Genomic DNA, 113,543 nt, shown 5'->3' on the forward strand with positions numbered 1-113,543 from the left:
GTTCCGCGCCTACCGCCCCGTCAACATCCACTGAAGCGACACCCACCGAGCCGGCACCCACCGGCCCCCCTCACGGCAGACCGGTGCACCCGGATATCCCCCGGCGCGGCGGGGGCGGCCGGGAGGCGGGCTAACGCTGGAAGGAGCTGCCCAGGTCGATGCTCTCCATCGCCTTGCGGATGCGCTTGTCGGAGACGGGGTACGGCGTGCCGAGAGTCTGGGCGAAGTAGCTCACCCGGAGCTCCTCGATCATCCAGCGGATCTTCTGGACCTCCTCGTCGCCGCGGCGGGCGGGCGGGAGCTTGTCCAGCAGGTCGTGATACTCGTCCTCGATGTCGTGGACCTTGTGCATGCGCTCCTCGTCCCGGTACGGATCGTCGGGGAGCTTCTCCAGGCGGCGCTCGGCCGCCCTCAGGTAGCGCAGCAGGTCGGGCAGGCGCCGGTGGCCGGTGGCGGTGACGAAGCCGGGGTAGACCAGGTTCCCGACCTGCTCGCGGATGTCCTCCACGGCGGGGGTGGGGCGCGCCTCGGCCAGACGGGTGCCGAGGCCGTGCCAGACCGCCAGGATGCTCCGGACCCGGTCGACCACCTCGGCGGCGGTGTCGAACAGCTCGGCGCGGACCTTGTCGTGCAGGGCGGTGAAGGCGGACTCCTCCCAGACCGGCCCGCCGTACTCGCCCATGAGCTTGTCGGCGGCGCAGGCGACGCAGTCGTCGAACAGCGCCGTGGCTCCGGCGTGCGGGCTGCGGCTGAGCGTCAGCTTGGCCTGGTTGTCCAGGCGGCCGAGGATCCACTTGGCCGGGGAGGGGGTGTTGAGCAGCAGCAGTCTGCGGGTGCCCTCCCACATGGCGCGGCGCTGCTCGGCCTCGGTCTCGAACATGCGCACGGCCACGCTGGCGCCCTCGTCGGCCAGGGCCGGGTAGGCCTTCATCCGCCGCTGCTCGAACGTCCTGGGCAGCGCGCCCACGCTCCACGTGGTCAGGCCCGACTGCTCGATCCCGGCGGCCTTGGAGAGGGTCTGGCGGAGCTTGGGGGCCAGCCGCCGCTTGAGCTCGGCCAGGTCCTTGCTCTCGGCGAGCTTGTGCTTGCGGCCGTCGACCACCCGGAAGGTGATCTTCAGGTGGTCGGGGACGTTCTCGAGCTGCCAGGCCTCGCGCGGGACCTGGATGCCGGTGAGGTTCAGCAGTTCCCGCTCCAGTACGGCCAGCAGCGGTTCCTGGGTGGGCTTGGCCCGCTGGAGCACCTGCTTGGCGTAGTTGGGGGCGGGCACGAAGTTGCGCCGGATGTTCTTGGGCAGGGAGCGGATGAGCGCGGTGAGCAGTTCCTCGCGCAGGCCGGGGATCTGCCAGTCGAAGCCCTCGACGTTGACCTGGTTGAGCAGCGAGAGCGGGATGTGCGCGGTGACGCCGTCGGCGTCGGCTCCCGGCTCGAACTGGTAGGTCAGCGGGAAGCGCAGGCCGCCCTGCCGCCAGACGTCGGGATAGTCGCGCTGGCTGACGTCCCCGGCCGTCTCGCTGATGAGCATCGACTTCTCGAAGTTGAGCAGGTCGGGATCGGCCTGCCTGGCCTTCTTCCACCAGGAGTCGAAGTGGCGCCCGGAGACGACCTCCTGGCCGACGCGCTGGTCGTAGAAGTCGAACAGGGTCTCGTCGTCGACGAGGATGTCGCGGCGGCGGGCGCGCTCCTCCAGCTCCTCGACCTCCGAAAGGAGCTTGCGGTTCTCCCTGAAGAAGGCGTGGTGGGTCTCCCAGTCGCCCTCGACCAGGGCGTGCCGGATGAACAGCTCGCGGCTCGTCTCCGGGTCGATGCGGCCGTAGTTGACCTTGCGCTGGGCCACGATCGGCACGCCGTACAGGGTGACCTTCTCGTAGGCCACCACGGAGGCCTGCTTCTTCTCCCAGTGCGGCTCGGAGTAGGTGCGCTTGATCAGGTGCTGGGCCAGCGGCTCGACCCACTCGGGCTCGATCTTGGCGTTGACCCGCGCCCAGAGCCGGGAGGTCTCCACCAGCTCGGCGGACATCACCCAGAGCGGCTGCTTCTTGGCCAGCGCGGAGCCGGGGAAGATCGCGAAGCGGGCGTTGCGGGCGCCGACGTACTCCGTCATGGGACGGCGCGGGCCGTCCTGGGGGCCCTTCTTGTCGATGTCCTTGACGCCGATGTGCGACAGCAGACCGGACAGCAGGGAGACGTGGATCTTCTGCTCGTCGCCGGGCGTGCTGTTGAGCGTGACACCGAGCGACTTCGACATCTGCCGGAGCTGGCTGTAGACGTCCTGCCACTCGCGTACGCGCAGGTAGTTGAGGAACTCCGCCTTGCACAGCCGGCGGAAGGCGCTGGAGGACAGCTCCTTCTGCTTGTCCTGCAGGTAGTTCCAGAGGGTCAGGTAGGTCAGGAAGTCGGACTCCTTGTCGGCGAAGCGCCGGTGCATCTCGTCGGCGGCCTGCTGCTTGTCGGCCGGACGCTCGCGCGGGTCCTGGATCGACAGGGCGGCGGCGATGACCATGACCTCGCGCACGCAGCCGTTGTGGTCGGCCTCCAGCACCATCCGGGCCAGGCGCGGGTCCACCGGGAGCCCGGCGAGCTTGCGGCCCAGCGGGGTGATCCGCCTGGCCTCGTCGAACGCCCCGAGCTCGCGCAGCAGGTCCATGCCGTCCTTGACCTGGCGCTGATCCGGCGGCTCGACGAACGGGAAGGCGGAGATGTCGCCCAGGCCGATGGAGGTCATCTGCAGGATGACCGAGGCGAGGTTCGTACGGAGGATCTCCGGGTCGGTGAACTCCGGCCGGGCGAGGAAGTCCTCCTCCTCGTAGAGCCGGATGCACACGCCCTCGGAGACGCGGCCGCAGCGGCCCTTGCGCTGGTTGGCCGAGGCCTGGGAGATGGCCTCGATCGGCAGGCGCTGGACCTTGGTCCGGTGGCTGTAACGGGAGATGCGGGCGAAGCCGGGATCCACCACGTATTTGATGCCGGGCACGGTCAGCGAGGTCTCGGCCACGTTGGTGGCCAGCACGACCCGGCGGCCCCGGTGCGGCTGGAAGACCCTGTGCTGCTCGGCGGCCGAGAGCCGGGCGTACAGCGGGAGGATCTCGACGTCCTTGCGTTTGGACAGGGCGTCGGCGGTGTCGCGGATCTCCCGCTCGCCGCTCAGGAAGACCAGGATGTCGCCGGGCCCTTCCCGGCAGAGCTCGTCCACCGCGTCGCCGATGGCCTGGATCTGGTCGTCGTCCTCGCCGACCGGCCGGTAGCGCACCTCGACGGGGTAGGTCCGGCCGGAGACCTCCACGATCGGGGCGTCGCCGAAGTGCCGGGAGAAGCGCTCCGGGTCGATGGTCGCCGAGGTGATGATCACCTTCAGGTCGGGGCGGCGCGGGAGCAGTTGCTTGAGGTAGCCGAGGATGAAGTCGATGTTGAGGCTGCGCTCGTGCGCCTCGTCGATGATCAGCGTGTCGTACTGGACGAGGTCGCGGTCGCCCTGGAGCTCGGCCAGGAGGATGCCGTCGGTCATGACCTTGATGAGCGTGCCGTCGCCCACCTGGTCGGTGAAGCGCACCTTGTAGCCCACCGCGTCGCCGAGCGGGGTGCCGAGCTCCTCGGCCACGCGCTCGGCCACGGTCCTGGCCGCGATCCGGCGGGGCTGGGTGTGCCCGATCAGGCCCTTGACGCCCAGGCCCAGCTCCAGGCACATCTTCGGCAGCTGGGTGGTCTTGCCCGATCCGGTCTCACCGGCGACGATCACGACCTGGTGGTCGCGGATGGCCTCCAGGATGTCGTCCCGGCGCTGGCTGACCGGGAGGGCCTCGGGATAGGTCACCTCCGGCACGCCCGCGCGCCGCGCGGCGATCCGCTGCTCGGCCCGGCCGATCTCGGCGCCGACCTCCTCAGCGATCTTCTGCTGGACCGCGCGGTTCCTGACCTTGCGCACGCCGTCGAGTCGCCGCCCCAGCCGCCGCTGGTCGCGGAGCGTCAGCTCGGGCAGGCGGGTGCGGAGCTCGTGGAGCTCGGCGAGTGGAGATGTCAACGGAGGCGTTCCCATGTTACTTGCCAGGATACTTTCGGCCCATCGGTCAGGAGCCAACCGCCCATGGTGCCTGACTTGTTCCCCGTACGCATCCCAATATCCGCCGCTCCGCCCTGGCCGTACGGTACGGCCCCGCCACGCGGTACGGCCCCGCCGCCCCCTCTCGGGGGCGACGGGGCCGCGCTCTACCGTGCCGTGTCAGCGGTGGGGGCTACTGGACGGGCGGGTAGGCGTTCTTCAGCAGCTCCCGGAACTGGGCGGAGAACCACTGGCCGGAGATCGGGGCGTCCGGCAGGGCGCCGCTCTTGTTGAACTTGTTGCGCTCGTTGCCCTCGTAGGTCGGGTCGCACATCCGGTCGAAGCCCTTGCCCTCGTCGTTCGGGATGAACTTGCTGGAGCCGTCGGACTCGCCCGGAGGCTTGATCCAGACGTAGGCGTCCAGGCCGGGGGCCGGGTTGGCCTGCGGCCGCTCGCCGAGGCCCGCACCGGCCTGGTTGCACCAGTTGCCGGCGTGGAGGCGGCGGTCGACCCGCGACTCGTCGACGAAGGTGTCGACGTTGTTGGAGGTGCTGGGCTTGGTCGGGCGGGCGGTGCCGCCCCAGCCGTTGCGGGAGGTGTCGATCAGCATGCCGATGTTGCTCTTGAAGCCCCGCCGGATCAGCTCCTGCCGGAAGGCCTGGGCGAAGGAGAGCTCGTCGACGTAGAAGTTCCAGTCGAGCCACCTGGACTGGCGGACCGTCTGGCCGTTGACGGTGGTGCTGATGGTGAAGTGCGGCTCCTTCAGCGCCGAGTAGTTGGCGGTGTTGGTGATGAAGCCGTCGACGCTGTCGAAGCCCTTGGCGGTGCCGGCGACGGTGGTGGCGAACAGCTCGGCCGAGGGGCCGAAGTTCGTGTCCCAGCCGATCCAGCCATGGTGGGCGGCGTCGATGTAGGTGTAGACGTTGGGGATGGCGTGCAGCTTGTCCAGGGCGTAGCGGACGCCGTTGACGTAGGCGCCGCTGTCCTTGGCCTCCTGGCACTTGGCCACGTTGAGGTTGGTGACCAGGTTGGGCAGCGAGTCGATCTCGATGATCGTCACGATCCGCAGGGCCGCGTACTTCGGGTCCTTCATGATCGCGGCGATCGGGTCGATGTACTCGGTCTTGTAGCGGTTCAGACCGTTCTCTGCGATGAGCAGCTCACCGTTGGAGGCCAGCGCCGAGCAGTCGCGGTTGGGCAGGTTGTAGATGACGATCTGGATCGTCAGCGGCTTGTTGCCGTTGGCGGCGTCCTGCTTGAGCGCCTCGTCGAGGTGGGCGCGCAGGCCCATGGCCGAGGAGCTGCCCGCGATGGCCGCGATGCGGTCCAGCCACACGCCGGTGGAGATGTTCGCCACCGCGTCGCCGCCCGGCTCGGCGGCGGCCTTGGCCGACCACTGCGGGTTCACGTAGCCGGTCGCACCGTCGTAGGGGTTGTCGACGTGCTCGCCGACCGGCGGCGTGTCGCCGTCGTTGTCCTCCTCGGTCGCGGTGACCGAGACGCCGGTGTGACCGGTGGCGGCGGCCGCGATGGTGGCGGTGCCGTTGCTCTCGTCGGAGTCCTCCGCGGCGGAGACCGTCACGTTCTGCGCGGTGTTCCAGTTGGAGGCGGTGAAGGTCAGCGAGGAGGGCGCGATGGTGAGGTCGGCGTCACCGGTCTTGGTCAGGTTGACCGTGACGTTGCCCGACGGCGCCTGGCTCAGCTTGTACCCGACGGTCTTGCTGCCGCCCTCGGGAACGCTCACCGAGGCGGACGAGGCGACGATCGACGGGTTGCCCGTTCCGCCGACCGTGAAGGGAACCCCGGCGCTCTCCTTGCTCAGGACCGGGGTGCCGTCGTCGTAGGCCTTGGCCGTGGCGGTGTGGGCGCCGGAGGACAGGCCGGTGGCGGAGTGGGAGTAGGGGGCGCTGGTGTCGGTGCCGACGAGCGTGCCGTCGACGTAGAACTCGACCTTGCTGACCGCGCCGTCGTCGGAGGCCGTCGCGGCGAGCGGCACGGCCGCGCCCGCGGCGTGCGTGGAGCCGCTCGCCGGACTGGTCAGGCTGACGGTGGGGGCCTGGTTGACCGGGGGCTGGCCGCCGCAGGCGACGCCGTTGATCGAGAAGTCGGTCGGCTTGGGGTTGGAGCCGCTCCATGAGCCGTTGAAGCCGACGCTGGTGGAGGCGCCGGTGGCGAGCTTGCCGTTCCACTCGAGGTTCTTCGCGGTGACCTTGTCCGCTTCCTGCTTCCAGGTCGCCGACCAGCCCTGCTGAAGCTTCTGCCCGGCGGTGAAGGTGAAGCCGAGGGTCCAGCCGTCGATCGCGTCACCGAGGTTCTTGATGGTGACGTTGGCGGTGAAGCCGCCCTGCCAGTCGTTGGTGGAGTAGGCGACGTCGCAGGTGACGGCCGCGTGGGCGGTCGCCGCCTGGCCGGTGGCGAGGCCCGCCGCGGCGACCAGTACGGCCGCCGTGGTCGCAGCCCGGTTCCGCCAGGCTTGGCGGCGCGGATGTGCTCTCATGGGTGTCATCTCCAGGTGGGGGTGGGAGCGCTCCCATCGTCCGGATGTTTCCGGCGTGTGTACAGAGCCCAACCTCCGGCGGGCCGGCCGGTGACGTCCTCACCAACTCTGACCTGAAGGAACGTCCGGACAACCCGATGAAAGTTTCACCGGCGCGCCCGCCGTCCGGCCGTCCTCCCGCCGTTCCGGCCGCCCGCAAGCCGTCCCGGGCACCGGCCCGCCACCCGCCGAGCGCGTCCGGGCGGCCCCCGGGACGCGTCCGGTCCGCCTCACCCGCCGGGGAAGTCCGACAGCCGGTACCAGGCGGCGAAGTCGCCGTAGACGATCAGGTTGTCCTCGTAGGACTGGCGTTCGTGGTCGTAGCGGCCCCCGCAGGTCACGAGCCTGATCGTCGGGTACGGCAGGACCCGGTAGACCCGGCTCACCGGGAAGGCCTCCTTGCGGGCCCGCTCGACCGACGACACCCGGAAGACCACCACGGTCCCGTCCGAGCGGACCACGGCCACCGCGTCGCCCCGCGCGACACCCGGCAGCCGGGCGAACACCGCGGGACCGGTCCTGGTGTCGAGGTGGCCGACGATGACCGCCGGACCGGCCTCGCCCGGCGCCGGGCCGGACCGGTCCCATCCCACGAGGTCGGCCCGCCGGAGCGGCGGCGCGTCCAGCACCCCGTCGTGCGCCGGGCCGATCCAGGTGATCGGGGCGTTGACCCCGGCCCGCGGGACCACGAGCGCCACCGGTTCGGCCGGGCCCGGCCAGCCGGGCAGCGGGTCCGGCCAGCCGGACCTCGGGGCGGACCCGGTGCCCCTCTTCTTGCGGGCGGGCGTCCCGGCCGTGCCGGCGCCCCCGGGGTCCGCCGGCCTGTCCGCCCTCCCCGGCGACGGGGAGGCGGCGGATCCCGCCGGCGGCACGGGCGCGGCGGTCGGCAGAGAGCGGACCAGAGCCGGGTCCGCCTCCTCGCCCGTCACCCCCCGGCACCCCGCGACCAGCAGGACCATCACGAGACCCAGCGCCGGGACGGCTCTCCCGGCGTCCCTCACCTCGCGTTCCGGCGCCGCCGTAGCAGGAGCAGCGCGCCGCCGGCGAGCCCGGCGACGGTCCCGCCGACGGCCCAGATCTTCGCCGCTCCGCCCTCCCCGCCCGTCGCGCCGGTCCCGCCGTCCGTCATGCCGCCGGACAGGGCGAGGCCGCCGCCGCCGGTGTCCGGGCCGTCTCCGCCGACGACCTCGAAGGTTCCGTAGAGAGTGACGCCGTTGCCCTCGCAGACGACCTCCACGACCTGGCGGCCGGGTTCGGCCCCGGAGGAGACCCGGGCGGATCCGGACGGGTTGCCCTCACTTCCGCCGGTGAGCTCGGCATCGGCCTGGAACACCTCCGACGTGGCGACGGCCGGTGCTCCGCAGTCGTGCGCGGTGACCTCGAGGCTCCCGCCGGCCTCGACCCGGGACGGCGAGACCTCCACGTCCTCCGCCGCCGCGGGCGAGGCCGCCGCCCGCGGAACCGCCGCGTCACCGGAGAACACCGCATCACCGGAGAAAACCGCGCCTGCGGAAGGCACCGCTGCCGGGAACGCCGCCCCGGCGGGGAACGACGCCACCGTGATCGCGGCGACCGCCGTACCGACCCAACGCCCGGCAACATCCATCGGCCGCATCGTGTCTCCCCGTCCCGTCGGCTCCGATCTCCTGGCTTCGGCTACCTACCCAGGCCAGAGGACGTGTCCGGCAAAACACGATCAAAGTCTGAACGGCCTTTCCGCATGTGCCGGACAAGACCGTCGAAGGGCTGCGGCTGCTCGAAGGGCTGCGGCTACAGCGCCGCGGCGGCCATCGCGGCCCCGACGATCCCGGCGCTGTTGAGGAGCGCGGCCGGCACGACCCGGGTACGGACCCTCACCAGCGGCAGGAACTTCTCGGACTTCTTGCTGACCCCGCCGCCGATGATGATCAGCGAGGGTGAGAACAACATCTCGACGTGGCGGAGATAGTCCTCCACCCGTTCCGCCCACTCCTTCCAGCTCAGGTCGTGATGCTCCCGAGCGTGGTCGGACGCCCGCTTCTCGGCCTCCTTGCCGCCGAGCTCGAGGTGTCCGAGCTCGGTGTTGGGCACCAGCCGCCCGTCGATGAACAGAGCGCTGCCGATCCCGGTGCCGAACGTCAGCATCAGCACCACGCCCGCCTCCCCCTTGGCGGCGCCGGCCGCCACCTCGGCGAGTCCGGCCGCGTCGGCGTCGTTGAGCACGGCCACGGGTCGCCCCGTCGCGGCGGAGAACAGTCCTCGCGCGTCCGTCCCGATCCATCCGGAATCCAGGTTGGCGGCGGTCATGGTGATGCCGTCCAGCACGACCCCGGGGAAGGTCACCCCGACCGGCCCGATCCAGGAGAAGTGCCCGGCGATCCGCCCGACCACCTCCGCCACCGCCTCGGGTACGGCCGGAACGGGGGTCGGAATCCGGAAGCGCTCCTCGATCAGCTCGCCCCGCTCCAGGTCGACCGGGGCGCCCTTGATTCCGGATCCTCCGATGTCGATTCCCAGTGCTCGCATGGTCTGCCTCCTTTGCCCGCCCTCTACCCGAACAAAGGTGGCAAAATCGCATAGTGATCAAGGTTCTACTGGCCGAGGATCAGCGCATCCTGCTGGAGGCTCTGGCCGCCCTGCTCGACCTCGAAGTCGATCTCACCGTCGTGGCCCGGGTGGGTCGCGGCGACGACATCCTGCCCGCCGCGCTGGAGCACACTCCGGACGTCGCCGTGCTGGACATCGACCTGCCCGGGATCGACGGGATCACCGCCGCCGCCGAGCTCGCGGAGCGCCTGCCCGCCTGCCGCACGATCATCCTGACCGCGCTGAGCCGGCCCGGCCACCTGCGGCGGGCGCTCGGCGCGGGCGTGGCGGGCTTCCTCCCCAAGGACAGCGATCCGGTCCGGCTGGTCGCCGCGATCCGCGACGTCGTGGCCGGTGAGCGGGTGGTGGACCCGCGGCTGGCGGTGGCGGCGCTGGACGCGCCGGACAACCCGCTCACCTCCCGGGAGACCGAGGTGCTGAGGCTGATCGCGTCCGGGGCCGAGCCCGCCCAGGTCGCCGCGGAGCTGTTCCTCTCCCACGGCACCGTGCGCAACTACCTCGCCTCGGCGGTGAGCAAGCTGAACGCGCGCAACCGGATGGACGCCGTACGGATCGCCACCGAGGCCGGGTGGCTCTGACGGCGGTCCGCCCCCACGCCGTCCTCAGCCGGGCGGCGGCTCCTCCCGCGGGACCGGCGCCTCCCCCCGCGGGGCCGCCGCTCCCTGCTGCGGGACCGGCACCACGGCCACCACGCTGAAACGGTCGCATTCCCGCTCCGTGAGGAGCCTCCCGCCGACGGCCGAGACCCGGGCCTCCAGGTTGGCCAGGCCGGTGCCCTCCCGGGCGGCGGAAGAGGCCGCGGCTCCGTCGTTGGTGACGCGGAGCCGTACGGGGCCGTCGGTCACGCAGGTGATGACGACACGGCGCGCGGCGCTGTGACGCAGGATGTTGGTCACGGCCTCGCGCAGGACCGGGGCCAGCACCGACCCCGTACAGGCCGGGACGGCGCCGGAGATCCCGGCCCGCACCTCGATCCCGGCGGAGGCGAGGACCCGGCGGGCCGCGGCGATCTCCTCCTCCAGCGACAGCTCCCGGTCGCCGCGGGCCAGCGAGGCCAGGTCCCGCCCGGCCTCCCCGGCGATCCGCAGCGCCTCGGCGAGATGGGCGCGGGCCGCCACGGGGTCGGTGGCGAGCAGCCTCCGCGCCAGGTCGCACTTGAGCGCGACCGCCGACAACCCGAACCCCATGAGGTCGTGGACGTCCTTGGCGACGCGCAGGCGCTCGGTGAGGACCGTCATCCGCACCACGCGCGCCCGCGCGTCGGCCAGATCGATCAGGAGCCGGGTCAGCTGGGAGAGGACGGCGAAGGCGATGATCCACAGCCAGGTCGGCAGGAGCCGGTGGAGATGGTCGATCCCGTCCATTCCGGCCTGGGGCCAGAAGGCGCCGAGCGCCCCGGCCGCCGCGGCCAGCGGCCAGGCCCCCGGGCCGCCCTGCGCGACCAGGATCGACGCGCCGAGCAGGGCCGTCGCCGCCATCCAGTCCGGGCCGAAAAGGGGCAGGGGCGCGAGGGCCAGGAGAGCCTGGAGCGGCAGCAGCCATCCGGCCCGGTGCGGGCGGGCGACCATGGTGATGTGGACCGCCGCGATCGCCACGAGAACGGTGAGGGCGACGATCCGGTGGTGGGGGATGTCGAGGATCGGCCAGATCACCAGGGCCGCCGCCGACATGCCGATGACGATCCATCCCGCCCGCGGGGCGTCACCGTCCTCGTCCGGCGGGGACACCACCGGTTCGCGGTAGCTGTCGGCCGTCTCCCGGACCCGGGAGAGCGTCTCGCGTGCCAGCGCGGAGACCGTCTCCAGACCGGTCTCCACCCCGTGGAGCGCCGCGGCCGGGATCACCGCGGGAGCGTCCCAGTCCTGCCGCCGGGCTCCCGGCGTCACGGGGACGCGGGAGGCCGTCTCGTGAACCCTCAGGGCGGCGTGCAGACGCCGGGAGGTCCTGCCGAGGGTGACGGTGACGGTGGCCAGGCTCGCGCCGAGGACCTCGTGCAGCCGGGTGGAGGACCGCAGGCGCTCCTGCACCAGCGCCAGGCGCGCCAGCTCGTCGCGGGTCTCGTGGAGCCGCCTGACCAGCCCGGCCAGGCGCGGGACGCCGTAGGCGAAGGCTCCGACGTTGAGGATGGTCCACAGGGCCGCGAGCTCCTGACCCGCCTCGGGCCACGGCATCGGGAACACCCGGGCGTGCAGCGCCGTCCCGGCGGCGGCGGCCAGGACGAACAGCGGCCACCGGAGCACGCGGTGGCCGGCCCCCAGGACGGCCGCGGCCAGGAACCCGTCCAGGACCACCCAGTTCCCCCGGAAGACGACCACCGGGGCCCAGCAGAGGACTCCCTGGACGGCGACGGCCCGCCAGGACCGTCCGCGCAGGGCGACGAGCACCTGCGCCGCGTAGACGGCGATGACGAGGAACGCGGACATGGGCGCCCCGCCGACCGGCATGGGCTCCATGCGGAACAGGGCGACGAAGGCGCTGACCGCGCCGAGCAGGACGAAGAGCACCGGGGAGCACGCGCCGACCAGTGGCGGCAGCGCTCCGGCCCTCGGGCCCCCGCTCCCTCCCATCCCCTGCTATCACCACCCCGTTTTTCAGACAATATGCAGAATGCACCTTATGGGGATGCGCCGTGCATGGCCACCCGGCGCACCACGCACTACGGCCCCCCGCGTCCGGTACGCAAGGATGATCCTCTGATGGGAGGCCCCTCTCTCGGACCGGCCCACCTCCAGCCATGTCCGAAAGAACCCCCGTGTCCGGTGTTGTCCGCAGCTCACCGGTAGGAGTCTCCCGTCCGGTGGCCCGGCGCCACCACCGCGCCGCCCGCAGTCCGGCCGACGGCCCGCACGCATCACGGGGGCGTGCGTCCGGCCGCCGGACTGCGGGCGGCCGGACCCCTCCGGCGGGTCAGGCGAGCTGGGCGCCCTGGAGCCCGGCGTAGACGCCGCGCAGCCGTACCAGTTCCTCGTGGGTGCCGATCTCCTCGATCCCGCCGTCCCGCATCACCACGATGCGGTCGGCGCCCCGGATGGTGGACAGGCGGTGGGCGACGACGAAGACCGTGCGCCCGGCGACCAGGCGGGCCAGCGCCTGCTGGATGAGCGCCTCGGACCGGGTGTCCAGCGCGGAGGTCGCCTCGTCCAGGATCAGCACGCGCGGGTCGCGGATCAGGGCGCGGGCGATGGCCAGGCGCTGCCTCTGCCCGCCCGACAGCCGGGCGCCCCGCTCTCCGACGACCGTGTCGAGCCCGTCCGGGAGCCGGTCGACGAACTCCGTCGCGTTGGCGTCCTCCAGCGCCCGCCGTACCCGCTCCTCGGACACCTCGGGCAGGCCGTAGGTGACGTTCTCCCTGATGCTGCCCTCGAACAGGATGGACTCCTGCGGCACGACCGACAGGAAGCGTCGGTAGGTGCGCAGGTCCAGGGTCTCCATGTCCCGCCCGTCGAGCAGGATCCTGCCCGCGGTGGGCCGCAGGAAGCCGATGACGAGGTTGAGCACGGTCGACTTGCCCGCCCCGGACGGCCCGACCAGGGCGATCGTCTCGCCGGGGGCCACCTTGAGGGTGAAGTCCCGTACGGCCGGGGCCGCGCCGTCCTCGCCGTAGCCGAACGCGACGTCGCGGAACTCCACCTCGCCCCGGACCGCGGTCACCTCGGTCTTGCCCGCATTGTGCTCCAGGTCGGGGGCCTGGAGCACCTCGCCGACCGACCGCACCGACGCCAGCCCCTTGTTGATCACCGGAGTCAGGCTGAGCAGGGAGGTGACCGCCGAGGTGAGGATGGGGAAGAAGGTGCTCAGCATGACCACGTCCCCGACGTTGATCGGGATGACCCGGTAGTAGGCCACGAGCGCGGAGCCGGCCAGGACGGCGGCGCCGATCGTGTTGAGCAGGATCCAGGCCAGCGCGCCGAAGCTGCCGTTGAGCAGGTCGAGCCGGAGCCCCTTGCGCAGCACCCTGGTCAGGGTGCCGTCGACCCGGTGCAGCGCGTCGCGCTCCAGGCCGTGCGCCCGCGTGATGGGGATCAGCGTGGTCATCTCGCTGACCCGGGCGGACATCTTCTCGACCTCGCGGCGGAAGCTCTCGTTGTCCTCGCGCATGCGGGTACGGAGCCTGATGACCAGGAACGCGGCGGCGGGCACGACCACCAGGAAGACCGGGATCGCGAGCGGCACCCGGAAGGCCACCATCACCAGGCCGCCCGCCAGCGTGGTCAGCGCGGACAGTCCCATGTCGCTGGTCTGCTGGCTGGTCTGCTCGATGTTCTCGACGTCACGGATGACCTTGGTCTGCAGTACGGCGGCGCTGACCCGCGAGTGGTAACCGATGGACAGGTGCTGCATGCGCCGGCAGAGCGCCGAGCGCAGGCTCGTGCCCACCCGCCGGATCGCTCCGTGCAGGCAGCGCACGTACAGGAGGTGGAGGGGGTAGTTCAGCAGGAGCAGGGCCAGCAGCGCCCCCGTGTTGACCCACAGGCTCGCGACGCCGCCGCGGCCCTCCACGACGTCGATGATGTTGGCGGTGACGAACGGCAGGACCCAGATGGGGCTGTGCTTGACCAGGAAGGCGAAGACCGCGACGAGGAGCTTGAGGCGTTCCTCCGCGAAGAGGTAGACGAGTGTGCGGATGGGGTGCTCGCCCCGGTAGCGATGATCGAGAGCGCTGACCACAAATCCCCCAAATCAGGATAGAACTCGTCACATCTTCTCGTGTGGGAGATTTCACCCGTGTTTCGGCCTTCACCCGGCCCTCCCGCCCCCGTCTCCCCCGCTCAGCGGGTGCGCGGCCGGGCCGGTTCAGACGTCGTACGGCCTGGCCGCCCGGGCCTCCCGCAGCGCGGTGCCCCACCAGATGAGCTGGTCCAGCAGGACCTTGGCCGCCCCGTTGACCCCCGCCGGATCGACCGGCTCTCCCGCCGCGTCGAACTGGTTCTCCACCCGGTGGAAGCTCACGGTGTCGCGCAGGGTGACCACGTGCAGCTCGGCGAAGACGAGCCGGAGCTGCTCCACGGCCCGCAGGCCGCCGGACTGCCCGCCGTACGAGACGAACCCGGCGGGCTTGGCGGCCCACTCGTGCCGGACCGCGTCGACGGCCAGCTTGAGCGCGGCCGGGTAGGCATGGTTGTACTCAGGCGTGATCACCACGAACCCGTCGGCGGCGCCGATCCGGGCGGCGAGCTCCCGCGTGGCCGCGTCGGTCTCGGCGGGCGGGCGCCGGGGATGGAGCGGCGGCAGCGCGATCCGGTTGAGGTCGATGACGTCCGCGTTCAGATCCGTGCGGAGCCCGGCCTGCCCGAGGAACCACCGGCTCACGTTCGCCCCCGAGCGGCCCTCGGGACTGGTGGCGGTGATGACGGCGATGTCGAGCATGGCGTTACTCCTGGCTGCGCGGCGTGTCGCCCGTCAGCCTGCAACCTCGAGCGCACTTGAGGTCAAATTCTCGGGCCACCGACCCCATGGCCGCAGGGGCCGGCACGACGCCCGCTTGGTAGATCTTCACTTAGATGGTATGAGCACATAAGGGCGTTTTATAGATTTATGTCCGCTTTACGGATCCCTGACCCTAGGACTTCGATGCTCGCCCTCGTGCTCTCCCTCGCCCTCGTCAGCCCCCAGCCCATCAGCGGCCCCCAGTCCGTCGTCGGCCCCGAGCCCATCAGCCACTCCGTGTCGGAGACGACCGCCCTGAGCGCGGTCTCCGGCTACTGGACCACCGCCCGGATGAACGCGGCCCGCCCGGCCGCCCCGCGCAAGGGCAGCTCCACCCCCGCCTTCCGGCGGATCGGCGTGCCGGCCGCGACGGCCAAGACCGTCGAGCCGCTGGCCTTCAGGAGGACGACGGCGCAGCCGCGCAGCATCGGCAGGGTCTTCTTCACCCTGGGCGGCCAGGACTACTCGTGCTCGGCGAGCGTGGTGAACTCCCGGGGCCGCAACCTGCTGGCCACCGCCGCGCACTGCGTGTACGGCGAAGGCCGGTGGGTCAGGAACTGGATCTTCATCCCCGGTTACTCCTCCAGCGGGGGCCGGCACGTCAAGCCCTTCGGCGTCTGGTCCCTGACCAAGGTGGTCATCGAACCCGAGTGGGCCAAGCGGTACGACCCCGACTTCGACTACGCGTTCGTGACCGTCGCCAAGCTCCGCGGCAAGAACATCGCGAACGTGGTCGGCGCCCAGGGCATCCTGTGGAACCAGCCCGCCAAGGTCGGCATGCGGATCTTCGGCTACCCCGCCGAGCATCCGTGGGCCGGCACGAAGGTGGTCAGCTGCGGGCAGACCACCGCGCTCTACCGGGTGGCCTCCGCCGGCATCTCCCAGCACCGGTTCGCCCGCTGCACGCTCAACGGCGGTTCCAGCGGCGGCCCGTGGGTCCGGGGCTACTCCGCGGCCACCGGGACCGGCTACCTCGTCGGCGTGCAGAGCATGAGGTGGATGGACTACGACGGCGCCACCGTCTGGAACTCCTCGCCCTACCTCGGCGACCGCGCCTACAGCCTCTACCTCAAGCTGGGCCGCTGACCCACCCGCCCCGCCTCACGCCGGACCGCCGGAGGGAGGGAGGTCGCCTCAGACCTCCCTGACCTTTCCGTCCTCCACGTGGAGACGGCGGGTGGTGTGGACGGCCTCCAGCATCCGGCGGTCATGGGTGACCAGCAGGAGCGTGCCCGGGTAGGAGGCCAGCGCCGACTCCATCTGCTCGATGGCGGGCAGGTCCAGGTGGTTGGTCGGCTCGTCCAGGACGAGCAGGTTCACCCCCCGCGCCTGGAGCAGCGCGAGGGCGGCCCGGGTGCGCTCACCCGGGGAGAGGGTCGCGGCGGGGCGGAGCACGTGGGCCGCGCGCAGGCCGAACTTGGCCAGGAGCGTACGGACCTCCGCCGGGACCATCCCGCCCGCGGCCGAGGCGAAGGCGTCCAGCAGCGCCTCCTCGCCGAGGAAGAGCCCGCGCGCCTGGTCCACCTCGCCGACGACCACGCCGGGACCGAGGGCGGCGTGACCCCCCTGAAGCGGGAGGCGGCCCAGGAGGGCGGCCAGCAGCGTGGTCTTGCCCGAGCCGTTCGCCCCGGTGATCGCCACCCGCTCGGCCCAGCCGATCTGGAGGTCCACCGGGCCGAGGGTGAACGCGCCGCGCCGTACGACCGCCTCGCGCAGCGTCGCCACGACCGCCCCGGCCCGGGGCGCCACGGCGATCTCCATGCGCAGCTCCCACTCCTTGCGCGGCTCCTCGACCACCTCCATGCGCTCGATCAGCCGCTCGGTCTGGCGGGCCTTGGCGGCCTGCTTCTCGGTCGTCTCGACGCGGGCGTTGCGGCCGATCTTGTCGTTGTCGGGCATCTTGCGCCGGGCGTTCTTGACGCCCTTCTCCATCCAGTTGCGCTGCTTCAGCGCGCGGGCCTTGAGCTCGGCCACGTTCTCGGCGTACTCCTCGTACTCCTCGCGTGCGTGCCGCCGGGCGACCTCACGCTCGGCGAGGTAGGCCTCGTAGCCGCCGCCGTAGGCACGGACCTGCTGCTGGGCCAGATCGAGCTCGACGATCCGGTTGGCCGTCCGGGCCAGGAACTCGCGGTCGTGGCTGACCAGGACCGTCCCGGCGCGCAGGCCGGTGACGAAGCGTTCGAGCCGCTCCAGGCCGTCCAGGTCCAGGTCGTTGGTGGGCTCGTCGAGCAGGAAGACGTCGTAGCGGCTGAGCAGCAGGGAGGCCATGCCGGCGCGGGCGGCCTGGCCGCCCGACAGGGCCGTCATCGGGCGGTCGAGGCTCACCGACAGGCCGAGGTCGGCGACGACCTCGGCGGCGCGGTCCTCCAGGTCGGCTCCGCCCAGGGTCAGCCACCGCTCCAGTGCGACCGCGTACTCGTCGTCGGCTCCGGTGCGGCCCTCGACCAGCCCCTCGGTCGCGGTGTCCAGGGCGCGCTGCGCGTCGGCCACCCCGGTCCGCCGGGCCAGGAAGGCGGCGACCGTCTCACCGGTCCGGCGCTCGCGCTCCTGAGGGAGGTAGCCGACCGTCGCCGTGGGCGGGCTGAGCCGTACGGCCCCGTGCTCGGGAGGGAGCAGCCCGGCGAGGATCCGCATCAGGGTGGACTTGCCCGCCCCGTTCACGCCGACCAGGCCGACGACGTCGCCCGGGGCGACGACCAGATCCAGACCGGAGAACAGGGCGCGATCACCGTGTCCGGCGGCCAGGTCCTTGGCGACGATGGTGGCGCTCATGAGGGGAACGCTACCGGCCTCCGGCGCGGATGCCGAACGGGTTTCGAAGCTCCCCACAACTCATATTCCCGGCAAATCGGACAGTTTCCGGGTTTTTTCCGGCGGTCGGGCCCTCCCGAAAAAATCTCAGTCGACCTGCGATCTTGCGACCAAATCGTGATCATTTAGATACTTGACGCCTGATTTACGGAGCTTTTATCTCACCTCTCCCTTCGTACCCGCGCGTTAACCGAACGGAAGCGATCACCCGAGCGTCGCTTCCGAAGCAACGGGGAAAGGAATGACCTTGTTCAAGAGAATCGCCGCCGGCGCCCTGGCCACCGCCGCGGGTGCCTCCCTCGTCCTGGTCGCCGGAGCCGGTACGGCCTCCGCCACCCAGGCCGAGCTCAGTGTGAACATCAGTGAAGTGAGCCCGAACCCCGTCGTCGTCCGGGGCCACCGCGACGCGAGGGTCGTCATCGAGGTCCGCACCACCGCGGCGGAGCGCGTCGAGCTCCGCCTCCGGCCGGACACCGACGAGCCTCACACCCTCGTGGCGAAGGAGGCCAAGCTCGACCGTGACGGCGAGCTGTGGCGCTTCGTCACCAGCTTCGACAAGTCCGACTACCGGGGCCGCTGGATCGCCACCGCCGACGCGTACGACAAGGACGGCAAGAAGCTGACCGACACGGCCGGCTTCACCGTCAAGTACGTGCACGGCTGGAGGAAGGCCGACACCCGCCTGGTCGGATTCGACGCCGGTCCGGAGCCGGTCCGCAAGGGCCGCACGCTCTACTTCTCCGGTCGTCTGCTGGCCCACCGCCACGGCGACTGGCACGGGGTGCGCAACGAGGAGGTGGAGATCTACTACCGGCGCAACGAGCACAGCGGCTGGAAGTACGTCACCTCGGCCGACACCCGGTGGGACGGCAAGTTCAGCGCCAAGACCCGCGCGTACCGCAGCGGTGAGTTCCGCGCCGTCTTCGACGGCGACCGGAGGCTCGACGACAGCTCCAGCCGCCCGGACTGGGTCAAGGTGCTGCGCTGGCACCGGTGACCGATCGGCTCGGGACTCTGACCGGTGGCCGGGAGGCGACCGGCGGGGCCCGATCACCGATGGCCGCGAGGCCACCGGTCCGTCGATGAGTAGATGATGAGTAGATGACAGGTGAGGCCCGGGGTCGCCCCCGGGCCTCACGTGTTGTCGGCCCCGGCCGGGCACGCCGGCACCCCGGGCCGGTGATCACCCCGGCGGTCGCCCCGGTTGACGTCCTCCCCCGTGGGCAGAGGAGCGGGCACACGCCGCAGAGGGGAGAACGACACGATGACGACCGGTGACTTCTACGACTACGCCGACCTGCTCGACGAAGCCGAGAAGGAGGTCCTGCTCCGGGTGCGGCAGTTCATGACCGAGCAGGTCGCGCCGGTGGCCGACGAGATGTGGACGCAGGCCCGGTTCCCGCACCACCTCATCCCGGAGCTGGCCAAGCTGGACATCGCGGGCCTGCCGTACCGGGGGGCCCGGAGCCTGCTGACCGGGTTCGTGGTGCTGGAGATGAACCGCGTCGACCCGTCGATGGGCACGTTCTTCGGTGTGCACAACGGGCTGGCGATGGGGAGCATCGACCGGCTGGGATCGGAGGAGCAGCGGGACCGGTGGCTGCCGCCGATGGCCGGTATGGAGAAGATCGGAGCCTTCGCCCTGACCGAGCCCGAGGGCGGCTCCGACGTGGCCGCCGGCCTGCGGACGACGGCCCGGCGCGAAGGCGACACCTGGGTGCTCAACGGCGCCAAACGGTGGATCGGAAACGCGACCTTCGCCGACCTGATCGTGGTCTGGGCCAAGGACGAGGCCGACGGGCAGGTCAAGGGATTCGTGGTCGAGAAGGGCACCCCCGGCCTCACCGCCACGAAGATCGAGAACAAGATCGCTCTGCGGACGGTGCAGAACGCCGACATCACCCTGACCAACTGCCTGGTCCCGGAGACCAACCGCCTGCAGAGGGCCGACAGCTTCCGCGACACCTCCGCCATCCTCCGCCAGACCCGGGGCGGGGTCGCCTGGCAGGCGGTGGGCTGCATGATGGGCGCCTACGAGACGGCTCTGGCCTACGCCAGGGAGCGCGAGCAGTTCGGACGGCCGATCGCGGGCTTCCAGCTGGTGCAGGACCTGCTGGTACGCATGCTGGGCAACGTCACCTGCTCGCTCGGCATGGTGGTCCGGCTGGCGCAGCTGCAGGACGCGGGCGTCTACCGGGACGAGCACTCGGCCATGGCCAAGGCCTTCTGCACGGCCCGGATGCGTGAGGCCGTGGGCTGGGGCCGCGAGATCATGGGTGGGAACGGGATCGTCCTCGACTACGGCATGGGCCGGTTCGTGGCGGACTCGGAGGCGATCTACTCCTATGAGGGCACGCGCGAGATCAACAGTTTGATCGTCGGCCGCGCGATCACCGGGCTCGGCGCCTTCGTCTGAGAACCCCGTCCGAGGACTCCGCCCGGGAGCCCCCGGCCCCCTCGGCCGGGGGCTCCCGGGGGCTCCATGGTCAGGATGACGGGCCCATCTCCGGTTCCGGGGTCGCGGTGTCGTCCCCGGCCGCCTCGGCGTCGCCCTCCGGAGGGGAGGGATCGACCGGATCCGCCGGGAGCGGCCGGTCGGGGAAGCCGGTGTCGGCCCCCGATCGCGCCGCCACGGTCCGGCTCTCACCCAGGGCCGCCTCCGGAGCGGTGGCCGGCGGGTCGCCGTCCTCGCGCGGCGACCGCCCGCTCTCCGTCTCCGGCTGCGGGGAGGGGGTCTCGGCGGAGTCACGTTCGTCGTTCATACCGGCCCCCTCCCCCGAAAGGGGCACGTCACACCCTCGGGATCAGCCGGGTACGGTCCCGGTCCCGCGGACCGGCCGGGCGGGGCATCCGGTCATGGATCAGTCAGACGGGGATCCGGTCCCGTGGCTCAGTCGGGCCGGGCCTCGTGCCCGGGACGGCCGCGTGTGCGGCGCTGCTCCTTCATCTCGGCTTCGTAGAGGTGGCGGCGCCCGCCCGCCAGCGCGTTCCTGACGCGCTCCTCCAGGTGGCGGAAGCAGCGGTAGTAGCCGTCGTCGTAGTCCTCCACGATCTGGAAGGTCCAGCGTCCCTCGATCACGTTGCGCCCGATCAGCTCGGCGGAGACCGCGTCGGCGTACTCCCCGTGCCCGGCGGCGCGCAGCAGCTCCACCGCCTCGTCGAGCATCAGGTCGGCGTGACCGGTGAGCTGATGGAAGGTGTACAGGTGCCCGCGGGCGCGTTCGGTCGTCTCCAAAGCCTCCGACAACTTGCCCAGCGCCTCGACGGTGGCGTCGTCGAGGCCTTCGGGTCTGCGGTGCTGCGGGTCAGGACGGTCCTCGCTCATGACGCCGCGGTACCCGGCACGACGTGCGGTAGTCCTCACCGGGCCGATCTTTCCGAACTCCCCCGACCCCGCACGCTCCGCCGGATCCGCGGGCTCTGTGCTTCCACGGTTCCGCGGGCTCAGTGGTTCCGCGGGCTCAGCGGTTCCGCGGCCCCCGCGGGTTTGGCCGCCCCCTGCCAGGTCAGGAAAAGCCATAAATCATCGCCGGCGTTCCGCAGGAGCCGCCCGTACGCCGGCCGCGCTGTCGACGGGAGTGGGGCCATGCCCGGCAATGTGATCGTCATCGGTGCGGGCCTCGCCGGCCTGGCCTGCGCTCTGCGGTTGCGCGCGGCGGGAGTCGCCGTCCGCGTACTGGAGGCCTCCGACGGGGTCGGCGGCCGGATGCGGACCGACCTGGTCGAGGGCTTCCGTCTCGATCGCGGATTCCAGGTCTTCAACACCGCCTATCCCGAGTGCCGCCGCGTGTTCGACATCGGTGCGCTGGACGTACGGGCGTTCAGCTCCGGACTGCTGGTCTTCCACGGCGGGAAGAAGGAGCGGGTGATGCTTCCCTGGAGGCATCCCCGGCACGCTCTCAGCGGCGCCCTGGCGGACGTGGGCTCGATCCGCGACAAGGCCGCCCTCGCCGCGCTGACCGCCCGCGACATGGCCCTGCCCGCCTCCGTGCTCAAGGGCGGCCCCGAGCGCACCACGGCCGAGGAGCTCCGGAGCCGGGGCATCTCCCCCAGAATGATCGAAGTCCTGCTCCGCCCCTTCCTCTCCGGCGTGCTGCTGGAACGGGAGCTGGAGACCTCCAGCAGGATCTTCCACCTGTTCTGGCGCTCGTTCGCCCGGGGCACGATCGGCCTGCCCGCGCTGGGCATGGGACAGGCCCCGGCCCAGCTCGCCGGCCGTCTCCCCGAGAAGGCGATCTCGCTGGAGACCCCCGTCGAAGCCGTGACCGGGGAGGGGGTGACGCTCGCCGGGGGCGAGGAGATCCATGCCGACGCGGTGGTCGTGGCCACCGACCCCAGGACGGCGGCCCGCCTGGTCCCGGGGCTGGAAGCGCCCGCGATGCGCGCCGTCACCACCTTCTACCACGCCGCGCCCGAATCTCCCCTGGGAGAGCCCACCCAGGTCATGGACGCCGACGGAGTGATCACCGACACGCTCGTCCTCACCGACGCGGCCCCCGCCTACTCCCCGGACGGCCGGGCGCTGATCGCCACCTCGGTCCTGGGTACGGTCTCGGACGCCGACGAACCACGGGTGCGCGCCCGGCTGGACGAGATCTACGGCACCACCGCTTCGTGGGAGCACATCGCCACGTACCCGATCGAGGCCGCCCTGCCCGCGATGTCGCCGCCGATGCCGCTGCGGCGTCCGGTCCGGCTCGGCCCGGGCCGGTACGTCTGCGGGGACCACCGCGACACCGGATCCATCCAGGGCGCGCTCGTCTCCGGGCGTCGAGCCGCACAGGCCGTACTGGCGGACCTCGCCGAACCCGCGAAGCTCAGGAAACCCACGGAGCTCGTGGAGCTCGCGGAGCTCGCAGGGCTCGCGGAGTCCACGGAGCCTGCGGAGCCCGGACACCGGGCGGGGTGACCGGCCACGGGCGGGTGGCCGGCCACGCCGCGGAGCGGGCCGGACCCGGTTACCGCGACGTGGCCTCGATCAGCTTGCGGCGCTGCTGGGCGCCCAGGCCGCCGATGCGGCGGGCCTCGTCCACGTCGGCCTTGGCCATCAGCTGCGCGGCCTTCACGTTGCCCACGCCGGGCAGGGCGCGCAGCGCCTGGGAGACCTTGATGCGCTTGGCGATGTCGTCGTCGCGGTCGAGCAGCTCTTTGAAGGAGATCGCGCCGGACCTGACGTCGGCCAGCAGCTTGGCGCGGGCCGCCCGCGTCTCGGCGGCCTTGGCGAGGGCGGCCTGGCGCTGTTCGGGGGTAAGAGTGGGGAGAGCCATGGTTTACTCCTTCATTTCGTGGGCGTGACCATCCTGCTACCCACAACGACCAGGGTAATCACGCGTGCTCTCCGAGCAAGCGGAAATGGTCAGGCTCGCCGTACGGCGCCCCGCCGCAGGAAACGGCGGGTGCCGCGCCCCAGAAGGCGGCGGACGGCCCGCGAGGGGAGGGACGCGGCGCCGGCGGCGACCGCCAGGACCAGCACGAACAACACGGTCGGGCGCCAGGGCCAGGCGGTTCCGGTGAGCGTGAGGTGGGCCGCGGGATACTCGGTGAACTTGGCCGTGGCCACGGCGGTCGCCCGGTCGGCGCGGACGGCCAGGTCACGCAGTACGGGGTCGAACGCCGACTCCCCCGGTGCGCGGTCGCGGTGCGGCAGCTCGACGGTCAGGCCGCGCCCGGCCGCCCAGGCGGTCAGCTCCGGGCCCGCCTCGCCCGGGTTCCGGGCGCCCGGCACCACCAGCCGGTCCACGGGGGTGGTCGCCGCCCCCGCCGGTTCGGCGACCAGGATCATCCCGTGCCGGGTCCTGACCGTGTGCCCGGCGGCGACGGGAACCGCGCGGGCGGCGAAGGAGGTGCCCGAGTAGATCTCGAAGGCCGCGGCGGCGTCGGTCTCGCCGACGCCCTCGACCAGCCCGACGCCGAGGGACGGGCGCCCCCACGGGAAGGCCGCGTTGAGCCCGTACGGCAGGTCGGCCAGGGCCAGGGCGTTGACCGGGATCCCCGTCGGCCCGCCCGGCGACCACCCGGGGTAGGCCAGGTCACGGCCGATCCGCCCGGCCTCCTCCGTCCCGGCCAGCTGCTCGACCAGCCGCAGCGCCCCGGCCATGCCCGAGGTCACCCCGGCGGTCGTGGTGACCGGCCCGTCCTGGACGTAGCGCCGGCCGCGCACCCACTCCACCCGCGGATAGGCCGACTGGAGCGAGCCGATCCGGTCCCAGAACGAGGTCGCGGCGCGGCCGTCCAGCACACCGGTCGCGGCCAGCAGGTCGGAGCCGGCGCACACCCCGAGGATCCGGGCGCCGCGCCCGGCCTGCCCGGTGATCCACGCGCGCAGCGGCGCCTCCCGCTCCCCCCGGGGCTGGACCACCGCGGGCACCACGACCACGTCCGGCTCCGGTGCCGTGCCCGCCCCCACCTCGTCGAACGTGTGGTCGGGCAGCACGTGCAGACCTCCGGAGAGCGCCACCGGCTCCCGGCGTTCGGAGACGGTGTAGACCGCGAACCGTTCGGACCGGGCGAACACCTCGTACGGCGGCAGCACGTCACCGACCACCGAGCCGGTCGTGCCGAGCACCACCGCGACGACCGTGCGCCCCTCCTCGACCGGCTCCGGCGCGGGCCATCCCCGCGCGGGCGGTCCTGCCGGCGCGGCCGGGAAGCTCTCGCGCATCGTCGCCGTCACCCCGGCCGCTCCCGCCCCGGCCAGGACCGCGGCGGCCAGGGCGAGACCGGACACGACACGCAGCGGCGTGCGGGCATGGCGGAGGAACGCTCGGGACATCATGACTCTCCTGAATGCGACTGTGGATACGGGAGGGGCCGCCGGTCAGCGGGTGGCGGGGCGGCCGGCGCCGGGGCCGCGCCGGGACTCCGAGGGCGGCATGCCGTACCGGGTGGTGAACAGGCGCCGGAAGTGGCGCGGGTCGCGGAACCCGCACCGGGCGGAGATCGCCTCGACGGTCAGGCCGGTCTCGGCGAGCAGCGTCGCCGCCAGCTCCAGCCGGAGCCGCTGCCGGTACTCCAGGGGGGTGATCCCGATCGTGGCGGTGAACGCCCGGCTCAGTCCGCGCGGCGACAGGTTCGCGACGGCGGCGAGCTCGGCCAGGGTGTGCGGGGCGCCGAGGTTCTGCGCCAGGTGGTCCTGCACCCGGTGGACGGCGGCGTTGAGGTGCGCCCGGTGCTGCAGGAACACACTGATCTGCCCGTCCGTCCCGGACCTGCGCAGGTAGACCACGAGCTGGCGGGCGACGGCGGCGGCCAGCTCGGGGCCGTGGTCACGCTCGATGAGTGAGAGCGCCAGGTCCACGCCGGTGGAGATCCCGGCGCTGGTGCTCACCGGCCCGTCGTGGACGTACAGCACCGCGTCCTGCACCCGGGCGGCGGGGTAGCGCCGGCGCATCGCGTCGATCAGCGACCAGTGGGTGGTGCACCGGCGGCCGTCCAGCAGCCCGGCCTCGCCGAGCGCGGCCGCCCCGCTGCAGACCGAGGCGATCCGGGCCCCGGCGCGGCAGGCGGCGCGCAGCCACTCCACCACCGTCGCCGAGACCATGAGCTCCCCGGGCGCGGGCGCGCGCACCCGGTGCCCCGGCACCAGGACGAGATCGCCCTGCCCGGTCTCTCCCAGCGGTCCCAGCCCGGCGAACCGGAGCCCCTGCGCCGACACCACCTCCGGCGTGTCCGCGGCGTACTCCACCCGGTACGGCGCCCCCAGGTGGGCCGCCGCGTCGAACGCCTGAACCGGACCGGCCAGATCGAGCAGATTCACCTCCGGCAGGACCAGTACGACCACCCGTCCGCCACCGCCCCGCTTCACCTTCACGACCTCCACGCTAGGCCGCGCGAGGCGGATGCGCTCAGGGTCGCGTCGGCCCGGTACCGGACGGATCAGGTCAGCCGGTCCGGGCCGGAGGGCGCTCCGGGACGCGGTCGCCGGTTTGTCCCCCGGGACGCGGGGCATGGCGGGGTGCCTGACGACCTGAGGAGGTGCGCATGGTCGCGAAGAAGAGCCTCGGTCTGGCCGCGCTGGCGGCGGGAGGGGCGATAGCCGCCGGATACCGCAGGCGGAAGGCGGTGCGGCCCGGACCCGCCGAGTGGTTCGCCGTCACCGTCGACTGCGACCCGGGAGAGCTGAGCGGCGAGAACCGCCCCGACGCCCTGGGGCGACTGGCCGAGCACCACGAGGTACGGATCACGCCGGCGCCCGGCGGGCGGGGCACGGAGATCGCCGTACACGCCGCGGACGGGAAGGCCCGCGAGCAGGTCCGGGCGCTCAAGCAGTTCCTGGAGACCGGCGAGGTCCTGCGCGTCGAGGGCCAGCCGGAGGGACACCGGACCGTGCTGGGACGCGCCGCCATCCCGGTGTCCCGGCAGCTGATGAGGAGGGGGGTGCGATGAAGGCGCTGTGCTGGACCGGAGTCAACGAGGTCGCGGTGGAGGAGGTCCCCGACCCCCGGATCCTCAACCGCCAGGACGTGATCGTCCGCGTCACCGCCAGCTCGACCTGCGGGTCCGACCTGCATCTGCTGGACGGATACGTGCCGACCATGATGGCCGGGGACGTCATCGGGCACGAGTTCCTCGGCGAGGTGGTCGAGACGGGCCCGGACGTCCGTGACCGCCGGGTCGGCGAGCGGGTGGTCGTGTGCTCGATCATCGGCTGCGGCCGCTGCCGCAACTGCCGCGCGGAGATGTGGTCGCTGTGCGACAACAGCAACCCCGACCCCGGGTTCCTGGAGACCCTCAACGGGCACGCGACGGCGGGCATCTTCGGTTACTCCCACGCCATGGGCGGCTTCGCCGGAAGCCACGCCGAGTACGTCCGCGTGCCGTACGGCGACGTGAACGCCTTCCCGGTCCCCGAGGGGGTGCCCGACGCCAGCGCGGTGTTCGCCTCCGACGCCGTGCCCACCGGGTGGATGGGCGCGGACATCGCCGGAATCCGGCCCGGCGACGTGGTCGCCGTGTGGGGCTGCGGCGGGGTCGGCCAGATGGCGGCGCGCGCCGCCTTCCTGCTGGGCGCCGAGCGGGTGATCGCGATCGACCGTTTCCCCGAGCGTCTGGAGATGACGTCCCGCCACACGGGCGCCGAGACGCTGGACTACGAGAAGGTCGACGTCCTCGACGCGCTCAAGGAGATGACCGGCGGCCGGGGTCCCGACGTGTGCATCGAGGCCGTCGGGATGGAGGGACACGGCACCGGCGCGCAGTACGCCTACGACCGGGTCAAGCAGGCGGTGCGCCTGCAGACCGACCGGGGTCTCCCCCTGCGCCAGGCCATCCATGCCTGCCGCAAGGGCGGCACCGTCTCGGTGCTGGGCGTGTATCTGGGGTTCGTCGACAAGTTCCCCATGGGCGCGGTGATGAACAAGGGCCTCACCCTGCGCAGCGGCCAGCAGCACGGCCAGCGCTACATCCCGATGCTCCTGGAGCGCATGGCCCGGGGAGAGGTGGACGCCAGCCACCTGCTGACCCACCCGATGGCCCTGGACGACGCCCCTCGCGGCTACGAGATGTTCAAGAACAAGGAGGACGGCTGCGTCCGCGCGGTCTTCACCCCCTGAGCCGTCCGAGGCTCGGCACCTGAACCGTCGTCCGAGGCTCGGAGTCCGAGCCCCGCGGGGCTCGGCACCTGAACCGTCCGCGGCCCGGAGCCCTCCGGGCCGCGGCGCTCCACGCCTCCCGGGACCCGTCCCGCGGGCCCCCTCGGTCCCGGGAGGCGCTTCGGAGCCCGGACGACCTCTCCTGCGGTCACCCCTCCGGGTCCGGCATCTCCGAGCGGCCGGCGGCCTTGCGGTCGTCGGGGACGTCCGCGGGGGGACCGGTCGGGTCCTCCCCGTCGGGGACGTCGGTCCCCGCCGACTCCTGACGATCATCCGGCACCTGGGCCGGAGGCTCGTACGGCACGGCGGGATCCGGCGTGTACTCCGGGTCCGTCTCGGTCATGCGACGCTCCCCTCTCCCCGTCCGGTTCCGTCTGCCCGTCCGCTTCCCATCTCCGTGCCGACCGTGACCCAGTCACCCTGCCGCCTCGGCCGTACGGGCAGGTGGACGGTCTGGCCCCGGGCGACGTAGCGCACCCGGTCGGCCATCCGGACCCGTTCGATCTCGCGCCGGAAGTCGTCGAGCGGGGAGGTGAACGCCTCGTAGTCGTCGTAGTGCACCGGGATGACGGTCCGCGGGTTGAGCAGGTAGACCCAGTCGGCGCCCTGCCTGCCGTCCATGGTCACCATCGTGCCGAGGACCCTGGTCCCGCCCAGGTGGACGAGGGCGGCGTCGATGTCGGGATACCGGCGCGGGATCGCCTCCAGTTCCCGGTGCATCAGGGTGTCGCCGCTGATGTGCAGGCGGAACTCCACCCGCCCGTTGCGGGAGAACTCCAGCATGCTGCCCATGACGGGCGGGAGCAGCGCCCGCAGCGGGCTCGGCGCGTGGCATCCCGGCAACGAGGTGATCGTCAGCGTGCGGTCGCCCCGGTGCAGCTCGTGCTGCTGCCAGGTGTTCAGTCCGCGGGCCTGGCCGAACCCCTGGCGGCGGAGCCGGCCCGCGGCCTGGGTGGTGGTGACGATGGGGACGTCCTTGTCCAGACCCCGGCGAGCCACCCGGTCCCAGTGGTCGCCGTGCATGTGAGACAGCACCACCGCGTCCAGCGCCGGCAGTTCCCCGATGTCCACCGCCGGATCGGTACGCCGCCGGGAGCTCAGCCCGTAGCCCAGGTAGGCCCGCTGGCCGCGGTGGAGGAAGTTCGGATCGGTCAACAGGGTGAACCCGCCGTAGCGGATCAGTGTGGTCGCGTTCCCGATGAAGAAAACGCTTGCGGCCTCAGGATCGGTCATGGCCCCTCCTATCTCCGGGAGCCCTACTTACCCCGGAGACCACTGATCACCCTGCCGACCTGGTGGAAATCCACAGATTTCCACCATGCCCGCCGTCCGAGGACGGAGCCGTCGTGCGGGCCGGACCTCATCCGGAGGCGGTGCCGGGGCCCGATCCGTTGACCGCCATCGCCGGCTCGGGCACCTCGATCGCCGGGAAGGTCCCGGTGTCGACGATCCCGTGCGCGCGCGCCGCCTCGATCAGCGCGTGGGCCCGGGGTTCCAGCTTCCACTGGGCACGGCACTCCCGGGCGGTGGACAACGGCATTCCGGTCTCGTGGGCCAGGTCGGCGGCGCGGGGGACGAACCTGCGCTCGATCTGCTTGTCCCAGTACTCCCGGGCCGCGCGGATCAGGGCCGCGCGCTGGGCGGGGTCGAGGAGCTGCGCGGCGTCCTCCGCCGCGACCGCCTCGACCTCCTCGTCGTCGTCGTCGAAGACCCCCGCGGCGGGGAGCGCCGGGGACGGAGCCGGCGAGGCCGTCGAGGTCTCCGGCTCGGGGGCCCACGGGACGGGTGGGCGCAGGTCGATCAGGGCGGAGGTGTTGTAGAGGGCCCCGATCTGCGCCAGCAGCGCCTCTTGGCGGGCCGGGTCGGCCGCCAGCCCGGTGTGCTCCACCGCCCGGTCCATCTCCCGGTCCAGCTTCGCCAGCGCCGCGCGCATCTTCCGCTCGGACGCTCCGGCCTCACGGAGCGCGCGCGCCTTCTTCGCGGCCAGCGCGACCCGGGTCAGCCGCCGGTGGGCGTCCACCTCACTCGCCGTACGGTCGCTGACCTCGGCCAGCCCGACGCGGACCAGGAGGCGCTCGGGGGTCACCCGCCAGTGGATCCGCCCCCGCCCGGTGATGCGGTGCCGCTCGATCGCCATGCCGCGCTCCCAGAGCCAGGCGGCCACCAGCGGGGCGGCCAGGCGGAAGACGGCCTCGGCGGGGCTGCGGGCGTCCATGCTGGACAGCACCGCGGTCAGGCAGGTCAGCGCCCACACGGCGATGCCGTCGATGCCCGCCGAGAAGTTCTCCCGCATGTTGCGCCGGGCCCGGACCGCGCTGGTGATCACGGCGACCTCGATGAACGCGAAGAGCAGCAGCCGCAGCGGCCCGTCGAACCCGAGGACGTCGCTGGAGAAGCGCCACATGCCCTGGGCGGACACACCGGTGGCGATGCTGGCGGCCACGATCGTGAGGATGTCCTCCACCGGGCGGGGCGCGACGTAGCGGTGGAAGAGCCGGGTCGCCACGCGGGCGGCGGCGCGGACGATGAGATAGCCCGCGACCAGGATGATCAGAGCGGCCACGCAGATGATGGCGGCCCCGACCGGCTTTTCGGTCACATAAGCGGCGATCTCATCGATAAGGGGCATCAGTATTGGTCCGTCAGCTCGCTGTCCTACGGGATACCAGGAGGATCATTCCAGAACGACGATGTCCTGTTCGCCAAACGGCCACCCGTATGTGTTACGAGAGAGACACGAGCGCACGGTCCGGTGCCGCGGGGGAGCACCCGCTCCCCCGCGGCACCCGGCCGCAACGGCCGGCTCGCCCGGAACGGCAGAAGCCACTCAGAGCAACAGACACCGCCCAGAACGGTGGGGACCGCTCAGAACGGCCAGCCCGCTCCCGTGCCCGTCTCCAGCAGCGGGATCATCCGGAACGTCGCGTCGGAGAACCCGCCGAACTCGTGACGGTTCCCCGAGCCCGTCGGCATCGCCGCGTTCCGGTACCCCTGCAGATTGAAGCCGTACATGGGGACGTGCGCCGGGACCGCGTCGGTGACGCCGCCGCCGTGGTAGCCGCTCATGGTCTGCATGTCGGACAGGATGACGACCCGGTCATGCCCGGCGTAGGTACGGCGGACCGAGTCGGCGATCTGCGTGCCGTGCCCGACCTCGCCGATCCGCGCGCAGAACCGCTCCACCTCCTTCAGCACGGACGCGCCGCGGCCGATCCTGTGCCGGAACACGCCGTCGGCGAATCCGTACAGGTCGACCCGCTCACCGCGGGCGGTGAGCGCGACACCGAACAGCGCGGCGGCCTGGACCGGCGTGACCGTGCTGCGCGCGGAGATCCCGCCCGAGCTCATGGACGCCGAGGTGTCCACCAGGACGAGGGTCCGGCCGCCGAACGACGGCACGTTGCCCGTCGCCAGCGTCAGCGCCCTGTCCAGCGCGTGCCCCCAGCGCTGCGACGGCGCGGTCCGGTGCGCGGAGTAGAACCGGAACGGCAGCTGCCGCGACCGGGCGACCTCGCCCGGGTCGGCGAGCTTGGCGGCGACCCGCGCGGCGACCTCGTCGGAGATGCCCGCCCCGTCGAGATTCCTGAGGTTCCTCAACAGGGCCATGTAACCCATCGACGGGATGACCGCCTCCCAGGCCCGGGCGTCCATCGGCCCCTGCAGCCATCCGGCGAGCGCCTCCCAGGTCATGCCCGCGGCGGCCAGCCGGCCGGGGTCGGCCAGCACGGCGCGGCGCTCCCCCACCGGCAGAGCCGTCAGCTCGGCGCGGGCACGCAGCGTCGTCAGCGCCTCGGGGATCGGCTTGTCCCGGTCGTGCCCGCGGTCCAGCGCGTGCGTGAACAGCTCGCCCTGCCAGGGCTTGTCCGCGGCCGGCGCGGGGTGCACGAGGTCGATCACGTCGCCGAAGCGGAAGCCCCGGGCGTCGCCGTCGTACTTGAGCAGGCTGCGCTCGCCGTACAGCCGCCGGACGGCGTCGGCGATGCCGCGCTTGACCGGCTTGGGCACGGCGCGGCCGTAGCGGGCCATCCAGTAGGCGAGGGCCTCCCCCGGCTCGTCGGCGCGCTGCAGGACGCTGTCCACCAGCTGCCGGTTGAGGCCGTGCCGCCCGGCGTCCAGCCGCGCCCGGACCGACTCCAGGGCGGCGACGATCGGCGCGGTGCGCATGTTCGCCACGCCGCGCAGCCACGGCAGGAAGCGGGCCATCCACGCGCCGTCCTCGACCGCGACCCGGTGCACGAGGGTGCGGAACCGCTCGTCGCGGTCGCCGGCCTTCTCGTAGAAAGTGTCCTCGCCGACCATGTTCGACACCGCGAGGAGGAAGAGCTCGCTCTTGGCGTCCCGGGCGTATCCGGGGGCGCCCTCATGGGTGCGGCCGGACGGCGTGCGCTCGGTGCTGATCGGACTGGAGACGGCGGAGCGGGCGCTCCCCTTTGCGGACGTGTTGAACTTGGACATTGGGCGCGGGCTCCTTTCCACGATTTTCCGGAAGGCTTCTGAGGGTTTTCCGGGACGGACGGAGGAAGGAACCCGAGTTCACCGGGAACGCGCCCGAGATCGAGGCGGCGAAGGCACACAGGTGCTCTGCCAATTGAGCTACGGGGCCGCGGCGGCCCCGGCCGGACTCGAACCGGCAACCACCCCGTCAACAGTGGAAGTATCCCTCGCCTGCGCACCGGGCGCGTTCTGAAAGCGGTGTTCCTCCCGAGATCGGAATGGCGGCGGCGCTGCCCGCCACCGGGCTCCGCCCCGAAGGCCGAGGTGTAAGGAATCGAACCTTGAAGTATCCGCCGCCGTCGCACCGGGAGGTGCGTATGAAGTTGAGGCTTCCCCGAGATCGGAGTCGGTGACGGGTCCACGTGACCTGGGCCGCTGGTCGACACCGGCCGGAGCCGGCGGCGGGATTCGAACCCGCGTCTCGCTCTTGAGAGGAGAAGAAGTAACCGTCGCCTTCGCACCGGGGAAGCAGATATTCGTTTTTAGTTCGTTGTTCGTTTCGTCGTCTTCCTGCGCCGCAGAGGTCGGAATCGAGCCCGGCACGGTTTCTTTCCCAAAAAGAAGTAGCCGGTCCCTTCGCACCTGCGACGTTTTCAACGGTAGCGACGATCACCCGGAATCACATCTGATTATTCGCGGGCCGACCGGGCGGGCGGATCAGACGGGCGGGTCAGGCAGGCGGATCAGACGGCTCGCAGCGCCGCGTCGTGGTGCCCGCCGGGAACGGTTCCGCCGTACTGCCTCGTCAGACCCGAAGACCCGAAGACCCGAAGAACCACTGCCATGCTCCGAGGAGAACGATCCCCTCTGCCTCCGCGGGGGCTCGTGGCGTGGGCACGTGCTCAGGAGGTCGGGCGCGGGACGGCGCCGTCTCCCACGACATCGGTTCGCGGAACGCAGGAGGAGCCGTCGGGGTGGAACTCGTGCTTGGCCAGCAGGTGGCGCCGGATCCTCCGGCGGTCGATCCAGGCGAGAACGTAGGAGGACGCCGCCCAGCCGAACAGGATCTGCGCATTGTGGACGGTGACGCCGAAGGCGCTCAGTGCCAGCAGCGACAGGAGGAGCAGGAGGATCCAGGACAGGACGAGGCGCTCGACGAAGAACCGGCCGATGATGTCGTCACGGGCCCACCAGCGGTGGCGGAAGGGCAACCGCCGGTAGAAGAGCCGGTAGAGGACCCAGTCCCACAGCGGCGGGCGCTCGCGCAGGCGCAGCGCCGCGCCGCCGCGCAGCACGTCGAGCACGGTCCGGGCGCCGGGCCGGGTCCGGCCGGGCTCGGCGAGGTCGAGGAGCGTGCCGAGCACCTCCTCACCCCGCGTCTGGAGGAAGCGGGGCGGGTAGGCCAGCCGCAGCAGGCGGCGGCAACGGCGTTCGTACGCCTCGCCGGGGCCGGGGCCGGCGACGCCGTGGACGCCACCCGGTCCGGCGATCTCGGGCGAAGGCTCTGTCATCGTGCCTCCCACGCGGGCCGGAGATTCAGGCGGTGCTGGGCGGTGGCGGCGAGCCGGGCCAGCCGGGCGGTCTCCTCGGCCAGCACCGTGCGGCCGTGGCCGGTCAGGTCGTAGTAGCGCCGGTGGCGTCCGGCCACGACCTCCTCCTTGACCACGGCCACCAGGCCGTCGCCGGAGAGCCGGTCGAGCGCGCCGTACAGCGTGCCCGCGCCGAGCCGTACCCGCTCCTCCGACAGCTCCCGCACGGCCTTGATCACGCCGTAACCGTGCAGCGGGCTCTCGGACAGGGCCAGCAGGATCAGGTAACTCTGCTCACGTAGCGCCATATCCGATATATAGCGCTAGCCGTACTATTGAGCAAGACTCTGAGCAATGAATCGCGCAAACCGCCTCCCCGAGGGCGGGAGACCATCACAATGACTCGCAGTCACCGCCGGAACTTCAGTCACCGCCGGAACTCCAGTCACCGCCGGAACTTCAGCGTCGGCGGGATCCCCGTCACCATGGGAACCCGGCCACCGCCGGAACTCCAGTCACCGCCGTCCGAGGAGGAGCCCGTGACCGTCCCGCAGGAAAGAGACAACCTCGACCTCGCCGCGACCGCCCAGGAGATCGCCGACGGCGCGCAGGCCGGATCGCTCGACCACGCCGCCGCCGCGTCGGTGGCGATCACCTGTGCGACCACACGGGACCTCGCGCACGCCAGGTCCGTGCTCGACGGTGTCACCCCCGACGATGTGCGGCGGGCGGCGCTTGAGCTCTTCGAGCGGCTCAGTGTGCAGGACGGGCGAGGACCCGGGTGAGGACGCCTTCGAGCGCGCCCTCCGGGTCCCCGGCCGCCTCGCGGGACCGCCAGGCGACGTAGCCGTCCGGGCGCACCAGCACCGCGCCGTCCGCGCGCACGCCGTACCGGCGTTCCCAGACCCCGGCCGGATCGGTCAGGTCACCGCCGATCCGGTACGGCGTGAGCCGGACGCCCAGCCGGTCCGCCACCGCGGCGGCGGCGCGCGCCCACTCCCCTCCGTCCGCCCCCGTGAGCAGGACGAAGCCGGAGCCGAACAGGTCGTGGGTGGAGATCGGGCCGCCCTCCCGCTCCAGCGCGACGTGCGGTGCGCGGCTGCCCGGCCGCCCGGTCGGCTCGCGCGGGTCCTCCAGGAGGGAGCCGTCGTCGTCCGCCTCGGCGACGACGGCCGCCGAGTGGTAGCGGTAGCCGAGGATCGCGGCGAACGGGTCGGCGAGCGGCTCCGGATAGGCGGCACGCGCCGCCGGGGGCATCCGGACGGCGAGGTTGGCCAGCTGGGCGTCGGCGGTGAGTGCCCCGATCGGGCGCCGTTCGGCGTCGTAGGTGTCCAGCAGCCCCTCCCCGGCCTGGCCGGAGATCACCAGCCAGAGCCGCCAGGCCAGGTCGCAGCCGTCCTGCAGCGCGGTGCTGCCGCCCTGCCCGCCGGTCGGCGGCATCGTGTGCGCCGCGTCCCCGGCGAGGAAGACCCGGCCCTGGCGGTAGCGTCCGGCCAGGACGTGGGCCATGGCGAAGGCCGTCCGGTCGAGGAGCTTCACCTCCAGGCCGGGCAGGCCGGTCGCGCGCCGTACCAGCTCCACGCAGCGCTCGTCGGTGAAGTCCGCCTCGCTCTGGCCGGCGGCGGGGTCGTAGTTGACGCCCAGCACGTGGGAGCCGACCCCGGTCCCGGTGACGATGACGCCGCTGAACGTCTCGTTCCGCAGGTACCAGAGCGTCACCTCCCGATCGGGGGCCAGCCCGGTCAGATCGGCGTCGAACATGATCGAGTAGAGCCGGCCCAGCTCTCCCCTGCCGGTCACCGGGATGCCGAGCAGCTCGCGCACCGGGCTGCGGTGCCCGTCGGCGGCCACCAGGTAGTCGGCGCGCACGCGCGTCTCCACTCCGGTCGCGAGGTCGCGCAGCAGCGCGGTGACGCCGTCGGCGTCCTGCTCCAGGGAGACGAGCTCGGTGGAGAACCGGAGGTCGGCCCCGAGCTCTTCGGCGGCGGCCCGCAGCGCCCGCTCCACCTGCGCCTGGGGCGCGCCCACCGTCGGGACCGGGGTGACCCCGGCCAGGAAGTCGTAGTCGCCCTCGTGGGTGTTGAAGATCATCTGTGGCTCGGGGTCGCTCAGGCTGGAGGCGATGGCGATCCGCATGCCGCCGTCGCCGACGCCCTCCGCGATCTCGACGAGGGCCCGTTCGAGGCCGGGGACCGGGCGCAGCAGTTCCATCGCCCGCTGGTTGACCCCGAAGGCCTTGGGCTGGACGGACGTCCCGGCGTGCCGCTCGGCCAGCAGGACGGGAACACCGCGCCAGGCCAGCAGCGCCGCCGCGCTCAGCCCGGCGTAGCCGGCGCCGACGACGAGGACGGGTACCCGCTCGACGGGTGTCCGCCCGCCGGACGGGTGCCCGCCGGTGTGCTCTACGGGCGTGCGCCCGCCCGTGGGACCTGCCGTGCCGTACGGCTCGGCGGAGTATCCGGAGTTCGATGGCATGATGCCTCCACTTTCGATCGCACTCGATGCGTGGAGGCCGCGCCCGTTATGGTGGATCGAGCCTTGTGACGAGGCCGGGTCTCGCCTCCACGCGGGACCTTCCGGTCCCGGCGCGGTGTTGCCGCACCCGCCGGGGCCGTTCTCCTTCTCCGGCCGGCTCCTCACCGGCCCTTCTCCGATCTCCGATCCCCGATCGCCGACCGGTCGTCGTGATCCGGTCCGATCGGCCCTTTCCGTCTCTCCTCCCGGGATCGGTCATCGCGAGATCTTCGAATATCCGACTTCGAGTATTCATCAAGACGCGATACATCTCAATGCCTTCTCCGTTTTTCCTTCCTCAGGACGGGATCACGGCCTGGCCGTCCCGTGGATCCGGCCCTCGGTACGGCTCAGCGGCATCCCGGTCCCGCCCCACCGGCTCTGGGTCAGCTCCGCCGCGATCGACACCGCCGTCTCCTCCGGCGTACGGGCGCCGATGTCCAGGCCGATCGGCGACCGCAGCCGCCCCAGTTCCCCCTCGGTCAGGCCCGCCTCCCGCAGCCGCTTCATCCGGTCGTCATGGGTACGGCGGCTGCCCATGGCGCCGATGTAGCCCGCCGGGGTGCGCAGCGCCACCTCCAGCAGCGGGACGTCGAACTTGGGATCGTGGGTCAGCACGCAGATCACCGTGCGGCCGTCGACCTCGGTCTCCCGGAGATACTGGTGCGGCCAGCGCACCACCACCTCGTCGGCGTCCGGGAACCGCTTGCGGGTGGCGAACACGCCGCGGGCGTCGCAGACGGTGACGTGGTAGCCGAGGAACTTGCCGACGCGCGCCACCGCCGCGGCGAAGTCGATCGCCCCGAACACCAGCATCCGGGGCGGCGGCGCGAACGACCGCACGAACACCGCGACCTCGTCCATGCGCCGCTCCCCGTGCCGCCCGTAGTGGCGCTCGCCGGTCAGCCCCTGCGCGAGCATGCCGCGCGCGTCGTCGTCCACGGCCACGTCGAGCCCCCCGGCGCCGAGGGTGCCCGAGGCGCGGTCCGGCCAGATCACCCGGCGCCCGCCGACCGCGACGGACGTCCCGTCCGCTCCCGGGCCCCTCTCCGCCTCGGGCACGGTGACGACGGTCGCGACGGCGACCGGGCGCCGTCCGGCGACCGCCGCCGCCACCTCGGCCAGTTCGGGGAAGGTCCGGCGGTCCACCGGCTCGACGAAGACGTGCAGGACGCCGCCGCAGGTGAGCCCGACCGCGAAGGCGTCGTCGTCGCTGACGCCGTACCTCTCCAGCACGGGCCGCCCCGACTCCATCACCTGCCGGGCCGTCTCGTACACGGCGCCCTCCACGCAGCCTCCGGAGACGCTGCCGACGACCTCGCCGTCCGCGGACACCGCCATCGACGCGCCCGGCTCACGAGGCGCGCTCCTGAAGGTGCTCACCACCGTGGCCAGCCCGAACGTCCGCCCCGCCGAGTACCACTCCAGGATCGTGTCCAGGACATCCCGCACCGCCGGCTCCCCTCACAGATCAGCGGACCACCTCAATCTGGACACTTCCCCCCGGACGTTCAGGTCGTCAAGACGCAGATCACAACCGGCAAAAAGACCCTCTGTGCATTGCGGCACAGACCTCTTCCGGTGACAGCCGCTTCCCTGGAGCGGTCCACAGCGCCGGTGCCGCCCCGGCCGGGACGCCCTCCCCTGACCGGCGCCCCCGAGTGCCTCGGTTTCCCTGCAGGAATTGTCACCCTGAATGCCACCGGGGCACTTATCCGCCGCTATTAAACCGGAATATTTACATATCCCCTCATTGTCCAGGTAAATCATCCCAGGTACGTCGGATGATTACCCTTCCCAGGGCCTCGGGTACGAACCTCATGCAATGCGGACGGACGTTACAGCCGCTACCAGCCGGGATGGAATTTTCCGTTGCGTTCGGGCTGTCGGGGGAAGGAGGCCCTGTTTCCACGGAACGGGTGTTGACCTGCGATCTCCCGCCCGCGACGTCCGTCCTCCCGCTCCGCGAGCGAAAGGTTCTCCGTGAGAGGTACTCTCCGTGCGTTCCTGCTGACCGGCACCGCCCTCGCCACCGGCACCGTCCTCACCGTCTCCCCCGCGCCCGCCGCCGCTGCCGCCCCGCACGGGCTGCCGAAAGGCGTGCGGAAGGCGATCGTCCTGCGCATCGTCGACGGCGACACGATCATCGCCCGGCTGACCAGGAACGGCCCGGGCGTCCGCATCCGCTTCCTGGGCTTCGACACGCCCGAGGCCGGCCGGTGCTGGTACGCGGCCTCCACCAGGTACGCCGCCAGGCTCATGCCTGTCGGGAAACCCGTCTACCTGCTGCGGGACAGGGACGCCAGGGACCACTACGGGCGCCGCCTCTTCTACGCCTGGAACTACAAGGGCCTGTCCGTGGGCCGTAACCTCATCCGCCACGGGTACGCCAAGGCCCTGCTCTACCGCTCCAACGACCGGTACATCCGGGCGATGCGGATCCAGCAGGCCAGGGCGCGCAAGGACCGGCTGAGGATCTGGTCGGGCCGGTGCGACCGGCCGGCGAACACGGTGGAGCCGAACCCCTCCCGGTGACCGGCCGTCTCCCGGTGACCGGCCGTCTCCCGGTGACCGGCCCTTCCGGGAGTCCCCGCGAGAGCGGAGAACCCGCCGTATCCCCCCGAGTGGAAGACCAGCGGCTCACCCTCCGAGCGGCGGAAGTGCTCCACCTCCCCGACGAAGATGAGGTGGTCCCCGCCGTCGTGGGCGGTCACCGTACGGCAGGCGAAACAGGCCAGGGCCCCGGCCAGCGCCGGAAGGCCGCCGGGCAGCGGACGGGTCTCCACCCCGGCGAACTTGTCCGGTGACGGCGTGGCGAACCGCCGCGACAGGTGGTCCTGGTCCGCGGCCAGGACGTTGACCGCGAACCGCCCGGCCTCCAGGAACACCTGCGCGCTGGGCGCCCGCCGGGACAGGCACCACAGCACCAGCGGCGGGTCGAGCGAGACGGAGGTGAAGGAGTTGACGGTGACCCCGGCGCGGTCCCCGCCCGGGGTGGCGGTGGTGACCACCGCCACCCCCGTCGCGAACTGCCCGAAGGCGTCACGGAGCGAACGCACGATAGCCTCCTCGGTCCCGGCGCCTTCTCAGGAACCGGTCCGCGCCAGATAGTCGCGCGCCCCGGCGGGGTCCATGAACCAGTCCGCGTAGTCCGACGGGTCGTCGAAACCGTTGACGAACCTGGAGGCCACCTCGGGCGACCGGCCCCCGGCCTGCAGGATCTCCAGCACGTGCGGGGGCGGCGGCGCCAGGAGCGCGTTCGTCCAGGCGGTGACGTGCCGGGCGTCCCGCCAGTAGCGCTCGAACGCCCGCTCCATCCAGGCCGCGTCGAACGGCCGCCCGCCGTGCTCCAGGATGGCGGCGAGGTAGGCGGCGGCGCACTTCGCGGCGTTGTTCGCGCCCTGCCCGGTGATCGGGTCGTTGAGCACGACGACGTCACCGGCCCCGAGGACCGCGGCGCCGGAGGGCAGGGTGGCGACCGGCCTGCGGACGGCCGGGGAGAACCGGCCGGACAGGACGCCGCCCGCGTCGGTCAGCTCGGCGCCGCGGCAGCGCTCGGCCTCCCACGGCAGGAAGGTCTCCAGGATCCACCGGCTCCTGGCCAGGTGCTCGGCGGGGGTGCGCACGTCGGACCAGCAGTCCATCGGCCCGCCGGGCAGCCCCTCGAACACCATGATCTCGCAGGGTCCGCCCACGGTGAGCGCGGGGAAGACGAAGTACTCGCCGACCCCGGGGACCAGGTTGAAGCACACCGCGGAGTACTCCGGGCGCGGGGCGAGGCCGGTGACGTAGGTCAGGGCCAGCGCCCGCTGCGGGGTCTCGTACGGCGAGCGTGCCGGGTCCCGCTCGAACAGCGAGGCGATCGGGCCCTTGCCCGCGGCGACCACGATCAGGTCGTACTGGGCGGCGTAGGACTCCAGGTCCGCCACCGTCGCGTCCCGGATGACGACCTTCCCACCGAGCCGTTCCACCTCGTGCATCCAGGCGGGCATCTTCAGCCGCTGGTCGACCGAGCGGGCGGGCGTGTGGAGCCGGGCCGCCCAGTGGATCGCCCGGTCCCCGCCGGGGCCGGGCACGGTGAGTTCGATCCCGTCGATCGGCGGGCAGTCGTCCGCCCACAGGTCCAGGCCGAGGGCGCGCTCGTGGCCGAGGGCCGTCCCGAACATGGCCTGGCTCGACATGACCCGGCCGTCGCGGATGTCGCCGGGGGTCCGGTTGGAGACGACGGTGACGTCGTACCCGTTGCGCAGCAGGCCGACCGCGAGATGGAGGCCGGCCTGCCCGGCGCCGACGATGAGGATTCTGCGCATGACGGTGTTCCCCTTCCGAGGGTGCAGACAGTGGAGAGATGGTCGATCGGCGCCTGGAAAGAAGGTACGACGGGCGCCGCCGTACGGGATATCCGCTCAGCGCGGGTTCCGTCCGCCTGGCGCGGACTTCCTCCGGTCCCGGCCGTACGGACGCGCCCGCCGGCGCCGTCCGTCAGTGCCGTCAGTGCCGTCAGTGCCGTCAGCGGTCATCAGCGGTCATCAGCGGTCATCAGCGGTCGTCAGTGCCCGCGCAGCGTCTGCGAGGGCGTCTGCCCGTACCGCGCGCGGTAGAGCGCGGCGAACCGCCCCTGGTGCGGGAAACCCCACCGGACGGCCACCCCCGTCACGGTGCACCGAGCGGGGTCGCCCGCCGCCAGTTCCTCGTGGACCCGGCCCAGCCGCACGTCCCTGAGGTACCCCATGGGAGTGAGGCCGAGATGGCGGCGGAAGCCCTCCTGGAGCGAGCGGCCGCTGACCGCCACGGCGCGCGCGACGTCGTCGGTCGTCAGCGGCTCGTGGGCGTGGCCGTCGATGAACTCCATCGCCCGGCGCACCACCTTGGGCACGGCGGGCGGGCGGGGGGCGTTCAACCGCGCCAGGTAGTTGGACGGCTGCATGGTCAGCAGGGAGGACAGCAGCGCGTTCCCCAGGTGGGCGGCGGCCAGCGGCTGCGCGGCGAGGCCGTCGTCACGCTCGGCGTCGCCGACCATCAGGTCGATCATCGCCCGCCACGACCGCGCCCAGCCCGCGGTGAGGTCCAGGCCCAGATCGAAGACGACGGGCCGGTCGAGCCGCTCCCCGAGCATCCGTTCCAGAGCGCCTTCGACAACCGGCCGGTCGAACTTGACGATCAGCTGGGGACAGCCCGCCTCCCAGCGCATGTCGAGGTGCTCCGACGGCGACGGCAGGGAGGCCAGCCGGGGCGTCGAGACGATCTCCTGGTCGCCGCACCGGATCAGGCTGCGCCCGGCCAGCGGGATCTGCACGAGGAAGAACGACTCCAGCTCACCGGGCTCGATGCGGACGTCCGCCCCGTAGTCCAGGTAGCTCAGCCGCACGGCGCCGAACCGGGCGGAGTTGAACCGGGCGGCCAGCCGCGCGAGGCCTCCGCCCGGCTCCAGCCGGTGCGGGCAGAACACCCGGGCCACCTGCTCGCGCGCCTCGTCGACGTCCTCGGTGGCGAAAAGCGCCCTGCTGCCGAGCGGAACCCGCTCCCCCGCCTCACCCATCGGCGTCCCCGTCCTCGGATGCCCGTCTCCGGTGCCCGGCGCGCGGTCACGGCCGGTTCACCGATGATCACAGAGGGGGACGGCTCTGACCATGTAAAAATGCACACGGATACCCCCGCCCGGCGAACCGCATGTGAACGCCGGGGCGCGGTGGGCGTTGTCTCCGCCGGGGGGATTACCTACCGTTGCAAGATGTACGCCGAGCCGAACGACCCCGCGCTCGCCGTGGCGTCGGCCTCCGTCGACGGGGAGCGCACGGTGCTGGAGGTGTTCCTGGAGTCCACATGATCGAGGAGACCGCCCGGCACGCCGGGCACGCCGACATTCTGCGCGAGCTGACCGACGGCTCGACCGGCGCCCTCGGCTGAGCCCCCGGCCCGCGCCCGCCGCGCGGACCGCGGTCCCCGTATGGCCCGCGCGCCCTCCCCGGCCCGCTAGGGTGCCGCTGTGATCGACGCGATCGGCGCGCTGCTCCGCCGCCACCTGCCCGGCTACGAGATCGGGTCCGCCGTCCGGCTGGGTGAGGGCTGGGACAACGTCGCCTACGAGGTCAACGGCGAGTTGATCGTCCGGTGGAGCAAGGAGGAGGACCCCCTCCTGCGGGCCGAGGCGGTGCGGCGCGAGGCGGAGCTGCTCGGCGCGGTGGTCCGGCTGTCCCCCCTGCCGGTCCCGGAACCGGTCTTCGCCGACGCCGAGGCGGGCGTCATGGCCTACCCCAAGCTTCCCGGCCTGCCCATGAGCGAGCGCCCGGTGGCGGACCCGGCCCGGCTGGCGCCCGTGCTCGGCGCGTTCCTCGGCAGTCTGCACCGCGCTCCGGTGGCGGAGATGGAGAAGCTGGCCGAGCGGGACTTCCGGGCGGCGGAGGAATGGTTGCGCGAGGCGCGGGAGGACTACCGGGAGATCGCGGAGCTGGTGTCCCCGGCGGCCCGCCGTACCGTCGAGGACTTCCTCGGGCGCACGCCCCCGGCGGCGGGACCGCGCACCCTGGTGTTCTGCCACAACGACCTGGGCGACGAGCACGTGCTGGTGGACCCCCGGACGGACGCCGTCACCGGGGTCATCGACTGGACCGACGCGGCCATCGCCGACCCCGCCTACGACTTCGCGCTCATCCACCGGGACCTCGGTCCCGAGATCCTCGACCTGACGCTGGGCTGCTACGAGGGGCGCTGGGACGGGGCCGACCGCGAACGGGCCCTGTTCTACGCACGCTGCACCCTGCTCGAGGACATCGCGTACGGCGTGCGCACCGGTTCCCGCCACTACACCGAGACCGGCCTGGCCCGCCTGGACATCACCTTCGCCCCCGCCTGACCGGGTACCCCGCCGGGTCCCGCCGAGTCCGGCGACCCCTGACGCCACGACGGCTCCGGGCCGTCATCACCCGGCCCCGGCGGTCCGGCGCGTTATCGCCCGGCCCCGCCCGCCACCCCCAGCTCGGCCTCGAAGGCGTCGACCATCTGCCTGGGCGCCGTCAGGCACCACGCCTCGGCGACCAGCTCGAACAGCTCGTCCTCGTCGATCCTGTCCAGGTGGACCACGACCCAGCCGAACCGGCCCGCGGTGAACTGGACCTCGAACACCTCCGGCCGCTCGGCCACCAGCGCCATCTGCTCCTCGATCGTCGCCTTGAGTCCGACGGTCTCCGTCCGCTCCCACAGGTAGCCGAACCCCTTGCCCCGCACCTTCAGCGAGACCCATTCGCCGCCGTCGCTCTGCGAGACCTCCGGCAGTCTGTTCAGCATCTTCAGGAACTCATCGACGCTCACACCCATGGGCCCACATGTACCAGAACACTCCGACACTTTCCCGTGCTCGTCCCCCGCGGAGCGGCCGGACCCCTCCGAGCCGGTCGCGCAGGTGTGAGCTCCCCTCCATGGGGCAGCGAATTAATGCAGCTCAGCGTGGCTGGGCGGACCGTCGCCGGCGGAGGGGGTACAGAAGTGACTCGCGGACGCTCGGCACTTCCGTGGACGGGCGGCGGCGTGCCTGCCGGCCACGGCACCGGCCGGAGCGGTCCGCCCCGGCCCGGCGCGGAAGCCCTCCCGGTGGGCGTGGAGGAGGAGTTCTTCCTCTTCGACCCCCGTACCGGCCGGACGATCCCACGCGCGGCCGGCGTCCTGGACGCGGTGCGCGACCCCGACCGGGTGCAGCGGGAGTTCGCGGCCTGCCAGGTCGAGACCGCCTCCAGTCCGCACACCGATCTCGGCGAGCTCCAGCGGGAGCTGGTCCGGCTCCGGTCCGAGCTGTCCGGCGCGGCACGGCGGGCGGGTTGCCGCCTGACCGCCTGCGGATCGGCCCCCTTCGAGAACTCGGCCACCGGGGCGACCGTCACCGACATCCCGCGTTACCTGCGGATAGCCCGCGCCTACGGTGCCATCGCCCGCGGGGAGAAGTGCTGCGGCTGCCACGTCCACGTCGAGGTGCCCGATCGCGAGGAGGCCGTGCAGGTCTGCAACCATCTGCGGCCCTGGTTCCCCACGCTCCTGGCGTTGACGGCCAACTCCCCGTTCACCGCCGGCCGCGACAGCGGGTACGCCAGCTGGCGCACGATCGCCTGGGGGCGCTGGCCCACGGTCGGCCCGCCCCCGCTGCTCGACTCCGCCGCCGACTACCGGGCCACCGTGGACGCGCTGGTCCGCTCGGGCGTCATCCTGGACGAGGCGATGGTGTACTGGCTGGCGCGGCCCTCCCACCACCTGCCCACGGTCGAGGTCCGGGTGGCCGACGTGTGCGCCACCGCCGAGGAGACCGTCGCCTACGCCGCGATCGTGCGGGCGCTGGTGACGACCGTGCTGCACGACATCCGCTCCGGGGTGCCCGCGCCCCGCCCCGTGGAGGCGCTGCTGGAGGGCGCCCACTGGCGGGCGGCGCGGGACGGGCTGGAGGGCCAGGGGGTGGATCCGTTCACGGGGGCTCCGGTGCCCGCCTGGCGGCTGGTCGACGAGCTCATGGCCCGTATCGGTCCGGCGCTGGCGGCGGCGGGGGACTTGCCGATGGTGACCGAGCGGCTCTTCCTGCTGCGCTGCCTGGGGTCGGGGGCCGCACGCCAGCGCGCGGTGTACGGCCAGCGGTCCAACCTGCAGGACGTGGTGGCGTGGATGGGACGCCAGACCGCTCCCGTGACGGTCTGCGACCTCCCGCTTCTCACCTCACAAGGAGATTTTTCCGTCATATGAGTGCAAAAGGTGATTTTTAGGGCAGAGAACAAAAATTCCATTTAATTCGGTGCTTTTCTGGGGTGAAGAGAGATGGCGAACCGCGAGGAGCTCATCACAGTCGGCGTCGAGGAGGAGTTCCACATCGTGGACGCCGGGACCAGACGCCTGGTACCCCGGTCCGGCGTCCTGCTGGAGCAGCTGCCCGCGGACCGGTTCACCCCTGAACTGCAGCGTTCGGTGGTGGAGGTCAACAGCAGCCCCTTCACCCGCCTGGACGATCTCGCGGGCGAGCTGACCGGGCTGCGCCGCCTGGCGGTCCGGGCGGCGGAGGGGCTGGGGCTGGGGATCGTGGCGGCCGGGAGCGTGCCGCTGGTGGATCCGGAGCTGATGAAGATCTCCCCGGACCCCCGCTACGAGCGGATGCTCGCCGACTACCAGGAGCTCACCCGCGAGCAGCTCATCTGCGGCACCCAGGTGCACGCCCAGATCGAGGACCGGGACCTGGCGGTCGCCGTCGCCCACCGGCTGGCCCCCTGGGTGCCCCCGCTGCTCGCGCTGAGCGCCGGCTCGCCGTACTGGCTGGAACGTGACACCGGCTACGCCGCCTACCGCCCGCTCGTCTGGCAGCGCTGGCCCACCGCCGGCCCCATGCCCGCGTGCGCGTCGGCCGCGGAGTACGACGAGATGATCGACGAGCTCATCCGGTCGGGCACGATCAGCGATCCCGGCATGATCTACTTCGACATCCGGCCCTCGGCGCACGTCCCCACCGTGGAGTTGCGGATCTGCGACTCCTGCCCCCGGGTGAGCGACGTCGTGCTGATCGCCGGGCTGTTCCGCGCCCTGGTGGCCCGCGAGCTGGAGGCCGTACGGCGGGGGCGCCCCGCCGAGGTCCGCCCGGAGCTGGTGCGCGCCGCGACGTGGCGGGCGGCGCGGTCCGGGCTGGAGGGCGAGCTCGTCGACCCGGACGCGGGCGCTCCCCGGCCGGCCGCCGAGGTGATCGGGCGGATGGTGGACGGCCTCCGGCCGGAGCTGGAGCGCTCCGGCGACTGGGAGCTGATCGCGTCCCTGACCCGGGAGGCGCTGGCGCGGGGGAGCTCCGCGGCCCGCCAGCGGGAGGCGTTCGCCCGCAACGGCGACCCGGCCGACGTCGTCGATCTCCTCCTGGCCGAGACGCGGAACGAGGAGTGGGCCCCCGTCGCGCCAGCCGCGTCCGGCGTCACGACCGGCGCGACCGGCGTCCCGGGCGGTGGCCACGCCGAGGCGGCGTGAGCATCCCCGCGCGAGCGGGGATCCAGGGGATCCAGGGGATCCAGCGACTGCGGAACGACCATGACCATATGAGGGATGACCTGTGTGCGGACTGAGCGGTGAGATCCGATTCGACGGGCGCACGGCGGACATCGGCGCCGTGAGCCGGATGACCGAGGCGATGCACGACCGCGGACCCGACGGCTCGGGGCTGTGGTCGCTGGGGCCGGTCGCCCTGGGCCATCGCCGCCTGAAGATCATCGATCTGTCGGAGAAGGCGGCCCAGCCCATGGTGGACAGCGCCCTGGGCCTGGCGGGAGTGTTCAACGGCTGCCTGTACAACTACCGGGAGCTCCGCGAGGAGCTGCGGAACCAGGGATACCGCTTCTTCTCCACCTCCGACACCGAGGTGCTGATGAAGGCGTTCCACCACTGGGGTCCCGGCTGCGTGGAGCGCTTCAAGGGGATGTTCGCCTTCGCGGTCTTCGAGCGGGACGCCGGCCGCCTGACGCTCGCCCGGGACCGCCTGGGCATCAAGCCGATGTACCTGGCCCGGGACGCCGGCCGGCTGCGCTTCGCCTCCTCGCTGCCCGCGCTGCTGGCCGCCGGAGGAGTGGGCGGCGACATCGACCGGGTGGCGCTGCACCACTACATGACCTTCCACTCGCTGGTGCCGGGCGAGCGCACGATCCTGGCCGGGATCCGCAAGCTCCCGCCGGCCACGGTGCGGACCGTCGAGGCGGACGGCACGACCCGCGACCACCGCTACTGGCAGCCGCCCTACACCCGCTCGGCCCTGCCGGAGTACGCCGGAATGGGCGCCGACGACTGGCGCGAGGCCGTGCTGGAACGGCTGCGCACGGCCGTACGGCGCCGCATGGTCGCCGACGTGCCGGTGGGCGTGCTGCTCTCCGGCGGCCTGGACTCCAGCCTGATCGTCGCGCTGCTGGCCGAGGAGGGCCAGGGAGGGCTGTCGACCTTCAGCATCGGGTTCCAGCCGGCCGGCGGTCTCGACGGAGACGAGTTCGTCTACTCCGACCTGGTCGCCGAGCGCTTCGGCACCGCCCCCCACCGCCTCCGCGTCGAGGACGCAAGGCTGGTGCCCGCCCTGGAGCGCGCGGTGCGGGCGATGAGCGAGCCGATGGCCAGCCACGACTGCGTCGCCTTCCACCTGCTGTCGGAGCAGGTCGCCAAGCACGTCACGGTCGTGCAGTCGGGTCAGGGCGCCGACGAGGTCTTCGCCGGGTACAGCTGGTTCCCGCCGCTGGCCGGTGTGGCGCGCGAGCAGGCGGCCGACGTCTACGCCCGCGAGTTCTTCGACCGCCCGCACGCGGCCATGGCCGAGGTCGTCTCCCCCGAGTACCTGATCGGCGAGGACGCCAGCGGCGCGTTCGTCCGGCGTCACCTGGAGGCGCCCGGGGCCGAGACCGCGCTGGACGCGGTGCTGCGGCTGGAGACCGAGGTCATGATGGTCGACGACCCGGTCAAGCGGGTGGACAACATGACGATGGCCTTCGGGCTGGAGGCCCGCACCCCGTTCCTCGACCACGAGCTGGTCGAGCTGGCCGCGGCCTGCCCGCCGGAGCTCAAGCTGGCCTCCGGCGGCAAGGGCGTGCTCAAGGAGATCGCCCGCAAGCTGCTGCCGGCCGAGGTCGTCGACCGGCCCAAGGGGTACTTCCCGGTGCCCGCCGTACGGCACGTCGACGGGCCCTTGCTGGAGCTCGTCCGCGACGCGCTGAACGCGCCCGCCGCCCGGGCCCGCGGCCTGTTCGACCGGTCGTATGTGGAACGGCTGCTCGCCGCGCCCAACGAGCACCGTACGCCGGTCGGCGTCAATGTGCTGTGGCAGCTTGGACTCCTGGAGCTGTGGTTGCAAGCCCAAGGAGTCTGATGACGCATATCCTCGGCCTCCGCCCGCACCTTCCGGCGGAGGCGAGCCTGACCGCCTGGCACTGCCGGGCGCCCGCCCTGGCGCCCGACACGAGCGCCGTCGCCTTCGTCGGCGACTCCGGGGGCTCGCCCCGCGTCTGGATCCAGCCCCTCGACGGGCAGGCGCGGGCGTGGCCGGTCGACACCGGGCCGGAGCCCGTCGCCGACGTGGGCTGGTCCCCCGACGCCAGGCGGCTGGCGGTCCTCGTCGTGCCGGGCGGCGGGGAGCACGCGCAGGTCTGGACCGTCCGGCCCGACGGCTCGGATCTGCGGCCGCTGTCCGCCCCCGCGGGCGGGACGGCGGCGTTCGTGCGCTGGACCGGCCGGGGCGAGCTCCTGCTCGTCACCGAGACCTCCGCGTCGGGCGTGACCGAGACGGTGCTGATCGACGCCGACTCCGGGAGCCGGGAGGTCGTCGCGGCCGGCCCGCTGACGCACCCGGCGGCGATCAGCCGCGACCACCGGCGGATGCTGCTGCGGCGCGGCCCCCGTGGCATGCGGAGGATGTCCGTGGCGGACCTGACGGGCGGCGGGGCGTGGCACCTGCAGAACGGCGGGGCACGGCACCCGGCGGGCGAACGGATCCCGTCCGGGGAACGGCCGCTCCCGGGAGAACGGCCCCTGCTCGCGGGGCTGCCCGGCTCCACCGACTACGGCATCCTCTCCCCCGACGGCGCGACCGTCTATCTGCTGTCCGACGCGGGCCGCGATCGGGCCGCCCTGGTCGCGGTGCGCGGAGACGACCGGGCGGTGACGCTCGCCGAACGCCCGGACGCCGAGCTGGACCAGTTCGCGCTCAGCGCCGACGGGCGCCGCGCCGTACTGGTGTGGAACGTCTCCGGCAGGTCGGAGCTGGGGCTGATCGAGATGGACACCGGCACGGTCTGCCCGCTCCCGCCGCCGCCCGCCGAGCTGGTGACCTCGATCAGGGTGTCGCTGGACGGGCACCTGGCCGTGCTCGCCGCCGAAGGGCCGGGCGACCCTCCCCACGTGCTCCTGTGCGACCTGGAGACCGGCGGCTACCGGCGGGTCGCGGGAGCGGACCCGCTCGCCGAGGCGGTCCGGCCGGAGCTCGTGCGGTTCCCCGCGCGTGACGGCGTGGAGCTGAACGGCTGGCTCTACCGGGTCCCGGGAACGCACGCGCCGGTGCCCTTCCTCATCTACCTGCACGGCGGCCCGGAGGACCAGGAGCGGCCCGCCTTCACCCCGCTGTACCAGAACCTGCTGGCCGCCGGGATCGGCGTCTTCGCGCCCAACGTCCGCGGCTCCTCCGGCTCGGGACGGGCCTTCCGCGACGCCGACAACCACGCGCTGCGCTTCCGCGCGATCGACGACGTCGCCGACTGCGCCGACGAACTGGTACGGCTCGGCCTGGCGAATCCGGCCCGGATCGCCTGCATGGGATGGTCGTACGGCGGCTACCTGACCCTGGCCGCCCTCGTCTCCCGCCCCGACCTCTTCCGGGCCGGGGTCGACTTCTGCGGAATCGCCGACTTCGAGACCTTCTACGCGCGCACCGAGCCGTGGATCGCCGCGGCCGCCGTCAGCGAGTACGGCCACCCGCGCGACGACCGCGAACTGCTGCGCGCCCTGTCGCCCCTGCGCTCCTTCGACCGGCTGGCCGCCCCGCTGCTGGTCGTGCACGGCGCCCATGACACCAACGTCCCGGTGCACGAGGCCGAGCAGGTGGTCCGGGCCGCGCGGGGCCGCGGAGTGCCCTGCGACTACCTGCTGTTCGAGGACGAGGGGCACCAGATCAGGAAGCCCGCCAACCGGGCGGCCTTCGTCAGGAACGTCGTCGCGTGGCTCGGGCGGCACCTGACCGTCCCCGCCCCGGCGTGACGGTGCCCCGCGGATTCCGTCCTCCGGAAGCCGCGGGGCACCCGGCCCGTACCCGGCGCCGGTCAGTCGCCGTCCCCGTCGTTGTCCGTCTCGCCGTCGTTCTCGACACCGGGCGCTCCGGTCGTCTCGACCACGTCCGGGGTGTCCCCGTCGCCGCCGTCTCCGCCCCCGCAGCCCGCGGTCAGTACGGCGAGCGCCGTCACCCCGGCGGCCAGCAGCGCCTTGCTTCCGGTCCGAGCCAGCATTCACAGTCTCCAATCGTCCTGCGGCCGTAGCGAGGGCGCCCCGTCCGCTCCGCGGTGACGGGGCGCCCCGTCCGCTCTCTGTCTGCCATCCGCCGACGTGCCCAGCCTCCCGTGCCTCTAACGTCCCGGCCGCACTGAGGATCACTCCCGGGAGAGGTGCCGCGGCACCGAGGCGACGGCGGCGCACCTGCCGGGCCCTCCGGGAGCGAAAGGGAGATCAGCTATGTACAACGTTGAATACAACGTTGTACAAAGGGCTGGCGGAAGGATCGCAAGCATCGTCCAGCCAGGGCACGGGGGCCGGAGCGGAAGAGGTCTTCATGGGCATCAGAGTCGTCCAACGCGTGATCGTGGCACTGGCGGGATCGGCCTGCCTCCTCGCGGCGGCCCCGGCCACCGCGGCCCCGGGCGGGCCGGCCTCGCGCGCACCGGCCCCGGCTCCGCCGTCCGTCCCCGCGCCGGGCGATCCGGCCCCGGGCGCACCCGCCGGGGCCGCCGGCGGGAGACCGGGGACCTACACCAACCCGGTCAGCCGCGCCTTCGCCGACACCTACGCCGACCCCGCGATCATCCGCGGCGAGGACGGCTGGTGGTACGCGGTCGGGACCAGCGACCCGCTGCGGGAGGGTGAGGGCAGGCGCCACTACCTGCCGATCTCCCGGTCGCGGAACCTGACCGACTGGAGCTACGTCGGCGACGCCTTCACCGCGGAGACCCTCCCCGGGTGGGCCGACACCGCGGCGGGCGCCAGCCTGTGGGCGCCGGACATCCGGCGGGTCGGCGGCGAGTACCGCCTGTACTACGTGGTCACCCAGACCACCGTCACACCGGAGCAGAACGACAACGCGATCGGGATGGCCACCGCGCCCACACCGGCCGGCCCGTGGACCGACTCGGGCGCCCCGGTCGTGGACCCGCGCAGGGGCGGGGGCGGGCCCGGCGACTTCAAGTGGACCTTCGACCCGAGCCATGCCGTCGACACCGACGGGACCGAGTATCTCGTCTACGGCTCCTACTACGGCGGGATCTTCATCACCCGCCTCGACCCCACCGGCAGGAGGGCCGTCGGCGAGCCCACGATGATCGCCATCGACAACAAGTTCGAGGGCGGTTACCTGCTGCGCCGCGGCGGCCACTGGTACCTGTTCGCCTCCTCCGCCGACTGCTGCGCGGGCCCGACCACCGGATACAGCGTCTACGCCGGACGCTCCCGCTCCATCACCGGGCCCTACACCGACCGGGAGGGCGTCCCGCTGGTCGCGTCACGGGCCGGCGGCACGATCGTCATCGCGCCGAACGGCAACCGCTGGGTGGGGACCGGGCACAACGCCGTCGTGACCGACCCCGCCGGGCAGGACTGGCTGGTCTACCACGCCATCGACCGCGCCGACCCGTATCTCGACGAGCCGTACGGGATCAACGAGCGGCCCATGCTGATCGACCGCCTCGACTGGATCGGCGGCTGGCCGACCGTCCGGGGCGGCGCGTGGGCCTCGGAGGATCCCCAGCGGGCGCCCGGCCGTGCCGGGCCCGTGAAGATCGCGCCCACTCCCCGGCCCGGCCCGGTCGACCCCCGCGACAGCGACGAGTTCGACGGCACGCAGCTGCGCCCCGGCTGGAGCTGGGTGCGCGCGCCGCAGGGAGAGCTCACCGGCGGGGCGCTGCGCTGGCCCACCCAGGACGCCGAGCTCAACCGGGAGACCAACACCGCCTCGGTGCTCCTGCGCGAGGCACCCGAGGGCGACTGGACCGCCGAGACCAGGCTCCGCATCGACCTGGGCACCGACACCGTACGCAACTACCAGCAGGCGGGCCTGATCGCGTACGCCGGGGACGACCTCTACACCAAGCTCGTCCACGTCGCGATCTGGAACACCCGCCAGACCGAGTTCGGCAAGGAGATGCCCTACGCCGGCCGGATCGCCTACGGCGGCACGATCGTCGGGCCGCCGGCCGAGGAGACCCGGCTCCGTCTCGTCCACCGCGTCGACCCGCGCAACGGCGAGCACGAACTCCGCGCGGCCACCAGCCGCGACGGCCGCACGTGGGTCTTCGGCGGCGTGTGGACGCTGCCCGCCGAGGCCGACCTGCGTGTCGGGCTCATCTCCCTGGGAGGCGCCGGCGCCACGGCCGAGTTCGACTACTTCCGTCTGCACCGGCGCTGACGGGCCGGCCGCGCCCCTCCGGGAGGAGCACGCGGAGGGGCGCACGGGACGGACGGGCCGTTCGAGACGTACGCGCGCGGGCAGGACGGCCTCATGAAGGTAGCGGTCCTGTCCGACACCCACGCGCCGCGGCGCTGGAAGTCCTGCCCGCCGCGGGTCGCGGAGCACCTCCGCGACGCTGACCTGATCCTGCACGCCGGGGACGTCTGCACCGCGGGCGTGCTCGGCGAGCTGGCCGCCTACGCGCCCGTTCACGTGGTCAAGGGCAACAACGACGGGGCCGACGTGGTCGCTCCCGAGACGCTCGAACTCGACCTCGGCGGGCTCCGGGTGGCGATGGTCCACGACAGCGGCGCGGCGCGGGGGCGGCTGGCCCGGCTGCGCCGCCGGTTCCCCCGGGCCGACCTCGTCGTCTTCGGGCACTCGCACATCCCGCTCGACGAGAGCGGCGACGGCCTGCGCATCTTCAACCCCGGGTCGCCCACCGACCGCCGCCGCCAGCCGTACGGCACCATGGGCCTGCTGCGGATCGAGAACGGGGCTCTGACCGAGGCGAGGATCGTGCCGGTCACATGAGGGCCGGTCACACGAATGCGGGTCACATGAGGATGTCCCGGTCGGCTCGCGCGAGCCGACCGGGACATCAGAGTTCCACGCCCCCGGAACCTCGGGGCCTCACGCCCCCGGGATCCCGGGACGCCATGATCAGACCAGGTCGAACCGGTCGGCGTTCATGACCTTGTTCCACGCCGCGACGAAGTCCTTCACGAACTTCTCCTTCGCGTCGTCGCTGGCGTAGACCTCCGCGAGCGCGCGCAGCTCGGAGTTCGACCCGAAGACGAGGTCGGCCCGGCTGCCGTTCCACTTGACCTGGCCCGTGGCCGCGTCGCGGCCCTCGAACACGGTCGCGTCCTCGGACGTCGCCTTCCACGTCGTGCCCAGGTCGAGCAGGTTGACGAAGAAGTCGTTGGTCAGAACGCCGGGGGTCTCGGTGAAGACGCCGAGCGGCGACTGCTGGTAGTTCGCGCCCAGGACGCGGAGGCCGCCGACGAGGACCGTCATCTCGGGCGCGCTCAGGGTCAGCAGGTTCGCCTTGTCGATCAGCAGGTACTCGGCCGGCAGGCGGTTGCCCTTGCCGAGGTAGTTGCGGAACCCGTCGGCGGTCGGCTCGAGCGCGGCGAACGACTCCACGTCGGTCTGCTCCTGCGAGGCGTCCACGCGGCCCGGGGTGAAGGGGACCTGGACGTCGTAGCCGGCCTTCTCGGCGGCCTGCTCGACGGCCGCGGCACCGGCGAGGACGATCAGGTCGGCCAGCGAGATCCGCTTGCCGCCGGTCTGGGCGGCGTTGAAGGCCTCCTGGACGCCCTCCAGGACGCGCAGCACCTTCGCCAGCCGGTCGGGCTCGTTGACCTCCCAGCCGATCTGCGGCTGGAGGCGGATGCGCGCGCCGTTGGCGCCGCCGCGCTTGTCACTGCCGCGGAAGGACGAGGCCGACGCCCACGCGGTGGACACCAGCTCGGACACCGACAGACCCGAGGCGAGGACCTGGGCCTTGAGCGCGGCGACGTCCTCGGCGTCGACGAGCTCGTGCGTCACCGGGGGAAGGGGGTCCTGCCAGATCAGCGTCTCGCTCGGGACCTCCGGGCCCAGGTAGCGCACGACCGGGCCCATGTCACGGTGGGTCAGCTTGAACCACGCCCGGGCGAAGGCGTCGGCGAACTCGTCGGGGTTCTCCAGGAAGCGGCGCGAGATCTGCTCGTAGATCGGGTCGAACCGGAGCGCGAGGTCGGCCGTCGTCATCCCGGGGGCGTGACGCTTCGACGGGTCGTGGGCACCGGGGACGGCGTCGGCCCCGGCGCCGTCCTTCGGCATCCACTGGTGCGCGCCGGCGGGGCTCTTGACCAGCTCCCACTCGTAGGCGAAGAGGGTCTCGAAGAAGCTGTTGTCCCACTGGGTGGGGGTGGGCGTCCAGGTGACCTCGATACCGCTGGTGATCGTGTCACCGCCCTTGCCGGTGCCGTGGGTGCTCTTCCAGCCGAGACCCTGGTTCTCGATCGGGGCGGCCTCGGGGTCCGGGCCGACGTGCTCCGACGGGCCCGCGCCGTGGGTCTTGCCGAAGGTGTGACCACCCGCGATCAGGGCGACCGTCTCCTCGTCGTTCATCGCCATCCGGCGGAACGTCTCACGGATGTCGCGGGCCGAGGCGAGCGGGTCCGGGTTGCCGTTGGGGCCCTCCGGGTTGACGTAGATGAGGCCCATCTGGACCGCGGCGAGGGGGTTCTCCAGCTCCCGGTCACCGCTGTAGCGCTCGTCGGCGAGCCAGGCGGTCTCGGGGCCCCAGTAGACGTCCTCGTCGGCCTCCCAGACGTCCGCGCGGCCGCCGGCGAAACCGAAGGTCTTGAAGCCCATGGACTCCAGGGCGACGTTGCCGGTGAGGATCATGAGGTCGGCCCAGGAGATCTTCTGGCCGTACTTCTTCTTGACCGGCCACAGCAGGCGGCGGGCCTTGTCGAGGTTGGCGTTGTCCGGCCAGCTGTTGAGCGGGGCGAAGCGCTGCTGACCGGCGCCGGCGCCGCCGCGGCCGTCGCTGATCCGGTAGGTGCCCGCGCTGTGCCACGCCATCCGGATCATGAGCGGGCCGTAGTGGCCGTAGTCGGCCGGCCACCAGTCCTGGGAGGTCGTCAGCACCTCCGCGATGTCCCGCTTCACGGCCGCGAGGTCGAGGCTCTTGAACGCCTCGGCGTAGTCGAACTCCTCACCGAGGGGGTTGGCCACGGCGGGGTTCTTGGCGAGGATCTTCAGGTTGAGCCGCTCCGGCCACCACTGGCGGTTTCCGCCGCCCTGGGTCGGGTGCGCGGCGCGCCCGTGCGCGACCGGGCAGCCGCCTTCGCCTTCCGGCTTCGGGTCGGTGACGATTGCGTCATGGTTCTCGGACATGGGAATCCTTCTGGACTAGGGATCCTGATGCTCAGGAACTACGGGCGGTGGAACATGCGGGGCACAGGCCCCAGTAGATGACCTCGGCCTCGTCGATGGAGAAGCCGTGGTCGTCGGACGCGTGCAGGCAGGGCGCCTCGCCGACCGCGCAGTCGACGTCGGCGACCACACCGCACGACCGGCACACGACGTGGTGGTGGTTGTCCCCGACGCGCCCCTCGAACCGGGCCGGGCTGCCGGCCGGCTCCATGCGGCGGATGAGTCCCGCCGCGGTGAGCGCGTGGAGAGCCTCGTACACGGCCTGGAGGGAGACATGGCCTACACGATCGCGCACCCCGGAGGCGATCCCCTCGACGTCGAGATGGTCACCGTCGCGGACGGTCTCGAGCAGCGCGACGCGGGCTGCCGTGACCCGCAGGCCTGCACCGCGCAGTTCCTCGGCGGTGGTCGGAGTCCTGGGTGCGGTCATGGGCCAAACCTACCGTCATAAACACGAACGATACAAGATAACGAATGATCCCAGTTTAGCCCTGAACCAGAGAGGTTTGTCCGATTTTGAGGGATTCGCTCTCCGCTCGGCGCGACCGGACCGGCGGGCTCCGCCGTAGCCTGGATCTCCCACGCGGTGGACAGGAGGCTGAAGTGGCCGAGACGGCGCTGACCGAGACAACTGCAGCCGAGGTGATGGCCGAGCTGGCCGGGCTCGAAGACCCGAAGATACGCGAGGTGAACGAGAAGCACGGCGACGATCACGGGGTGAACCTCGGCAAGCTGCGCGCGCTCGCGAAGCGGCTGAAGACGCAGCAGGAACTCGCACGCCGGCTCTGGGAGACGGACGACACCGCGGCGAGACTGCTGGCGATCCTGATCTGCCGCCCCAAGGCGTTCGAGCGTGACGAACTGGACGTCATGATCCGCCAGACGCGGGCGCCCAAGGTGCACGACTGGCTCGTGAACTACGTGGTGAAGAAGAGCCCGCACGCCGAAGAACTGCGCCTGGCCTGGTCCGCCGATCCGGATCCGGTGGTCGCGAGCGCCGGCTGGGCGCTGACCGCCGAACGCGTGGCGAAGAAGCCCGAGGGCCTCGACCTCGCCGGGCTGCTCGACGTCATCGAGGCGGAGATGAAAGACGCCCCGGATCGCCTGCAGTGGGCGATGAACCACTGCCTGGCCCAGATCGGGATCGAGCACGCCGAGCACCGCGCCCGCGCCATCGACATCGGTGAGCGCCTGCAGGTGCTCAAGGACTACCCCACCTCCCCGGGCTGCACGTCCCCGTTCGCGCCCGTCTGGATCACCGAGATGGTGCGCCGGCAGCACGCCGGGACGTGACCCCCCGCCAGGATCCCCCGCCGCTCCGGCCGGCCGAAAACCGGGTGCGGGCCGGCGGGGCGGTGATGTGTGATCGGGGACATGACGATCGTGCTGAACGAGCCGGGAGCCGACCGGCTGGGCGAGGTTGCGGGCGCGCTGCGGGAGTGGCAGCACGACGGGACGCCGGTTCAACTGCATCCGGGGGATCTGGGCTGGTTCTGGCGGTTCGGCGCCGAAGCGACGGCCGCGGCGGTCCGGACGTGGAGCCGGGACGGGCGGATTCTCGCCGTCGGACTGCTGGACGGTCCCAGGTTGTTGCGGCTGGCGATCGCGCCGGCCGCTCGGCGGGACGGGGAGCTGGCGCGGCGGCTGGCCGAGGACGTGACCGAGCCGGAGCGTGGCGTACTGCCCGAAGGGAGGGCGAACGTCGACGCGTCGATGTACCCGCTGGTCCAGGACCTGCTGGTCAAGGACGGCTGGAACGCCGACGAGCCGTGGACGCCGCTGCGCCGCGACCTCACGCGGCCGGTGGAGGACCCGGGCGTGCGGATCGAGGTGATCGGGCCGGAGCGGGTGCACGTGCGGACCGCCGTACAGCGGGCGTCGTTCGAGGGGTCGACGTTCACCGACGAGCGCTGGCACGCGATGGCGGCCGGATCGCCGTACGCCGACGCCCGGTGCCTGGTCGCCTACGACGACCGGGGCGAGGCGGTGGCGGCGGTGACGGTGTGGTCGGCCGGCCCGGGCAGGCCCGGGCTGCTCGAGCCGATGGGCGTGCACCGGGAGCATCGCGGTCACGGCTACGGCAGGGCGATCACCGTCGCGGCGGCGGCCGTACTCCAGGAGCTGGGGTCGTCGAGCGCGGTCGTCTGCACCCCCAGTTCCAACACCGGCGCCGTCGCCACCTACCGGTCGGCCGGCTTCCAGCCGCTCCCCGAGATCCGGGACCACTACCGGGACTCCTAGACGGACACGATCGCCTATGACCGCCGGCCGGGCTCCGGGCGTCAGGCGACGTGGTCCCACCGGGTCACCGGCCGGCCGGGAAGCCCGCGCATCGTGAACGCATCGCGGAGGTATCAACCAGGACTCGCAGGATCGGCGGCACAGGAAAGCACCAACCAGGGAGTGTCCGCCATGTCCACCACTGCCACCGTCGTCACCGTCCTGACCGCCCTCTGGGTGGGGTTCTCGGCCTTCTCCCTCCTTCGCCGCGCCGAGTGGGTCGTGAAGCCGCTGACGGACTACGGCGTTCCCCGCTCGTGGTGGCCCCGGCTCGGCGCGGCCAAGGCCGCAGGGGCCGCAGGCCTGCTGGCCGGCCTGTTCGTGCCGGCCGTCGGCGTCCTGGCGGGAATCTGCCTGATCCTGTACTTCACCGGAGCCGTCATCACCGTGCTCCGGGCGCGCTCGTACTCGACCGTCGTCTTCCCCCTGCTGTACATGGGCCCGGTGATCGCCGCCCTGGTGCTGGGACACCTCGCCTGACACCCACGACGCCACCGATCGGAAACGAAGAGCCGCCCGCCTTTCGGTAAAGGCCGGCGGCTCTTCCGCGGGCGCCACCGGGTCCGGACCGGGGGCGTCCCGCCCGTCGGGCGTCGGGACGGGCAATCCTGCGCCGGCCGACCACTTTCCGGCGTCGGCGGTGTCCATCCATACGAGAGACTCAGGAGAGAAGGAGCCACCATGCGAGGGATTCCGCCGATCGGGGAACCCGGCGCCTCGGCCCATGCCCGGCGCTCGGCCGGCGATCTGCTGGCGCTGGCGCGAAGCGGGGACGGTGAGGCGTTCCGCGAGCTCGTCGAGCCGTACCGGCGTGAGCTCCAGGTGCACTGCTACCGCATCCTCGGCTCGGTGCAGGACGCCGAGGACCTGCTGCAGGAGACGCTGCTGGCGGCCTGGCGAGGGATCGGCGGCTACGCGGAACGCGCGTCGGTACGGACGTGGCTCTACCGCATCGCGACCAACCGCTGTCTCAACGCGCTGCGGGCCGACGCCCGTCGCCCGCCGGGATACGCGGCCTATCAGCCGGAGGTCCCGTTGCCCGAGCCGTCGCGCCTGCGGGCGGAACCGAGCTGGCTGGAGCCGTACCCCGATGTGCTGCTCGACGAGATCGCCGACCGCCTGCCCGGGCCGGAGGCGCGATACGAGATCAGGGAGTCGGTGTCGCTGGCGTTCCTGGCGGCACTGCAGCGACTGCCGCCGAGGCAGCGAGCCGTACTGGTGCTGCGGGACGTACTGGCGTTCCGGGCCGTCGAGGTGGCGGAGATCCTCGCCACGACCGAGAACGCGGTGACCGGCGCGCTGAAACGGGCGCGGGCCGCGCTGGCGCACGAGCTGCCCGGCCCCGACCGGGAGAGCGCTCCGCTGCCGGACTCACCGGAAGAACGCCGGATCGTGGATGACTTCGTCCGCGCGTTCGAGGCCGGAGACGTCGATGCGATCGTGGCCATGATGACGGACGACGCGTGGCTGACCATGCCGCCGCTGCCGCTGGAGTATCAGGGCCCTGACGCCATCCGCAACTTCCTGGCCACCGTGGCGTTGCGCAACGGCCCCCGATACGTGCTGGTCCCGACGCGGGCGAACGGCCAACCGGCGTTCGGCTGCTACGTACGCGACCCGCGGACCCCGATCATGCACGCGCACGGAGTGCTCGTACTGACCCTGACCGGCGGTCGGATCTCCGTGCTGACACGGTTCATCGACAACTCGCTTCTGCCGGTCTTCGGGCTCCCCCGATCACTGCGCGCCTGATCAGACGGGAGCACCGTGGAATCCCCGAGAACAGCATCTGCTCCCGTGTCCAGGAAATTCCGAGAAGAAGGAGAGACGGTGGGTGGCGGCGGAGGGATGACGTCCAAGCAGGCGTGGGTGCTGGGGCTCGCCTCGCTGGCGTCGTTCATGATGTCCCTGGACAGTTTGATCGTGACGACGGCGTTGAACACGATCCGGCAGGATCTGGCGGCGTCCGTCGAATCACTCGAGTGGACCGTCAACGCCTACAGCCTGACGTTCGCGGTACTGCTGCTGACGGGGGCGGCGCTGGGAGACCGGTTCGGTCGCCGCCGCGTGTTCGTCACAGGGCTGGCACTGTTCACCGTCGCGTCGGTGGCCTGCGCGCTGTCGCCGGACATCGGGGCCCTGATCGCGTCCCGGGCGTTCCAGGGCGCCGGTGCCGCGCTGGTGCTGCCGCTGTCACTGACCCTCATCAGTGCGATGTTCCCGCCTCATCAGCGGGGCAAGGCGATGGGGTTGTACCTGGGCATCACCGGTCTGGCGACGTTCGGCGGCCCGTTCCTCGGCGGCGTCGTCGCCGAGGAGCTGACGTGGCAGTGGATCTTCTGGCTGAACCTGCCGATCGGGGCGGTCGCGATCCTGCTCACGGTGCGGCACGTCGACGAGGTCGTCGGCCCGGACGGCCGGCTCGACCTGGGAGGGGTCGCGCTCGTGACCCTGGGCGCGTTCGGCGTCGTCTGGGGTCTGGTCCGCGGGAACGCGGCGGGCTGGGGCAGCGCGGAAGTATTGGGCGCGCTGGTGCTCGGCGCCGCCCTGGTGGTCGCCTTCGTGCTCTGGGAGCAGCACGCGCAGGCGCCGATGCTGCCGATGCGGTTCTTCCGGTTGCGGGCGTTCGCCACGGCCAACCCGGCGAACTTCTGCGTCTTCGCCTCGCTGTACGGCACGCTGTTCTTTCTCGCGCAGTACTTCCAGACCGTGCACGGCGAGGGACCGTTCGGCGCCGGCCTGCGGCTGATGCCGTGGACGGCGACGCTGATGGTGTGCGCGCCGATCGCCGGCCGGCTGGCCGACAAGGTCGGCGAGCGGACGTTCGTGGTCGGCGGGCTGCTGCTCCAGACCTTGAGCATGGGCTGGATCGCCGTGGCCGCCGACACCGGCACGGGCTATCTCGAACTGCTGCCCGCGCTGATCGTCGGCGGTGCGGGACTGACCATGGCCATGCCCGCGGCGCAGAAGGCGGTGGTCGGAGCGGTGCAACCGCGGGAGATCGGTCAGGCGTCCGGCGCGTTCATGACGCTACGGATCTTCGGCGGGGTGTTCGGTGTCGCGGTCACGGTCGCCGTCTTCGCGAGTACCGGGGGCTACACGTCAGCCGGGGAGTTCAGTGAGGGGTTCACCGCGGCGATGGGCGCGGTCGCCGCGTTCGCGTTCGTCGGCATGCTCATCGCCCTCGGCATGCCCGGCGGACGACTGACCGCCGTGACCGCACCGGCGCAGGCGCAGGCGCAAAGCGCCGCGCCTCAGGGTGAGAGCGTCCCGTAGCCCGTACGTCCCGTCCCGTAAGCCGGTCACGTCCCGTAACCCGCTACATGGAGGATCCCATGACTGACCCGTCCCGCCCGGAAGACCGTGACGCTTCGCCGTCAGGGGGGAAGGCCGCCGCACTCCGCCGTCTGCACGTGGCCGGTGATCCGCTCGTGCTGCCCAACGCCTGGGATGCGGCCTCGGCCCGGATGGCCGAGGCGGCCGGGCTGCCGGCCGTGGCCACGAGCAGTGCCGCGACGGCCGCGGTACTCGGCTACGACGACGGTGAGGCGGCGCCGGTCGAAGAGGTGCTGGCCGCGGCCGGACGGATCGTCCGGGCGGTGAGCCTGCCGGTGACGGTCGACTTCGAGCGCGGCTACGGGCTCGCACCGGCTGAGCTCGTCGAGCGGTTCGCCGCGACCGGGGCCGTCGGGCTGAATCTGGAGGACTCGAACCCGCCGGACGGGAACATGGTCGACGTCGCCGAGCAGACGGATTTCCTGGCCGCGGTGCGCGACGCGGCGGTGTCGCTGAACGTGGACCTGGTCATCAACGCGCGCACGGACGCGTTCCTGCGCCGGTCCGGACCGCCGGAGGCGCAGCTCGCCGCCACGCTCGACCGCGGCGCCCGGTACCTCGCAGCCGGTGCGGACTGCGTCTATCCGATCGGCGTCGGCGATCCCGACGTGATCCGGGTCCTGGCCGAGGGCATTCCCGGTCCCGTCAACGTCGCATACGGACTCGGGAAGCTGTCACTGGCCGAGCTGGCCGCGCTCGGCGTCGCGCGGGTGAGCTTCGGACCGGCCCTTCAGCGGCACCTGTACACCACGTTCGGGTCCGCGCTGTTCTCGGCCGTCGCATCCGGCGAGAATCCATTCACGCCCTGACTCGATCCCAGCCGTCGCCGTCCCGATGACGCTGGCTGGATGAGATCTCCTGCGTGTCCTTCCTCCGGGATCTCACCCCGGAGGAAGTCCTCCGCCGCTTCAGCGGAGACGAGAGCACCGTGGAGGAGTACGACGCAGCCGATCACGTCAGCACCGGGAAGGTCCATGACCGGACCCTGGGCATTGCATCTGAGGATGGCTGCATATTGCCGACCATTCCGCCATTACCTCAGCGGCCGTTTCACCATCACCTTGGCGACCATCCAACCACGTTGATGGCGGCTGACTCACCGTCCCTGACGCAAGGTGGAGGTCGACGCCGTCCTGGAGACCCGCCAGGGCCAGGTGGTGGGTGTCGAGGTCAAGGCCGCGTCCACCGTACGGCCGGAGGACTTCAAAGGGCTTCGTCACCTCGCCGAGCGCGTCGGCCCCGACTTCGTCGCCGGCCTGGTCCTGCACACCGGCACCCACACCTTCTCCTTCGGAGACCGCCTGCTGGCCGTCCCGGTAAGCGCGCTCTGGGAGACCCACCCGTAGCCGACGCGATGGACGGCAAGGCCTCGGAAGTCCGCTCGGACGACGACGGCGACAATGGATCTCCTCCGGCCGAGCGTCCGGCCTTCTACGCCGGTGACTGCTGCGATCACACTATGCTCATGATCGATAAAGGACTGACAGGTGCGGCGAGAACCAGGGGCTTCAGGAACCAACAGCGGTACAGACACGGCTCACCTGACCGTACGCGCCCGTGACAAGCGTGTCAGCGTCCGGCTGACCGTGGCGAGCGATCCCGCCACGCCTCCGGAGATCCTCCAGGCCATGGCGGCAGATCCTTCCCGCACGGTCAGGCGTGCCCTGGCGGCTCGAACCGACGCATCCGGCGAACTGCTGCGTGAACTCGCCCGGGACCCGGATCTGAAAACCCGCCAGACGCTTGCCGAGAACCCGGCCTGCCCGTCTGATGTGCTGATCCTCTTGGTGGACGACCCTCACGGGTCGGTCCGGTGGTCGATGCCGGACCATCCGGGCGCCGACATCGAGGTCCGCCGTGCCATCTGCCGATCCGCCGATGAGGATCTGCGTCGGCTGCTCGCGGAGAGAAGTGGGCTGGACAAGGAGACGAACGCGACGCTCGCTGCGGACCCCTCTCCGGCTGTTCGAGCAGGATTGGCAGCGTACACCGACGATCCGGACCTCCTCGCCACCCTGACAGCCGACCTCGATCCCAAGGTCCGCATCGGTGCCACTCAGAACCCGCGTACCACAACACAGCACCGTCGCCTCCTCGCCAACGACAAATCCATGGCCGTCCGTGCGGCCGCAGTGCAGTCCGGGCGGCTCCCCTATGACGAGTTGCAGCGCCTTGCCCATGATCGGTCGATCAACGTGCGCTGGTGGCTGGCCACATGGCCCACGACACCGGAATCCATCGTGCGGATTCTCGCTGACGATCCCCATCCCGACGTAGCGACCCAGGCTCAGGCGAGGCTCCGATGAAGGACACGGCTCGTTCCCGCGACCAGAGCCACGGCCGTCCAGGACGGGTACAGTGCCAGTCTCCGGACGTGCGTGCCGTCGTGGCACGTCAACACCTCGGAGAGCAGATGCCAACGATCACGGACGGGCTTGAGCCGGAGGAACCGGGCTGCTGAGCCCTGCTGGGACGTGGCAGGCGGGACGATCACGCCCGGCCGAGCCGCCTACGGCTCCACCGGCGCGTCCGGGTGATCATCCTGGAGTCGAGCACCCCCGCCAGAAGAACCTGTCGCGCCTGTGTTGTACCTCTCCCGCCAGGACAGGTACAACAGCACCCCCAACGCGATCACAAGGAAGATCGCTGCGGAACCGGCGACCATATCACCGTAATCATCGAGCTTAGGCATCATGACGGCCCCCGTGATGAAAGTGATCCACCACGCCCAGTCATAGACACGATGCTTCTTCGCCAGGCTTGCCTTTCGGCGCATTCTCCGAGGTTATGTGTCCTCACGACGTGCGATGGTCAGGGCTGGGGCACGATCGAACCGCGATGCGGGGGTGCGGTCCATGCACGGCGGCTGGGAGTGGATGCGGCGGGGGCGGCGGGCGGCTCCGGCTGTGACCTGCCCTCAGGCACGGACGATGACGACGGATCTTCGGGAGTGCTCGCCCGGGTCGGCCAATGGCACGTTAATGGCACGACGCCCCGTTTCCTTGATTGGAAACGGGGCGCTTTCACTGGTGGGCGCTACCGGGTTCGAACCAGTGACATCTCGCTTGTAAGGCGAGCGCTCTACCGCTGAGCTAAGCGCCCGGGAGGTTCCCTACGGAACAGGCGGGACACAACCTTACGACACTGTCGGGGTTTTCGGCACATCGGGCGACCACGACGCGCCTGCGTGCGGGAATCCGGCCGCGCGCCAGCCGAGCAGGGACGCGCCCAGCATGCCCGCGTCGACGCCGAGAACGGCCCGGCGGAGTGGGGGCGCGGCACGGAAGGCCAGGCGTTCCGCCAGGCGCTTGGCCAGGGGGTCGGACAGCAGAGAGCCGGCCTCGGCCAGGCCGCCGCCCAGGACGATCGCGGAGGGGTCCAGCAGGAGCGTGTAGGTGGCCAGGGCGAGGGAGAGGGCTTCCACCGCCTCGTCCCACACCTCCGCCGCCACGGGGTCGCCGGCCGCGGTCAGCGCGGCTACCTGCTCGGCCGTGGCCGGAGAGGCCGCGCGGGCGGAGTAGCGGCGGCCGACGGCCGAGGCCGAGGCGTAGGTCTCCAGGCAGCCGATCTGGCCGCAGGCGCACGCCTCGCCGCCGGGGAGGACCGGGATGTGGCCGATCTCGCCTCCCCAGCCGGAGGTCCCGCCGTACGGCTCGCCGCCGATGATCATCGCGCCCGCGATGCCGGTGCCGATGGGCAGGAACAGGAAGTCGGAGATCTCCCGGCCGGCGCCGAGGACGCTCTCGGCCAGTCCTCCGGTGCGCACATCGTGGCCGAGCAGGGCGGGGACGTCCAGGGGGACGAAGTCCGCGGCGGGGACGTCGCGCCAGCCGAGGTTGGCCGAGTACAGGGCGGTGGCGGTCGCGTCGTCCACGAGGCCGGGTACGGCGATGCCGACGGCGGCCGGCCCGGCGCCGAGGATCTCCTCGCCCCGGGCGGCCAGGTCCCCGACGAAGGAGCGGATGGTGGCGACGACTGCGGCCGGGCCGCCCTCGCGGCCGGTGGGGCGGCGGCCGGTCGCGGCGACCTCGCCGGACCTGGTGACGATCCCGCCCTTCATCGAGGTGCCGCCGACGTCGACGGCCACCACGTAGTCGCTCATCCAGCCCTCTTCACGATTGTCGGCGCGGGAACGCCCCTTCCGGGAAAGGACAGCGTGACATGGCGATCATCTGCCCTTTTTGTGCCGACTTACCCTAACCCAGGGCAGAGCTGGAAAGCAGCCGGTGTCAGGCGTGCGAGGTGAGCCGCCCGAGTACGCGGTCCAGTGCCGCCGCGACCTCATCCGCCAGTCCTTCCGGTCCTTCCGGCCGTTCGGGGCAGTCCGGGCGGTGCCCGGCGAGCCGCACCTCTCCGCAGGCGCGGCACTCCACCTCGCCGAGCCGGCAGATCAGCGCGGCGGAACCGCACGCGGCGCAGGTGTCGAGGTCGAGATCGGTCATTCGCTGGCAGTCCGGGCAGATGAGGACCTGGGCATCCTGGCGTACCCCGCGCTTCCACGGGCTCGCGCCGCGTACCGGGTCGGTCTGCCGGGCCCCGCACGAGAAGCAGGGCATGATCGCCTCCGAGTGGTCGAGACCGGCGGGCGCTCGGATCGCGTCCACCGGATCACCGCTGAGAAAAGTTCGGCGAGTACCTCGCGGCACTCGGTTCAGGAAAGCCCGGCGAGCGCCGTACGGTACTCGGCGATGTCGCGTGCCTCCGGGATCGGGTTCACGACACACCAGCGGACCACGCCCTCGCCGTCGATGATGAAGGTGCCCCGCCTGGCGACGCCCCTGTCATCGTCGAACACACCGTACGCCCGCGCCACCTGTCCGTGCGGCCAGAAGTCGGAGAGGAGCGGAAAGGTGTAGCCCTCCCCGTCGGCCCAGGCCCGCTGGGCGAATATCGAATCGACGGAGACGGCGAGGATCTGGACGTCGTCCGGCAGAGTGGCGACGAGCCCGTCCCGGACGGCGGAGAGCTCGCCGTGGCAGACGCTGCTGAAAGCGAACGGGTAGAAGATCAGCACGATCTTCCTGCCCCGGTGGCCCGAGAGCCGCACCGGAGTCCCGTGCTGGTCCCTCAGCTCGAAGTCCGGGGCCAAGGAGCCCACCTCGACCGTCATGGCCGCTGGTCCTTTCACACAGATGACGGACGGACGCCATCATCCTGCCGTACGGCTCACGCGAGCCGTACGGCAGGGCGGACCCCTACCGGCGCGCCTTGGGCGTGGCGAGGCGCGTCCCCGACCAGTCGGGAGCGGCACTGATGCTGCTGGTCTGCGAGAGACCCGCGGTCGTGGCATCCTCACCGATGTCGCTGGGCTCGACGTGCCCTTCCCGGCCGGCCTTCGGAGTGAGCAGCCAGATCTGGCCCCCGTCGGTCAGGTTGGTCACCACGCTGCTCAAGGCGTCGAACAGATCGCCGTCCCCGTCACGCCACCACAGCAGCACGACGTCGACGACGTCGTCGTAGTCCTCGTCGACCAGTTCGTTACCGGTCAGCTCCTCGATGGATTCGCGCAGATCGTCGTCGGCGTCCTCGTCCCATCCGACCTCCTGCACCACCTGACCCGGCTTGAGGCCGAGTCGTTCGGCCAGGCTGCGTTCGCTCTGCGCCTGACCCGCGGTCGCGCTCACGTTTATCCCTCCTGCTTCGACGGCCCCGCCCTTGCACGGTGCTCACAGTGCTTCGGCACAGTCCACACGCTGTGACCCTCAGTCGTCAACGGTCGCCACGGCAACGACTGGGCCACGTCTGGATCAGTCCGACAAAAATGACAGGCGCACCTGGCGTTCCCTGTTGTCAATGTTGAGATCCACCACGGCGATGGACTGCCAGGTGCCCAGCGCGAGACGTCCGGCGAGCACCGGGACGGTGGCGTACGGAGGAACGAGAGCAGGCATGACGTGCGAGCGCCCGTGCCCGCGGGATCCGTGCGCGTGCTTCCACCGGTCGTCGGCCGGGAGCAGTTCCGACAGCGCCTCCAGCAGATCGTCGTCGCTGCCCGAGCCGAGCTCGATCAGCGCGATCCCGGCGGTCGCGTGCGGCACGAAGACGTGCAGCAGCCCGTCGCCCCCGCACGACCGGACGAAGCTCTCGCACTCGGAGGTGATGTCGTGCACCCGCTCGCGGGAGCCCGTCACCACCTCGATCGTCTGAGATCTCACATAACGAATCCTACGATCCGCGCTGCGCCGGGACGACGACCGCATCCGGACCGGGGAACACCAGGCCGGTGTGACCGTCCTCGAAGCGCACCAGATAGGGAGGTTCTCCCCCGTCCCCGCGCACCTCGACGATCTCCCCACGCCGGTTGCCGTGTCCGGTCGTGTGACCGTGGACCAGGATCTGGTCCCCCACTGTCGCGCGCATCTCTCGTGCCTCCCTCCAAAGGCGACAAGTTCGGACATCTCCAGATTCGTACGGCGGCGCTCTCCAGAAAAGGGGGACCCCCATGTAATCTTCCCCAGGGATTCGTCCTACCATCGGTGGTCTAGGCCACTTTCCTACCCCTGCCAGCAGGGACATCGTGGTTACCGGTCAGTAGAGATGCACTTTCCGGAGGAAGAGACCAGGATGGAAGACGACCTACACCAGACAAAAGCCCATCCTCGGAAGGCGAGACCCAGTGGCTTCCGGACGCCAGCGTTTCTCGATCATCAGCGACGGCCTACCCAGCCAGCTCCCTGATGTCGACCCCAGCGAGACCCAGGAGTGGCTCGAGTCACTCGACAACGTCATCAAGACGGAGGGCCGCACCCGGGCGCGATACTTGATGCTCCGGCTGCTCGAGCGGGCCCGTGAGCGTCAGGTCGGCGTGCCCGGTCTGCGCAGCACCGACTACATCAACACCATCCCTCCGGAGCGCGAGCCCTGGTTCCCCGGCGACGAGCACGTCGAGCGGCGGATCCGCGCCTACATCCGGTGGAACGCCGCGGTCATGGTGACCCGGGCCAACGCCCGCACCAACGTCGGCGGGCACATCGCCACCTACGCCTCCGCCGCGTCGCTCTACGAGGTGGGCTTCAACCACTTCTTCCGCGGCAAGGACCACGGCGAGTCCGGCGACCAGGTCTTCTTCCAGGGCCACGCCGCCCCGGGCATCTACGCCCGCGCGTTCCTGGAGGGCCGCCTCAACGAGGCCCAGCTCGACGCCTTCCGCCAGGAGCTGTCGCACGGCTTCAAGGGCCTGCCCTCCTATCCGCACCCGCGTCTCATGCCGGACTTCTGGGAGTTCCCCACGGTCTCCATGGGCCTGGGCCCGATCGGCGCGATCTACCAGGCGCGGTTCAACCGCTACCTGCTCAACCGCCAGATCAAGGACACCAGCCGCAGTCACGTCTGGTGCTTCCTGGGCGACGGCGAGATGGACGAGCCGGAGTCGCTCGGCGCGATCGGCCTGGCGGCCCGCGAGGAGCTCGACAACCTCACCTTCGTCATCAACTGCAACCTGCAGCGCCTCGACGGCCCGGTCCGCGGCAACGGCAAGATCATCCAGGAGCTGGAGTCCTACTTCCGGGGCGCCGGCTGGAACGTCATCAAGGTCGTCTGGGGCCGTGACTGGGACCCGCTGCTGGCGGCGGACGTCGACGGCGTGCTCGTCAACCAGATGAACACCACCCCCGACGGCCAGTTCCAGACCTACTCCGTCGAGACGGGCGAGTACATCCGCGAGCACTTCTTCGGCGGAGACCCGCGCCTGCGCAAGATGGTCGAGCACCTGACCGACGACGACATCCGCAAGCTGTCGCGCGGCGGCCACGACTACCGCAAGGTCTACGCGGCCTTCAAGGCGGCCCGCGAGCACGTCGGCCAGCCGACGGTCATCCTCGCCCAGACCATCAAGGGCTGGACGCTCGGCAAGGACTTCGAGGCGCGCAACGCGACGCACCAGATGAAGAAGATGTCCAAGGTCGAGCTGAAGGAGTTCCGCGACCGGCTCTACCTGCCGATCCCGGACTCGGCGCTGGACGCCGACCTGCCGCCCTACTTCCACCCGGGCGAGAACGACCCCGAGATCGCCTACATGAAGGAGCGCCGCGCGGCCCTGGGCGGCGTCCTGCCCAAGCGCGTGGTCCGCGCCAAGCCGATCCGGCTGCCCGGCGACGCGGCCTACGCGCAGCTCAAGAAGGGCTCCGGCAAGCAGAACGTCGCCACCACCATGGCGTTCGTCCGCCTGCTCAAAGATCTCATGCGCGACAAGGAGATCGGCCACCGCTTCGTCCCGATCATCCCGGACGAGGCGCGGACCTTCGGCCTCGACGCGATCTTCCCGACCGCGAAGATCTACTCGCCGCACGGCCAGACCTACGAGGCCGTGGACCGGGAGCTGCTGCTGTCCTACAAGGAGTCGGCCGAGGGTCAGATCCTGCACGAGGGCATCAGCGAGGCGGGCTCGATGGCCTCGCTCGTCGCCGCCGGCACGTCGTACGCCACGCACGGCGAGCACATGATCCCGATCTACATCTTCTACTCGATGTTCGGCTGGCAGCGCACCGGCGACCAGATGTGGCAGCTGGGCGACCAGATGGGCCGGGGCTTCCTGCTCGGCGCCACCGCGGGCCGCACCACCCTGAACGGCGAGGGCCTGCAGCACGAGGACGGGCACACCCCGCTCATCGCCTCGACGAACCCGGCGGCGGTGTCCTACGACCCGTCGTGGGCCTTCGAGATCGGCCACATCGTCCGCGACGGCCTGCGCAGGATGTACGGCGAGCGGCCCGAGGACGTCTTCTACTACCTGACCGTCTACAACGAGCCCTACCTCCAGCCCGCCGAGCCGGAGAACCTCGACGTGGACGGCCTGCTCAAGGGTCTCTACCGGTTCGCGGCCGCACCGGCCGGGGTCTCCGGCCCGAAGGCCACCATCCTGGCCTCCGGCGTGGCCGGCCCGTGGGCGATGGAGGCCCAGCGCATGCTCGCCGAGGACTGGGGGGTGGCGGCCGAGGTCTGGTCGGCCACGTCCTGGTCGGAGCTGCGCCGCGAGGCGCTGGCCGTCGAGGAGCACAACATGCTCAACCCCGACGCCGAGCAGCGCGTGCCGTACGTCACCCGGGCCCTCTCCCAGGCCCAGGGCCCCTTCGTGGGCGTCAGCGACTACATGCGCGCGGTGCAGGACCAGATCGCCCAGTGGGTGCCGGGTGACTGGACCTCGCTCGGCACCGACGGCTTCGGCCTGTCGGACACCCGCTCGGCGCTGCGCCGCCACTTCCACGTGGACGCCGCGTCCATCACGCTGGCGGTGCTCACCCAGCTCGCCAGGCGCGGCGAGGTGGAGGGCGAGGTGCTGCGCGAGGCCATCGCGAAGTACCACCTGAAGAACGGCGTGACCGAGGCCGGCGGCGCCGAGAGCAACGACACCCAGTCGATGGGTCTGTAGGAGCCGCCCCGCGCGGGAACCCCTTCCCCGACGTAGCCTCCGGTTCGAGGCCCGCCGGGGAGGGGGTTCCCGTGTTCCTGCCCGGGTAGGGATTTCTACCGTCCGGCCCGGGTGAGGTTGAATCTCTTCCCCTGGGAGCGATTCGAGGGGAGCACATCGTGCGAAGGATCCTGGCGGCCGCCGCCGCGGTGGCACTGTCCGCCGGGCTGGCCGCGTGCAGCGGGGACGACGCCGCCGCACCGGGCACCACGGCGCCCGGCACGTCCGGGCCGCAGGGCGCGATCGCCTGGGACACCTGCACCGACATCAAGCGCCCCGACGGCGCCGCCCCGGCCTCGCCGGACCCGAACCTGCAGTGCGGGAAGCTCGCCGTCCCGCTCGACTACGCCGAGCCCGACGGCGAGAAGATCGATATCGCCCTCCTGCGCATCAGGGCGACCGGTCCCGGCGAGCGCATCGGCTCCCTGCTGTTCAACTTCGGCGGTCCCGGCGCCTCCGGGGTCGACACCCTGGCCCAGGCGGCCAAGGCGTTCGGCTCCCTCGGCGCCCGCTACGACCTGGTCGGCTTCGACCCTCGCGGGGTCGAGCGCAGCTCCGGCGTCCGGTGCGGCGGCAACGAGATGATGGACCGTTACACCGCCACCGACAGCGCGCCCGGAGACGAGACCGAGCGCGCCGAGATCGAACAGATCTACAAGGAGTTCGCCTCCGCCTGCCAGGAGACCTCCGGCAAGGTCCTGCCGTACGTCGGCACCGTGAGCGCCGCCCGGGACATGGACCGCATCCGCGAGGCGCTGGGCGAGGCGAAGCTCAACTACTTCGGCATCTCGTACGGCACGCAGCTCGGCGCGGTCTACGCCACGAAGTTCCCCGGCAAGGTGGGCCGCTTCGTGCTGGACGCCCCGCTGGACCCGAGCGTCTCCATGCACGAGCGCACCCTCGTCCAGACGGCCGGCTTCCAGCAGGCCTACGAGTCCTTCCTGGAGGACTGCGTCAAGGACGCCGGGCAGTGCGAGATCGGCCCCGACAAGGAGACCGCGAACGCCAACATCGGCAAGCTCCTGGACGAGCTGGACACCACGCCGCTGGCGGTCGGGGACCGGCGGCTCACCCAGGGGCTGGCCGTCACCGGCATCGCCGCCGCCCTCTACTCGGAGCTGAGCTGGCCCTTCCTCGACCAGGCGCTGGGCATGGCGATGAAGGGCGACGGGCAGGGCATGCTGGCCCTGGCCGACAGCTACAACGGCCGCAATCCCGACGGCTCCTACACGACCATCATGAGCAGCTTCCCCGCGATCAGCTGCGTGGACACCGCCGAACGGCCGGACAAGGCGCAGCTGGCCAAGACCGAGGCCGAGGCGCTGAAGATCTCCCCGCTGTTCGGCAGCGGCGGGATGGGGACCATCTGCTCGACCTGGCCGGTCGCGGGGAGCGACGAGGCCATGAAGGTCGACGCCACCGGTTCGGCCCCCATCGTGGTGATCGCCACGACCGGCGACCCGGCCACGCCGTACGAATGGGGCCCGAAGCTGACCGAGCAGCTCAAGACCGCGACGCTGGTGACCTACAAGGGCGAGGGCCACGGCGCCTACCTGACGGGCGACGCGTGCGTGAAGAGGACGACGGACGCCTATCTGCTCGACGGGAAGGCCCCGGCGGAGAACACCACCTGCCCCGGCGCCTGACCCGCCCCCGCCGCCCGCCGGACCCGTACGGCAGGCGGCGGGCGGCGCCCGGCCCGGTGGGCGTTCCCGGTCGCCGCCCTAGCGGCAGCCCACCGGCCGGGGCCGCTTGGTCTCATAACGGAAGTCCACGGCGGCGAAGTGATATCCGAGCCGCTTCTTGATCGTCCCGTCCTCGTACATGGCGCCGATGATCTCATTGAGCTTCTCGCAGGCCACCGGGTCGTCCTTCCGGAAGGCGAGGCCGTACGGATCGTCGGTGAGCCTCGCCCCGACGATCTTGAGGTTGCTCTTGCGGGCGCCGAACCCGGCGATCACCAGATCGTCGCCGACCAGGGCGTCGGCGCTGCCGTCGAGCACCTTGTCCGTGCACCGTGACATGTTGTCGGCTTCGACGACCTTGAAGGAGATCCCCTCGTCCACGAGGACTGCGGCGGCCTCCGAGCCATCCGGCACGCAGACGACCCTGCCCCGCAGGTGCCCCACCTTGGTGATCTTCGAGCTGGCGCGCACCAGGATGTCCCGGTGGGCCAGGTAGTACGGCCCCGCGAAGGAGACCTGGGCGGCTCTGCCGTCGGTGATGGTGAAGGTGGAGATGACGAGGTCGACCCGCCCGCGCTCCAGCGCCGACACCCGGTCGGTGTGGCCCACGGGGACGAACTTCAACCCGCCCTTGGGCACGCCCAGTTCCTCGGCGATGCGCCTGGCGATGTCGACCTCGAATCCCGCGAGCGGGCCGCCGCGCGGGCCGAGGGCGATCCCGGGCAGATCCTCGCGATAGCCGATCCGCAGCTTCTTGGTCGCCCTGATCCGGTCGAGCAGCTTCGAACCGGTGGTGACCGTCGGGGTCGGGGTCGGGGTGGCGACCGGCGTGGGCGTGGGCGAGGCCGTGACGCCGTCGCCGAAGGTCGGGCCGAGCTGGACGAAGGCGAAGGCCGCGGCCAGGCCGACGGCCGCCACCCCGCCCGCCAGCGCGGGCCAGCGCCGCCCGGCGGCCCGGCCGGGCCGGTCCGCCTGGGTCAGGTCGACCGTGGCCGCCTGGACGCCCTCGGCCAGCACCTCGTCGGAGACCTCGGCGTCCTGGGCCGGGTGGCCGAGCAGGCGCCGGAGCACCTCGTCGGCGGTGGGCCTGCGCGCCTGGTCCTTGGCCAGGCAGGCGGCCACGACGGGGCGCAGGTCCTCCGGGAGCGCGCTCAGGTCGGGTTCGTGGTTGACGACGCGGTTGAGCGTCGCCACGATCGTCTCCTTGGCGAAGGGGGCCTGGCCGGTGGCGGTGAAGACCATGGTCGAGCCCCAGGCGAACACGTCGGCGGGGCAGCCGACCTCCTCCCCGGCGATCTGCTCGGGCGCCATGTAGGCGGGGGTGCCGACCGCGCGGGTGGTGATGGTCCCGCTCTCATCGATGATCTTCGCGATGCCGAAGTCGACGACCCGGGGGCCGTCGGTGGCCAGCAGCACGTTGTCCGGCTTGAAGTCGCGGTGCGCGATCCCGGCGTGGTGGATGGCGGCGAGCGCGGTGATCGTGCCGATGGCGAGCTTCTCCAGCGCCTCCCCGGTCAGCGGCCCGTCGCGTTCGACGACCTGGCGGAGCGACGGCCCGTCGATCAGTTCGCTGGCGATGTACGGCGTCTCGCCGTCGAGGTCGGCGTCGAGCACCCGGGCGGTGCAGAACGCCTCCACCCGCCGGGCGGCGGCCAGCTCCCGCGCGAAGCGGGAACGGGCGTGGGCCATCCCGGTGAAGCGCACGTGCAGCAGTTTGATCGCGGCACGTTCGCCCTTCTCGGACTCCCCCAGGTAGACGACCCCCTGACCCCCCTCCCCCAGCCTGCCCTTCAGCTCGTAATCCCCCAGCCGCGGTGGATCCCCCGGCCGCAGCGGTGCTGTCTCCGGCATCGCCGACCCCTCGTGCTACGGCGTTTTGCCAGAACATTACACACCTCCGGCCCGGACCACCGCCTCCGGGCTGGCCGCCGGATAAGAACGGGTTAAACGAATTCGCTTAAGGAGTGTTTAACAGGGCTTCCGTTGAATCTGTGGCGACAGGAAGGGAAGCCTCATGAAGAGAATCCGGATGGCGGCGGCACTCGTCCCGCTCGCCATTCTGACCGCGTGCGGCCAGGCTCCGGAAGCCGAGGTCGCCACGGCGGGAGGCGCGGCCTCCTCGACCGGCCCATCGGCGTCGCCGTCCGCGTCGGCCCAGGAAGACGGTGTGAAGTTCGCCCGTTGCATGCGGGAGAACGGCATCGACATGCCCGACCCGGAACCGGGCGGCGAGCGCGTGAAGATAACGGGGAAAGTCGACAAGAATAAGCTCGACAAAGCCCATGAAGCCTGCCGGGAATACGCCCCGGAGGCGATGAGGAATCCGGTGGACGACCCCGGGGCCCGTGACGCGCTGCTCGCGTTCGCCCGCTGCATGCGGGAGAACGGCATCGACGTCCCCGATCCCGACTTCTCCGGCGACGGCGTCGGGATCAAGATCGGCGGCCCGGAGCTGAACCCCCACTCTCCGGAGTTCGAGAAGGCGCACAAGGCCTGCGAGAAGCTCCTGCCCGGCCGGCCCTCGGGGCGGTCGTGAAGCGCGGCGGGGTGGTCACCGGCGCCGCCGCGGCCGTCCTGCTGGCCGGGGGCGGCGCCGCGGCGTTCGTCATGGTCGGCGAGGAGAACACCCCGGCGGCGGCCTCCTCCGCCGCCCCCGCGGCGACCGCCGAGGTGACCCGCTCCGACCTGGTCGACACCGAGGCGGTGGACGGCACGCTCGGCTACTCGGACCGCCTGGCGCTGCCCAACCACGCCCGGGGCACGGTCACCCGGGTCAGGAAGGAGGGCGGCGTCGTACGGCGCGGCGGCTGGCTGTACCGGGTGGACGGCCGGCCGGTGGTCCTGATGTACGGCGACATCCCGGTCTACCGCACGCTGTCGTCCTCCACCTCGGGCAAGGACGTGCGCCAGCTGGAGCGCAACCTCAAGGCGCTCGGCTACGACCCCGGAACCGTGGACGAGGACTTCACCCGGGAGACCGGGCAGGCCGTACGGGAATGGCAGGACGACGCGGGCCTGGAGGAGACCGGGACGGTCGGCGCGGCCCAGGTCGCCGTCGCCCCGGGCGCGGTCAGGATCGCCGAGGTCACCGCCGCGGCCGGGACGTCCGCCGGTCAGTCCGTGGTGACCACGACGAGCACCCGCAGGACCGTCCACGTCGACCTCGACTCCGCCGACCAGCGGCTCGCCAGGGCGGGTGCCCCGGTGACGGTGGACCTGCCGGGCGGCGTTTCCGTCAGGGGCCGCATCGCCGAGGTCGGCACGGTCGCCGAACCGGTCGAGCAGAACGGCCAGCCCACCGGCGAGTCCACGATCGACCTGGAGATCACGCTGGACGACGACGGGGACCTCGGCCGTCTCGACCAGGCCCCCGTCACCGTGAACCTCCGCAGCCAGGTGCGCGAGGACGTGCTGTCCGTTCCGGTCGAAGCCCTGCTCGCCCTGCGCGAGGGCGGGTACGGCGTGCGCCTGGCCGGCGGCCGGGTCATCGCGGTGGAGACGGGGGTGTTCGCGGCCGGGCGGGTCGAGGTGTCCGGCGGGGGCCTCGCCGAGGGGGCGAAGGTCGAGGTGCCGGAGACATGAGCGGTCTCGCGGACGGAGCGGAGCCCGCAGCCCGGCCGGGCGGCCCCGGGCACGGGACGGGACCAGTGGTGGAGCTGAGCGGCGCGGAGAAGAGCTATCCGGGAGGTGTCCGGGCGCTGCGAGGGGTGGACCTGCGGATCGACGCCGGGGAGCTCGTCGCGATCGTGGGCCCCTCGGGATCGGGCAAGTCGACCATGCTGCACCTGATCGGCACGCTGGACCGCCCCTCGGCGGGGACCGTCAGAATCGCCGGGCACGAGGTGGGGTCGCTGACCGACCGGGAGCTGTCGGCGCTGCGCGCCCGCCACATCGGGTTCGTCTTCCAGCACTTCCACCTCGCCGACGGCGTCACCGCGCTCGACAACGTCGCCGACGGCATGCTGTACGCCGGGGTCCCCCGGCGGGAACGGCGGCGGCGGGCGGCCGCGGCACTGGAGCGGGTCGGGCTCGGGCACCGGTTGCGCCACCGGCCGAACGAGCTGTCCGGCGGGGAACGGCAGCGGGTGGCGGTGGCCAGGGCCGTGACCAGGATGTCGGCCGGAGGACCGGCCCTGCTCCTGGCCGACGAGCCGACCGGCAACCTCGACACCGCCTCCGGCGGCGAGGTGCTGGCCGTGCTGCGCGAGCTCAACGACTCCGGCGCCACCGTCGCGATCATCACGCACGACGAGGAGATCGCCGCGGCGGCGCGGCGCAGGATCCGGCTCCGCGACGGTCTGATCGTCGCCGACGAACGGACATCCCGGGAACAGACATCCCGGGAACGGACATCCGGCGGGCGGGCACTTTCCGGAGGTACAGGATGAAGCTGCGGCGATCGGGATCCGTGGAGATCACGGAGCCCGCGGCACCGGCCGGGCGACGGTCCGGGCGGGCGGGGGCCGTACGGGATCGCGGGCGGGGCGCGCCGGCGCCCGCGCGGCTCGGCTGGACCGACCTGGTCCGCGTGGGGGCCTCGGGACTGCGGACCCGGCCCGGCCGGGTGATCCTGTCCGCGCTCGGCATCGCGATCGGCATCGCCACCATGGTCGCGGTCGTCGGGATCTCCTCCTCCAGCAAGGCGCGCCTGCTCGGCGAACTCGACCGGCTCGGCACGGACCTGCTCACCGTCTCCCCCGGCCGGACCCTCTTCGGCGAGGACGCCGTGTTGTCGGAGAAGTCGGTCGCGATGACCGCCGGGATCGGTCCCGTCACGGCCGTCGGCGCGACGAGCGGCACCGGCCAGAGCGTGCGGCGGACCGACCGGATCCCGCGAGGGCAGACCGGCGGGCTCAGCGTCCTGGCGGCCTCCCTCGACCTGCCCGGCACCCTGCGGACTCCGGTGGACCGGGGCGTGTGGCTGAACGAGGCGACGGCGGCGCAGCGCGCCGCGGTGCTGGGCTCGGTGGCCGCGCGGCGGCTGGGTGTGCGGGAGACGGGCGACCAGGTGTGGATCGCCGGACAGTGGTGGACGGTCGTCGGCGTGCTGGAGCCGTCCACGCTCGCGCCGGAGATCGACCGGTCGGTGCTCGTCGGGTTCGAGGCCGCCCGGCGGCACCTGGGCTCGGAGGGGAACCCGACCACGCTCTACGTCCGCTCCGACGACGCGTCGGTCACCGCCGTACGGGACGCGCTGCCCAGGACCGTCAACCCGGAGAATCCGGAGGAGGTCGAGGTGAGCAGACCCTCCGACGCGCTGGAGGCCAAGGCGGCGGCCGACGGGGCGTTCACGAACCTGCTGCTCGGCGTCGGCGCGGTCGCGCTGCTGGTCGGCGGGGTCGGCGTGGCCAACACGATGGTCATCTCGGTGCTGGAGCGCCGCGGGGAGATCGGGCTGCGCCGCTCGCTCGGCGCGACCCGGGGCCAGATCCGCGTCCAGTTCCTGGCCGAGTCGCTGCTGCTGTCCGGCATGGGCGGGGTGGCGGGGGCCGTGCTGGGGACGGCGGTCACGGCCGGCTACGCGGCCGTGCGGGACCTGCCCGCGGTGGTCCCGGTGTGGGCGCCGGCCGGGGGTCTGGCGGCGGCCCTGCTCGTCGGGACGGCGGCGGGGGTGTACCCGGCGGCCCGCGCGGCCCGGATGTCCCCCACCCTCGCGCTGAACACGGCCTGAGCGCGGAGGCGGCGACCCTTACGTGATGTTTAACCGGCGGGCCCGAGGATGACCGCCATGCGGGTTCTCATCGCGGAGGACGAGCGGGTGCTCGCCGACATCGTCGCGACCGGGCTGCGGCGCGAGGCCATCGCCGTGGACGTGGTCTACGACGGCGACGCGGCGCTGGAACGGGCGGCGGTCAACGACTACGACGTGATCGTGCTGGACCGGGACCTGCCGGTGGTCCACGGCGACGACGTCTGCCGCCACCTGGTGTCGGAGCGGGTACCGGCGCGGATCATCATGCTGACCGCCGCCGCGGACCTGACGGCGAAGGTCGAGGGGCTGTCAATCGGCGCGGACGACTACCTGTGCAAGCCGTTCGACTTCCCCGAACTGGTGGCCCGGGTGCGCGCGCTGGCCCGCCGTACCCCCCAGGCGGTCCCGCCCGTGCTCAGCCGGGCGGGCATCACCCTGGACCCGGCCCGCCGCGAGGTCTTCCGGGACGGCCGGTACGTCGGGCTGAGCCCGAAGGAGTTCGCCGTCCTGGAGATCCTGCTGCGGGCCGACGGCGCCGTGGTCAGCGCGGAGGACCTGCTGGAGAAGGCATGGGACGAGAACATCAGCTACTTCACCAACTCGGTGCGGGTCATCGTGATGAACCTGCGCAAGAAGCTCGGCCCTCCCCCGGTGGTGGAGACGGTGACGGGTTCGGGGTACCGGCTGCTGGAACGCGGGGCGACGCCGGAAACCCGCCGGTGAGCGCGGGCGGCGGGACGCGGCCCGCGGACCCCCGCGGCGGCGGAGCGGGGCCGGTGAGCGCCCGGCGGATCTCGGTGCGGCTGCGCCTGACCCTGGTCTACGGCAGCCTGTTCTTCGCCGCCGGCGTCATACTCGTTCTGGTCAACTACTTCTTCGTGGAGCGGGTGATCTCGCAGACCGTCCTGACGGCCAAGCCGGGCACGATGTTCAGGTCCGACGGCCCCGCCATCCCGATCCCCCTCGACGCCGACGCCGTCCGGGCTGTCGCCGTGACCAAGGAGACGTACCGCGAGAACGTCATGACCTCGATGTTCCGGTGGTCGCTGGCGGCCGTCGTGATCGTCGGGTGCGTCGGGCTGGTCATCGGGTGGATCGTGGCCCGCCGCGCGCTGGCGCCGCTGCACACGATGACCGAGACCGCCCGGCGCCTCTCGGAGAGCACCCTGCACCGGCGCATCGCCCTGGACGGCCCGCACGACGAGCTGCGGGAGCTGGCCGACACCTTCGACTCCATGCTGGGGCGCCTGGACCGGGCCTTCGACAGCCAGCGCCGGTTCGTCGCCAACGCCTCACACGAGCTGCGCACCCCGCTGGCGATCGACCGGGCGCTGCTCCAGGTGTCCATGACCGACCCCGAACTCCCCCGGCCGGTCAGGCGGGTCGGCGCCGAACTGCTGGAGTCCAACACCCGGCAGCAGCGGCTGATCGAGGGCCTGCTCCTGCTGGCGCAGAGCGAGCGCGAGCTGACCGACCGCCGCCCGGTGGACCTGGCCGAGCTGGCCGGGAGCGCGCTGACCTCGGTCCCCGAGGCCGTCGCCGACCTGCGCCCGGCCCGGGTGGAGGGCGACCCGGTGCTGCTGGAGCGGATGATCGGCAACCTGCTGGACAACGCGGTGAAGTACAACGACGAGCGCGGCCTGGTCGTCCTGCGCACCGGGCGGGACCGCCGGGGAAGCGTCGTCACCGTCGAGAACACCGGCCGCGTCGTCCCCGGAGGCCGGGCCGACGACCTCTTCGAGCCGTTCCGCCGCCTGGACCGCGACCGCACCGGCTCGGCCGCCGGCGCGGGCCTCGGCCTGTCCATCGTCCGCGCCATCGCCCAGGCCCACCGCGGCTCCGCCGAGGCCCGCCCCCGCCCTGACGGCGGCCTGCAGGTCACCGTACGGCTCCCGTCCGCCCCCTGACCGCCCCGTCGCCGATCCGCCGGTCACCGTACGGCCCCCTGACCGCCCCGTCGCCGATCCGCCGACCCCGTACGGCCCCCGTCCGTCCTCACGATGGGACGGCCGTCCTCCTCTCCCCTGCCCCGGCCACGACGTGGGCCGCCGAGCGGGACGCGAGGGTGAGCGCCCCGGGCGGGTCCGCGTGGAGCAGGCGGCCCGCGTACTTCACGATCCGCCCGGTGACCAGCACGGTGTCCACGTCGCCCACTCCCGCGGCGGTGACCACGGCGCCGACCGGGTCGTGGACCGGGGCCAGGCCCGGGCGGTCGGTGCGCAGCAGCACGAGGTCGGCCTGCTTGCCGGGGCGCAGCGACCCGATCCGGTCGTCCATGCCGAGGACGGCGGCGCCCTCGATCGTGGCCGTGCGCAGCACGTCGGCGACGGTCAGCGTGCCGCCCCCGAGCCGGTCCGCCGCGAAGGCGGCGCGCATGGCGGCGAACATGTCGCCCGGGACGTTCGTCACCGTGTCGATGCCCAGGCCGGTGGGGATGCCCGCCGCCCGGAACCGGCCGGTCTCCGGGGCGCCGAAGCCCATCTGCATCTCCACCGCCGGGGTCACGGACGCGACGCCGCCGCCGGCGGCCAGCAGCTTCACGGCCTCGTCGGTGAACCCGTTTCCGTGCACGACCATGACGTCCGGTCCGAGCAGCCCGGCCGCGTGCAGCCGCTCGACCGCGCCGGTCCCGGTGGCGTGCAGGCTGATGCGGAGGCCGAGTTCGCGGGCGAGCCGCCAGTCCGCCCCGGCCCCGGCCGCCGAGCCGTAGACCGGGCCCCAGGCGGCGAGACCGGGGGTGACGAGATCGGAGGATCCGAGCAGCGCGGCGATCCGCCGTACCTCGTCCTCCCGGCGCGCGGCGTCGTCGCTGCGGGGGTGCGCGTAGGCGAAGACCGCCCTGATCCCCGACTCCCGCAGGCCCTGGATCGCGGCGTCGGTGTGCTCGGGGGTGAGCTGGATGTGGGACCAGTCGTGGACCGTGGTGATCCCGGCGTCGAGCGCCTCCAGCGCGCCCCACAGGTTCGCGGCGTAGACGTCCTCGGGGCGGAAGGCGGGGGTCAGCCGGCCGAGGACGAGGTCGAGGTAACCGCCCAGCGTCATGTCGGCCGCGATGGACCGCAGGACGCTCTGCCAGACGTGCCGGTGGGTGTCGACGAAGCCCGGCAGCACGATCATGCCCGTCGCGTCGAGGACCCGGACGTCCGGGGCTCCGTTCGCCGGGGACTCGGCGGACGCCTCCGGCTCCACGGGCCCAGGAGGCTCCGGATGCCTCCGAGGCCCGGCGGTCCCCGCGAGGCCGGGTCCCACGGCGGTGATGACCCCGTCCTCGACGAGCACGTCGGCCCCGGGCAGGACGCGCGGTTCCGGCTCGGTGTCGATCACGGTCCCACCGGTGATGAGGGTGCGCACGAACAGACCCCTTTCGAGATAGCAATCCAGAAAGCTTTCTTAAAAGCTATCAGGTGAGGGAGATACCCTCAATGCCATGCCGAGAGGAGAGAGCGACCACGTCGACGAGATGATCGAGGCGTGGCGGGCCGAACTGCCGCAGACCGCGACCGTGCAGCTGGAGATCGTCAAGCGCGTCGGGCGGCTCAAGGGCCGGGTCGAGGAGGTCACCCAGGCCGTGCTCGGGGAGCACGGCCTGACCTACGCCGACTTCGACGTCCTGGCGACGCTGCGCCGGGCCGGGGCCCCGTACCGGCTCAAGCCGAGCCTGCTGGCCGCACGCTCCTCGCTCACCACCGGCGGCACGAGCAACATCCTGCAGCGGCTCACCGCCGCCGGGCTCGTCGAGCGCGAGCCCGACCCGGCCGACGGGCGCAGTTCGTGGGTACGGCTGACGCCGCTGGGCGTCCGGCGCGCCGAGGAACTGGCCGTGGCCACCACCGAGGCCCACAGAGCCCTGTTCGCCGCCATGCCCGAGGACACCGCCCGGGCCCTGGCCGACCTCCTGCGCGAGGCGCTCCTCGCCCTCGGAGACCGGCCGGGCCCGTCATCGCGTCACCGGTGACCGGCGGCGCGGACGTCCCGCGCCCGGCGGGCGCACCCCCGGGCCACCGCTTCCCGGCGGGCGCGCTCCCGCACGGTCACGCCCCGGCGGGGAGGTTCGGCGGGGTGAAGACGCCGAACAGGTTGCCGGAGACGTCGCGGATGTAGGCGAAGTCGGGCCCGTGGGGGTTGTCGAGCAGCTTGAACACGACCTCGCCCCCCAGCTTCTCCGCGTGCTCGCAGGTGGCCGCGGTGTCGGCGACGACCACCGAGAAGACTCCGTGGTTGGGGAACCGGCCGCCGTTGCCGTACACCCCGCCCTTGGGACCGTCGGCGCCCGGGTAGTCGATCAGCCGGTAGTCCATACCGCCCTTGGCGGAGTCCTCGTCGACGGAGAACGTCCAGCCGAACAGGCCGCCGTAGAACTCCTCCGCGGCCTTGGGGTCGTCGGTGGCGATCTCGAACCAGGCGACGGTGTTGATCATAAGGTGTCCCTTCGGAGTGCTTTCCTCGAACACCTCCACGATGAACCCTGTCGACGACACCCCTATGTCGGTGTTTTCACTCGAGTTTCGGATTTCCGAACACCAGCCCCGGCACCTCGGGGGAGAACCGCTCCGGCGGGTGCTCGGGAGAGGGCTCGTCGGTCTCCTCGGCCCTGGAGATCCGGTCGAGCCGGAAGATCCTGACGTCGCTGCGGTTGCGGCACCAGCCCACGAGATACCAGTGGCCGCCGCGCCCGCCCACGAAGACACCGGGCTCCACCTCGCGTTCGGTGGCCTGGCCCTTGGAGTCGGTGTAGGCGATCCGCAGGACGCGGCGGTGCAGCAGCGCCTGCTCGATCACCCGGGAGACCCGGGGGTACGGCTCCGGCTCGACGAGCAGGTGCACCCGCCCGGCCAGCTCCCTGGCGCGGTCGCCGTCGAGCTCGGGCATGGCGGCCACCAGCTTGCGCAGGGCGCTGCGCGCCTGCCCGGCGAAGGGGCCGTCGCCCGCGCGGCTGAGCGCCACGGCGACCGCGACGGCCTCCTCCGGGGTGAAGTTCAGCGGCGGCAGGGACTTGCTCTTGTCCAGCACGTAACCGCCGCGCCTGCCGGGCTCGGCGTAGATCGGCACGCCGGACTGCTGGAGCGCGGAGATGTCGCGCTCGACCGTGCGCACGCTGACCTCGAACCGCTCGGCGAGGTCGCGGGCGGAACGGGGCCGGGGAGAGATCGCGCGCAGCTCCTCAACCAGGGCGTAGAGCCGGTCGGTACGGTTCACGCCCCCGACGTTACTTCCCGGTGCCGACAACCTCGCCGACCGGGGAACCTAACAGGATGGTCACACAGTTGAACAGGTAAAACGCCCTGGATACGCTGTCCTGACACATCTCATTGGAGCTCAATGGCGCAGAAACACCCGATGGCGCAGAACCCCTCCGGCAAGTCCGGGCCCCAGGCGAAGAAGCAGGGGAAGTCGGGCGTGAAGGCGTCCACGGTCGTCACCCTCGGCACGATCGGCGTCATCGCGCTGGCCGTCATCGGCGCGTGCGCGGCCGATGACGACGACTACGAGGAGATCAACGCCGACTGTGTCGACCTCGGCAACCAGCTGCCCGACGGCTCCTACGAGGTCGTGGACGAGGACTACTGCGACGACGGCTACCACGGCTCGCGCGGCGCCTACGGCTGGTACTACGGGGGACTCCTCGCCGGGACCAGGGTGTCGAAGGGCACCAGCGTGAAGCCGTCCGACGTCTCCATCGTCAGCCGCAACGGCACCGTGATCCAGCGCGGCGGCTTCGGCGGCCGCGGCGGCTCCGGCGGCTGACCCCCGGCCGATGCGACGAGAGACCTCGCTCCCCCGCGACGGCTGGGAGCGCATCATCGAGAGTCAGGGCCTGGCCTACCACCGCACGGCCCACCCCGGCGGCCTCGACCGCCCCTACTGGGACGAGAGCGCGCACTACGTCTTCTCCATGGAGGAGGTCCTCTCCCTGGAGGAGCAGGTCGAGGAGCTGCACCGGATGTGCCTGCACGCGGTGGAGCACGTCGTCGAGCGGGGCCGCTACGCCGACTTCGCCATCCCCGAGTGGGCCGCGCCGGAGATCGCCCGCTCCTGGGAACGGCGCGACCCGCACCTGTACGGCCGCTTCGACCTGCGCTACGACGGCACCGGCCCGGCCAAGCTGCTGGAGTACAACGCCGACACCCCGACCAGCCTGCTGGAGAGCTCGGTCGTGCAGTGGTTCTGGCTCAAGGACCGGTACCCGGACGGCGACCAGTGGAACTCCATCCACGAGCGGCTGATCGACCGCTGGCGGGACATCGCGAAGGTCATGCCCACCGGTCCCGCCCACTTCGCCTGGACCAACCGGGACGAGACCGGCGAGGAGGCCATGACGGTCGCCTACCTGCAGGAGACCGCCGACCAGGCCGGGCTCACGACCGTCGCGGTGGCCATGGAGGACATCGGCTGGGACGGCCTCAACCTGCGGTTCGTGGACATGGAACGGCGGATGATCCGTACGCTCTTCAAGCTCTACCCGTGGGAGTGGGCGATCGCCGACCCGTTCGGGGAGCGGGCCGTGCGCCAGCAGATCTCGATGACCTGGATCGAGCCGCTGTGGAAGATGCTCCTGTCGAACAAGGCGCTGCTCGCCGTCCTGTGGGAGCTGTACCCCGGACACCCGAACCTGCTGCCCGCCTACCTCGACGGCCCCCGCGACCTGCCCGCCCACATCGCCAAGCCGCTGCTGGGGCGGGAGGGCGCGAGCATGCGGATCGTCGGCCCCGGCCGGCATGTCGAGACCGGCGGCTCCTACGGCGCCGAGGGCTACGTCCACCAGGCCTTCGAGGCGCTGCCGTCCTTCGACGGCAGGCGGCCGGTGCTGGGCGCCTGGATGGTCTGCGACGAGTCGGCCGGGCTCGGCATCCGCGAGACCTCGGGACTGATCACCGACGACACGTCGTCCTTCGTGCCCCACCGCATCGAGCTGTGAGGGCAGGATGGTGACGCTCCGTACCCCGGCCCCCGCAGCCTCCTCAGCCCCACGTCCACCAACCTTCACCGCCCGGAGAGAACCCATATGAGTCCCGACTCGCAGCTGATGCGATTTCCCCAGACGGCCGACACCGTGTCCCTCGCCGAGACACTCGCCCGGGACGCGCTCGCCATCGCCTCCTACGCGGCGCTCGGCGTGCTCCTGCTGATCATCGGCTTCTACGTGATCGACCTGGCCACTCCCGGCAAGCTCAGCCGGCTGATCAAGACCGACCGCAACCCCAACGCCACCCTCCTCGCCTCCTCCGGCCTGGCCGCCGTCGGCCTGATCGTCGCGGCCTCCATCTGGTCCTCCGGCGGGGCGCTGCACGAGGGACTGCTGGCGACGCTGGTCTACGGGCTGGTCGGCATCGCCGTACAGACCGTGGCGATGGTCGTCTTCGACCTGGCCGCCGGGATCTCCGTCCGCAAGCTGGTCTCCGAGCCGGAGCTCCAGCCCGGCACGCGCCTGCTCGCCGTCACCCACCTGGCCCTCGGCCTGATCACCGCCGTCGCCGTGATCTAGGGGTGCCCACGACCCGGACGGGCTGGCGCATTCCCGGCGACCTGGCACTCTTTATTCCGTGAACGATCGGATCCGCGAGGACACCACACGCAGGCTGGAGCGGGCCATGGGCGCCCTGGGCACGGCCGCCATGGCCAGGATGGACGAGCGGCTGCCGTGGTTCCGCGCCCTGTCCGCCGAGGACAGGTCCTGGGTGGGACTGGTCGCCCAGGCCGGGATCGCCGCGTTCGTGGAGTGGTTCCAGCACGCCGGGAAGGGACAGCCCGCGCCCAGCATCGAGTTCTTCGGCACCGCGCCCCGGGAGCTGAAGCGGTCCATCTCCCTGCAGCAGACCGTGGACATCGTCCGGACCGTGGTCGAGGTGGTCGAGGCGCAGACGGGAGAGCTGGCCGCGCCGGGCGGAGAGGACCAGCTCCAGCAGGCGATGCTCCGCTACACACGGGACGTCGCCTTCGCCGCCGCGCACGTCTACGCCCGCGAGGCCGAGGCGCGCGGCGCGTGGGACGCGCGGCTGGAGGCGCTGATCGTGGACGCGCTGGTCCGCGGCGAGGTGGACGACGGGCTGCACTCGTGGGCCGCCGCGCTGGGCTGGACGTCCTCCCCGGTGGTGGTGCTCGCCGGACGGACGCCCGACGGCGACCCGCAGGAGGTGATCGACGGGCTGCGCGACCGGGGCCGCAGGGCCGGGCTGGACATGCTGGCCGGCGTCCAGGGGGACCAGCTGATCGTCATCGTCGGGGGCGCCGACAGCGTCGGCGCGGCGGCCAAGCACGTGGTGCCGCGCTTCGGTCCCGGCCCGATCGTGATCGGGCCGGAGGTGAACGACCTGCACACGGCGGCGCGGTCGGCCCGGGCCGCCATCGCCGGGCTGCGGGCCGCCCCCGGGTGGCCGGACGCGCCCCGGCCGGTCCACGCCGAGGACCTGCTCGCCGAGCGGGCCATCGACGGCGACGCGGACGCCAGGGCCCAGCTGGTCGAGAACGTCTACCTGCCGCTGGTGGGCACGCCGCTCCTCGACACGCTCGCGACCTATCTGGAGCAGGGCACGTCTCTGGAGGCGACGGCCCGGCTGCTGTTCGTGCACCCGAACACGGTGCGCTACCGCCTCCGTAAGATCACGGAGATGACCGGATACCAGCCCACGGAGGGGCGCTCGGCCTTCACCCTCCAGGTGGGTCTCATCCTCGGACGGCTATCCGAGCCGACCGTAATATAGATGTCCTTACTTAATTCTTACGAAACCTCCCCTGTATGTTCCCTACAAAAGATTGCGGACAAAGTTCATCCTGATCTCTATCCGTGTGGTGGACCTCTACAGGGCAGGCTGGATTTCGTGCTCGTCATCGTCGCTCCGGGCCAAGGCGCCCAGACCCCAGGCTTCCTGACCCCCTGGCTTGAGATCCCCGGCCTCGCGGACCGGCTGTCCGCGTGGTCCGAGATCGTCGGCCTCGATCTGATCGCCTACGGGACCACCGCCGACGCGGACGAGATCCGTGACACCGCGGTCGCCCAGCCGCTGCTCGTGGCCGCGGGCCTGGTGGCCGCCGAGGCCCTCGGCGTCCTGCCCGGCTCCGGCGCGGCCGGTCCGGGTACGGCCTCGGGCGCGGCAGGTCCGGGCGGGCCGGGCATGGTCGCCGGGCACAGCGTCGGCGAGCTGACCGCCGCCGTCCTGGCCGGCGTCCTCTCCGCCGAGCAGGCCCTGACCCTCGTCCGCGAACGCGGCCGGGCCATGGCCGAGGCCGCCGCGATCACCGAGACCGGCATGGTCGCGGTGCTCGGCGGGATCGAGGAGGACGTGCTCGCCGCGATCGACAAGCAGGGGCTCACCCCGGCCAACATCAACGGCGCCGGGCAGGTCGTGGCCGGCGGCACGCTGGAGCGGCTGGAGGCGTTCAAGGCCGAGCCCCCGGCCCGGGCGCGCCTGATCCCGCTCTCGGTCGCCGGGGCCTTCCACACCGCCCACATGGCACCGGCCGTCGACCGCATGCGCGAGGCCGCCGCCTCGCTCCCGCCCCGCGACCCGTCCGTCGCGCTGCTGTCCAACGCCGACGGCGCCGTGATCACCAGCGGGACCGCGTTCATGGGGCGCCTGGTCGACCAGGTCGCCAACCCGGTGCGCTGGGACGCCTGCATGGCCACGATGGCCGAGCGGGGCGCCACCGCGATGATCGAGCTGCTGCCCGGCGGCACCCTCACCGGCCTGGCCAAGCGCGCGCTGCGCGGGGTCACCGCCGTCGCGCTGAAGACACCCGACGATCTGGACTCCGCCAGGGAGCTCCTCGAGCGGTCCGGGTCCGGCACGACCGGGGAAGGGTGATCGGCCGATGAAGGTCTCACAGGGCGCCCCGGGCGCGAAGATCCTGGCCTTCGGCCATTACCAGCCCTCCAACGTGGTCACCAACGACGATCTGTCGAAGACCATGGAGACCAGCGACGAGTGGATCCGCACCCGGGTCGGCATCCAGGAGCGCCGGATCGCCTCACCCGGCGAGTCCGAGATCGACCTGGCCGTGCAGGGCGGCGGCAAGGCCATCGCGGCGAGCGGGCTGTCGGCCGCGGACATCGACCTGGTGATCGTGGCCACGTGCACCCTGGAGACGCAGATCCCGAACGCGGCCGGCCGGGTGGCCGCCCGGCTCGGCATCAACGCCCCCGGCGCCTTCGACGTGAACACCGCCTGCTCCGGTTTCTGCTACGCGCTGGCGGTCGCCAACGACGCGATCCGGGCGGGATCCGCCACGAACGTGCTGGTCGTCGGCGTGGAGAAGTTCTCACCCTGGATCGACTGGACCGACCGGGCCACCGCGGTGATCTTCGCGGACGGCGCGGGCGCCGCGGTCGTCGGCCCGTCCGACACCCCCGGCATCGGCCCGGTGGTGTGGGGCAGCGACGGCGACAAGTCCGACGCGATCATCGTCAGGGACCGCAACTCCTTCCTGCACCAGGAAGGCCAGACCGTGTTCCGCTGGGCTACGACGTCGCTTCACCCGGTGGCCAGGCAGGCGTGCGAGCGTGCCGGAGTGGATCCCGCCGATCTCGCGGCCTTCGTGCCCCACCAGGCCAACGTGCGCATCATCGAGGCCATCGCCCGAAAGATCGGTGCCGACAACGCCGTCGTCGCCAAGGACATCGTGCTGGCGGGCAACACCTCCGCGGCCTCCATCCCGATGGCCCTGTCCCGGATGATCGAGCGCGGCGAGGTGTCCTCGGGCGGGCTCGCCCTGCTGCTGGGCTTCGGCGCCGGGCTGACCTACGCCGCCCAGGTCGTCGAGATCCCATAGCTGCAGATCCCTGACGCCCAACCCCCTACAGACCTCACATTCCACAATATTTCGCGACATTCGAGATCCTTTCCAAGGCTTGCGCGGTTCCGCCGCGCAGAACGAGAAGAAAACCGACCCAAGGAGAACAAGCGACATGGCCATGACCGAGCAGGAGATCCTCGCTGGTATCGGCAAGATCATCAACGAGATCACCGGCATCCCGGCCGCCGAGGTCACCCCGGAGAAGAACTTCGTGGACGACCTCGACATCGACTCGCTGTCCATGGTCGAGATCGCCGTCGCCGCCCAGGACGAGTTCGGCGTCGAGATCCCCGACGACCAGCTCAAGCACCTGAAGACCGTCAAGGACGTCATCAACTTCATCCAGAGCTGAGGGACACCCTGTGAATCCTCCCTGCCGCGGTCGCCCGGACGGCGCCTCGCCGCGGCGAGGATTCGCAGGACACCCCCCGGTCTCCGTCCGGGAACGGGACGCGGCCCGCGGATCCCCACCCCGTGGCGGGGATCCGCCCACGACCCGCCGACGACCCCCCGGTGGCGCCGTTTCTCCCCGGCAGGCGGCGCCGTACGGCCTCCGCACCTCGCCGCCCGAGGACGCCGGGGACACGACCGGGGACGCCATCCGGCGACGACAGGTCCCGGAGACCCCGCACCGACCCGCGAAATCCAAGGAGTGCAGAACGTGAGTACAGACCGGGCACGTGTCGTCGTCACCGGGTTCGGCGCGACGACGCCCCTCGGTGGGGACGCCGCCTCGACCTGGTCGGCCCTCCTCGCCGGTCAGTCCGGGGTCCGCACGCTCACCGAAGACTGGATCGACTCGGTCCCGGTGAAGTTCGCCGCCACGGCGGCCGTGGACCCGACCGAGGTGCTGCCCCGGCCGGAGGCGCGGCGGCTGGACCGGGCCGAGCAGCTCGCGCTGGTCGCGGCCCGTGAGGCCTGGGCACACGCCGGGATCGAGAAGGTCGACGCCGAACGGCTCGGTGTCGTGGTGGGCAGCGGGATCGGCGGAATCACGACGATCCTGTCGGCCTACGACACCTTCAAGGAGAAGGGCTGGCAGCGGCTCTCGCCGTTCACCGTCCCGATGCTGATGCCGAACGGCCCGGCGGGCTGGATCGGCATCGAGATCGGGGCGCGGGCCGGCGTGCACGCGACCGTCAGCGCCTGCGCGACCGGCGCGGAGTCGATCGGCTACGCCATCGAGATGATCCGCTCGGGCCGGGCCGACGTGGTCGTGGCCGGCGGCACCGAGGCCGCCATCCACCCGCTGAACATCGGCTCCTTCGCCGCGATGCGCGCCATGTCCACCCGGAACGACGACCCGCAGGGCGCCTCCCGGCCGTGGGACCGGGCGCGTGACGGATTCGTGCTCGGCGAGGGCGCCGGCATCCTCGTGCTGGAGTCGGAGGAGCACGCCCGCGCCCGGGGCGCCACGATCTACGCGGTGGCCGCCGGCGTCGGCTACTCGGCCGACGCCCACCACATCGCCCAGCCCGAGCCGACCGGCGCCGGCGTCATGCTGGCCATGCGCCGCGCCCTGGAGAACTCCGGCCTCACCGGCCAGGACGTCAAGCACGTGAACGCGCACGCCACCTCCACCCCCGCGGGCGACGTGGTGGAGACCATCGCGATCAATGAGATCATCGGCGGCCACCCGCTGGTGACCGCCACCAAGTCGATGACCGGCCATCTGCTCGGCGGGGCCGGGGGCATCGAGTCGGTTTTCACCGTCCTGGCATTGCACGAGCGGATCGCCCCTGCAACGATCAACGTGGACGACCCCGACGACGGCATCGAGGTGGAGCTCGTGCTCGGCGCCCCGCGCCCGCTGCCGGACGGCCAGATCGCGGCGATCAACAACTCCTTCGGGTTCGGCGGACACGACGTCGCCGTGGCCTTCACCAGCGTCTGACAGGAGCTCCGTATGACCGTGCTCGACAACAGGGTGGTGACCGAGCCCTCCGACCAGGAGGCCGCTGATCCCCGGGATCCCCAGGTCCGCCTGGCGTCCCTCCTCGACGAGGGGTCGATCCGGCTGATCACTCCGCAGGACCGCAGCGGCGTGCTCGCCGCGATGGGCCGTGTGGAGGGCGTGCCGGTCGTGGTGTTCTGCAGCGACGCCCGCGTCCAGGGCGGCGCGATGGGCAGCGAGGGCTGCGAGCACATCGTGCACGCCTACGACGTCGCGGTCCGCGAACGGGTGCCGGTCATCGGCGTGTGGCACTCCGGCGGAGCCCGTCTCGCCGAGGGCGTGGAGTCCCTGCACGCGGTGGGCCGCGTGTTCGCCGCGATGACCCGCGCCTCCGGCGTGGTGCCGCAGCTGTCGGTGGTGGTCGGCCCCGCGGCCGGCGGCGCCGCCTACGGCCCGGCCCTGACCGACATCGTGATCCTCGCCGACGAGGGCCGGATCTTCGTCACCGGGCCCGACGTGGTCCGCAGCGTCACCGGCGAGCAGATCGACATGGCGGCGCTCGGCGGCCCGGAGCCGCACAGCAAGCGCAGCGGTGTCGTGCACGTGGTCGCCAAGACCGAGACCGACGCCTACCTCCAGGCCCGCCGCCTGGCCGTGCTCCTGGGCCACCAGGGCCGCATCCGCACCGAGGTCGACGAGGTCGACTTCTCCGACCTGCTCCCGGAGAGCGCCCGCCGCGCCTACGACGTCAAGCCCCTGGTCAAGGGATTGCTCGACGAGCCGGGTGTGGAGCTGCACCCCAAGTGGGCGCCGAACGTCGTCACCACGCTGGGCCGGCTCGGGGGCCGGACCGTCGGGGTGATCGCCAACAACCCGATGCGCCTGGGCGGTTGCCTGGACGCGGCCTCCGCCGAGAAGGCCGCCCGGTTCGTCCGGATGTGTGATGCCTTTGGTGTTCCGCTGGTCGTCCTGGTGGACGTCCCGGGCTACCTGCCGGGCGTCGGCCAGGAGCACGACGGCGTCGTCCGGCGCGGAGCCAAACTGCTGCACGCCTTCGCCGAGGCCTCGGTGCCGCGGGTCACGCTGGTGACGCGCAAGGCGTACGGCGGCGCCTACATCGCGATGAACTCCCGCTCCCTGGGCGCGACCAAGGTCTTCGCCTGGCCGACCGCCCAGATCGCGGTCATGGGCGCGGTCGCCGCGGTCCGCATCCTCAAGCGCCGCGAGCTGGCCGCGGCCCCGGAGGAGGAGCGCGCCGCCCTGGAGACCAAGCTCGCCGAGGAGCACGAGGTCCTCGCCGGCGGCCTCGACCGGGCCATCGAGCTCGGCGTGGTCGACGAGGTGATCAAGCCCGAGGAGACCCGGGGGGCCATCGCCCGGCTCCTGGCGCAGGCCACCCCGGCTCGCGGCGCCCACGGCAACATCCCTCTCTGAGCCGCCCCGCCGCCCGCTCGGCCGGGCTCATCGGCACCCATCGAGGACCGCCCCGCACGGGAGTTCCGTGCGGGGCGGTCGTCGTCTGCGGGGCGCCGGGCTCCACGGGCCGGGGAAGCCGGCGGGCGCGGGTGCCGTACCGGGAAGGCGTCGGAGGCGTCGGGAGACTTCGGGAGGCTCCGAAAGGCGCTGCCGCCGGGAGGGGGCGGAAGGGCTCAGACGGCGGCGTGCAGCCAGCGGACCGGCGCCCCCTCGCCCGCGTAACGGAACGATTCAAGCTCCTCATCCCACTGCCGGCCCAGCATCCGGTCCAGCTCTTCCTCCAGCACCACTCTGCCCTGGCGTGCCAGCAGCATGGCCGAACGCAACCGGTCCTCAGGGATCATGATGTCACCGTTGGCCCCGATCACCGCCGTGAAGGCGCCCAGGGCCGGGGTGTAGGCGTGGCGGGACCCGTCGGCCTCGGGGGAGGCGTCCTCGGTCACTTCGAAGCGGATGCGTTGCCAGCCCATCAACGATGAGGTGATGGCCGCGGCGGTCCCCGGCCTGCCCTGCCATTCGGCCTGTGCGCGCACATGACCGGGCGCGGCGGGCTGGGGCGTCCACGTCAGGTCTACAGGCACGCCAAGGACGCCCGCGACCGCCCATTCAATATGAGGGCACAGCGCGGGCTGAGCCGAGTGGACGTAAAGCACGCCACGAGCAGACACCGGACCTCCCGTTTCGTACGAGGTGCGCCTTCCCCAACGGCCTCGTCCGCGGATGATCACAAGTGACTGTAGGAGAGACTACCGTCGGTTGTGACATCACACCAGAGGGCGGTCATACCAAGATGGCGCTTCCCGTGCGCGCACCGGACGGGCGGACCTGGATTTCACCATCCCATCCCGGGAACGTCGTGCGGTTTTAAGTTTTGTTCGATCAGCTTCTCGAACGGAAGGTAAAACTCAGAATCTCACCACGTGCACTGCGCCGCAGCACGTCACAACGGGCGCAGGTGCTCGATCGTGGCGCGTCGGGGCGAGCCGCCGTCCGTGCCGCCTCCGGCGGCTCTGCCGGAGGCGGCGGGATCGCATCAGGCGACGGCGGTCCCCTCAAGCTCGACCATCAGGCCGGGGATCGCCAGCCGTGTCACTCCGAGCATCGTGGTGGACGGCGCCACCCCGGCGGCGCCCAGCCGCGACGCCAGCACGCCGTAGTGCTCGAAGAGCCGGTCGACGTCGGTGGTGTAGACGTTGAGCCGGACGAGGCTCGCCAGGGACATGCCGGCCTCGCCGAGCACGGCCTCCAGGTTGTCGAGGCTCAACGCCAGCTGCGCCGCCATGTCATCGGCGTGCTGGGGCTTGCCGTCGCCGCTCATCGCGGTCTGCCCGGAGCAGTACAGGGTCCGGGTGTGTCCGGAGACGACCTCGCCCTGGTTGTAGCCCAGCTCCACCGACCAGGGCCACGGGTTGACCGCCGTCCGCTCCATCGTCATATCAGCTCCATTCGATTCACCGGCGTCGCGTACGCCGGCCGGTCCGGTAACCGCCGTCTCTCCGGCGGCATTGATCAGCCTCCCGGCAAATCACGACATCCTGTGTCGTGTATCTCGATAGAGTTTTCGCATGCGCGCCGACCGTCTGGTCTCACTGGTGCTGCTGCTGCGACGGCACGGCCGGCTGTCCGCGACCGCGCTGGCCCGCGAGCTGGAGGTGTCCACCCGCACCGTGCTGCGCGACATCGAGGCGCTGTCCGCGGCCGGCGTCCCGGTCTACGCCGAACGCGGCCGGCACGGCGGTTTCGCGTTGCTGCCCGGTTTCCGGACCGAGCTCACCGGGCTGAACCGCGACGAGGCCCTCGCGCTGCTGGTCGCCGGATCACGGCGCGGCGCGCAGGCGTTCGGTCTCGGCTCCGCTCTCGCCTCGGCGATGCTCAAGGTGGTCGACGCGCTGCCCGAGAGCTATCGCGGCACCGCGGCCGGCGCGGCCGAGCGACTGCTCATCGACCCGGAGACCGACCTGCTGTCACGACGGCTGGCCGCCGAGGAGGCGCCCGACGCCATAGTGGCCGAGGTCCTGCGCGCGGTGGTCGCCGGACACAGGCTGCGCATCCACTACGCGGCCGCGGGCCAGAGCCCGCAGTGGCGCACGGTGGACCCGATCGGCCTGGTCACCGTACGCGACCGGGGCTACCTGCTGGCCACGAGGTCCGGCGCGGACCGCACCTACCGGCTGTCCCGGATCCTGGCCGCCGAGGAGCTCGCCGAACCCGCGCAGCGACCGGACCGGGTCGATCTGGACCGGGCCTGGCAGGAGCGCAGCACGCGGTTCCGGACCGGCGGCGAGCAGGTCGCCGTACTGGTAAGGGTGGCCCCGGCGCGACGAGAGGACCTGGTGGGCACCGCGCTGGCCGTCCGCGCCGAAGAGGCCGACCCGGACGGCCGGCTCCGGATGGAGGTGACCTTCCAGGACCCCAGGCACGCCGAGTGGGCGCTGTGGCAGCTCGGCACGGACGCCGAAGCCCTGACCCCGCAGTGGTTGCGCACCGCCCTGCGCGACCGCGCCACCGCGATCGCCACCCGCTACGGGATGCCGCCCTGAGATACGGAGATCGGCGCCGGGACGCCGCGACCCCGGCCGTGCCTCCACGCGCGTCCCCGGCCGTGTCCCCAGACGGACGTGGCGGAAATCCGGAAGTTCCGCGTCCCCCGTCATCCGTATGCGGCATCGTTCGGAAAGAAAAATCTCAACGAGCACCGGACCGGAGGACACATGGACGCCGACATCGAACGGGTCCAGCCCATTCCGGGCTCGCCCGCTCTGATCAGGCCGGGTCAGCTGCTGACCGACGCCTCCGGGGCGCAGGCCGCGTCCCGCTGGGCCGCCGCGGTGACCGAGGCCGACGGTGTCTTCCGCTTACGGCTCTCGCCCGGCGTGGACGTCTGCGACCTGGTGATCACGCTCCGGGACCGGGGCCACCGGGCCTCCGCCAACCACGTCCTGCGGGGCCAGCCTCTCTTCTTCGGAGGCCCCGCCTCCCGGCCCTTCCCGGCCGATCCGATCCCCGCACCGCCGGCCGGTGAGGGCCACGTGACCGTGGCGGTGCCCGACACCGGCGTGGCCGCGCACCCGTGGTGGCGGGAGAGCCCCTGGTTCCGGGGAGGCGGTCACGACGCGCCGGAGTCCCCGGACTCCGACGGCGACGGCGAGCTGGACGCCCAGGCGGGGCACGGCACGTTCATCGCCGGGCTGGTCCTGCGCTCGGCCCCGGGCGCGCGACTGCGCCCGATCCGGGTACTGGACGGCCACGGCATCGGGGACGAGGCCGGTCTGCTGCGGATCCTCGCCCGGATGCGGGACTCCCCACCGCAGGTGCTCAACCTCTCCTTCGGCGGCCACACCTTCGACGACCTTCCCTCTCCCCTGGTACGGACGGCGGTGGAGGAGCTGACCGGCACGGCGGTGGTCGCCTGCGCGGGCAACACCGCCTCGGACCGCCCCTTCTGGCCGGCGGCGCTCCCCGGAGTGATCGCCGTCGGCGCCCTGGACGCCGCGGAGGAGGCCCGGGCACCGTTCTCGGCGTACGGCCCGTGGGTGGACGCCTGCGCGCGGGGGGAGTGGCTGTCCAGCACCTTCCTGGCGCACGGGGCCTTCCGCGGCTACGCGCGGTGGAGCGGGACCTCCTTCGCCGCCGCCGCGGTCAGCGGCGCGATCGCGGCGGCCGCCGCCACGACGACGCCGCAGGAGGCGGTGGCCCGCGTGCTGGATCCGGAGCACGCCCGGCGGATCCCCGGGCTGGGAACCGTCGTGCCGATCCGACGGTAAAGTGTCACCCAGAGTAATGCCATGGACACGGTGTGCACCTGATGTGATCATGGAGGACCGGGTGATCGACCGGCACACGATCGACGCCGTCCTGGCCGGCGACCAGGCGGCCTGGGACGCGATGGTCAAGCGGTTGAGCCCGCTCGTCTGGTCCGCGGTCCGCGCCTACGGCCTGGGCGCGGCGGACGCGGCCGACGCGGCGCAGGGGGCCTGGCTGCGGCTGGTCGAGCATCTGCCCGGCATCCGCGATCCCGAACGGATCGGCTCCTGGATGTTCACCACCGCCAGACGGGAGGCGTCGCTCCTGCGCAGGCGCAACCAGGACGAACGGCTGGTCCCCGAGCCGGTCGAACCGGACGACCGGGTCGACGCCGGGCACGCGCACGCCGACCCGGCGCTGGCCGTGCTGACCGCCGACGAGGGACGCCGCCTCTGGCGGACCGTCGAGAGCATGCACGAGCCCTGCCGGTCCCTGCTGCGCCTGATGGCGCAGGCCCCCGACGCGGGCGTGCGCCAGCTGGCCGGCCGTCTGGGCATGCCCACCGGCAGCTACGGTCCCACCCGGGGCCGCTGCCTCGACCGGCTCCGCGCCATGCTCGCCCCGGAGGGCATGCCGTGACGCCATGCCCTCCCGACACCATGCCCGCTCCGGAGGCCGCCCCGTGACGCCGCAGCCTCCTGACGACGAGGCCCTGATCGCCGCTCTCCGCCTGGCGTCCGGGAACGACCCCGTGCCCGAGCACGTCTCGGCCGCCGCCCGGGCGGCCTTCGCCCTCCGGCTGCCCGGCGCCGCCATGGCCCGGCCGGTCGCCGTGCCCGCTCCGTCCGGCGTACGCTCCGCCGAGCGGGCCCGTCTGATCCGCTTCGACGCGGGCGACCTCGTCCTCGACCTGGAGATCGACCCCGCGGACGGGCTCCTCGACCTGGCCGGGCAGCTCCTCCCCCACCCCGGGCCGGACGCCCGGGTCGAGATCCGCACCCCCCGCCTGACCGAGTCGCGCGCGCTCTCCCCCGCGGGCCGCTTCGCCGTGACCGGCCTGCCTCCCGGCTGGTTCAGCGTGGTCTGCCACCGCCCGGGCCGTTCCCCCGTCGCGACGGTCTGGACCCGGATCCGGCCTTGACCGCCGCCCCTCACGACCTCGCCGGTCCCACAGCCGACCCTCCTGACCGCACCGCCGGCCTCCTTTCCCCCGTCCGCACCGCCGAACGCGCCGTCCGCCTGGCCGCGGGTGACCCGGCCGCCTCGCGGGATCTGGCGCGCTCCGTGCTGGCCGCGCTGGGACCCGCCGCGCCGGGCCCTCTGGAGCCCGCCGTACTGGACGCTCTGGAGCCCGCCGGAGGATCGGGAACATGCCTCGGGACGGCCCGCGCGGGCTCCGGTTCCGAGGCGGAGGCGAAAGCAGGAACGGAGGCGGAAGCGGGGGCGGAGGCTGCCTCGGTCGCCTACCGGGCGCTGGCCCTGGCCGCGCGCGAGCTGGGCGACCTGCCCCTGGCCGAGGAGCACCTGGACCGGGCCGTGGGCATCGCGCTCGCGGCCGGGCTGCCGCACCGGGCGGCCCAGGCCCGGCTCTCGCTCGTCGCCGTCCGGGCCGAGCTGGGCCGGCCCCTGCAGGCCCTGACCGTCGCCGCGGAGGCCGAGCCGTACCTCGCACCGGACGAGGTGGCCAGGCTCGGCGTGAACCGGGCGGCGGCCCTGATCCGGCTGGGCCGCCACGAAGAGGCGATCCGCCACTGCGACGGCGCCGAAGGCCTCCTCGACGACGATCCCGGCTTCCTGGCCGGAGCGATGCTGAACCGGGGACTCGCCCGCATCTACCTGGAGCGGTTCGCGGCGGCCGAGGCCGACCTCGCACGGAGCGCGGAGCTCGCGCGGGCGGCGGGGCTGGAGCACGTGCTCGCGCTGGCCGAGGGCAACCTGCCGTTCCTGGCCGCGCGGCGTGGCGACCTGCCCGCGGCGTTCACCGCCTACCTGCGCGCCGAGCGGAGCCTGTTCGGTTGCCCGGAACGGCTGGCCACGGTCCGCTGCGATCTCGCCGGGGCGCTGATCGACGCCCATCTGCCCGGCGAGGCGCGGGTGCTGCTCGACCTCGCGGTGCCGGAGCTGGCGGCGGCGGGCGCGGAGACCGCGCTGACGGAGGCCCGGCTGATGCTCGCCCGGGCGCAGCTGCGCGCCGGTGACGCCGGCTGCGCGCTCGACAGCGCGCGGTCGGCGCGGGCGGAGCTGACCCGCCAGGGGCGGACGGCCGAGGTCCCGCTCGCCACCGAGATCATCCTGCGCGCCCGGCTCCACCTGGACCCGCCCGGTGCCCCCTCCCCCGACCGATCACATCCCGCGCGGGAACCGGCCGGTGATCCCCCCGCCGGTGCCATCTCGGACGGTGCCATCTCGGACGGCGCGCGCCTGCTCGCCGAGATGGTGGCGTGCGCGGCCGACCTCGACGGCGCCGGTCATCCGTCGGGCCCCCTCCGTCTCACCGCCGCGGAGCTCGCGCTCCGCCTGGGTGACGGCCGTACCGCGGACGAGCAGTTCGGCCGGATCGCCTCCGCCGGGCGGGGAGCGGTGGCCCGGCACGCGGTCGCCCTGCGGCGGGCGACGGCCGGAGACCGGCGCGGGGCGCTCGCGGCGATCCGTGCGGCACTGGCCGAGGTGGGCGCCGACGCGGCGCGGCTGCGGGATCCCATGGTGCGGGCGCACGCCGTACGGGCCGGTGAGCCGCTGGCCGCGCTCGGCCTGTCCCTCGCGCTGGAGACCGGCCGGGGTGAGACGGTGCTGGCCTGGGCGGAGCGGTGGCGGGCGGTCGTACGCGGCGGAGGGCGGCCGTCCGCCCCCGATCTCGGGGAGCTGCGGGCGGCTCTGGGCGACACCGCGCTGGTGGAGTTCGTCCGGGACGGCGACGGCCTGATCGCCGTGGCCGTCACCTCCGACCGGATCACCCTGCGCCGGCTGGGCTCCTGCGCCGCGGTCGCCGAGGCGACGGTCAGGCTCCGGTACGGCCTGCGCCGGGCGCACCTGAGGGACGGCCCCGCACCCGGCGCCGCCGGGGAGGCCGCGTCGGTGGAGCGGCTGGTCCTCGGCCCGTTCCTGGACGGGCTGGGCGAGCGTCCGCTGGTGATCGTGCCGGCCGGGGTCCTGCACACCCTGCCCTGGCCGCTGCTCCCGGCGAACGCGGACCGGCCGGTGACCGTCGCGGCGAGCGCCGCCGCCTGGCTGGCCGCGCGCCGCGCGCACGCCGTACCCGGCGCGGGGACCGTGGTGGTCGCCGGACCGGGGGTGCGGTGCGCGGAGGCCGAGGCGGACATGGTCGCCGCGCACCGCCCCGGGACCGAGCGGATCGCGGCGACACGGCCCGCGGTCACGGCGGCGCTGGAGCGGGCCGCGGTGGCGCACCTGGCCGCCCACGGCACGTTCTGCGCGCACAGCCCGCTGCTGTCCGGCATCGACCTCGACGACGGCCGGCTCATGGCCTACGACCTGCTCCGGCTCCGCCTGCCGCCGGCCCTGGTGGTCCTGTCGGCGTGTGAGACGGGCATGGCGCGCGCGCCGGCCGACGGGGCGCCGCTGGGGCTGGCCGGGACGTTCCTGGACCGGGGGGCGCGGTGCGTGGTGGCGGGTCTGGTACCGGTGCGCGACGAGGAGACCCTGACGCTGATGACGGCCTTCCACGGCCTGCTGGCCGCCGGTCACCCGCCCGCCCGGGCGCTGGCCCTGGCGGGCCGGAGCACCGGGCTGGGCGGGGTCGCCGGATTCGTCTGCTTCGGGTACGGCGATCAGCCCGTGGCGACCGGCCGGGAGGGGTCGGCCACCCAGTTGGACCAGGACCCCACGTAGAGGGCGGCGGGGATGCCCGCCACCTCCAGGGCCAGCACCTGGTGGGCGGCCGTCACTCCGGAGCCGCAGTAGGTCCCCACGTCGACGCCGGGGACCGCGCCGAGCGTGTTGAACCGCTCGCGGAGGAACTCCGGCAGGTGGAAGCGGCCGGAGGGGTCCACGTTCTCTCCGGTGGGGGCGCTGACCGCGCCGGGGATGTGCCCGGCGACGGGGTCGATCGGCTCGACCTCGCCCCGGTAGCGCTCCGCGGCGCGCGCGTCCAGCAGCAGGCCGTCGTAGGCCAGCTTCGCGGCCGCACCGGCGTCGAGCACGGGCATGCCGCCCGGGCGCGCGGTGAAGTCGCCCGGCGCGGGATCCGGCGTGTCCGTGGCGAGGGGGCGACCCTCGGCGCTCCAGGCCCGCAGCCCCCCGTCGAGGACCCGGACGTCGGGATGGCCGAAGTAGCGCAGCATCCACCACGCGCGGGCCGCGGCCGTGGAGTCGGCCTCGTCGTAGACGACCACGGGCCGGGAGCCGCAGACGCCCAGGCGGCGCATCGCCTCCTGGAAGCGGCCGGCCTCCGGGAGCGGGTGGCGGCCCTCGGGCCCGGGCGGGGCGGCGAGGTCGGCGTTCATGTCGCAGAAGACCGCGCCGGGGATGTGCCCCTCGCGGTAGGACTCGGCCCCGGGCGGCCCGCCGAGTCTCCAGCGCACGTCGAGGACGGCGGCGCCGTCCAGCGCGGCCAGGTCCGCGGGTGTGATCAGCGGGCTCATCGGGTGCTCACCTCCAGCATGGGGACGTACTGCTCCTCGGGGGTCAGCGAGCCGTGGTAGCCGATGAACGACGACTCCTTCGGCTCGGTGACCGAGGCGGTGATGACCGCGTCGCCGGACGGCACGGCGATCACGTCGCCGATCCTCGGCAGCCACTCGTCACGCACCCTCGGGCCGAACCAGCCGGAGGCCACGGCCTCCTCCCGGGAGACCACCCACGCCTTGCCCGCCAGCAGGTCGCGCCAGGTCTCCAGGACCGCCCCGGCGGCTCCGGGGGCGGCGTAGACGTGCCGCGCCCGGGCTTCGCCGCCGAGCAGGGCCACGCCCTCGCGCAGGGCGGGGACGGCGTCCACGTCGATGCGCCGGGTGGCGTTGATCATGCCGTGGTCGGCGGTGACGTACATCGCCGAACCGGGCGGCAGGAGCCCGGCCAGCCGCTCGGCCATCCGGTCCACCCGGGCGAGCTGGTCGAGCCAGGCGTGGCTGCCCCAGCCGTGCTGGTGCCCGGCGGAGTCGAGGTCGCCGTAGTAGACCGTCACGTGGGCGCGGGGCTCGGCCAGCGCCCGGCGGACCCCCTCGATCCGGTCGTCGATCTCGTCGGCGCCGACGAAGCGCACGCCCCGGTAGACGGCCTCGTTGAACCCGGTGCCCTCGAAGGAGGCGGGACCGACGTAGCTGACCGCGACCCCGGCCGCCGCCGCCCGTTCGAAGACGGTCGGGGTCGGCTGCCACTCCTCGGGCGGGATCGGCCCGCCCGGGCCGTCCCAGCGCAGGCAGTTGAACAGGTAGTCCCGGCCGGGCACGGCGACCTGGTAGCCCAGCATGCCGTGCTCGCCCGGCGGGAGCCCGGTCCCGAGCGTGCCCAGGCTGGTCGCGGTGGTGGCGGGGAAGCCCGCGGTCAGGACGCGGCCGAGCCGGGCCGCCAGGAACGGCGCCCGCGCCGGGTAGGTGAGCAGCAGCTCCGCTCCCAGGCCGTCGACCAGGAACACCAGGACCCGCTGGGCGGGGGCGAGGCCGAGCGGGTTCGCGCCGTCGCCGGACTCCACGCCCAGCACGGCCAGCAGCGAGGCGGACAGGTCGGCGAGTGAGGCCTCGCCGTACGCCGGTACGAGGGGGGTCATGAGGCGTTGCGGGCGGTGGCCTCCGACAGTGCCTTGGCGAAAGCCAGCACGTGGGAGACCGCCTCGGGTCCGTCGGCCGCCTCGCTCACCCGCAGGGAGAGGTCGTCGGCCGTGATGGCGCCGGTGTAGCCGTGGTCGGCCTCGCAGTTCTCGTCACCGCAGGTGGCGGGCTCCAGGTCGACGTGGGAGATGGCGCCCCAGCCGATGGTGAGCGTGACCTCGGTGGGCGGCACGCCCGGCACGTAGGAGGCGGGGTCGGGGACGACCCGGGTCACGGCGACGGACTGGATCCGGCTCAGGCGCACGGCCTCGGTGGTCGTGGAGGCGTGCGCGGCGGAGACCCCCTCCACCGCGGGATGCTCGTCGGTGTGGCAGACGAGCAGCCGGGTGGGCGAGAGCACCAGCACGGTCACGTGCCTGCGCACCTCCATGGCTGGGTCGAACGTGGCCTCGTGGTGCACCACGTAGGCGTTCACCTGCTCCTTGCCCAGGGCGGATTCGACCGCGTCGGCGACCAGGTCGGGGTAGTAGCCACTGCGGTCGATCGCGTCGCGCAGGCCGGCGGACGGGAGTCGGGTTTCCCTCATGGGTCCATCCTGCCCTGTCCGGGGTGACGGTTTCATCCTGAGCACCACTCGGTGCGGCACCGCCGGCCCCGGACCGCCCGTCAGGCGAGGCCCACCAGTGAGGTCCGTCAGCTGAGGCCGTCAGGTGAGATCCGTCAGGTGAGATCCGTCAGGTGAGGCGGCGCGGGCCGTCGTCGGGCCGGGGCCCCTCGGGACTGCGCAGGACGGCGCGCGCGCCCAGCACGATCACCCCGGACTCCCCCACCAGCACCGGGTCCAGATCGAGCCGCGCCACCTCGGGCAGGTCGTCGGCCAGCTTCCCGACCCGGGCCAGCAGGTCCTCCAGCGCCTCGACCGCGACCGGCGGGTAACCGTACTCGCCGAACAGCAGCGGGGCCGCGCGGGGCGTCCGCACCAGCGCCGCCGCGTCCTCACGCGTCAGCGGGGCGAGCCGGTACACCTCGTCGCGGAGCAGCCGGGCCGTCACCTCGCCGAGCCCGAAGGCGACGACGGCCCCGAACGCCGGATCGTCCACGACGCTCACCACGGTCGGCACCGCGGGCTGGGGCACCATGCGCTGCACCGCCAGCACGGCGTCCGGCCCGAGCTGGCGCGTCAGGTCGGCGAAGGCGTCCCGCACCCCGTCGGGCCCGGCCAGGCCCAGCCGGACCGTCCCGGCCCGCTTGGCCGCCTCCGGGTCGGCGGCCTTCAGCACCACCGGCCAGCCCAGCCGATCGGCCGCCGCCACGGCCTCCTCCGGCGTGGAGACCACCTCGGCCGGCCAGACCGTCAGCCCGTAACGGGCCAGCAGCTCCGACGCCTCGACCTCGACCGGGACGTGCTCCCCGGGGATCCCCCGCAGCGGACCGGCGTGCGGCGGGTTCTCGATCGTCCGCTCCACGAACTCCCGCGCGGCGGCGGTGTCCACGTCGCCGATCTCCACCGGCGTCCCCGCGGGCTGCTCGCGCCAGCGCGCGTACCGCACGACGTGGGCCAGGGCCCGGACCGCCTCCTCCGGCGCCGCGTAGGACGGGATCGACCCCTGCTCGGGTGCCGCGCCGGCGCGCAGCTCGGGCGGCATGCCGAGCTTGCCCTCGAAGGTGGTCAGGACCGGCTTGCCGCTCTCCCGGGAGACGCGCAGCAGTTCGGCGGCGACCTCCGCGGCCCGGCCCGGGATCGGCGGCATGTAGATCGCGACGACGGCGTCCACCTCCGGCAGCAGGGAGGCCAGGGCCGTGCCGAACTCGGCGGCGCCGGCCCGCGCGCCGAGGTTGATCGGCGGACGCGGTTCGAGACCGGCCCGCACGCAGGCGTCGACGGCCAGCAGGGCCAGCGCGTCGGAGTTGCTCACCAGGCCGACCCGGGGCCCGGCCGGCAGCGGCTGGTAGGCCAGCAGCTGCGCCACGTCGAACTGCTGGATCAGGTCGTCCACCCGGATCACCCCGGCCTGCTCGAACAGCGCGCTGAGCGCGGTGTCGGGCAGGCCGAGCACGGGGGCGGCGTGACCGGTGGGCACGCCCTGGGTGGTGCCGCCGCTCTTGACCACCACGATCGGCTTGCGCCGGGAGATCCGCCGGGCCAGGCGGGCGAACTTGCGCGGGTTTCCCAGGGACTCCAGGTAGAGCAGGATCACGTCGGTGGCCGGGTCCTCCTCCCAGTACTGGAGCAGGTCGTTGCCCGAGACGTCGGCGCGGTTGCCCGCCGAGACGAACGAGGAGATGCCCATGCCCCGCTGGGCGACCCGCTGCAGCAGGGCCGTGCCCAGGGCGCCCGACTGGCTGAAGAAGCCGACCCGGCCCCGACCGGGGATGGTCGCGGCGAGGGTGGCGTTCAGCCGGACCGCGGGGTCGGTGTTGGCGATGCCGAGGCAGTTGGGACCGACGACGCGCAGGCCGTACGCGCGGGCGATGCGGACCAGTTCCTTCTGGCGGGCCCGCCCCTCGGGCCCGGTCTCGCCGAACCCGGAGGAGACCACGACCAGCCCGCGCACGCCCTTCTCCGCGCACTCCTTCACGACGTCGATCACCGCGTCGGCCGGTACGGCGAGCACGGCGAGGTCCACCTCGCCGTCGATGGCCGTGACGTTCGGGTAGGCCCGCACCCCGGCCACCGCCCGCGCCTCGCGGTGGACCGGGTAGACCGGGCCGGTGAAGTCCGCGCCGAGCAGGTTGCGCAGCACCGTCTGGCCGATGCCGCCCGGGTCCCGGCCCGCGCCGACGACCGCCACCGAGCCGGGGTTGAGCAGCCGCTCGATGGAGCGGGCCTCGGCCCGGTGCTCGCGGGAGGCGGTCACCGCCTGCGAGGTCTCGGTCGGGGTGAGGTCGAGGGTCATCCGCACGACGCCGTCGGCGAAGCGGCTCTGCGCGGTGTAACCGGCCTGCTTGAGCACCGCCATCATCTTCTGGTTGGCGGGCAGCACGTCGGCCACGAACTTGGCGATGCCGTTCTCCCTGGCGGTCTCGGCCAGGTGCTCCAGCAGCACCGAGGCGACGCCGCGGCCCTGGTGGGCGTCCTCGACGAGGAAGGCCACCTCCGCCTCCCCCGGCTCGATCCGGTCGTAGCGGATCACCGCCACCATCTCCGTGCCGATCGTGGCGATCAGCGCGACCCGGTCCACGTAGTCGACGGTGGTGAACCAGGTCACCTCCCGGTCCGACAGCCGGGGCCGGGGCCCGAAGAAGCGGAAGTAGATCGACTCCTCGGACAGCCGCGAGTAGAAGGCCCGCAGCCGATCCGCGTCGGCGGGCTTGATCGGGCGCACGTGCGCGGTGCCCCCGTCGGACAGGACGACGTCCGCCTCCCAGTGGGCGGGATACTGAGCATCCACAGTCCCGAGAGTAGACGCGAATCTCACATGTGGGATCAGCCGGGCGGATTCACGCAACGCTTGTGCATCGACTACGACCCGGTCTTCGATCCGAGCCCCATTCCCTGGCCGGAAGCTGTTAGGTTTTTGACGGCTTCATAAGCAGGTCGGCCTCAAGGCAACAAGGTGGTGACATCATGACGCGGGTGGTCGTGGTGGGCGATCTCATGACCGACGCGGTCGCGCGGGCCCGCTACCCACTGGCGAGAGCCAGCGACACACCGGCCATCGTCACGATGCACGGCGGCGGGTCCGGGGCCAACATCGCCTCCTGGCTCGCCGTGGAGGGCGCGGAGGTGGCCTTCATCGGCCGCCGGGGCGCCGACATCACCGGCCGCAACCGCGACATGGAGCTGATGGGGTACGGCGTGGACGCCCGCCTCGTCATGGACCCCGAGCGCCCGACCGGCACGTGCGTCGTGCTCGTCACGCACAAGGGCGAGCGCACCATGCTCTCCGACCCCGGCGCCAACGCCGCCCTGTCCCCCGAGGACCTCCCCCGGGACCTGTTCACCCAGGGCGGGCACCTGCACGTCTCGGGCTACACCCTGATCAACGAGGGGTCCCGGGAGGCCGGTCTCGCGGCCCTGGAGATGGCCCGCCGGGCCGCGATGTCCATCTCGGTCGACTGCTCCTCCTCCGCGCCGCTGGAGCGCACCGGGGCCGAGCCGTTCCTGGAGTGGACCCAGAACGCCAAGCTGCTGTTCGCCAACGGCGACCAGGCCAAGGTCCTGACCGGCCGCGACGACCCCGAGGCCGCCGCCAAGGTGCTCACCGCCTGGTTCCCTCAGGTCGTGATCAAGCTCGGTGCCGAGGGCGCGATGTGGTACAGCGCCAGCAACCGCGGCGAGCCGGTCCGCGCCCCCGCCGAGCCGGTGGAGCGCGTGGTCGACGGCACCGGCGCGGGCGACGCCTTCACCGCGGGATTCCTCCCGGCGTGGCTGGAGGGCAAGCCCCCGGCCGAGTCCCTCGCCGCCGGCAACAGCCTGGCGTCCAAGGCCCTGGCCCACCTCGGCGCCCGCCCGCGCCTCTGAGGCCCCCGGCCGGGCCCGCCCCGGCGCCCGGCTCCGTCCCCGTCTCCGGACCGTCAGGCGGCCTTCCCGCCGATCACGTCCAGCGCGCCCGTGGGCGCCCGGCCGAGCAGCGCGCGCAGATCGCCCGCCGTGCCGTCCATGAATCCGTGCGCGATCGCCGAGTACGTCCCCACCAGCATCGGCACCTGGAACGGCGCGGCGCCGGAGGCCGCGACGCGCTCGCGGGCCTGCGCCATCGTGCCCGGCGTGTAGACCGCGCCCAGCGCCTCGGCCAGTTCCGCGCCGCCGACGGCCTCCTCGCCGACCAGGTCGTACACCCTGCCCGCGTGCGGCGCCGGGTCCAGGGCGACCCGGCACGCCGCCTCGGCCAGGTCCCGGCGGGCCACCGCCGCCAGCTTCCCCCCGCCCAGCGGCGCGGTGATCCGTCCCTCGGCGTCCGGGGCGGCCAGCCACGCGAGCAGCTCGGCGTACAGGCCGTTGCGCAGGACGGTCCAGGCGGCCCGGCCGGAACGCAGCCGCCGCTCGGTCCAGCGGTGGGGCAGCGCGTACGGCAGGTGGTCTCCGGCGGAGGCCAGACTGGTGTAGACGATGTGCGCCACCCCGTCGCGCTCCGCGGCGTCGATCACCGCCCCGTGCCGGGTGATCACCACGTCGTCCTCGCCGTACCCGGCCGAGATCAGCAGCAGCGTGGCCACGCCGGTGAAGTCCAGGCTCGCCGGATCGTCGAAGTCGATCCGGCGCTCGCCGTACTGCGGATCCCTGCTGGCGAGCACCGCATCCGCACGCCCGGCCAGCCCCGCCGCGATCAGTTTGCCCAGCGCGCCCGAGACGCCCGTCACCAGAAGCATTCTCATCCCCCTTAGGGTGGTTCTCCTGGAGAACCACCCTGGCGCTTCCAGCCGCGCCCGCGTAAGGAGGCACATTCATGTCAGCCACGCACACAGCGGTAACCACCCCCGAGCCGGTCGTCTCCTGCGCGGAGGACTGCGGCATCCGCGACGTGCTCGACCGCATCGGCGACAAGTGGTCCGTGCTCGTGGTCGTGGAGCTGGCCCACGGCAGACGCCGCTTCCGTGAACTCCTGCGCGCCGTCGACGGCATCTCCCAGCGCATGCTCACCCTGACGGTCCGCCGCCTGGAACGTGACGGGCTGGTCAGCCGCACCGTCTACCCGACGGTCCCGCCGCAGGTGGAGTACGAGCTCACGGCCACCGGCCACAGCCTCACCCACCTGCTCAAGGCCCTCGCCGACTGGTCGGCCGAGCACCGCGAGACCATCGCCGGATCCCGTCGCCGCTGGGACGCCGAGAACCCCGGCGCCGGCATCCACTGACACCGCCGCGACGGCAGCCGACCGGCCGGTCACCCGCTGTCGGCAGTCCGCCGTCCTCCCGGGTCCGGGGAGCCCACGGAAATCATTCGCCGCCGCCCGCCCGCCGTTCCTAGGGTCACCCCATGGAGATCTCATACGAATGGCGTGGTCACTTCGGCAACGGCGAGGTCAACGCGCTGCACGCGGAGGGCTTCGAGCACGCGCTCCTCGAAGACGACTGGTGGGCGCAGGTCAACCGGCACAGCCTCGGCTGGGTCTGCGCCAGGGAGGGCGGCGAGCTCGTCGGCTTCGTCAACGTGGCGTGGGACGGCGCCATCCACGCCTTCATCCTCGACACCCTCGTGACGGAGAGGTGCCGGCGGCACGGGGTCGGGACCGGGCTCGTCGCCGTGGCCGTCCGGGAGGCCCGCGCCGCCGGGTGCGAATGGCTCCACGTCGACTTCGACGACCATCTGAAGGACTTCTACTTCGGCGCGTGCGGGTTCCAGCCGACGAACGCGGGCCTCATCGCCCTGTAGGCGGTCCACGGGCCGGATCGGGTACGTCCGGGCGGCCCGTCGGCCCCGGGACGCGCCGCCCCGGGACCATGCCCGGCACGCGGCGGGCACACCCGGGGCGGTGGGATCACTCTCTGCGGCCGGCCGAGCCTCTGTCCGCCTCGTCCGCATTCACGTCGGCCCCCTCGCCGGTCGTCTCGCCCAGGCCCGTCGCGCCGGGCGGCATGCCGGAGCCGACGCCGTGCGCCCGGTCGGCCGGATTGCTCTCCGCGTCCGGATAGGACGTCTCCAGCACCGAGCCCGCGCTGCCGACGGCGTCCTCCATCCGCTGGTCGGCGGGCAGGTCGGACTCGGAAGCCCAGCTGTCTTCACGTTCGGTGTCGCTCATGGCACTCCCCTACCCCGGCGGTCACGCTTCTACCGGGGCCCCGATCAGGGCGTACGGCGCGCGGAACGCTAGCTCGTCACCGCCAGGGCCAGGGGCAGCACGGCGGGGGCTCCGGCGTGGCGGAGCAGGGCGGCTCCCAGGGTCATCGTCCAGCCGGTGTCGACGCGGTCGTCCACCAGCAGGACCGGGCCGCCGGCCGCGGCGACCGCCGGGCCCAGGGCCGAGGGCATGGCGAGGGTGGCCCGGACGGCCTGGACCCGCTGGGCGCTGTTGAAGCGCCGGGCGGGCGGGCCCGACCGGTAGCCCAGGTCGCCCAGGTAGGACAGCCGGCCCACCTGGGCCAGCCGCTCGGTCAGGCTGCGGACCAGCTGGGGACGGGTGGCCGAGGGCACCCCGACCACGGCGACCGGGCGCTGCTGCCACTCCCAGGACGACAGCACCGCGACCACGGCGGCGAACACGTCGTCGGGGACCGGGCCGTCGGGGGCGCCGTCGGCGAGCAGGCCGCGTAGGCGGTTGCCCCAGCCGATGTCGGTGAGGCGGCCCAGCGCCCGGCCGGGCTCGGCGCCCAGCTCCGGCTTGATCCGTCCCTTGAGGTCGCTCAGCCCGGTCGGCCACTGCTTGCGCGTCTCGATCTCCACGCCCGGCCGGTGCAGGCTCCGGGTCGCGCGCTCGACCGCCTCCGCCTCGACCTCGGGCGAGCGGTGCACGCCGGTGCAGTTGTCGCAGCGCCCGCAGGGCGCGGCCGACTCGTCGTCCAGGAGGTGGCGCAGGAACTCCTCGCGGCAGCCGGTGGTGTCGAGGTAGTCGAGCATGGCCTTCTGCTCGGCCTCGCGCGCGGCCGCGACCCGGGCGTAGCGATCGGCGTCGTAGGCCCACTCCTCGCCGGTGGCCTCCCAGCCGCCCCTGACCCGGCGGACCGCGCCGTCCACGTCGAGGACCTTGAGCATGGTCTCCAGGCGGGTGCGGCTGAGATCGACCCGGCTCTCCAGGGCGGCGGTGGACATCACCCCGCCCTCGGCCAGGGCGTCCAGCACGCTCCGCACGACCGGCTCCGGCGGGAAGGCCAGCGAGGCGAAGTAGGCCCAGATCTCGCGGTCCTCGGCGCCGGGCAGCAGGATCACCTCGGCCCGCTCGACCCCGCGCCCTGCCCGGCCGACCTGCTGGTAGTAGGCGACCGGCGACTGCGGGGCGCCCACGTGGACCACGAACCCGAGGTCGGGCTTGTCGAAGCCCATGCCCAGCGCGGAGGTGGCGACGAGAGCCTTGATCTTGTTGTCCAGCAGGGCCTGCTCGGCGGCGAGCCGCTCGGCCTGCTCGGTCTGGCCGGAGTAGGCGGCCACCTCGTGCCCCTGCTCGCGCAGGTAGGCGGCGATCTCCTGGGCGGCGGCCACGGTGAGGGTGTAGACGATCCCGGAGCCGGGCAGCTCGTGCAGGGTGCGGGCGAGCCACGCCAGGCGCTGCTCGGCGCCGCGCAGCCGTACCACGCTCAGGTGGAGGCTCTCGCGCTCCAGCGGCCCGCGCAGGACGAGCGTCTCGTCGCCGAGCTGCTCGGCGACGTCACGGGTGACGCGGGCGTTGGCGGTCGCGGTGGTCGCCAGGACCGGCACGCCCTCGGGGAGGTTCTCGAAGAGCGTGCGCAGCCGCCGGTAGTCGGGGCGGAAGTCGTGGCCCCAGTCGGAGATGCAGTGCGCCTCGTCCACCACGACCAGGCCCGCGCTCTCGGCGAGCGCGGGCAGGACCTGGTCACGGAAGTCGGGGTTGTTGAGCCGCTCGGGGCTGACCAGCAGCACGTCGACCAGGCCGTCGGCGACCTGCCCGTAGATCTCCTCCCACTCCTCGGGGTTGGCCGAGTTGACGGTGACCGCGTGGATGCCGGCCCGCTCGGCGGCGGCGATCTGGTTGCGCATCAGGGCCAGCAGCGGCGAGACGATGACGGTCGGTCCCTCGCCCAGCTCGCGCAGGAGCGCGGTGGCCACGAAGTAGACCGCCGACTTGCCCCAGCCGGTGCGCTGCACCACGAGCACCCGGCGCCGGTCCATGACCAGCGCCTTGATGGCCGACCACTGGTCCTCGCGCAGCCGCGCGTGCTCTCCGGCGAGCGCGCGCAGCCTTTCGGCGGCCTCTTCCCGCAGCATCAGCTCTTCGCTCACCGGTCCTTGTTATCAGGTCCCGGTGACGGTTTCGCCTCGACGCCGGATTTCAGCTGTTGCGGTACTCGGGGTCCAGGTGCTCGGGGAAGGCGTTGATGGTGACGCGGTGCATGCGCCGCCGCTCGGTGTAGTCGGCCACCGCGTAGTGCTGGGTGCTGCGGTTGTCCCAGAAGGCCAGGGTGCCCGGACGCCAGTTGAGCCGGACCTGGTACTCGGGGGAGCGGATGTGGTCGATCAGGTACGGCAGCAGCGCCTCGTTCTCCCTGTCGTTGAGCTGCACGAGCCGGGTGGTGGAGGCGCGGTTGACGAACAGCGCCTTGAGACCTGTCTCCGCGTGCACGCGTACGACCGGCCGCTCGATCGGCGGCCATTTCGCCTGGATCTCGGCCAGGTCGAAGTCGTGCCCCTTGGAGATGGCCTTCTTCATGGAGGCCGTGATGTCATGGACGGCGGTGAGTTCCTCGCAGAGCCGCTGGATGGGCGGGGAGAGGGTCTCGTAGGCCAGGCAGGCGTTGGCCCACAGGGTGTCGCCGCCGACGCTGGGCAGCTGGACGCAGCGCAGCAGCGAACCCATGGGCGGGATCGGCTCGAAGGTGTTGTCGCTGTGCCATTCGTCGCCGCCCTCGCCCTTGGGGTCGGTCTGGTCGAGGACGTGGATGGCCGAACCGCTGTCCTTCTTGAAGGCCGGATGGTTGATCGTGCCGAAGTTCTCCGCGAAGCGGATGTGCTCCTCGTCGGTGATGTGCTGGTCCCTGAAGAACAGGACCTTGTGCTTCAGCCAGCCCTGTCGGATCTCGTCGACCTCGCCCTGTGACAGCGGCTTGCGCAGGTCGACGCCGGTCACCTCGGCGCCGATGTGCTTGGTCACCTGCTTGAACTCGATCATGTCCGGACGCTCCTCCGTCGGTGGCCGCATGCCGGTCACGGAGGCGGCGAGGCCGCGCGTGACCGGTTGTCCCAAGCGGAGCCCGACCGCGCCAATCAAGCAACCGCTTGGTCAAGCATATGCCCGAACCGCATCCCGGGAGAGAGTGACGTAGGTCACTCGGAGGCGAGAGTCCCCTGCGCGGATCGCCGGGTCCGTGCCGTCCGGCGGGACCGGACGGCACGGACCCGGCCGGGGCGGAGGGACGGCGGGGAAGACCCCTCAGATCTCCTCAACCGATCCGCACTCCCCCTCCTTCATCGGAGCCGACTCCTCGCCGTAGGCGTCCGTCACCGGGCCGTCCCCTTCTCCCTGCAGGCTGAAGTCGGGCCGCAGGAAGGCATCGGTGGAGTCGCACCGTATTCCGGCGCTCCACGCGTCCGCCGTCTCGCCGTCCCAGTTCCGGAGCCTGCCCTTGGGCCTGTCCCGCCAATACAGGTGGTGCGCCTTGATGTAGCTCATCACCCGGACGATGGGACCCGGCCTGCCCGCGGGCCGTACCGCGTAGACGAACCGGGCCTCGTAGTCCACCCGCAGCTCCGGGTTGCCGTCGGCGTCCTTGGCCGCCGCCGGGGAGAGCTTCCCCTGCACCTTGATCACGTCACCGACCAGCTCCGTCGTCCCCGGCGCGAAGCTGTTGACCCATCCCCGGGTGTCCTTCTTCGGATCCTTGTGATCGAGATCTTTCAGGAAGGTCTTGCGCTGCTCCGGATCGAGCAGCGCGGCATAGGCGTCCGGCTTCCCGCCGAGCAGCGTCTGCCGGTCGAGGTAGGCGGCCTGCAGCAGGCGGCTGCTGGTCTCCATGGCCGCGCGGACGTCCTTGGCGGAGAAGCTCCCCACGGCCCCGGCCTCGGGGATCACGATCCCCGAGGCGCCGTCGGCGAACTTCTCCGAGGGCGAGCCCCTGAAGGGCGCGTCGGCGGCGATCACCGTCGGGTCGGCCATCTCCCCCAGGACGCTCCCGGCCATCCCGCAGCCCGTCAGCGTCCCCGCGAGGCACACCCCCGCGATCGTCATCATCATTCCGCGTTTCAGCATGGCGGGATATTAGTGACAGATCATCCAGCCCTCCGTGCAGCCGGGTTCCCGGGCCGTGATTTCATGAGGGCCACTATGGACGTCACCACCTGGTATCTCGAGCAGACCTCCCCCGCCGACCTGATCCCCGCCAAGCCTCCGGCGATCGAGCTGGACATCGTCCGCGCCGAGATCCCCTCCCCCGAGCTCAACCGCTTCCTCTACACCGCCGTCGGCGGCGACTGGCAGTGGACGGAGCGGCTGCCGTGGACCTGGCGGCAGTGGAGCGAGTGGCTCGGCCGGGGCGTGGAGACCTGGGTCGCCTACCACCGCGGCACGCCCGCCGGATACGCCGAGCTGGTCCCGCAGGACGGGGCGGCGGTCGAGGTGGCCTCCTTCGGCCTCGTGCACTGGGCGATCGGCAAGGGCGCGGGCGGACACCTGCTGGAGTTCTGCACGGCCCGTGCCTGGGACCTGGCCGAGCGTCACCCGGACCGCGAGCCGACCCGCCGGGTCTGGCTGCACACCTGCTCCCTCGACGGCCCGGCCGCGCTCCCGGCGTACAAGGCGCGGGGGTTCCGGATCTACGACACCAGGCTCAACGTTCCCGGCGACGAGGACGAAGGCGTCACCCCTGGTCCCTGGCCCGGGGCCGGTCCGCGCGTCCTCCGGTGAATCACCACCCCATACCCCCACATAACGGTCCGTCCTCACGGTGAAGTCGCGGGCACCCTCCAGACTTCGGCAGAATGTTCGACATGGCCCGACGGACGACCACACCCCCGCCTGACGAGGACTTCGAGGAGCGGATCGTCGATATCGACGTGTCCGCGGAGATGCGCACCAGCTTTCTGGAGTACGCATACTCGGTGATCTACCAGCGCGCGCTGCCCGACGCCCGCGACGGTCTCAAGCCGGTGCAGCGCCGCATCCTCTACTCGATGAGCGAGATGGGCCTGCGGCCCGACCGGGGACACGTCAAGTCGTCGCGGGTCGTCGGCGACGTCATGGGCAAGCTCCACCCGCACGGTGACACCGCCATCTACGACGCGCTGGTCCGCATGGCGCAGCCGTTCTCGATGCGGCTCCCGGTCGTCGACGGGCACGGCAACTTCGGCTCCCCCGACGACCTGCCCGCCGCGATGCGCTACACCGAGGCGCGCCTGGCCGCCGCGGCCATGGCCATGGTGGAGTCGATCGACGAGGACACCGTCGACTTCAAGCCCAACTACGACGGCCAGGAGACCGAGCCCACGGTCATGCCGTCGGCGTTCCCGAACCTGCTGGTCAACGGGGCCACCGGCATCGCGGTCGGCATGGCCACGAACATGGCGCCGCACAACCTCGTCGAGGTGATCGCCGCCGCCCGCCACCTGATCAAGAAGCCGGACGCCACCCTCGACGAGCTGATGCAGTTCGTCCCCGGTCCCGACCTGCCCACCGGCGGCATGATCATGGGGCTGGACGGCATCCGCGACGCCTACGCGCGCGGCCGCGGCACCTTCCGGATGCGCGCCACGTGCGCGATCGAGCAGGTCAGCCCCCGCCGCAAGGGCATCATCGTCACCGAGCTGCCGTTCAACGTCGGTCCCGAGCGGGTGGTCACCAAGATCCGTGAGCTGGTCACCGCCAAGAAACTCCAGGGCATCTCCGACCTGAAGGACCTCAGCGACCGGCACCGGGGCCTGCGCCTGGTCATCGAGATCAAGAACGGCTTCATCCCCGAGGCCGTGCTGGAGGAGCTCTACCGGCTGACGCCGATGGAGGAGAGCTTCGGCATCAACAACGTGGCCCTGGTCGACGGCGAGCCCCGCACGCTGGGCCTGCGCGAGCTGCTCCAGGTCTACGTGGACCACCGCCTCGACGTGGTCCGCCGCCGCTCGACCCACCGCCGCAGCAAGCGGGAGGCCCGGCTGCACCTCGTCGAGGGCCTCATCATCGCCCTGCTCAACATCGACGAGGTCATCCGGATCATCCGTTCCTCCGACGACTCGGCCCAGGCCCGCCAGCGCCTGATGGAGACGTTCGAGCTCTCGGAGATCCAGGCCAACTACATCCTCGACACCCCGCTGCGCCGCCTGACCCGCTACGACAAGATCGAGCTCGACCGGGAGAAGCAGACCCTGCTCGACGAGATCGCCGAGCTGACCGAGATCCTGTCCTCCGAGAC

102 protein-coding genes, 2 tRNA genes and 2 pseudogenes (1 of these 106 running past the window's edge) are annotated in these 113,543 nt (G+C 72.3%); 53 read left to right on the forward strand and 53 right to left on the reverse strand.

Annotation, left to right across the window (positions count from 1 at the left end; all coding sequences use genetic code 11):
- Window positions 1-130: 130 nt before the first annotated feature.
- The 5 genes from hrpA to ppgK form a co-directional block, all read right to left on the reverse strand.
- A complete protein-coding gene (hrpA, locus tag IEZ08_RS13035) occupies window positions 131-4,033 on the reverse strand; it encodes an ATP-dependent RNA helicase HrpA (RefSeq protein ID WP_189242210.1) in 3,903 nt (1,300 codons plus the stop codon).
- A 196-nt stretch (window positions 4,034-4,229) separates the two neighbouring features.
- Window positions 4,230-6,533, reverse strand: coding sequence for a glycoside hydrolase family 6 protein (locus IEZ08_RS13040; RefSeq protein ID WP_068925269.1), 2,304 nt, complete (start codon window positions 6,531-6,533; stop codon window positions 4,230-4,232).
- Between the two features lie 269 nt (window positions 6,534-6,802).
- Window positions 6,803-7,573 (reverse strand): class F sortase, encoded by a 771-nt coding sequence (locus IEZ08_RS13045; RefSeq protein ID WP_189242211.1) that lies wholly within the window; start codon window positions 7,571-7,573, stop codon window positions 6,803-6,805.
- Complete coding sequence (locus tag IEZ08_RS13050) at window positions 7,570-8,178, reverse strand: hypothetical protein (protein ID WP_141704171.1); 609 nt, start codon at window positions 8,176-8,178, stop codon at window positions 7,570-7,572. The genes IEZ08_RS13045 and IEZ08_RS13050 overlap by 4 nt, the downstream gene beginning before the upstream one ends.
- A gap of 164 nt (window positions 8,179-8,342) precedes the next feature.
- A complete protein-coding gene (gene ppgK / locus IEZ08_RS13055) occupies window positions 8,343-9,077 on the reverse strand; it encodes a polyphosphate--glucose phosphotransferase (RefSeq protein ID WP_189242212.1) in 735 nt (244 codons plus the stop codon).
- 53 nt (window positions 9,078-9,130) lie between these two features.
- On the opposite strand from ppgK, the gene IEZ08_RS13060 reads away from it, so the two are divergent.
- Window positions 9,131-9,736: a response regulator transcription factor gene (locus IEZ08_RS13060; protein ID WP_068925276.1), complete on the forward strand. Its 606-nt coding sequence runs from the start codon at window positions 9,131-9,133 to the stop codon at window positions 9,734-9,736.
- Between the two features lie 24 nt (window positions 9,737-9,760).
- Here IEZ08_RS13060 and IEZ08_RS13065 read toward each other — a convergent pair whose 3' ends face one another.
- The 3 genes from IEZ08_RS13065 to IEZ08_RS13075 all read right to left on the reverse strand — a co-directional run bounded on the left by IEZ08_RS13065 (window position 9,761) and on the right by IEZ08_RS13075 (window position 14,525).
- A complete protein-coding gene (locus IEZ08_RS13065) occupies window positions 9,761-11,725 on the reverse strand; it encodes a sensor histidine kinase (RefSeq protein ID WP_189242213.1) in 1,965 nt (654 codons plus the stop codon).
- A 340-nt stretch (window positions 11,726-12,065) separates the two neighbouring features.
- Entirely contained in the window at window positions 12,066-13,826 is a 1,761-nt protein-coding gene (locus IEZ08_RS13070) for an ABC transporter ATP-binding protein (RefSeq protein WP_068925280.1), read from the reverse strand.
- A 126-nt stretch (window positions 13,827-13,952) separates the two neighbouring features.
- Window positions 13,953-14,525, reverse strand: coding sequence for an NADPH-dependent FMN reductase (locus IEZ08_RS13075; protein WP_068925282.1), 573 nt, complete (start codon window positions 14,523-14,525; stop codon window positions 13,953-13,955).
- Between the two features lie 204 nt (window positions 14,526-14,729).
- Here IEZ08_RS13075 and IEZ08_RS13080 point away from each other — a divergent pair, with 204 nt between their 5' ends.
- Window positions 14,730-15,671, forward strand: a complete 942-nt coding sequence (locus IEZ08_RS13080) for a trypsin-like serine peptidase (RefSeq protein ID WP_068925283.1) — start codon at window positions 14,730-14,732, stop codon at window positions 15,669-15,671.
- Window positions 15,672-15,719: 48 nt separating this feature from the next.
- On the opposite strand, the gene IEZ08_RS13085 is transcribed toward IEZ08_RS13080, so the two are convergent.
- Window positions 15,720-17,357 (reverse strand): ABC-F family ATP-binding cassette domain-containing protein, encoded by a 1,638-nt coding sequence (locus IEZ08_RS13085; protein WP_189242214.1) that lies wholly within the window; start codon window positions 17,355-17,357, stop codon window positions 15,720-15,722.
- Window positions 17,358-17,643: 286 nt separating this feature from the next.
- On the opposite strand from IEZ08_RS13085, the gene IEZ08_RS13090 reads away from it, so the two are divergent.
- Window positions 17,644-18,393, forward strand: coding sequence for a hypothetical protein (locus IEZ08_RS13090; RefSeq protein WP_141704173.1), 750 nt, complete (start codon window positions 17,644-17,646; stop codon window positions 18,391-18,393).
- Window positions 18,394-18,660: 267 nt separating this feature from the next.
- A complete protein-coding gene (locus IEZ08_RS13095; protein ID WP_068925289.1) occupies window positions 18,661-19,812 on the forward strand; it encodes an acyl-CoA dehydrogenase family protein in 1,152 nt (383 codons plus the stop codon).
- Between the two features lie 70 nt (window positions 19,813-19,882).
- Here the strand turns inward: IEZ08_RS13095 and IEZ08_RS13100 are convergent, their stop codons facing one another.
- Both IEZ08_RS13100 and IEZ08_RS13105 read right to left on the reverse strand, forming a co-directional pair.
- Window positions 19,883-20,158, reverse strand: coding sequence for a hypothetical protein (locus IEZ08_RS13100; RefSeq protein ID WP_189242215.1), 276 nt, complete (start codon window positions 20,156-20,158; stop codon window positions 19,883-19,885).
- Window positions 20,159-20,286: 128 nt separating this feature from the next.
- Entirely contained in the window at window positions 20,287-20,721 is a 435-nt protein-coding gene (locus IEZ08_RS13105) for a hypothetical protein (protein WP_068925293.1), read from the reverse strand.
- A 261-nt stretch (window positions 20,722-20,982) separates the two neighbouring features.
- On the opposite strand from IEZ08_RS13105, the gene IEZ08_RS13110 reads away from it, so the two are divergent.
- Entirely contained in the window at window positions 20,983-22,305 is a 1,323-nt protein-coding gene (locus tag IEZ08_RS13110) for an NAD(P)/FAD-dependent oxidoreductase (protein WP_189242216.1), read from the forward strand.
- Between the two features lie 49 nt (window positions 22,306-22,354).
- Here IEZ08_RS13110 and mihF read toward each other — a convergent pair whose 3' ends face one another.
- From mihF to IEZ08_RS13125, 3 genes are all read right to left on the reverse strand, one after another.
- Window positions 22,355-22,663 (reverse strand): integration host factor, actinobacterial type, encoded by a 309-nt coding sequence (mihF, locus tag IEZ08_RS13115; protein WP_068925295.1) that lies wholly within the window; start codon window positions 22,661-22,663, stop codon window positions 22,355-22,357.
- Window positions 22,664-22,752: 89 nt separating this feature from the next.
- Window positions 22,753-24,168, reverse strand: coding sequence for a DJ-1/PfpI family protein (locus tag IEZ08_RS13120; RefSeq protein WP_068929006.1), 1,416 nt, complete (start codon window positions 24,166-24,168; stop codon window positions 22,753-22,755).
- Window positions 24,169-24,213: 45 nt separating this feature from the next.
- Entirely contained in the window at window positions 24,214-25,206 is a 993-nt protein-coding gene (locus IEZ08_RS13125; protein WP_229803083.1) for a GlxA family transcriptional regulator, read from the reverse strand.
- Window positions 25,207-25,376: 170 nt separating this feature from the next.
- Between IEZ08_RS13125 and IEZ08_RS13130 the strand changes: the two genes are divergently transcribed.
- Complete coding sequence (locus IEZ08_RS13130; protein WP_068925299.1) at window positions 25,377-25,781, forward strand: hypothetical protein; 405 nt, start codon at window positions 25,377-25,379, stop codon at window positions 25,779-25,781.
- Entirely contained in the window at window positions 25,778-26,947 is a 1,170-nt protein-coding gene (locus IEZ08_RS13135) for a zinc-dependent alcohol dehydrogenase (protein ID WP_068925301.1), read from the forward strand. The genes IEZ08_RS13130 and IEZ08_RS13135 overlap by 4 nt, the downstream gene beginning before the upstream one ends.
- A gap of 187 nt (window positions 26,948-27,134) precedes the next feature.
- Here the strand turns inward: IEZ08_RS13135 and IEZ08_RS13140 are convergent, their stop codons facing one another.
- The 7 genes from IEZ08_RS13140 to IEZ08_RS13170 form a co-directional block, all read right to left on the reverse strand.
- Window positions 27,135-27,329, reverse strand: coding sequence for a hypothetical protein (locus tag IEZ08_RS13140; RefSeq protein WP_068925303.1), 195 nt, complete (start codon window positions 27,327-27,329; stop codon window positions 27,135-27,137).
- A complete protein-coding gene (locus IEZ08_RS13145) occupies window positions 27,326-28,219 on the reverse strand; it encodes an MBL fold metallo-hydrolase (protein WP_068925305.1) in 894 nt (297 codons plus the stop codon). The genes IEZ08_RS13140 and IEZ08_RS13145 overlap by 4 nt, the downstream gene beginning before the upstream one ends.
- A gap of 127 nt (window positions 28,220-28,346) precedes the next feature.
- Window positions 28,347-29,615 carry a hypothetical protein gene (locus IEZ08_RS13150; protein WP_068925307.1) on the reverse strand — a complete coding sequence of 423 codons (1,269 nt, stop codon included), beginning with the start codon at window positions 29,613-29,615 and terminating at the stop codon, window positions 28,347-28,349.
- Window positions 29,616-29,851: 236 nt separating this feature from the next.
- A complete protein-coding gene (locus IEZ08_RS13155; protein WP_068925309.1) occupies window positions 29,852-31,441 on the reverse strand; it encodes a TROVE domain-containing protein in 1,590 nt (529 codons plus the stop codon).
- 432 nt (window positions 31,442-31,873) lie between these two features.
- Window positions 31,874-31,944 (reverse strand) — tRNA-Glu (locus IEZ08_RS13160).
- Between the two features lie 378 nt (window positions 31,945-32,322).
- On the reverse strand, window positions 32,323-32,931 hold the full coding sequence (locus IEZ08_RS13165; RefSeq protein ID WP_189242218.1) for a DUF5313 family protein: 609 nt from the start codon (window positions 32,929-32,931) through the stop codon (window positions 32,323-32,325).
- The gene (locus IEZ08_RS13170) at window positions 32,928-33,257 is read right to left on the reverse strand and encodes a PadR family transcriptional regulator (RefSeq protein ID WP_068925312.1); all 330 of its coding nucleotides are present in this window, start codon (window positions 33,255-33,257) and stop codon (window positions 32,928-32,930) included. Before IEZ08_RS13170 ends, IEZ08_RS13165 begins: the two co-directional genes overlap by 4 nt.
- A 231-nt stretch (window positions 33,258-33,488) precedes the next feature.
- Here IEZ08_RS13170 and IEZ08_RS13175 point away from each other — a divergent pair, with 231 nt between their 5' ends.
- Complete coding sequence (locus IEZ08_RS13175; protein ID WP_068925314.1) at window positions 33,489-33,734, forward strand: hypothetical protein; 246 nt, start codon at window positions 33,489-33,491, stop codon at window positions 33,732-33,734.
- Here IEZ08_RS13175 and IEZ08_RS13180 read toward each other — a convergent pair.
- Together IEZ08_RS13180 and IEZ08_RS13185 are read right to left on the reverse strand one after the other, a co-directional pair.
- The gene (locus IEZ08_RS13180; protein ID WP_189242219.1) at window positions 33,703-35,424 is read right to left on the reverse strand and encodes an FAD-dependent monooxygenase; all 1,722 of its coding nucleotides are present in this window, start codon (window positions 35,422-35,424) and stop codon (window positions 33,703-33,705) included. The genes IEZ08_RS13175 and IEZ08_RS13180 overlap by 32 nt on opposite strands.
- A gap of 348 nt (window positions 35,425-35,772) precedes the next feature.
- A complete protein-coding gene (locus IEZ08_RS13185) occupies window positions 35,773-36,915 on the reverse strand; it encodes an XdhC family protein (protein ID WP_068925316.1) in 1,143 nt (380 codons plus the stop codon).
- A gap of 531 nt (window positions 36,916-37,446) precedes the next feature.
- Between IEZ08_RS13185 and IEZ08_RS13190 the strand changes: the two genes are divergently transcribed.
- Window positions 37,447-37,998, forward strand: a complete 552-nt coding sequence (locus IEZ08_RS13190; RefSeq protein ID WP_068925318.1) for a thermonuclease family protein — start codon at window positions 37,447-37,449, stop codon at window positions 37,996-37,998.
- A gap of 83 nt (window positions 37,999-38,081) precedes the next feature.
- On the opposite strand, the pseudogene IEZ08_RS13195 reads toward IEZ08_RS13190, so the two are convergent.
- The 3 genes and pseudogenes from IEZ08_RS13195 to IEZ08_RS13205 all read right to left on the reverse strand — a co-directional run.
- Window positions 38,082-38,522 (reverse strand): annotated as a pseudogene (locus IEZ08_RS13195) (flavin reductase family protein); the annotation flags it as partial.
- A gap of 27 nt (window positions 38,523-38,549) precedes the next feature.
- Window positions 38,550-39,773: a styrene monooxygenase/indole monooxygenase family protein gene (locus IEZ08_RS13200; RefSeq protein ID WP_189242220.1), complete on the reverse strand. Its 1,224-nt coding sequence runs from the start codon at window positions 39,771-39,773 to the stop codon at window positions 38,550-38,552.
- A gap of 239 nt (window positions 39,774-40,012) precedes the next feature.
- Window positions 40,013-41,002, reverse strand: a complete 990-nt coding sequence (locus tag IEZ08_RS13205) for an AraC family transcriptional regulator (protein ID WP_068925321.1) — start codon at window positions 41,000-41,002, stop codon at window positions 40,013-40,015.
- 278 nt (window positions 41,003-41,280) lie between these two features.
- Here IEZ08_RS13205 and IEZ08_RS13210 point away from each other — a divergent pair.
- Together IEZ08_RS13210 and IEZ08_RS13215 are read left to right on the forward strand one after the other, a co-directional pair.
- A pseudogene (locus IEZ08_RS13210) lies at window positions 41,281-41,370 on the forward strand (mycothiol transferase); the annotation flags it as partial.
- Between the two features lie 79 nt (window positions 41,371-41,449).
- A complete protein-coding gene (locus tag IEZ08_RS13215) occupies window positions 41,450-42,316 on the forward strand; it encodes a phosphotransferase family protein (protein WP_203863370.1) in 867 nt (288 codons plus the stop codon).
- A 92-nt stretch (window positions 42,317-42,408) separates the two neighbouring features.
- Here the strand turns inward: IEZ08_RS13215 and IEZ08_RS13220 are convergent, their stop codons facing one another.
- Window positions 42,409-42,777 carry an MmcQ/YjbR family DNA-binding protein gene (locus IEZ08_RS13220; protein WP_068925323.1) on the reverse strand — a complete coding sequence of 123 codons (369 nt, stop codon included), beginning with the start codon at window positions 42,775-42,777 and terminating at the stop codon, window positions 42,409-42,411.
- Between the two features lie 210 nt (window positions 42,778-42,987).
- Between IEZ08_RS13220 and IEZ08_RS13225 the strand changes: the two genes are divergently transcribed.
- From IEZ08_RS13225 to IEZ08_RS13240, 4 genes are all read left to right on the forward strand, one after another.
- Window positions 42,988-44,181 (forward strand): carboxylate-amine ligase, encoded by a 1,194-nt coding sequence (locus IEZ08_RS13225; protein ID WP_068925325.1) that lies wholly within the window; start codon window positions 42,988-42,990, stop codon window positions 44,179-44,181.
- 72 nt (window positions 44,182-44,253) lie between these two features.
- A complete protein-coding gene (locus tag IEZ08_RS13230) occupies window positions 44,254-45,435 on the forward strand; it encodes a carboxylate-amine ligase (RefSeq protein WP_084780484.1) in 1,182 nt (393 codons plus the stop codon).
- An 82-nt stretch (window positions 45,436-45,517) separates the two neighbouring features.
- Window positions 45,518-47,305 carry an N-acetylglutaminylglutamine amidotransferase gene (locus IEZ08_RS13235; RefSeq protein ID WP_189242221.1) on the forward strand — a complete coding sequence of 596 codons (1,788 nt, stop codon included), beginning with the start codon at window positions 45,518-45,520 and terminating at the stop codon, window positions 47,303-47,305.
- The gene (locus IEZ08_RS13240) at window positions 47,305-49,185 is read left to right on the forward strand and encodes a S9 family peptidase (RefSeq protein ID WP_068925328.1); all 1,881 of its coding nucleotides are present in this window, start codon (window positions 47,305-47,307) and stop codon (window positions 49,183-49,185) included. The genes IEZ08_RS13235 and IEZ08_RS13240 overlap by 1 nt, the downstream gene beginning before the upstream one ends.
- A 62-nt stretch (window positions 49,186-49,247) precedes the next feature.
- Here IEZ08_RS13240 and IEZ08_RS13245 read toward each other — a convergent pair whose 3' ends face one another.
- Complete coding sequence (locus tag IEZ08_RS13245; protein WP_068925329.1) at window positions 49,248-49,430, reverse strand: hypothetical protein; 183 nt, start codon at window positions 49,428-49,430, stop codon at window positions 49,248-49,250.
- 320 nt (window positions 49,431-49,750) lie between these two features.
- On the opposite strand from IEZ08_RS13245, the gene IEZ08_RS13250 reads away from it, so the two are divergent.
- Window positions 49,751-51,595, forward strand: a complete 1,845-nt coding sequence (locus IEZ08_RS13250; RefSeq protein WP_068925331.1) for a glycoside hydrolase family 43 protein — start codon at window positions 49,751-49,753, stop codon at window positions 51,593-51,595.
- Window positions 51,596-51,688: 93 nt separating this feature from the next.
- Window positions 51,689-52,171 carry a metallophosphoesterase family protein gene (locus IEZ08_RS13255; RefSeq protein WP_068925333.1) on the forward strand — a complete coding sequence of 161 codons (483 nt, stop codon included), beginning with the start codon at window positions 51,689-51,691 and terminating at the stop codon, window positions 52,169-52,171.
- 129 nt (window positions 52,172-52,300) lie between these two features.
- Here IEZ08_RS13255 and katG read toward each other — a convergent pair whose 3' ends face one another.
- Entirely contained in the window at window positions 52,301-54,532 is a 2,232-nt protein-coding gene (katG, locus tag IEZ08_RS13260) for a catalase/peroxidase HPI (RefSeq protein ID WP_068925335.1), read from the reverse strand.
- A gap of 31 nt (window positions 54,533-54,563) precedes the next feature.
- Window positions 54,564-55,001: a Fur family transcriptional regulator gene (locus IEZ08_RS13265; RefSeq protein WP_068925337.1), complete on the reverse strand. Its 438-nt coding sequence runs from the start codon at window positions 54,999-55,001 to the stop codon at window positions 54,564-54,566.
- Window positions 55,002-55,216: 215 nt separating this feature from the next.
- Between IEZ08_RS13265 and IEZ08_RS13270 the strand changes: the two genes are divergently transcribed.
- From IEZ08_RS13270 to IEZ08_RS13305, 8 genes are all read left to right on the forward strand, one after another.
- Window positions 55,217-55,864, forward strand: a complete 648-nt coding sequence (locus IEZ08_RS13270; protein ID WP_203863373.1) for a DNA alkylation repair protein — start codon at window positions 55,217-55,219, stop codon at window positions 55,862-55,864.
- Between the two features lie 81 nt (window positions 55,865-55,945).
- Window positions 55,946-56,812, forward strand: coding sequence for a GNAT family N-acetyltransferase (locus tag IEZ08_RS13275; protein ID WP_189242222.1), 867 nt, complete (start codon window positions 55,946-55,948; stop codon window positions 56,810-56,812).
- A gap of 171 nt (window positions 56,813-56,983) precedes the next feature.
- On the forward strand, window positions 56,984-57,331 hold the full coding sequence (locus tag IEZ08_RS13280) for a DoxX family protein (protein ID WP_189242223.1): 348 nt from the start codon (window positions 56,984-56,986) through the stop codon (window positions 57,329-57,331).
- 201 nt (window positions 57,332-57,532) lie between these two features.
- The gene (locus IEZ08_RS13285; protein WP_189242224.1) at window positions 57,533-58,603 is read left to right on the forward strand and encodes a sigma-70 family RNA polymerase sigma factor; all 1,071 of its coding nucleotides are present in this window, start codon (window positions 57,533-57,535) and stop codon (window positions 58,601-58,603) included.
- Between the two features lie 96 nt (window positions 58,604-58,699).
- Window positions 58,700-60,127 carry a DHA2 family efflux MFS transporter permease subunit gene (locus IEZ08_RS13290; RefSeq protein ID WP_068925345.1) on the forward strand — a complete coding sequence of 476 codons (1,428 nt, stop codon included), beginning with the start codon at window positions 58,700-58,702 and terminating at the stop codon, window positions 60,125-60,127.
- Between the two features lie 59 nt (window positions 60,128-60,186).
- Entirely contained in the window at window positions 60,187-60,996 is an 810-nt protein-coding gene (locus tag IEZ08_RS13295) for an isocitrate lyase/PEP mutase family protein (RefSeq protein WP_189242225.1), read from the forward strand.
- A 306-nt stretch (window positions 60,997-61,302) separates the two neighbouring features.
- Window positions 61,303-61,533 (forward strand): DUF4143 domain-containing protein, encoded by a 231-nt coding sequence (locus tag IEZ08_RS13300; protein WP_068925350.1) that lies wholly within the window; start codon window positions 61,303-61,305, stop codon window positions 61,531-61,533.
- A 141-nt stretch (window positions 61,534-61,674) separates the two neighbouring features.
- Window positions 61,675-62,493, forward strand: a complete 819-nt coding sequence (locus IEZ08_RS13305; protein WP_084780488.1) for a hypothetical protein — start codon at window positions 61,675-61,677, stop codon at window positions 62,491-62,493.
- 203 nt (window positions 62,494-62,696) lie between these two features.
- On the opposite strand, the gene IEZ08_RS13310 is transcribed toward IEZ08_RS13305, so the two are convergent.
- The 8 genes from IEZ08_RS13310 to IEZ08_RS13345 form a co-directional block, all read right to left on the reverse strand.
- Complete coding sequence (locus tag IEZ08_RS13310) at window positions 62,697-62,963, reverse strand: hypothetical protein (RefSeq protein ID WP_189242227.1); 267 nt, start codon at window positions 62,961-62,963, stop codon at window positions 62,697-62,699.
- 251 nt (window positions 62,964-63,214) lie between these two features.
- A tRNA-Val gene (locus tag IEZ08_RS13315) sits at window positions 63,215-63,289 on the reverse strand.
- Window positions 63,290-63,323: 34 nt separating this feature from the next.
- On the reverse strand, window positions 63,324-64,289 hold the full coding sequence (locus IEZ08_RS13320; RefSeq protein WP_189242228.1) for an ROK family protein: 966 nt from the start codon (window positions 64,287-64,289) through the stop codon (window positions 63,324-63,326).
- A gap of 127 nt (window positions 64,290-64,416) precedes the next feature.
- Window positions 64,417-64,791, reverse strand: coding sequence for a hypothetical protein (locus IEZ08_RS13325; protein ID WP_229803084.1), 375 nt, complete (start codon window positions 64,789-64,791; stop codon window positions 64,417-64,419).
- A gap of 47 nt (window positions 64,792-64,838) precedes the next feature.
- The gene (locus IEZ08_RS13330) at window positions 64,839-65,297 is read right to left on the reverse strand and encodes a peroxiredoxin (RefSeq protein WP_068925358.1); all 459 of its coding nucleotides are present in this window, start codon (window positions 65,295-65,297) and stop codon (window positions 64,839-64,841) included.
- Between the two features lie 85 nt (window positions 65,298-65,382).
- Window positions 65,383-65,811 (reverse strand): DUF3052 domain-containing protein, encoded by a 429-nt coding sequence (locus IEZ08_RS13335; RefSeq protein WP_068925361.1) that lies wholly within the window; start codon window positions 65,809-65,811, stop codon window positions 65,383-65,385.
- Window positions 65,812-65,934: 123 nt separating this feature from the next.
- Window positions 65,935-66,342, reverse strand: a complete 408-nt coding sequence (locus tag IEZ08_RS13340) for a secondary thiamine-phosphate synthase enzyme YjbQ (protein ID WP_068925363.1) — start codon at window positions 66,340-66,342, stop codon at window positions 65,935-65,937.
- 10 nt (window positions 66,343-66,352) lie between these two features.
- Window positions 66,353-66,547, reverse strand: coding sequence for a DUF1918 domain-containing protein (locus IEZ08_RS13345; RefSeq protein ID WP_084780490.1), 195 nt, complete (start codon window positions 66,545-66,547; stop codon window positions 66,353-66,355).
- Between the two features lie 256 nt (window positions 66,548-66,803).
- Between IEZ08_RS13345 and aceE the strand changes: the two genes are divergently transcribed.
- Window positions 66,804-69,554, forward strand: coding sequence for a pyruvate dehydrogenase (acetyl-transferring), homodimeric type (gene aceE, locus IEZ08_RS13350; protein ID WP_068925367.1), 2,751 nt, complete (start codon window positions 66,804-66,806; stop codon window positions 69,552-69,554).
- 158 nt (window positions 69,555-69,712) lie between these two features.
- Complete coding sequence (locus IEZ08_RS13355; protein ID WP_189242229.1) at window positions 69,713-71,239, forward strand: alpha/beta hydrolase; 1,527 nt, start codon at window positions 69,713-69,715, stop codon at window positions 71,237-71,239.
- A gap of 78 nt (window positions 71,240-71,317) precedes the next feature.
- Here the strand turns inward: IEZ08_RS13355 and IEZ08_RS13360 are convergent, their stop codons facing one another.
- On the reverse strand, window positions 71,318-73,129 hold the full coding sequence (locus IEZ08_RS13360; protein ID WP_068925372.1) for a bifunctional serine/threonine-protein kinase/glutamate ABC transporter substrate-binding protein: 1,812 nt from the start codon (window positions 73,127-73,129) through the stop codon (window positions 71,318-71,320).
- A 163-nt stretch (window positions 73,130-73,292) separates the two neighbouring features.
- Between IEZ08_RS13360 and IEZ08_RS13365 the strand changes: the two genes are divergently transcribed.
- Genes IEZ08_RS13365 through IEZ08_RS13390 form a run of 6 tightly spaced genes read left to right on the forward strand, consistent with a single transcriptional unit; the run spans window position 73,293 to window position 78,877 of the window.
- Window positions 73,293-73,814, forward strand: coding sequence for a hypothetical protein (locus IEZ08_RS13365; RefSeq protein ID WP_068925374.1), 522 nt, complete (start codon window positions 73,293-73,295; stop codon window positions 73,812-73,814).
- A complete protein-coding gene (locus IEZ08_RS13370) occupies window positions 73,811-74,860 on the forward strand; it encodes a peptidoglycan-binding domain-containing protein (protein ID WP_068925376.1) in 1,050 nt (349 codons plus the stop codon). The genes IEZ08_RS13365 and IEZ08_RS13370 overlap by 4 nt, the downstream gene beginning before the upstream one ends.
- Window positions 74,857-75,666, forward strand: coding sequence for an ABC transporter ATP-binding protein (locus IEZ08_RS13375; protein ID WP_189242230.1), 810 nt, complete (start codon window positions 74,857-74,859; stop codon window positions 75,664-75,666). The genes IEZ08_RS13370 and IEZ08_RS13375 overlap by 4 nt, the downstream gene beginning before the upstream one ends.
- Window positions 75,663-76,949 (forward strand): ABC transporter permease, encoded by a 1,287-nt coding sequence (locus IEZ08_RS13380; RefSeq protein ID WP_189242231.1) that lies wholly within the window; start codon window positions 75,663-75,665, stop codon window positions 76,947-76,949. Before IEZ08_RS13375 ends, IEZ08_RS13380 begins: the two co-directional genes overlap by 4 nt.
- Window positions 76,950-77,006: 57 nt before the next feature.
- Window positions 77,007-77,693: a response regulator transcription factor gene (locus tag IEZ08_RS13385; protein ID WP_068925380.1), complete on the forward strand. Its 687-nt coding sequence runs from the start codon at window positions 77,007-77,009 to the stop codon at window positions 77,691-77,693.
- Between the two features lie 53 nt (window positions 77,694-77,746).
- The gene (locus IEZ08_RS13390; protein WP_068925382.1) at window positions 77,747-78,877 is read left to right on the forward strand and encodes an ATP-binding protein; all 1,131 of its coding nucleotides are present in this window, start codon (window positions 77,747-77,749) and stop codon (window positions 78,875-78,877) included.
- Between the two features lie 88 nt (window positions 78,878-78,965).
- Here IEZ08_RS13390 and IEZ08_RS13395 read toward each other — a convergent pair whose 3' ends face one another.
- Window positions 78,966-80,321 carry an amidohydrolase family protein gene (locus IEZ08_RS13395; protein WP_203863371.1) on the reverse strand — a complete coding sequence of 452 codons (1,356 nt, stop codon included), beginning with the start codon at window positions 80,319-80,321 and terminating at the stop codon, window positions 78,966-78,968.
- 76 nt (window positions 80,322-80,397) lie between these two features.
- Here IEZ08_RS13395 and IEZ08_RS13400 point away from each other — a divergent pair, with 76 nt between their 5' ends.
- Window positions 80,398-80,925: a MarR family winged helix-turn-helix transcriptional regulator gene (locus IEZ08_RS13400; RefSeq protein WP_068925387.1), complete on the forward strand. Its 528-nt coding sequence runs from the start codon at window positions 80,398-80,400 to the stop codon at window positions 80,923-80,925.
- 76 nt (window positions 80,926-81,001) lie between these two features.
- Here IEZ08_RS13400 and IEZ08_RS13405 read toward each other — a convergent pair whose 3' ends face one another.
- Window positions 81,002-81,388, reverse strand: coding sequence for a VOC family protein (locus IEZ08_RS13405; protein ID WP_189242232.1), 387 nt, complete (start codon window positions 81,386-81,388; stop codon window positions 81,002-81,004).
- A 76-nt stretch (window positions 81,389-81,464) separates the two neighbouring features.
- Complete coding sequence (locus IEZ08_RS13410; RefSeq protein WP_068925390.1) at window positions 81,465-82,166, reverse strand: helix-turn-helix transcriptional regulator; 702 nt, start codon at window positions 82,164-82,166, stop codon at window positions 81,465-81,467.
- A 141-nt stretch (window positions 82,167-82,307) separates the two neighbouring features.
- Here IEZ08_RS13410 and IEZ08_RS13415 point away from each other — a divergent pair, with 141 nt between their 5' ends.
- The 9 genes from IEZ08_RS13415 to IEZ08_RS13455 all read left to right on the forward strand — a co-directional run bounded on the left by IEZ08_RS13415 (window position 82,308) and on the right by IEZ08_RS13455 (window position 91,086).
- Window positions 82,308-82,715, forward strand: a complete 408-nt coding sequence (locus IEZ08_RS13415) for a hypothetical protein (RefSeq protein WP_068929012.1) — start codon at window positions 82,308-82,310, stop codon at window positions 82,713-82,715.
- A 10-nt stretch (window positions 82,716-82,725) separates the two neighbouring features.
- Window positions 82,726-83,886 (forward strand): glutathionylspermidine synthase family protein, encoded by a 1,161-nt coding sequence (locus tag IEZ08_RS13420; RefSeq protein WP_068925392.1) that lies wholly within the window; start codon window positions 82,726-82,728, stop codon window positions 83,884-83,886.
- A gap of 87 nt (window positions 83,887-83,973) precedes the next feature.
- Window positions 83,974-84,453 (forward strand): DUF350 domain-containing protein, encoded by a 480-nt coding sequence (locus IEZ08_RS13425; protein ID WP_084780497.1) that lies wholly within the window; start codon window positions 83,974-83,976, stop codon window positions 84,451-84,453.
- A 106-nt stretch (window positions 84,454-84,559) separates the two neighbouring features.
- Window positions 84,560-85,669, forward strand: coding sequence for a PucR family transcriptional regulator (locus tag IEZ08_RS13430; RefSeq protein ID WP_068925394.1), 1,110 nt, complete (start codon window positions 84,560-84,562; stop codon window positions 85,667-85,669).
- Window positions 85,670-85,786: 117 nt separating this feature from the next.
- A complete protein-coding gene (locus IEZ08_RS13435; protein WP_189242233.1) occupies window positions 85,787-86,770 on the forward strand; it encodes an ACP S-malonyltransferase in 984 nt (327 codons plus the stop codon).
- A gap of 7 nt (window positions 86,771-86,777) precedes the next feature.
- Complete coding sequence (locus tag IEZ08_RS13440) at window positions 86,778-87,734, forward strand: beta-ketoacyl-ACP synthase III (RefSeq protein ID WP_068925398.1); 957 nt, start codon at window positions 86,778-86,780, stop codon at window positions 87,732-87,734.
- Between the two features lie 136 nt (window positions 87,735-87,870).
- On the forward strand, window positions 87,871-88,110 hold the full coding sequence (locus IEZ08_RS13445) for an acyl carrier protein (RefSeq protein ID WP_068925400.1): 240 nt from the start codon (window positions 87,871-87,873) through the stop codon (window positions 88,108-88,110).
- 309 nt (window positions 88,111-88,419) lie between these two features.
- Window positions 88,420-89,652 (forward strand): beta-ketoacyl-ACP synthase II, encoded by a 1,233-nt coding sequence (gene fabF, locus IEZ08_RS13450; protein ID WP_068925402.1) that lies wholly within the window; start codon window positions 88,420-88,422, stop codon window positions 89,650-89,652.
- A gap of 12 nt (window positions 89,653-89,664) precedes the next feature.
- Window positions 89,665-91,086 carry an acyl-CoA carboxylase subunit beta gene (locus IEZ08_RS13455; RefSeq protein WP_068925404.1) on the forward strand — a complete coding sequence of 474 codons (1,422 nt, stop codon included), beginning with the start codon at window positions 89,665-89,667 and terminating at the stop codon, window positions 91,084-91,086.
- 215 nt (window positions 91,087-91,301) lie between these two features.
- Here the strand turns inward: IEZ08_RS13455 and IEZ08_RS13460 are convergent, their stop codons facing one another.
- Together IEZ08_RS13460 and IEZ08_RS13465 are read right to left on the reverse strand one after the other, a co-directional pair.
- Window positions 91,302-91,796 carry a DUF3145 domain-containing protein gene (locus IEZ08_RS13460; protein ID WP_068925406.1) on the reverse strand — a complete coding sequence of 165 codons (495 nt, stop codon included), beginning with the start codon at window positions 91,794-91,796 and terminating at the stop codon, window positions 91,302-91,304.
- Window positions 91,797-92,161: 365 nt separating this feature from the next.
- Window positions 92,162-92,557 carry a RidA family protein gene (locus IEZ08_RS13465; protein WP_068929014.1) on the reverse strand — a complete coding sequence of 132 codons (396 nt, stop codon included), beginning with the start codon at window positions 92,555-92,557 and terminating at the stop codon, window positions 92,162-92,164.
- 136 nt (window positions 92,558-92,693) lie between these two features.
- Between IEZ08_RS13465 and IEZ08_RS13470 the strand changes: the two genes are divergently transcribed.
- The 5 genes from IEZ08_RS13470 to IEZ08_RS13490 all read left to right on the forward strand — a co-directional run bounded on the left by IEZ08_RS13470 (window position 92,694) and on the right by IEZ08_RS13490 (window position 98,721).
- Complete coding sequence (locus IEZ08_RS13470) at window positions 92,694-93,668, forward strand: helix-turn-helix transcriptional regulator (RefSeq protein ID WP_068925408.1); 975 nt, start codon at window positions 92,694-92,696, stop codon at window positions 93,666-93,668.
- A gap of 171 nt (window positions 93,669-93,839) precedes the next feature.
- Window positions 93,840-94,892 carry a S8 family peptidase gene (locus tag IEZ08_RS13475; protein WP_068925410.1) on the forward strand — a complete coding sequence of 351 codons (1,053 nt, stop codon included), beginning with the start codon at window positions 93,840-93,842 and terminating at the stop codon, window positions 94,890-94,892.
- A gap of 49 nt (window positions 94,893-94,941) precedes the next feature.
- Complete coding sequence (locus tag IEZ08_RS13480) at window positions 94,942-95,511, forward strand: RNA polymerase sigma factor (RefSeq protein WP_229803085.1); 570 nt, start codon at window positions 94,942-94,944, stop codon at window positions 95,509-95,511.
- Window positions 95,512-95,554: 43 nt separating this feature from the next.
- Window positions 95,555-96,013, forward strand: a complete 459-nt coding sequence (locus IEZ08_RS13485) for a hypothetical protein (protein ID WP_084780501.1) — start codon at window positions 95,555-95,557, stop codon at window positions 96,011-96,013.
- The gene (locus IEZ08_RS13490; protein WP_189242234.1) at window positions 96,010-98,721 is read left to right on the forward strand and encodes a CHAT domain-containing protein; all 2,712 of its coding nucleotides are present in this window, start codon (window positions 96,010-96,012) and stop codon (window positions 98,719-98,721) included. The genes IEZ08_RS13485 and IEZ08_RS13490 overlap by 4 nt, the downstream gene beginning before the upstream one ends.
- On the opposite strand, the gene IEZ08_RS13495 is transcribed toward IEZ08_RS13490, so the two are convergent.
- The 4 genes from IEZ08_RS13495 to IEZ08_RS13510 all read right to left on the reverse strand — a co-directional run bounded on the left by IEZ08_RS13495 (window position 98,661) and on the right by IEZ08_RS13510 (window position 103,987).
- Window positions 98,661-99,473 carry a sulfurtransferase gene (locus tag IEZ08_RS13495; RefSeq protein ID WP_189242235.1) on the reverse strand — a complete coding sequence of 271 codons (813 nt, stop codon included), beginning with the start codon at window positions 99,471-99,473 and terminating at the stop codon, window positions 98,661-98,663. The genes IEZ08_RS13490 and IEZ08_RS13495 overlap by 61 nt on opposite strands.
- A complete protein-coding gene (locus IEZ08_RS13500) occupies window positions 99,470-100,594 on the reverse strand; it encodes an alkaline phosphatase family protein (RefSeq protein ID WP_068925418.1) in 1,125 nt (374 codons plus the stop codon). Before IEZ08_RS13500 ends, IEZ08_RS13495 begins: the two co-directional genes overlap by 4 nt.
- Window positions 100,591-101,181, reverse strand: a complete 591-nt coding sequence (locus IEZ08_RS13505; RefSeq protein WP_068925420.1) for a DUF5998 family protein — start codon at window positions 101,179-101,181, stop codon at window positions 100,591-100,593. Before IEZ08_RS13505 ends, IEZ08_RS13500 begins: the two co-directional genes overlap by 4 nt.
- 148 nt (window positions 101,182-101,329) lie before the next feature.
- Window positions 101,330-103,987, reverse strand: coding sequence for a bifunctional acetate--CoA ligase family protein/GNAT family N-acetyltransferase (locus tag IEZ08_RS13510; RefSeq protein ID WP_068925422.1), 2,658 nt, complete (start codon window positions 103,985-103,987; stop codon window positions 101,330-101,332).
- A gap of 176 nt (window positions 103,988-104,163) precedes the next feature.
- Between IEZ08_RS13510 and IEZ08_RS13515 the strand changes: the two genes are divergently transcribed.
- Window positions 104,164-105,060, forward strand: coding sequence for a carbohydrate kinase family protein (locus IEZ08_RS13515; RefSeq protein WP_176728571.1), 897 nt, complete (start codon window positions 104,164-104,166; stop codon window positions 105,058-105,060).
- Window positions 105,061-105,113: 53 nt separating this feature from the next.
- Here the strand turns inward: IEZ08_RS13515 and IEZ08_RS13520 are convergent, their stop codons facing one another.
- Entirely contained in the window at window positions 105,114-105,914 is an 801-nt protein-coding gene (locus IEZ08_RS13520; RefSeq protein WP_229803086.1) for a Rossmann-fold NAD(P)-binding domain-containing protein, read from the reverse strand.
- A gap of 71 nt (window positions 105,915-105,985) precedes the next feature.
- Here IEZ08_RS13520 and IEZ08_RS13525 point away from each other — a divergent pair, with 71 nt between their 5' ends.
- Window positions 105,986-106,393: a winged helix-turn-helix transcriptional regulator gene (locus IEZ08_RS13525; protein ID WP_068925426.1), complete on the forward strand. Its 408-nt coding sequence runs from the start codon at window positions 105,986-105,988 to the stop codon at window positions 106,391-106,393.
- A gap of 122 nt (window positions 106,394-106,515) precedes the next feature.
- On the forward strand, window positions 106,516-106,911 hold the full coding sequence (locus tag IEZ08_RS13530) for a GNAT family N-acetyltransferase (protein WP_068925428.1): 396 nt from the start codon (window positions 106,516-106,518) through the stop codon (window positions 106,909-106,911).
- A 106-nt stretch (window positions 106,912-107,017) separates the two neighbouring features.
- Here the strand turns inward: IEZ08_RS13530 and IEZ08_RS13535 are convergent, their stop codons facing one another.
- The 4 genes from IEZ08_RS13535 to IEZ08_RS13550 form a co-directional block, all read right to left on the reverse strand.
- Window positions 107,018-107,278: a hypothetical protein gene (locus IEZ08_RS13535; RefSeq protein WP_068925430.1), complete on the reverse strand. Its 261-nt coding sequence runs from the start codon at window positions 107,276-107,278 to the stop codon at window positions 107,018-107,020.
- A 68-nt stretch (window positions 107,279-107,346) separates the two neighbouring features.
- Window positions 107,347-109,416, reverse strand: coding sequence for a RecQ family ATP-dependent DNA helicase (locus IEZ08_RS13540; protein ID WP_189242266.1), 2,070 nt, complete (start codon window positions 109,414-109,416; stop codon window positions 107,347-107,349).
- Window positions 109,417-109,480: 64 nt separating this feature from the next.
- On the reverse strand, window positions 109,481-110,317 hold the full coding sequence (locus IEZ08_RS13545; protein ID WP_068925432.1) for a TauD/TfdA dioxygenase family protein: 837 nt from the start codon (window positions 110,315-110,317) through the stop codon (window positions 109,481-109,483).
- 261 nt (window positions 110,318-110,578) lie between these two features.
- Window positions 110,579-111,394 carry a hypothetical protein gene (locus tag IEZ08_RS13550; protein WP_068925433.1) on the reverse strand — a complete coding sequence of 272 codons (816 nt, stop codon included), beginning with the start codon at window positions 111,392-111,394 and terminating at the stop codon, window positions 110,579-110,581.
- A 75-nt stretch (window positions 111,395-111,469) separates the two neighbouring features.
- Here IEZ08_RS13550 and IEZ08_RS13555 point away from each other — a divergent pair, with 75 nt between their 5' ends.
- Together IEZ08_RS13555 and IEZ08_RS13560 are read left to right on the forward strand one after the other, a co-directional pair.
- Window positions 111,470-112,048, forward strand: coding sequence for a GNAT family N-acetyltransferase (locus tag IEZ08_RS13555; RefSeq protein ID WP_068925435.1), 579 nt, complete (start codon window positions 111,470-111,472; stop codon window positions 112,046-112,048).
- An 83-nt stretch (window positions 112,049-112,131) separates the two neighbouring features.
- Window positions 112,132-113,543, forward strand: the 5' portion of a protein-coding gene (locus tag IEZ08_RS13560) for a DNA gyrase/topoisomerase IV subunit A (protein WP_068929018.1). The gene runs 1,090 nt beyond the window's last position; only the first 1,412 of its 2,502 coding nucleotides appear in the window; the start codon lies at window positions 112,132-112,134; the stop codon falls past the right edge of the window.

This window comes from Planobispora rosea (assembly GCF_014648175.1).
Lineage (GTDB): Bacteria > Actinomycetota > Actinomycetes > Streptosporangiales > Streptosporangiaceae > Planobispora > Planobispora rosea.

Coding starts and splice junctions, on each gene's coding strand:
- IEZ08_RS13140 (WP_068925303.1), bottom strand. CDS start 27,329: ATGACCGAGACGGACCCGGAGTACACGCCGGATCCCGCCGTGCCGTAC.
- IEZ08_RS13080 (WP_068925283.1), top strand. CDS start 14,730: ATGCTCGCCCTCGTGCTCTCCCTCGCCCTCGTCAGCCCCCAGCCCATC.
- IEZ08_RS13530 (WP_068925428.1), top strand. CDS start 106,516: ATGGAGATCTCATACGAATGGCGTGGTCACTTCGGCAACGGCGAGGTC.
- IEZ08_RS13400 (WP_068925387.1), top strand. CDS start 80,398: ATGCCGAGAGGAGAGAGCGACCACGTCGACGAGATGATCGAGGCGTGG.
- IEZ08_RS13445 (WP_068925400.1), top strand. CDS start 87,871: ATGGCCATGACCGAGCAGGAGATCCTCGCTGGTATCGGCAAGATCATC.
- IEZ08_RS13345 (WP_084780490.1), bottom strand. CDS start 66,547: ATGCGCGCGACAGTGGGGGACCAGATCCTGGTCCACGGTCACACGACC.
- IEZ08_RS13220 (WP_068925323.1), bottom strand. CDS start 42,777: ATGGGTGTGAGCGTCGATGAGTTCCTGAAGATGCTGAACAGACTGCCG.
- hrpA (WP_189242210.1), bottom strand. CDS start 4,033: ATGGGAACGCCTCCGTTGACATCTCCACTCGCCGAGCTCCACGAGCTC.
- IEZ08_RS13470 (WP_068925408.1), top strand. CDS start 92,694: ATGCGCGCCGACCGTCTGGTCTCACTGGTGCTGCTGCTGCGACGGCAC.
- IEZ08_RS13505 (WP_068925420.1), bottom strand. CDS start 101,181: ATGAGGGAAACCCGACTCCCGTCCGCCGGCCTGCGCGACGCGATCGAC.
- IEZ08_RS13405 (WP_189242232.1), bottom strand. CDS start 81,388: ATGATCAACACCGTCGCCTGGTTCGAGATCGCCACCGACGACCCCAAG.
- IEZ08_RS13535 (WP_068925430.1), bottom strand. CDS start 107,278: ATGAGCGACACCGAACGTGAAGACAGCTGGGCTTCCGAGTCCGACCTG.
- IEZ08_RS13430 (WP_068925394.1), top strand. CDS start 84,560: ATGGGCGCCCTGGGCACGGCCGCCATGGCCAGGATGGACGAGCGGCTG.
- IEZ08_RS13480 (WP_229803085.1), top strand. CDS start 94,942: ATGGAGGACCGGGTGATCGACCGGCACACGATCGACGCCGTCCTGGCC.
- IEZ08_RS13280 (WP_189242223.1), top strand. CDS start 56,984: ATGTCCACCACTGCCACCGTCGTCACCGTCCTGACCGCCCTCTGGGTG.
- IEZ08_RS13040 (WP_068925269.1), bottom strand. CDS start 6,533: ATGAGAGCACATCCGCGCCGCCAAGCCTGGCGGAACCGGGCTGCGACC.
- IEZ08_RS13500 (WP_068925418.1), bottom strand. CDS start 100,594: ATGACCCCCCTCGTACCGGCGTACGGCGAGGCCTCACTCGCCGACCTG.
- IEZ08_RS13130 (WP_068925299.1), top strand. CDS start 25,377: ATGGTCGCGAAGAAGAGCCTCGGTCTGGCCGCGCTGGCGGCGGGAGGG.
- IEZ08_RS13075 (WP_068925282.1), bottom strand. CDS start 14,525: ATGCTCGACATCGCCGTCATCACCGCCACCAGTCCCGAGGGCCGCTCG.
- IEZ08_RS13385 (WP_068925380.1), top strand. CDS start 77,007: ATGCGGGTTCTCATCGCGGAGGACGAGCGGGTGCTCGCCGACATCGTC.
- ppgK (WP_189242212.1), bottom strand. CDS start 9,077: ATGCGAGCACTGGGAATCGACATCGGAGGATCCGGAATCAAGGGCGCC.
- IEZ08_RS13415 (WP_068929012.1), top strand. CDS start 82,308: ATGGCGCAGAACCCCTCCGGCAAGTCCGGGCCCCAGGCGAAGAAGCAG.
- IEZ08_RS13095 (WP_068925289.1), top strand. CDS start 18,661: ATGACGACCGGTGACTTCTACGACTACGCCGACCTGCTCGACGAAGCC.
- IEZ08_RS13420 (WP_068925392.1), top strand. CDS start 82,726: ATGCGACGAGAGACCTCGCTCCCCCGCGACGGCTGGGAGCGCATCATC.
- IEZ08_RS13455 (WP_068925404.1), top strand. CDS start 89,665: ATGACCGTGCTCGACAACAGGGTGGTGACCGAGCCCTCCGACCAGGAG.
- mihF (WP_068925295.1), bottom strand. CDS start 22,663: ATGGCTCTCCCCACTCTTACCCCCGAACAGCGCCAGGCCGCCCTCGCC.
- IEZ08_RS13150 (WP_068925307.1), bottom strand. CDS start 29,615: ATGCCCCTTATCGATGAGATCGCCGCTTATGTGACCGAAAAGCCGGTC.
- IEZ08_RS13465 (WP_068929014.1), bottom strand. CDS start 92,557: ATGGAGCGGACGGCGGTCAACCCGTGGCCCTGGTCGGTGGAGCTGGGC.
- IEZ08_RS13250 (WP_068925331.1), top strand. CDS start 49,751: ATGGGCATCAGAGTCGTCCAACGCGTGATCGTGGCACTGGCGGGATCG.
- IEZ08_RS13065 (WP_189242213.1), bottom strand. CDS start 11,725: ATGGGAGGGAGCGGGGGCCCGAGGGCCGGAGCGCTGCCGCCACTGGTC.
- IEZ08_RS13320 (WP_189242228.1), bottom strand. CDS start 64,289: ATGAGCGACTACGTGGTGGCCGTCGACGTCGGCGGCACCTCGATGAAG.
- IEZ08_RS13165 (WP_189242218.1), bottom strand. CDS start 32,931: ATGACAGAGCCTTCGCCCGAGATCGCCGGACCGGGTGGCGTCCACGGC.
- IEZ08_RS13310 (WP_189242227.1), bottom strand. CDS start 62,963: ATGCGCCGAAAGGCAAGCCTGGCGAAGAAGCATCGTGTCTATGACTGG.
- IEZ08_RS13170 (WP_068925312.1), bottom strand. CDS start 33,257: ATGGCGCTACGTGAGCAGAGTTACCTGATCCTGCTGGCCCTGTCCGAG.
- IEZ08_RS13425 (WP_084780497.1), top strand. CDS start 83,974: ATGAGTCCCGACTCGCAGCTGATGCGATTTCCCCAGACGGCCGACACC.
- IEZ08_RS13495 (WP_189242235.1), bottom strand. CDS start 99,473: ATGAGCCCGCTGATCACACCCGCGGACCTGGCCGCGCTGGACGGCGCC.
- IEZ08_RS13200 (WP_189242220.1), bottom strand. CDS start 39,773: ATGCGCAGAATCCTCATCGTCGGCGCCGGGCAGGCCGGCCTCCATCTC.
- IEZ08_RS13245 (WP_068925329.1), bottom strand. CDS start 49,430: ATGCTGGCTCGGACCGGAAGCAAGGCGCTGCTGGCCGCCGGGGTGACG.
- katG (WP_068925335.1), bottom strand. CDS start 54,532: ATGTCCGAGAACCATGACGCAATCGTCACCGACCCGAAGCCGGAAGGC.
- IEZ08_RS13515 (WP_176728571.1), top strand. CDS start 104,164: ATGACGCGGGTGGTCGTGGTGGGCGATCTCATGACCGACGCGGTCGCG.
- IEZ08_RS13525 (WP_068925426.1), top strand. CDS start 105,986: ATGTCAGCCACGCACACAGCGGTAACCACCCCCGAGCCGGTCGTCTCC.
- IEZ08_RS13520 (WP_229803086.1), bottom strand. CDS start 105,914: ATGAGAATGCTTCTGGTGACGGGCGTCTCGGGCGCGCTGGGCAAACTG.
- IEZ08_RS13360 (WP_068925372.1), bottom strand. CDS start 73,129: ATGCCGGAGACAGCACCGCTGCGGCCGGGGGATCCACCGCGGCTGGGG.
- IEZ08_RS13110 (WP_189242216.1), top strand. CDS start 20,983: ATGCCCGGCAATGTGATCGTCATCGGTGCGGGCCTCGCCGGCCTGGCC.
- IEZ08_RS13180 (WP_189242219.1), bottom strand. CDS start 35,424: ATGCCATCGAACTCCGGATACTCCGCCGAGCCGTACGGCACGGCAGGT.
- IEZ08_RS13475 (WP_068925410.1), top strand. CDS start 93,840: ATGGACGCCGACATCGAACGGGTCCAGCCCATTCCGGGCTCGCCCGCT.
- IEZ08_RS13135 (WP_068925301.1), top strand. CDS start 25,778: ATGAAGGCGCTGTGCTGGACCGGAGTCAACGAGGTCGCGGTGGAGGAG.
- IEZ08_RS13555 (WP_068925435.1), top strand. CDS start 111,470: ATGGACGTCACCACCTGGTATCTCGAGCAGACCTCCCCCGCCGACCTG.
- IEZ08_RS13380 (WP_189242231.1), top strand. CDS start 75,663: ATGAAGCTGCGGCGATCGGGATCCGTGGAGATCACGGAGCCCGCGGCA.
- IEZ08_RS13290 (WP_068925345.1), top strand. CDS start 58,700: ATGACGTCCAAGCAGGCGTGGGTGCTGGGGCTCGCCTCGCTGGCGTCG.
- IEZ08_RS13240 (WP_068925328.1), top strand. CDS start 47,305: ATGACGCATATCCTCGGCCTCCGCCCGCACCTTCCGGCGGAGGCGAGC.
- IEZ08_RS13105 (WP_068925293.1), bottom strand. CDS start 20,721: ATGAGCGAGGACCGTCCTGACCCGCAGCACCGCAGACCCGAAGGCCTC.
- IEZ08_RS13365 (WP_068925374.1), top strand. CDS start 73,293: ATGAAGAGAATCCGGATGGCGGCGGCACTCGTCCCGCTCGCCATTCTG.
- IEZ08_RS13230 (WP_084780484.1), top strand. CDS start 44,254: ATGGCGAACCGCGAGGAGCTCATCACAGTCGGCGTCGAGGAGGAGTTC.
- IEZ08_RS13270 (WP_203863373.1), top strand. CDS start 55,217: ATGGCCGAGCTGGCCGGGCTCGAAGACCCGAAGATACGCGAGGTGAAC.
- IEZ08_RS13145 (WP_068925305.1), bottom strand. CDS start 28,219: ATGACCGATCCTGAGGCCGCAAGCGTTTTCTTCATCGGGAACGCGACC.
- IEZ08_RS13275 (WP_189242222.1), top strand. CDS start 55,946: ATGACGATCGTGCTGAACGAGCCGGGAGCCGACCGGCTGGGCGAGGTT.
- IEZ08_RS13330 (WP_068925358.1), bottom strand. CDS start 65,297: ATGACGGTCGAGGTGGGCTCCTTGGCCCCGGACTTCGAGCTGAGGGAC.
- IEZ08_RS13050 (WP_141704171.1), bottom strand. CDS start 8,178: ATGGATGTTGCCGGGCGTTGGGTCGGTACGGCGGTCGCCGCGATCACG.
- IEZ08_RS13085 (WP_189242214.1), bottom strand. CDS start 17,357: ATGAGCGCCACCATCGTCGCCAAGGACCTGGCCGCCGGACACGGTGAT.
- IEZ08_RS13155 (WP_068925309.1), bottom strand. CDS start 31,441: ATGTCCAAGTTCAACACGTCCGCAAAGGGGAGCGCCCGCTCCGCCGTC.
- IEZ08_RS13100 (WP_189242215.1), bottom strand. CDS start 20,158: ATGAACGACGAACGTGACTCCGCCGAGACCCCCTCCCCGCAGCCGGAG.
- IEZ08_RS13550 (WP_068925433.1), bottom strand. CDS start 111,394: ATGCTGAAACGCGGAATGATGATGACGATCGCGGGGGTGTGCCTCGCG.
- IEZ08_RS13255 (WP_068925333.1), top strand. CDS start 51,689: ATGAAGGTAGCGGTCCTGTCCGACACCCACGCGCCGCGGCGCTGGAAG.
- IEZ08_RS13285 (WP_189242224.1), top strand. CDS start 57,533: ATGCGAGGGATTCCGCCGATCGGGGAACCCGGCGCCTCGGCCCATGCC.
- IEZ08_RS13295 (WP_189242225.1), top strand. CDS start 60,187: ATGACTGACCCGTCCCGCCCGGAAGACCGTGACGCTTCGCCGTCAGGG.
- IEZ08_RS13205 (WP_068925321.1), bottom strand. CDS start 41,002: ATGGGTGAGGCGGGGGAGCGGGTTCCGCTCGGCAGCAGGGCGCTTTTC.
- IEZ08_RS13120 (WP_068929006.1), bottom strand. CDS start 24,168: ATGTCCCGAGCGTTCCTCCGCCATGCCCGCACGCCGCTGCGTGTCGTG.
- IEZ08_RS13540 (WP_189242266.1), bottom strand. CDS start 109,416: ATGCTGCGGGAAGAGGCCGCCGAAAGGCTGCGCGCGCTCGCCGGAGAG.
- IEZ08_RS13440 (WP_068925398.1), top strand. CDS start 86,778: ATGAAGGTCTCACAGGGCGCCCCGGGCGCGAAGATCCTGGCCTTCGGC.
- IEZ08_RS13545 (WP_068925432.1), bottom strand. CDS start 110,317: ATGATCGAGTTCAAGCAGGTGACCAAGCACATCGGCGCCGAGGTGACC.
- IEZ08_RS13265 (WP_068925337.1), bottom strand. CDS start 55,001: ATGACCGCACCCAGGACTCCGACCACCGCCGAGGAACTGCGCGGTGCA.
- IEZ08_RS13375 (WP_189242230.1), top strand. CDS start 74,857: ATGAGCGGTCTCGCGGACGGAGCGGAGCCCGCAGCCCGGCCGGGCGGC.